Source organism: Photobacterium indicum (genome assembly GCF_003026215.1).
GTDB classification, from domain to species: domain Bacteria; phylum Pseudomonadota; class Gammaproteobacteria; order Enterobacterales; family Vibrionaceae; genus Photobacterium; species Photobacterium indicum.
Map to the genome: position 1 here is coordinate 57,672 of NZ_PYOC01000011.1, position 95,978 is coordinate 153,649.

Sequence of the window (95,978 nt, forward strand, 5' to 3'; positions counted from 1 at the left end):
ATGACAAAGACTTAAACAACATCCAACAGCGTGCTATTGCACTGAGTAAACTCAATGCAGCCGTTAAACAACACTTAAATTGTGCTCAGCACTGCCGTGTCAGTAATTACCGCCAAGGCACCTTAATCATTGAAACGTCTTCGGCATCATGGTCAATGCGCTTGAATTACGAACGCAATAGTTTGATGATAAAATTACGTGAGAAACTATTGCCTCAATTATCAAACATTGAGGTCAAGGTAAATCCTGAACTGGCTGCAATACAAAGAGCCAAAGAAGATAAAATACCGGATATCATTCAAAAGCCAATCAGTGAAATAGCTGAACAACATCTACTGGCCACAGCGGCGAACGCACCAGAAAAGGTGAAACGTAGGTTAGAACGCTTAGCTCAGATTGCTCGAGACAAGCGCCAGCGATAAATAATAAATTTCATCTATATACGGTTAATACTGACATTCAGATACAAAAAAGCCGAACTAAGTTCGGCTTTTTTAAATTTTTATCGTGCTGCGAGAGTTACGCTAACACCATACCTGGTTGAGCAAATGTCACTGGCACTTCTTCGTCTTGGAAAGTGGCCCATTCATACGCTTCTTGATCAGCTAACACTGCACGCAATAATTGATTGTTAAGTGCATGGCCTGATTTGTAAGCACGCATTTCACCAATAATATTGTGTCCACACATGTAAAGATCGCCAATGGCATCCAATACTTTGTGCGTAACCAGTTCGTTATCGAAACGCAGACCGTCATCATTAAGAATACGGTAATCATCCAATACGATAGCATTATCGAAACTACCACCCAGAGCTAAGTTCTGAGATTGTAAGTATTCAATATCGCGCATGAAACCAAAGGTTCGTGCACGACTAATGTCTTTAACGAATGACTTGCTCGAAAAATCGAGCACTAAGCGTTGCTGATCGGCATCAATTGCTGGGTGATTAAAATCGATAGCAAAATCTAACCGGAAGCCATTAAATGGAACAAGCTCTGCCCATTTATCTCCATCTTCAATACGTACTGGTTTTTTAATACGAAGAAAACGCTTAGGCGCATTCAATGTATCAATACCTGCAGATTGAAGCAGATAAATGAACGGACTCGCACTACCGTCCATAATCGGAATTTCAGGTGCATCGACTTCGATAATAACGTTATCAATGCCCATGCCTGCTAATGCGGCATTTAGGTGCTCAACGGTTGAGATACGCACGCCGTCCTCGTTAACAAGGGCGGTACATAGCATGGTATCACGTACAGAATTCGCATCTGCAGGAAAATCTACAGGCGGGTTTAAATCTGTACGGCGATAAATCACGCCAGTATTTGCTGCGGCAGGACGCAGAATAAGCGTCACTTTACGCCCAGAGTGGAGGCCCACACCAGTCGTTTGCACTATGCTTTTAAGTGTACGTTGTCTGATCATCTGCTTATATCTCAACTGTTTTCAAGCTAATCATTTACTCATCATCCTGCTATAAACAGGAAATGGTCAGAAATAGTACCATGGATCTGGTCATTTCCCAAACAATTTACAGATTAGCTATCCAATCATGCACTTACAAAATAAGACAATCATGGATAACTACTGACCTTGTTATTACTACTTAGTCAGCTTGCTTTCGCAAAAATGCTGGAATATCCAAATAGTCATGGTCAGCCTGAGGCTTAGATTTTGGCGCTGCAGCTGCTGATGCTGGCTGTTGCACGTTACTTTCTAATGCCACTGACGACTGCATCATTGATGAAGATTTAGTTTCTTCAACTGATACCGGCGCGGCTGGTGTTGCTTGCACTGGCTTAGAAGCAGTTACCAGAGTAATATCTGGCTTAGATTCTTTACCAATACCTGTTGCAACAACCGTTACACGTAGCTCGTCGCTCATGTCTGGGTCAAGTGAAGTACCGATAACAACGGTTGCATTATCTGATGCAAACGCCTTCACGGTATTACCGACCGTCTCAAATTCGTCAAGACGCATATCTAGACCAGCAGTGATGTTAACAAGCACACCACGAGCACCAGCTAGATCGATATCTTCAAGTAACGGACTAGAAATAGCCATTTCAGCGGCTTCTTCAGCACGATCATCACCAGTAGCAACGCCACTGCCCATCATCGCGTGACCCATTTCAGACATCACGGTACGAACATCGGCGAAATCGACGTTGATCATACCTGGACGGGTAATTAGCTCTGCAATACCCTGAACGGCATTTTTAAGAACATCATTCGCCTTAGCAAATGCATCCAATAACGTAATGCCACGACCAAGCACTTTAAGCAGCTTTTCATTCGGAATAGTGATTAAAGAATCAACATGCTTAGAAAGCTCTTCGATACCTTGTTCAGCAAAAGCCATTCGCTTCTTACCTTCAAAGCTAAATGGTTTGGTTACCACCGCTACAGTAAGAATTCCCAGCTCTTTAGCTACTTCAGCAATAATTGGTGCTGCACCTGTTCCAGTGCCCCCACCCATGCCTGCCGCGATAAAGATCATGTCAGAACCTTCAAGTTCTGCCTTGATCGCTTCGCGATCTTCCAGTGCCGAATCTCGGCCCACTTGTGGGTTTGCACCCGCACCCAGACCTTTAGTGATATCACCACCAATCTGAATAACAGTGCTTACACTGGTTTTACGAAGTGCCTGCGCATCAGTATTAACACTGATGAACTGAACGCCTTCAATCGATTCACGTACCATGTGATCGACAGCATTACCGCCGCCGCCGCCAACGCCAATGACCTTAATAACAGCTTCATCAGACATTTCCATCATCGGTTCAAACATGTGTTCTCTCCGTTCATCCTGTTCGCATCAGGGTTAAAATTCTTTTTTAAACCAGCCACTAATTTTAGTAAATAATCCCGAAACTGAACGTTTAGGTTCTATATCACTATCATCAAATGCCTGACTGTCCTTTCCGTAATGCAGTAATCCTACTGCCGTTGCAAAATGCGGTGCCTGAACATAGTCAGTTAATCCATTGAGCTCTAAAGGTTTACCTATACGTACTTGATTACGGAAAACCCGTTCAGCACATTCAATCAAACCTTCCATTTGTGAAGCGCCGCCCGTAAGGACGATGCCTGCCGCCAAATGATGTTTAACGCCCGCATCTCGCATTTGATCTTGTATATCTATGAGCTTCTGATTAACCAGCCCTAATAACTCACTGTACCGAGGCTCTATCACTTCCGCTAAGGTTTGGCTTTGTAAGCTACGTGATGGTCGACCGCCAACACTGGGAACATCGACTTTTGCATCTTTACTCACCAACTCGCTTAACGCACAACCGTATTTCACTTTAATTTCTTCAGCATCGCCTAGGGGAGTACCAAACGCATAAGCAATATCACTAGTAACAACATTGCCTGCATATGGAATCACTTCTGCGTGACGTAATGCCCCACCAGACCATACAGCTAAATCCATTGTGCCGCCGCCAATATCCACAACACAAACGCCGAGTTCACGCTCATCAGGGGTTAGCACAGCATGGCTCGCCGCAAGGCCAGAGAAAATTAAGTGATCCACTTTTAGTCCACAACGCTCTACCGCTTTAACGATATTACGCGCCATATCATTGTGACAAGTGATCAAATGAACACTGGCTTCCATTCGAACTCCTGATAAACCAACCGGGTTTTTAATTCCCTCTTGATAATCAATAGCAAATTCCTGAGGAATTACATGTAAAGTTCGGTGTTCATCGCTAATTTTTACTGATTTCGCCGTATGAATGACATTATCAACGTCATCCTGAGTTACCTCTTTATCAGAAATAGGCACCATGCCTTTTTCTGTTTGGCAACTAATATGCTTACCTGATAACGACAAGTATACGGAAGATATCTGACAATCTGCCATTAATTCGGCTTGATCCACCGCACGTTGAACAGATTTTACGACAGATTCAAGATCATTGACTCCACCCTTATCCATTCCCCGTGACGGGCTACTACCCACACCGATAACGTTCACATTGCCATCTGGAAGCACTTCCCCTACCAAAGCACATACTTTGGAGGTGCCGATATCAAGACCAACTATGAGTTTTTTATCTGCCGCCTTCGTCATTAGCGCACGCTCTTATTATTGTTCTGGAACAATTTTCCAACCCACAGCTGCGCCAATATCATAGCGCAAATCTACGTAATCTATTGCTTTGCCTTGCTTTTCTAATTCAGGGTAAAGCCATATAAAACGTTCAAGTCGTTCAATTCGAGCTTCTCGACCAAGTTCTAGTCGAATACCATTTGTTAACCAAATACGCCAAGCTCGACGTTCATTAAGTGCAAGAGTATCAATTTCAAATCCCGCACGTTGTAATCTGGGTTGCATTTCACGCAACACTTCAAGCTCTTCTTTACTACTGCCTTCTGGGCCGGCCAAATTAACTAGTTGTAAATCAGTTACTTGTTGCGAATCTGCTTTAAATACGTCTCCTTGTTGATTCACCAAATACTTACTATTCCACACAGCAATTGGTTGGTGCTCAACAAGGTATACTTTTAATGTATCTGGCCACTGCTTTCGTACAGAGGCTTGTGCGACCCAAGGTAATGCCTCAAGTGCAGCTTGAATATCATCGACATCTTGTGTCATGAAACTGCTTAGATGATCAAGATGCCATATCGCCTGGCGTACATCGTCAGTCGTCAAATAATCCAAATCACCCTGAATAACCAGTTGTGACAAGGGTAAACGGTTTGCATCTGTCATCCAGTTCATCGTGGCACTAATCAGCCACACAGTGAAACCAATGACAAAAAGAAAAAACGCCAATCCCCCCCAGCGTTTCATTACAACTGAAGGTGAAAGGGAATTTATTCTTTTTACGACTGCTTCAGTCATTTTTTAATTCGCTTTACCTATCGCAGAGGAGAGTATTGCTCCAACGCTTGAGCATAATACTTTTTAGCCCTAACAAGCAAAGTTGGACGATTATACCGACCAACTCGTTGCTCTCCAACTGTTGTTACTACTTTTAGCCACAACAAGTGAAATCAATTCCATTATGATGATAATAACTATCTTACTATTTTTGGCAGAATAAACAAAATAATGCCAATTATCACAAAAAAGTTCTGAAAATTACCATCACGAATAGGCCAAACGACTATTCTGCTCGCATTGCTGCGATATCTAGCTGCAAGTCTGCCAATTGACGGGCTATTTTGCCAACATCACCAGCACCTTGTGTCAGAAGTAGATCATCATTCTGAAGAATATTAGCTAATACTGATGGCAAATCTTCATGCGTTGGCACGAAAATAGGGTCAATCTTGCCACGACCACGAATAGTTCTACACAAAGATCGTCCATCGGCGCCAGGAATTGCTACTTCTCCTGCAGAATAAACATCTAGCATCAATAAAACGTCAACCTGTTCCAGTACATGCGCAAAATCTTCATAAAGATCGCGAGTACGGCTATATCGATGAGGTTGAAAAATCATGACCAGACGTTTCTTTTCCCAGCCAGCACGAGCAGCTTGAATCGTAACATCAACTTCACTTGGGTGATGACCATAATCATCAACCAGCATCACACTGCCGTTACCCGTTTCAAACTCACCAAGATGATCGAATCGACGCCCAGTGCCTTCAAATTCCAACAGTGCACGAATGATGGCATCATCATCAACGCCTTCTTCGGTAGCAACAGCAACCGCAGCGGTTGCATTCAGTGCATTATGCTTACCTGGAATATTTAACTTCACATTTAAGTCAGGCTTTCCTGCACGTAAAATGGTGAAGTGTCCTTGATGAGCATACTGCTTATATTTAACTATACGCACATCGGCATCATCAGAGAAACCGTACGTTATAATCTGACGTCCAATCCGAGGTAATAAGTCTCGCACCACAGGATCATCGACACACATAACGGCCAAACCGTAGAACGGTAAATTATGTAGAAAATCGATAAAGGTTTGTTTTAATACTTCAAAATCGCCGCCATACGTATCCATATGATCAGCTTCAATGTTAGTAACAACGCTAACCATAGGTTGAAGGTGCAAGAAAGATGCATCACTTTCATCAGCTTCAGCAATCAGATAACGACTACAACCTAAGCGCGCATTCGTACCAGCACTTTTTACTAAGCCACCGTTAACAAACGTTGGATCTAAGCCTGCTTCAAAATAGATTTGAGTCATTAATGCAGTGGTTGTCGTTTTACCGTGTGTTCCCGCGATCGCGATACCATGACGGTAGCGCATTAATTCAGCAAGCATCTCAGCACGGCGAACCACGGGAATGCGAAGTTCACGAGCAGCAACAAGCTCTGGGTTATCTTGAGCAATAGCAGTTGATACGACAACAACACTCGCACCATTCACATTGTCAGCGGCATGCCCAAAAAAGATTTCAGCACCTTTTCGGGTTAAACTGTCTGTTACCGCATTTGGCGCAAGATCAGAGCCACTAATGCGATAGCCTTCATTCACTAAAACTTCAGCAATGCCGCTCATGCCTGCACCACCAATCCCAACAAAGTGAATACGCTCTACACGACGCATTTCTGGTACCATTGTTCTAATTTTTGCTAATTGCTGGTTGTCCAGTTTACTCATCACTCTGTTCTCTTCTTATTTTCGTGCCAACGATTTAATGACATCTGCGACGCGTACATCAGCATCAACAATCGCGGCTTCTCGTGCAGCAACAGCCATTTGCTTTAATACTTCACGATCTAATTGGTTCAATTCTTCAGCTAGCCCTGCAGCTGTTAAATCCATTTGTTCTATCATCTTTGCCGCCCCACATTGCACTAAATGGTCGGCATTCAGTGCTTGCTGGCGATCTTTGTGCATAAACGGTACAAAAATAGCACCAACACCGGCAGCCGATAACTCTGACACTGTTAATGCACCCGAGCGGCAAACAACGACGTCAGCCCATGCATACGCAGCAGCAACATCATCGATAAATTCAGTCACTTTATGCGGCACATTAGTGCTATTTGCATAAGCTTGCTCCGTAACTTGCTGGCTGCCTTTTCCTGCTTGATGCCAGATCGTCACTTTGTTACCGAGTAATCCTGCAACTTCAGGTAACGTTTGATTAAGGATTCGCGCCCCTTGGCTTCCCCCCATAACCAAAATTCGCACAGGACCTTGTCGCTCAGCAAATCGCTCTTGAGGGCTTGCTAGTGCTATCACATCTTGGCGGACAGGATTACCAACAACATCTTTATTAGCAAAAGCTCCCGGAAAAGCTTGTAATACTTTCGCTGCAATACGTGATAACCATTGATTGGTTAATCCAGCAACTGCATTCTGCTCATGTAAGACAACGGGGACACCTGATAACCAAGCAGCAACACCGCCAGGACCGCTTACATAGCCCCCCATGCCTAATACCACATCAGGCTGCCAAGCTTTTATGTATTTACGAGCTTGTAAAATAGCACCTACAATCTTGAATGGTGCCGCAAGCAAACGAGTGATTCCTTGCCCACGCAGCCCTTTTACTTTAATGAAATCAATTTCAATGCCATGTTTAGGCACTAAATCAGCTTCCATACGATCAGCGGTACCTAACCAGCGGATCTCCCAACCTTCTTCTTGCAATTTTTTTGCCACAGCAAGACCAGGGAAAACATGACCACCAGTACCACCAGCCATCACTAGTAAACGTTTATTCTTGTTCATCGTTGTTGTTACTGTCATTTAAACTACTGTCATCCAATTCTTCAGATTCTGCCGGACCATACTTGGCAAACAGCCTCTGTTCGTGATCAATACGGAGTAAAATACCCACCGCGGTAGCCATTATAAATAAGCTCGAACCACCGTAACTGATCAAGGGTAACGTTAACCCTTTTGTTGGTACCATGCCTATCGCAGCACCAACATTCACCAGCGTTTGGAATGCGAACCAAAAGCTAAACCCACATGCTAAAAAGCCACCAAATAACTGCCCAGACTGCAAACACTTGCGCCCAATGAATAGCGCTTTAAATACCAAGGCAAAAATTAATAGCAATACAACAGTAACGCCAATAAGGCCTAATTCTTCACCTAAAACAGCAAATACAAAATCCGTGTGCGCTTCCGGTAAATATTCTAATTTTTGAATGGAGTTGCCTAGCCCTTGCCCCATCAGCTCGCCACGTCCAAACGCCATTAATGACTGGGTAAGCTGATATCCACTACCAAAGGGATCTTCCCATGGGTCAAGAAAAGACGTCACTCGACGTAATCGATAAGGTTCGAAAACAATCAAAAGGCCAATGCCTAACAATGCGCCAGAAATCATCACTAAAAACTGCCAAAGCTTAGCCCCGGCAATGAACAACATACCCACAGTGGTAACAAACATTACAACGAATGAGCCTAAGTCAGGCTGCATTAACAATAAAAAAGCGAGAATACCCAGTACGGCAAGTGGTTTTATAAAGCCAATGAAACTAGCGCGAACCTGACTATATTGGCGAACTAGATAACCCGCCAAAAAAATAAATAATGAGAGCTTAGCCACTTCCGCGGGTTGAAGATTAAAAACCCCTAATGGGATCCAGCGAGCCGCACCATTCACCGAACGCCCAATAAGCAGAACGATAATAAGCAATACAATCGACAGAAATAACATTGGCACGCTGAATTGCTTCCAACGCGATAATGGTACTTGTACGACCCCAGCGATGATCACTAAAGAACAAACAAGAAAGAAGGCATGTCGTAGTGCAAAATAAAAAGGGATGCCTGTTAAACGGGTCGCAACAGGTACTGAAGCTGAGGTAACAATCACAAGGCCTGTGATCATTAGAGATAACGCAATCCAAACTAATTGGCGATCATACAAACACGGTGCTGGAGGTTTCGTTAACCACTCGCCGACGGTTGAAGCGCCATTCTTAGCTTGGCTTAACATGCCTTTGCTCCTGCAACACGATGTTGTAAGGCTTTGGCTTGTTCAACAAATGCATCACCTCGTGCCATAAAGTTGGGGAATTGATCAAAGCTAGCACACGCTGGCGACAATAAGATCATATCGCCTTTTTGCGCGGTATCTGCAGCGATAGTCATTGCTTCAGCCATTGTCTCAGTACAAATGGGGGCATCAACCAACGACATAAACTGATTTCCATCACGGCCAAAACAGTAAAGCTGTACATTTAAGTCAGCCAAAACAGGTTTTAGTTCCGAAAAATCAGCCCCTTTCCCATCACCACCCACCAGCAGATGTAACTTACCCGGCAAGTTTAGCCCTTTAAGTGCGGCTAACGTGCTGGCTAGATTCGTTGCTTTCGAGTCATTCACCCATTTAACATCATGTTGATTCACGACCAACTGACAGCGATGTGCTAAACCGTTATAACGCTGCAAAGCACGGCATGCGGCTTGATGATCGATGTTAACGGCATCTGCCAAGGCTAATGCAGCTAAACTATTCGCTACATTGTGTCGCCCCACCAACGCTATATCACTTGTCTTCATGATCGGTTGAGCGTCTACGGCTAAAAACTCTTCTCCGTCTAACATCACTAAGCCATAATCTTGATTATCAAAGCCAAAGCTGGTGATTTTATGGCGGAAGCGAGTAGGTAAAGTAGCTAGATCATCGCGGTTGTATACCGCTAATGCAGCATGTTCAAAAATTCGCATTTTTGCCAAGCTATAATCTTCTAGCCCGTCATAGCGATCCATATGATCTTCAGAAAGATTAAGATATACAGCAGCTTTTAACTCTAACGATGAGGTTGTTTCAAGTTGGAAACTAGATAGCTCAAGCACATACAAATCATGCTCGTTCACTAACATATCTAACGCAGCAAAGCCGATGTTGCCACCGACCCCCACATTGATACTGGCTTCTTTTGCCATTTCACCAATCAGACTTGTCACCGTACTCTTGCCATTAGACCCAGTGATCGCCACGACAGGCTTTGTCACAGCACGGGCAAATAGCTCAATATCACCGACGATTTCAATACCTGCGGCTTTAGCAGCAACTAGCTCAAGCGTAGCCAGCGCAATGCCTGGACTCGCAACAATCAAATCAGCCTCTAACAGCCAATTCATATTCCATTGCCCTGCACATAGCTCAACGCTAGAAGGAAGTTTATCTTGCCCAGGCGGTATTGCGCGGGTATCAATCACTTTGATATCACGAGTGCCAGTTTGACGTAGCCAGAAATTAACAACCGACAAGCCTGTTATCCCTAAACCAATGACAACAACCTTTTTTACACCGCCTAAGCCTTTCATTTATCGAACCTTCAATGTTGCCAAAGCAATCAATACTAGCATTAACGTAATGATCCAAAAGCGCACAATAACACGTGGTTCAGGCCAGCCTTTTAGCTCGTAATGATGGTGAATCGGTGCCATGCGGAAAATACGCTGTCCACGAAGTTTGTAAGAACCCACCTGTAAAATGACAGAAACGGTTTCCATTACAAACACACCGCCCATGATCACTAATAGCAACTCTTGACGCACTAATACCGCAATCGTCCCCAATGCACCGCCTAATGCTAATGAACCTACATCGCCCATAAACACTTGTGCTGGGTAAGTGTTAAACCACAAGAACCCTAAACCAGCACCCACAATTGCGGTACATAAGACCACCAGCTCACTGGCATCTTTGAGATAAGGAATGTGTAGGTATTCCGCAAAATTGACGTTACCTGTAGCCCAAGCAATAAATGCCATACCACCAGCAACCATCACTGTAGGCATAATAGCTAAACCGTCTAGGCCATCAGTCAAGTTAACGGCATTACTGGTGCCAACAATAACAAAGTAGGTTAATACGATATAAAGCAAGCCGAGTTGTGGCATGACGTCTTTAAAGAAAGGCACAACCAATTGAGTGGCTGCGGTATCTTTACCGTGCATATACAAGGCAAAAGCAACAACCAGTGCAATAACGGATTGCCAGAAGTATTTCCAACGGGCAATAAGGCCATCAGAGTTCTTGTGCACCACTTTACGGTAATCATCAACAAACCCGACAGCGCCATAACCGAGCATTACGGCAAGCACAGCCCAAATGTAAGGGTTTGATAAATCAGTCCACAATAACGTTGTTATCGTAATCGCAGCCAGAATCATGATGCCGCCCATCGTTGGCGTACCACGCTTGCTGAAATGAGATTCTGGTCCATCATTACGGACAATCTGACCGATTTGCAGCATTTGCAAACGCGCAATAAGGCGTGGCCCCATCCATAGCGAGAGTATCAATGCTGTCAATACGCTCATAATGGCGCGGAAAGTCAGGTATTCAAACAATCTGAAAAATGGATATGATGGTTCTAGTAAATCGGCTAACCAATAAATCATTGTGTATCTTCCTGCAGCGCTGCAATCACGTGTTCCATTCGAGAACTACGTGCACCTTTTGCTAACACTGTTACCTCTTGGTAATGTTGTTGATTAATATTAAGCGGATGAAGTTGCGCTTGTAATTGTTCAATTAATATTGATTTATCTGCAAAGTGCTGCCCTTGATTTAAGTCACTAACCACTGCACTTGCACAACCGAATGTGAATACCTTATCTAAGCCTTTCGTCATGGCATACTCTGCCACTTCACGGTGTAAGCTTGCACTGTCTTCACCCAGCTCAGCCATATCACCGAGTACAAACCAACGTTGACCAGTAAAAGAAGCTAATAGATCAATCGCAGCTTTAACCGAAGCAACACTCGCATTATAGGTATCATCGATTAAACGTAAACCTTCTCGAGGGTGGCTCACATCTACTCGACCTTTTACGTTAGCTACTTGCTCAAGACCCGCTTTAACCTGCTCTAACGTTGCTCCAACTGCCATTGCTAACGCAGCTGCAGCAAGCGCATTGGACACATTGTGAGTACCCGCTAACGTTAATGTAATATCCGTCGTGCCTTCAGGGGTACACATTGTAAAACAAGCTAGCCCTTCAGAGTTAATAAAAATATCAGTTGCAGAGAAATCTGCATCAATATCCGTTAAAGAGAAGGTTTTTACAGTGTGCTGAGCCAAAAGTGACTGCCACATCGCGACATCATTGGAGTCTAAATTAATAATGGCAGTACTTAAACCTGAATCATTTAAGGGGGCGGTTAACCCTTCAAAGATTTCACCTTTCGCTTTTGCAACGCCAGCGAGCGAGCCAAACCCTTCAAGGTGCGCAGCAGCAAGGTTATTGATCAAGGCGACTTGAGGCTTAACTAAATTGGTGGTGTAGGCAATTTCTTTTTGATGGTTAGCACCCAATTCGATAACGGCAAATTCATGCTCTGGGGTTAAACGTAATAATGTCAGTGGTACACCGATGTCATTATTGAAGTTGCCCGCCGTGGCTAACACATTACCTTTTTGGCTTAAAATTTCAGCTGCCATCTCTTTAACTGTCGTTTTACCACAACTACCGGTTAGTGCTATCGTCTTCAGGCCATGACTTTTCTCCATGGTCTGCTTTAACCAAGCACCTAATAACCCAAGCGCTTGATGAGTGTCTTTAACGACTAACTGGGGCAGTTCAACAGGTAAGTGACGACTCACCAATAATGCGGCAGCGCCGTTATCCATTGCATTTTGACAAAAGTCATGAGCATCGAAACGCTCACCTTTTAATGCAATAAACAATGTATGAGCAGAGACAGTTCGCGTATCTGTCGAAACATTGGCAATAGTGATATCGTTGCCGATTAACTCTGCACCTAAGACATCAGCCAATTGCGCTAACTGAACCTCTATCATGCCGTTTCCCCAAATAAAGCTTGTACCGTTTCACGGTCAGAATAATGAATGGTTCGATCTGCGAGAACTTGATAATCCTCATGACCTTTTCCAGCTAATAAAATAATATCATTCGCTTGTGCGTGTTCTATTGCATAAGTGCACGCTAATTTACGATCGTGGATCACTTGTGCTTGCTGTGGCAATACTAACCCTTGCAACATATCACTGACGATAGCGGCTGGCGCTTCTGTGCGCGGATTGTCATCCGTAATAATAATCTGATCCGCTAAGCGTTCTGATATTTCAGCCATCATAGGACGCTTACCAGTATCTCGGTCGCCACCGCAGCCAAAGATACACCATAATTTACCCTGACAATGCACGCGTAACGCTTGCAGTGCTTTTTCTAAAGCATCTGGCGTATGAGCATAATCAACTACAACCATCGGTTTGTCAGAACGTTGAAAAACTTCCATTCGACCAATCACTGCTGTCAAACGTGGTGCTACCGCAGTCAATTTATCAATAGAGTGCCCTAAGGCTAATAACGTCGCTAATGCCAGCAATAGATTCGACACATTAAATGAGCCAACAAGCGGTGCTGTAAACTGACCTGCCCCCCAGCTAGAATCAAAAATTATATTAACGCCTTGAGTGCTGTACGCGACATCCGTTAACCATAACGCTTGTCCCTGATAACCTTCGCCTAAACGCGCTTTATCCGTTACGACTGCAACCGCATTAGGTAAGTCGGCTAACCAAGATAATCCAATATCATCATCAGCATTAATAACAGGGATGCCCGCTTGATGTTCGGTGAACAAACATTTTTTTGCATCCGCGTAATTTGCCATATCACCATGATAATCAAGATGATCGCGACTTAAATTGGTAAAGATACTGGCAACAAACTGCAAGGCTTTAACACGTCCTTGCACTAAACCGTGTGATGAAATTTCCATTGCGGCAAAATCAGCACCTTGATCGACAAGAGCATGCAATACATGAGGAATTTCAATCGCATTACCCGTGGTGTTAACCGCAGGTATAAGGCTATTTAACAAACCATTACCTGTCGTTCCCATAACTCCTGCGTTATAACCAATGAGATTCGCCCATTGTGCTAACAGTTGGCTAATGGTGGTTTTCCCATTCGTACCTGTCACAGCCAATAATTTAAGACGTGTATCGGGTTGGGCATAAAAGCGATTGGCAATCGCTGAAAGGTACTGATTCAATTGCTTAAAATAAATAATCACGATACCGTCTTGCTCAACAATATCACCATGCTTAGCGATATTCTCGGCTTCAGCGAGAACAGCAGTTGCCCCAGCGTGAATTGCCGCCGGAATAAAGCCACGACCATCAACGGCATGACCATTAACAGCAACGAATAAGTCATCGGCTTCAATTTGACGACTATCAATCGTCATATTTTCCACACTGTGTTCACGCCACTTTTCTTGCCAGTCAGATGTGGCCATCCACGGTGAAAGCAATGATCCAAGTGTGATCGATTGACTAGGACTTAACATTTACATCGCCTCAATTATTTATTTACGATATTCATTTTATCAATGGTGTCGGCATCAGGCGGCACATTCAAAATTTGTAATGCGCTTTGCATGACTTCAGCGAAAATCGGCGCGGCTACAGCACCACCATAATACTGCTCACCTTTCGGTTCATTCACCATCACGACCATTGCTAAACGCGGCTTACTGATCGGGGCAACACCTGCTGTGTAGGCTATATAGTCATCACCATAACCACCCGCGATCGCTTTTTTAGCGGTACCCGTTTTTACCCCAACACGATAGCCAGGAACTCTTGCACGCCAGCCGCCACCACCGCCCGCTTTATCGGTTACAGATTCAATCATCGTCAGTACTTCCTCGACTAACTTAGGGTCTATAACCTGTTTACCAGGAACGACTTTCTCTGTTTTTAAAATCGATAATGGACGTTTCAGCCCTTTGGCACCTAAGGTCGCGTAAACATGCACTAACTGAATGGGTGTAACAGACAAACCATAACCGTATGCAAATGTTGCTCGTTCAATATCAGACCAACGACGTCGATTAGGGAACAAGCCCACAGCTTCCCCCACTAAATTAATACCCGATGGCTCATCAAACCCAACACGCTGGTACATCTCAATAAGATCTTCAATGGGCATAGCAAGCGACAGCTTCGTCATACCAATGTTACTGGATTTCTGCAAAATGCGACCAACCGTCGCTTCTTTTTCAATCCGAGAGACATCAGAAACATAATTACTACCAACACGTAAACGACGCCCCGGTATTTTAATCAGTGTACTTTCATCAACAATGCCACTTTCCATGGCTTCTAATACACCAAACGGCTTTACCGTCGAGCCTGGCTCAAAAGAATCGGTAATTACGCGATTACGCATTTTATACGATTGACGATCATTGCGATTATTCGGGTTAAATGACGGCGCATTAACCATTGCTAATATTTCGCCAGTATTAACATCAGCAAGCACAAGACTCGCAGATGTTGCTGGTAAATTAACGATGGCTTCTTTCATCGTACGGTACGCTACCGCTTGAATACGTTGATCAATACTTAATTCTAGTGGTTTGCCGGGTTCACGTTTTTGCAAAGAGATATTTTCAACCACACGCCCATAACGATCTTTCCGTACCGTGCGTCGGCCGGGCTCTCCGGTTAACCAACCATCATAGGTGCGCTCTACACCCTCTAAACCATGGCCATCAATACCTGTCACACCAATCAGATGGGCACTAACTTCACCAGAAGGGTAAAAGCGACGAGATTCATCTTTTAACCCAATACCCGGTAATTTCAATTTACTGACATAATCTGCCATTGCTGGGCTAACTTGGCGGGCTAAATAAACAAAACGACGTTTTTGGTATTTTTCCAGACGGGCTAATAATTCTTGTCGGTCTAAACCCAATACATCCGCGAGGGCATGCCATCGCTCAACTTGCTGCATCCCACCATTTTTATAAATTTGAACAGGATCTGCCCAAACGGCTTGAACGGGGACGCTAACAGCTAATTGCTCGCCATTACGATCTGAAATAATCCCTCGAGCTGAAGGCATGGCTTTTACACGTAGTGAGCGTAAATCACCTTCTTGAATTAATCTTCCAGGTTCGAGTACTTGAATATATGCGGCACGGCCGATGAGGGCAGCCAAGGCAAGAAATATACAGCCGCATATAACACCAAAGCGCCACGGAATAAATGCCGATGGCGCTTTCTGGCGTCGCTGATTTTTCGTCTTTGAGCTTTTAAATAATGCCATAAATTATTGCACAACGATTTCATTCTTAGCAGAAGGGCGTTTCATGTCGATTTCCTCTTCGGCAAAGCGCTCTACTCGGCTATGCTCCGCTAGTGAATTCTCTTCTAGAATTTGATTTCGCCATTCTATATCTAGCTGATCCCGTTCTATGAACAACTGCTCCTGCTGAGCGATCATTTGCCGTGATTGGTGGGTGACATACACCACAGCCAAAGCAGACATTAAGATCAGGATCAACAAGATCGCAGGAACACGGCCGACCGACACGATATCTCGTGCGATCAGACGGGCTAAATTAGAAGGCGGTTGTGGATCTAGACTCATAGGCGTTCAGCAAGGCGCAGTACAGAACTACGTGCTCGCTTGTTATCACCTAGCTCATCTTTAGAAGGCTTGATGGCTTTGCTCGCCATTTTTAAATCAGCAGAGCCCAACGCTTTGATTTGATCTTCTGTTAACGGGAAACCCGCTGGTACTTCTGGCCCTTTACTATTCTTGCGAATAAAGCGCTTCACCATGCGATCTTCCAGTGAATGGAAACTAATTACAGATAAACGACCTTGTGATGCTAACACTTTAACCGCACCATTTAATGCCGTTTCAATTTCATCAAGTTCGCTATTAATATAAATACGAATCGCTTGGAAACTGCGCGTTGCAGGGTGCTTATGCTTGTCTCTAAACGGAGATACATTTGAGATTAAAGCCGCTAATTCTGTTGTACGAGTTAATGGCGCTTTGTCAGGGTTTTCGCGATGCTCAACAATGCCACGTGCAATGCGTTTAGCAAAACGCTCTTCACCAAATTCTTTTAGTACCCATGCGATGTCATCAGCTTCTGCTTCTGCTAGCCACTCTGCTGCAGAGATGCCTGATGTAGGATCCATACGCATGTCTAACGGGCCGTCACGCATAAAACTAAAGCCGCGTTCAGCATCATCTAGCTGCGGTGATGACACACCTAAATCAAGTAATACACCGTCGACACGACCGATTAAATCACGCTCCTCCATGTACTTTTCCATACCGGAAAACGGACCATGGATAATACTGAAACGCGGGTCATCAATAGTTTGTGCTTCAGCAATCGCTTGAGGATCACGGTCGATACCATAAAGGCGACCATTTTCACCTAAATGAGATAGGATTAGGCGGCTATGTCCACCACGTCCAAAAGTACCATCGATATAAATACCGTCAGGTTTAATCGCTAGGCCGTCAACCGATTCATGAAGCAGGACGGAGATGTGTGCTAATTGTTCAGACATATAATTAATTGGTTTCAGCTAAAGTGAAAGCTTACTGAGGCGGTTTATTTAAATGTCACCCCAGCCTGAAGTTGTATCTTGTATCTAACAATTTACTGTTAAAGCGGTTTATACCCGATTTTAACGTAATAAAACGAGCAATAAACAGGCTTAATACAGCAAACCTAAAAATGGCTAAATTACCGTATCAACAAAGAGACTATCACAGGTATCACAATAGCGCTTTGTCATCGCTAACAGCCTTTTCATTTTTACATTACCATCACAGCTTCAAGCATAAACCGCTATCGTTCATATACCTAAATTCATCAAGAACTTATAACAATATAATGAGTATTCATCGTTACGAAGGCTGTGCTGCATTTATTTTCCCATAAACCGCACGACAAAGTGTACGTATGAGACAAAAAAGTTGTCAAGCAAGTAAGAACATTTAACGTCAGAGATACGTCATAAGTTAACGATTTTAGATTTGATGGATAATTTCATACGATAGAAACGACAAAAGGTGATGTTAACTTCTAATAAGAGAAGTCAACATCACCTTTTATTCGAATAGGTGGAGTTGGTCTATAAGCCGGGTTTTGTAGCTGCTTTCGCAGTGGCAACCATTCCTCTAGGCCTGCAATCACTCACAGGCTCAAGCAACCTACCCGTCCCCAACGCGGGCCGCGCCATTAGGGACCTATTTGGTCTTGCTCCGGGTGGAGTTTACCATGCCACGAACTATTACTAGCCGCGCGGTGCGCTCTTACCGCACCCTTTCACCCTTACCTGTTCTCGCAAGCGAGTCATCGGCGGTATACTCTCTGCTGCACTTGTCGTGGGCTCGCGCCCCCCAGACGTTATCTGGCACCCTGCCCTTTGGAGCCCGGACTTTCCTCCCCTCCGTCAGTCTCCCTAAGGACATCAACGAAGCAGCGATCGCCTGACCAACTCCGGTGGCGGATTCTATAAGAGTCCAGCACCAGTTACCAGTAAAAGATCACACACAAGCACAAAGCGTCTAAATATCGAACAATAAATCAGTTTTATTACGCCATTATAAACAAACGCAGTGCGTTGCGTTTAAGATCTTAATCGAGGTTTTCTAATCCCCACTTATAAAGCGCATTTTTCTTTACACCATGGATTTCAGCTGCCAGTGCTGCCGCTTTCTTAAGAGGTAACTCTTTGACTAATAAAACCACGGTACGCAGCGCTTCAGCAGGTAAATCATCTTTTGCTTTACGGTGTCCGGCGACTAAAACCACCATTTCACCACGAACACGATTACTGTCTTCACTTAACCAATCAATCAACTCGCCTAATGGTGCCCCATGGATTGTTTCATACGTTTTTGTTAACTCTCTCGCTAACACAACTTGGCGTTCTGGGCCTAACACCGCTAACATATCAGCTAAGGAATCTGTAATTCGGTGCGGTGATTCATAAAAAATTAATGTGCGCTCGTCGTCAGCAAGTGATTGAAACGTATCACGGCGTCCTTTACTCTTTGGTGGAAGGAATCCTTCAAAACTAAAACGGTCAGACGGTAAACCTGCACCACTTAGTGCAGTAATAACCGCACAAGGGCCAGGTAAAGGCACAACTTTTACACCCGCCTGACGACAGCGGTTAACTAAATGATATCCTGGATCACTAATCAGAGGTGTGCCAGCATCGGATACAAGAGCGATACTGGTACCCGCCTGAAGCTTTTCGATCAAATAATCAGCTTTTTGCTGTTCATTATGATCATGAAGCGCAAAGGTGCGGGTAGAGATAGAGAAATGCGACAGCAAGCGCGACGTGTGACGAGTGTCTTCAGCAGCGATTAAATCAACATTTGCTAAAACATCCAATGCACGGTGTGTAATGTCTGCTAAGTTACCGATTGGTGTGGGTACGATGTACAAAGTTGCAACATCTACCATGCATGAATTGGTCTCTCTCATTTGTTTAAGATCTCATCTGCAATTAATATAGTAAGTAATTTTTCACAGTTGAATGAATTCAATGCTCAATTTTACCCATAAGCGTAAAAGTGTATCACGACTCTTGGCACCTGTAGCCCTTGCCGTGATTTTGGCGGGCTGTAGTTCGTCAAACCAACAACAAGCTTCTGCCTCTAATATCACTGCGATAGCAACTGATACTTCGGCAAATTACCTCATAAAAGCAGAATCCAGTGATGGTATTGAAAGCATCGACTGGAATATTCTTGCTTTAAAGGCCTTAATCAAAGAAGGCCAATGGACTCAAGCAGATAACCAAGCAAAACGCTTGAGCCGCATGTCTCTTAGCCCAATACAAATGGCTGAGTGGCAGCTTGCACGCGCAACATTGCGCTATCAGCAAAGACAACCACAAGAGGCATTGGATACATTAAATTTCCAACCTTGGTGGCCGCTTCCTGATAACCAATATAAACGTTATTTCATGCTACGAGCAGAGCTACTTGGTCAATTAGGCCAACACTCCAAAGCCGCTCGTGAACGCACGATGCTTGATCAGTACTTACCATCAGACCAAAAGAACGCCAACTGGCAAAACCTATGGCAAGATCTATCAAGCTATAATAACAGCCAACTGCAATCTGTTAGTTTGAAGGAAGATGAAACAGTATTACGAGGCTGGATTCAATTAAGCATCTTGAAAAATACCTATTCACAACGACCTGTTCGTCTTAAAAGCGCCGTTGATGAATGGTTAAGCATGAATCCTTATCACCCTGCGCATCAATATTTGCCGACTGAACTTGAAGCCATCATGTCAATGGAAGTGGCAGAACTCGATAATGTCGCGTTATTACTTCCTCTAACAGGCCGATTTGAATCGCAAGGTAAAGCCGTGCGTGATGGTTTTATCAATGCAATGCTTGATGATACCAGTAGAGATACAGACACTGAGTTGACGGTTTTTGACACTGAAGCGGAGTCAATAACTGCGATCATGGCAAAATTACAAGCCAATGGTACGCAATTTGTTATCGGGCCTTTACGCAAAGAGAAAGTGACCGCATTTCAACAAAGCAATACCAGCCAAATCAACCTTCTGGCACTTAACCAACCAGAACAGCTAGATGTAAGCCAAGCCCAGTCTTGCTACTTTTCGCTATCACCAGAGCAAGAAGCAGAACAAGCTGCGCAACATTTATTTGCTAAAGGGCATCAATATCCACTCGTGCTCGCACCAAAAAGTAAATTTGGCCAACGTGTAACTGACGCTTTTAACGAACAGTGGCAGCAATTAACTGGCCGTAATGCCGATATTGATACCTTCGGTTCACGCAAACAAATTCAGCAACAGATATCACGTATTTTTGGCTTAAACGACAGCCAAGCACGTATTAGCCAAATGAATCAATTAACGGGTGTTAAGCTGGAATCACAGCAGCGTAGCCGTCGTGATACAGATGCCGTCTACCTGATTGCGAATAAAAGTGAGCTAACACTGCTTAAACCATTTATCGAAGTGGCAATTAACCCAGAAGTTAAACCACCGAAACTTTACGCAAGCTCACGTGGCAACCCTAACGCTAATAGCGACAATAGCGAATTACGTGGGATTGAATTTAGTGATATTCCTTTGATCATAAATCCTGAATCAGGCTTTATGGAACGTTTTGATAGCCTATGGCCAAATGAAAGCAATACCAGCATTCGTTTACACGCTTTTGGTATGGATGCCTATAAGATGGTAACTGAATTACCGCAGATGCGTGTTGTTGATAATTACACCGTTCAAGGTATGACTGGCCAGTTAGGTATTGATAACCAATGCGTCGTTCAACGCGAAATGGACTGGGCTGTATTTACGTCTGATGGTATCACCCCTGCCGCTGAATAAGCGTCAACAAGGACAGGTTTATGAGGTAATGGCAGAGCAGTATTTGCAGCGCCATCACCTCAAACCTGTTGAAAGAAATTTCACTTGTCGATCAGGTGAAATAGACTTGATCATGCGTGATAAAAGCTGTGTCGTATTTGTCGAAGTGAAATTTCGTAAGCAGAATCATTTTGGTTCTGCCGCTGAAGCGGTAAACTGGCGTAAGCAACAGAAACTGAAACGTGCGGCACTGTTGTGGCTTAAAAAAATAGCCTATCGACAGAACATACCGAGTTTCGTTTTGATGTGGTCGCAATTCAAGGCCCCGATCAGCAGATTGAGTGGTTTACCAATACCCTAGTTGAAGGTTAGTCATGCAAGAAAGCATCCGTGAGAGTTTTAAAGAAAGTATCCAAACCCAAATAGCCGCTGCAGAAGCATTACCTGATGCGATATCTAAAGCCGCACAAGTTATGGTTCAAAGTCTTCTTAACGGTAACAAGATCCTTTGTTGTGGTAATGGCGGCTCCGCTGCAAATTCGCAGCACTTTGCTTCTTGTTTGATCAACCGCTTTGAAACAGAGCGCCCTAGCCTACCGGCATTATCATTAACCGCAGACACGACCACACTAACTGCGGTAGCGAATGACTACCACCATGACGAAGTCTTCTCTAAACAGGTACGAGCGTTAGGTCAAGCGGGTGATATTTTATTTGTACTTTCTACCAGCGGTAACAGTAAAAACATTATTAAAGCCATGGAAGCTGCACTTACTCGTGACATGACAATAATCGCACTCACCGGCAAAGATGGTGGTGAAATGGCGGGCTTATTTGGTGTGCAAGACGTTGAAATTCGTATTCCGTCACAACGTACAGCCCGAATTCAAGAAGGTCACTTACTGACTTTACACTGTTTATGTGATTTGATTGACCAAGTATTGTTTCCACAGCACGAAGGATAAATAATGATACTACGCCAAGTGTTGGTGGTTGCTATGTTAATGCTATTACAGGGTTGTTCGGGGTTATCATCGAATGATCCTCGTAATACGACACAACAGTGGCATGACCAAGAAATTGAAATGGAAGTCGGCGGGCTCGTCAATAAACCCCCTTTTCGCCAACTGGCAAGAATAAATGCCATTGCGACAGAGGGAAATGTTTTACTGGTTGGTCAAGCAGTCGATCAGGAAACCCAATCGTTACTCGGCGAAAAAGTACGAGAACTGAGTAATGTGCAGCATGTTTACAATCAGGTGAAGGTTCGTGCTCTACCTACGCTTGGTGAAATCAGTAGTGATAGCTGGATCACCACAAAAGTGAAATCTCAGATGGTGGCAAGTAAGCAGCTAAAAGATGCCTTTATTAAAGTCATTACTGAAGGGCAGGAAGTATACCTATTAGGTTACGTTACTCGCACACAGGGCGATACAGCGTCAGAAATTGCCCGTAATGTGTCAGGCGTTAAGAATGTCATCAAAGTATTTCAATACCCTGAAGGTTAAACCTCGCTAGCAACAGCACTCACTAGAAAATAAAAACGCAGCTCAGAGGCTGCGTTTTTTTATTTTACGACACGAAGACTTGGACGACCTCTAGGGCGAGGTGGTTCATCATCAGGTTCACTGTCATCACTTATTTCAGCAGTCACTGCTACAGGTGCTAACGTTTCAGCCTGAACTTCTACGATACCGTCAATTTCAGCTTCTTCATTTTCGTCAAAAGCATCAAGGTCAGTCGCATAAGCTGGTTCTGGATCGAACATTGTACCCGCACCATTTTCTCGCGCATAAATCGCAACAACAGCATACATAGGTACAATAACAGCATGTGGACGGCCACTAAAACGAGCATTAAAGCTAACAGCTTCATTACCCAATTCTAAGTTGCCTACCGCGCGCGGCGCAATGTTCAGAACAATCTGACCATCACTTACGAATTCCATTGGCACTTGTGCACCAGGTAACGTGGCATCCACGACCAAGTGCGGTGTCAAATCGTTATCCACCAGCCAATCGTAAAACGCACGCACCAAATAAGGACGACGCGGCGTCATTTTTTCCATGTCCATTTACTGTCCAGTCAAGCGCATTTCGCGCTCAGCTTCAGTAAGAGATGCAAGGAAAGAATCTCGTTCAAACACACGAGTCATGTATGCTTTAACTTCTTTCGAACCGACACCACTTAGCTCAATACCCATTTCAGGTAAGCGCCATAGTAGCGGAGCAAGGTAACAATCTACCAAGCTAAATTCATCACTCATGAAGTAAGAATATTCAGCAAAAACAGGTGCAAGAGCTAGAAGCTCTTCACGCAATTGCTTACGTGCTTTGTCTGCTTCGTCCGCAGTACCTTTGTTCACTTTTTCAGCTAACGTGTACCAGTTACGTTCAATGCGGTACATCATCAGACGACTATTACCACGAGCAACAGGGTACACAGGCATTAGAGGTGGGTGAGGGAAACGCTCATCCAAGTACTCCATAATGATGCCTGCTTGATATAAAGCGAGTTCACGGTCAACAAGAGTTGGCACTGAATTGTATGGATTTAGGTCAAGCAGATCTTCAGGCAGGTTATTTGGATCAACCAGCTCAATTTCAACACTAACACCTTTTTCAGCTAGTACGATACGCACCTGATGGCTGTAAATATCCGACGCATCAGAATACAGAGTCATCACAGAGCGTTTATTGGCAGCAACAGCCATTGACCCCTCCAGTATAATTAAATTACACAAAAAGCAATGGGGGCTGGAGCCCCCATTGCGAGATTCTTAACCGTCTAGATTACCCGATCAGTGGACATCACGCCAATATTCTTTCTTCAACAACACTGTTAATACAAAGAATATAACGATAAAGCCCATTACCCATAAGCCTAAACGCTGGCGTTCAAGCTTCATCGGTTCAGCTGAATACTCAAGAAAGTTGACAAGATCACGTACAACATCATCATACTCGTCGGCGTTTAATTCACCGGCACCGTTAGACTTCAGCCCTACATATTCTTGAACCTCTTCACCATCAACTAGACGCGTTTCATATATTTTTGTTGGTACACCTTGTAGCTCTTCCAACACATGAGGCATACCCACGCTTGGGAATATGACATTGTTCACGCCAAATGGACGTGATGGGTCAGCATAAAAAGAGCGTAAGTAAGTATACAACCAATCGGTACCACGCACTCGGGCAACCAGCGTCAAATCTGGAGCTGGCGCACCAAACGATGCCGCGGCGTATTCCGTTGAGATGGAATTCGTCATCAGATCACCCACTTTCGCATTTTCATCGAAAATCAGGTTATCTCTCATCAGATCCAATGGAATATCCAAATCTGTCGCAACACGCTCATAGCGCTGATATTGCGTTGCGTGACAACCAAAGCAATAGTTTACAAACGTTTTTGCACCACGTTGTAACGATGCTTTGTCCGATATGTCATTGTTAGCAGCATCTAAATGTACGTTACCACCCGCCGCCATAACTACAGACGGCAACAGAGCTAGTAGCATTACAATCAATTTTTTCATTTGAATGTCACCCTCTCTGGTAGTGGTTTCGTCGCTTCATTTTTACTGTACACAAACAATAAAATGAAGAACATAAAGTACCCAAAGCTGAAAATCTGAGCCATTAAGGTATACAGCGCCGTTGCAGGTAGCGAGCCAAGAATACCAAGCGCAATAAAGCTAATTGTAAACTGAATAATATTCGCTAAATGCAGCTTACTACGGTAACGGTAAGAACGAACTTTACAACGATCAAACCATGGCAGTAAGAACAAGAAGACAATCGACGCCCCCATTGCAACCACACCTAACAACTTATCAGGCACCGCACGCAAAATGGCGTAAAACGGAGTGAAATACCAAACAGGCGCAATATGTTCAGGCGTTTTCAGCGGGTTTGCGGCTTCAAAGTTAGGTGGCTCAAGGAAATAACCGCCCATCTCTGGATTAAAGAACAACACATAGCTGAACAAAAATGCAAAAACAGCAACACCAACTAAATCTTTCACCGTACCGTAAGGATGGAATGGGATTGAATCAATAACGTCGTATTTACCGCTGTATTGCTTATGGAATGGGAATTGTGTCTTGTAGCCTTCCCCTTTACTGCCTTTCGGAAGCTTAGTCTCGATACCGTCAGGGTTATTTGAGCCCACTTCATGCAATGCAAGTACATGCAATACAATCAATAATAACAATACAATTGGAAGAGCAATCACGTGAAGTGCAAAGAAACGGTTCAACGTCGCACCAGAGATAACATAATCACCACGAATCCATAGTGTTAAGTCATCACCGATAACAGGAATAGCACCAAACAGTGAAATGATTACCTGTGCGCCCCAGTAAGACATTTGCCCCCAAGGTAACAAGTACCCCATGAAAGCTTCAGCCATTAACACTAGGAAAATCAGCATACCAAATAGCCACAATAATTCGCGAGGCTTTTGATAAGAACCGTAAATTAACCCACGAAACATATGCAAATATACAACAATAAAGAACGCAGATGCGCCCGTTGAATGCATATAACGCAGTAACCAACCGTAGTCCACATCACGCATGATGTATTCCACAGAAGCAAATGCACCATCACCAGATGGAACATAATTCATGGTAAGCCAAATACCCGTTACTAGCTGATTAACTAGTACCAACATGGCTAATGAACCAAAAATATACCAAAAGTTAAAGTTCTTCGGCATAGGGTATTCAGATAAATGCTTTTTATAAGCATCCATCACGGGTAAACGTTTTTCAATCCAACCGAGTAAAGCGTCCATTAGGCAGCCCCCTCATCAATACCGATAATAATCGAATGATCGCTAACGAACATATGCGGCGGTACCACCAAGTTTAATGGTGCAGGTACGCCAGCAAATACACGACCAGCCATATCGAACTTTGAACCATGACAAGGACAGAAGAAACCTGAACTGACACCACTCACTTGCTCACTAAAACTGTCTGGTAAATAGGTAGGGGAACAACCGAGGTGGGTACAGATACCTACGGCTAAAAAGATTTCAGGTTTAACTGAACGGAACTTATTGTGGGCATAAGTAGGTTGCTGCGGTTCATCCGAATTAGGATCACGAAGCTGAGCATCATGCTCACCTAACTCTTTCAAAATGGCATCACCACGACGCACAACCCAAACTGGTTTACCACGCCATTCGACGCGAACCATTTGGCCATCTTCCAATTTACTGATATCAACTTCAACTGGAGCCCCGGCAGCTTTCGCTCTCGCACTTGGGTTCCACGATTTGATAAAAGGTACGGCTACAGCTACTGCACCCAGACCTCCAACAACCGAAGTCGTCGCAGTTAGGAAGCGGCGTCTGCCGTTACTTACTGGCGCATTGCTCATCCAAACATTCTCCAATGTGCTCCCGCGCTGGATTATTATTATTTCCTTATGCGTCCCTGGAGCTTACGACTAACTTTAAAACAAAAAGATACAACAGGTATTTTGTTACAATTTATAGCTATGATTAACAAGCCAAATGATAAAGAAAACCCCACTTTTTGACAAGTTAAAGCTACCTTTTTGCAACAAATGTGAGAGGTATGTTCTTTTTGTTTCAAAACCTAGTTAAATACATTAAAAAACGACATTTTTAAGACAAAAAAAAGCCCAACCCGAGGGCTGAGCTTTTCTGGTACACAGTAACCAGATATAAAATCTGGCGCGTAATATTAACGCTTTGAGAACTGTGGACGACGACGTGCTTTACGTAGACCAACTTTCTTACGCTCAACTTTACGTGCGTCACGAGTAACATAACCCGCTGCGCGTAGAGTAGGACGTAGAGTCTCATCGTATTCCATAAGTGCACGGGTAATACCGTGACGAATAGCGCCAGATTGACCAGTAATACCACCACCTTTAACAGTGATGTTTAGGTCAAACTTGTCTACCATGTCTAGAAGAACTAGCGGCTGGTTAACAACCATGCGAGCTGTTTCACGACCAAAGTAAACTTCAAGGCTACGCTTGTTGATTACAATTTTGCCAGTACCCGGTTTGATGAAAACGCGAGCAGCTGAGCTTTTGCGACGGCCAGTGCCGTAGTATTGATTCTCTGCCATTGTCATAATTCCCAATTAGATGTCTAGTACTTTAGGCTGCTGTGCAGCATGGTTGTGCTCAGTACCCGCGTAAACTTTAAGCTTACGGTACATTGCACGGCCTAGAGGACCCTTAGGAAGCATGCCTTTAACAGCAGTTTCGATAACCATTTCTGGCTTCTTATCGATAAGCTTTTCAAAGCTGATTGACTTAAGACCACCGATGAAACCTGTGTGGTGGTGGTACATCTTGTCAGTTCTCTTAGCGCCAGTTACAGCAACTTTTTCAGCGTTGATAACTACAATGTAGTCACCAGTGTCAACGTGCGGAGTGTACTCCGGCTTATGCTTACCACGTAGACGAGATGCGATTTCAGTTGCTAGACGGCCAAGAGTTTTACCTTCAGCGTCAACAACATACCAGTCACGTTTTACAGTTTCTGGTTTAGCAACGAAAGTTTTCATGCTAATAATTACCCGATAATAAAATTGATTCACTTACAAAGGAATACCCCAAAAAGGTACTCCCTCACTGTACAGAGCCCAGTCATCACCCCTTCGAGCGGTTGGCACTCCCGACTTTCGTCGATACAGGTACGGTGGGTCGCAAGATTATAGGGAAGGGTGGAGAAAAAATCACCTTTTTTTCAAAAAAAAATGATATTTTTTCTTTTTAATCAAAATATCGCTTAAAAGTCAGATATTTTGATGCCTTCATTAGCAGTATTAACCTTAATTCGTTCTGAATGATTGATTAAGGCAAATGCGGTTTTGCTAGGTAATCGTGGCTTTGCATCTCAATAAGACGTGAACAACAGCGTTTAAACTCAAAATCCAAGCGACCATCACAATAAAGGCTATCTAGCCCGACCGCTGCTGAGATAATCAGTTTTACATTGCGATCATAAAACTCATCGACCATGGCAATAAATCGACGCGCGGCGTCATCTTCTTTTTCGCCCATTACAATAACGTTAGATAAGAATACCGTGTGATAAATACGTGCAATTTCCATGTAATCTGTTTGGCTACGCGCTGTCTGACATAACGTCTTGAAAGTAAAATGGACAATCCCATCAGCTTCTCGCACCGTAGGCAACATGCGGTTGTTAATTTCAATCTCGTGTTGTTGGGTTCTTGGCTCTACCGACAGTTGCATAAAGTACTGCTCAATATTGATCCGAGCTTGTTCATCTAATGGTGAATGATAGATTTCAGCTTGCTCTAAAGTACGAAGTCGATAATCAATACCGGAATCGACATTAACAACAAAACAATGTTCCTGAATTAGCGCGATTGCAGGCAAAAAACGCGCACGTTGTAAACCATTGCGATAAAGATCTTCAGGGGGAATATTTGACGTTGCGACTAACGTAATACCGCGCTTAAATAATGCTTCAAATAGCGTACCTAGAATCATTGCATCGGTAATATCAGACACGAAAAATTCATCAAAACAGATAATGTCGGTTTCGACTTTAAAAATATCAGCTACCAGTTCGAGAGGATCTGATTGAGCACCAAGCTGTTGCATTTCATGATGAACGCGGTGCATGAAACGATGGAAGTGTATCCGCATTTTACGATCTGTTGGCAAGCATTCGAAGAAGGTATCAACCAGATACGTTTTACCTCGCCCTACCCCTCCCCAGAAATACACTCCTTTAACGGGCGTAATCGCCGCTGGTTTATGATTACGTTTAAAAAAGCGACCAACTAAAGAAGGTTTCACTTCCGATGGCGGAAGTAGCATGCGATGGTAGAGTTCATCAAGATGTGCAACTGCATTTGCTTGTGCCTCATCAGCAAAAAAGTCTTCTTGCTTTAGGTCTTGTTGATATACCTGTTTTGGCGTCATCCTTAATCCACTACCTTGTTAATATCCGTACAAATGTTCTTCAGACTGTCAATAACAATCTACGTTAACGTGAGACCATCGTTAATCTCAATAAATAGAGTACCATGCCTGATTCTCTGCATGTATAGTAAATAGACAGGCTTAAACCTAATTTCAATTCAGTCAAAAGGAGTTTTTTTATGGCTTGGATTTATGCGCTTATTATTTTCGTAGCTGGTGCTGTTGTTGGTGCGTTTGCCGCACGTTTAGGTAACAAAAGCCTAAAGCAACAAAAAGAACTAAAGAAAGATCTCGATAAATCAAAATACGAACTTGAGCAATATCGCCAAGAGCTCGTTGACCATTTTGCTCGCAGTGCAGAACTGCTTGATAATGTCGCTAAAGACTACAGTAAACTCTATGAGCATATGGCAAAAACATCAACCGAGCTAATGCCTAATTTACCAGAGCAAGATAATCCTTTTGCTCGCCGTATTAGCACACTAGAAGCCGTTAAGCAGCCAGCAGAGCCATTGCATGATCAACCTCGCGATTATGCCAGTGGTGCAACGGGTCTTTTCAATGACAAGCCTGTTGAAGAATCAGCAGAAAAAGTTGAAGAATCAAAAGCTAGTTAACCAAACACGCCAGCACAAACGGCAACCGTATCGGTGAAAGGTTGCACTTAGCGCTGGGAACTTAGCTCCGGTTTACAGGTCGAAATAAGCACTTGTTAAACCGGAGTTAACTATAATGAAGAAGCCTTTACTTGTTTTAAGTGCACTGGCACTAGGTATCAGCTCTGTTATAACCCCTATAACAGCAACCGCTGCCTTACCTGTATCTGTCAATAACCAACAACTCCCTAGCCTAGCACCTATGCTAGAAAAAGTGACTCCCGCTGTTGTCAGTATTGCGGTCGAAGGGAAGCACACATCCACACAACAACTGCCTGATTCATTCCGATTCTTTTTTGGCCCTGATTTCCCCGAAGAACAAATTAGAGAGCAGCCATTTCGAGGCTTAGGCTCTGGCGTTATTGTCGATGCAGGTAAAGGCTACATCGTTACCAACCATCATGTCATTGATGGCGCAGACAAAATTATCGTTCAATTTCATGATGGCAGAGAACTAACAGCTGAGTTGATTGGCAGTGATAACATGTCGGATATTGCTTTATTGCAAGTTAAAGCTCCCAAAGACCTTACTGAAATCAAGCTCGCTGATTCTGATCAACTGCGTGTGGGGGATTATACGGTAGCGATAGGTAACCCATTTGGTTTAGGTCAAACGGTGACATCTGGCATTGTTTCAGCGCTTGGGCGAAGTGGCTTAAATATTGAAAACTTTGAAAACTTTATTCAAACCGATGCTGCAATTAATAGCGGTAACTCTGGCGGCGCTTTAGTTAATCTTAATGGCGAGCTCATTGGCATCAATACCGCTATTCTTGGCCCTAATGGTGGCAACATCGGGATTGGTTTTGCCATTCCATCCAATATGGTCAGAAGCCTTACCGAGCAAATATTAGAATTTGGCGAAGTGAAACGTGGCGTTCTTGGCGTTCAAGGCGGTGAATTAACCGCTGAATTAGCGGAAGCATTTGGCTATGAGACTAACCAAGGTGCTTTTGTTAACCAAGTAATGCCAGATTCATCGGCAGAAAAAGCGGGACTAAAAGCCGGGGATATCATCGTTTCAGTTAACGGTAAAAACATCCGTACCTTTGGAGAATTGCGAGCCAAAATTGCCACTCTAGGTGCGGGTAAAAAAGTCACTCTGGGTATAGTGCGTGATGGTAGTAAGGCAAAGGATTTCACGGTAACGCTACAAGAGATGGCTCAAAACACCATGAAAGCCGATAATTTACATCCAGGATTAGTCGGAGCTGAATTTGCTAACACAAGCTCTAGCGATAAAACTAAAGGGGTTAAAGTCATTAATATTGATGAAAAATCTCTCGCAGCTCGCTATGGTTTGCTGAAAGGCGACATCATCATCGGGCTCAATCGTAGCCCCATTAAAAACTTAGGCCAATTGCGTAAAGCGCTTGAAAAGAAACCAGCAGTATTAGCGTTAGAAGTGCAACGTAAAGACGCCGTACTTTATTTGATCATTCGCTGATCGTTCATTCGCACTTACCTCGCCCCGAGTTTCTCTCTCGGGGCAATACTAGATCTGAGCCCTTCTCCCCCCGCTTCACCATCGCGCTCATCGCCGTTAAATTTATTTGGTATATCTCTCTTGATCTTCGATACTTATCAAGAACTGTACGAAACGTATGGATTACACCAAATAAGCTGAATGAATCCGTTTGGTATCGAAGTCTTGGGATGCTATCCTGCGCAGTCACTTTTCGTATTTTAATGTATTCAGGGAGCATTGATGCTGGCTTTCTTAAGTCGTTCTGTCTTACTAGGCATCGCTACAGCTGCGATATTACTCGTGGCTATTCCTGAATTACGTAGCCAAATGTTTACCTCTTCAGTTTCATTATCTGAACCGGATACCAAGCCAGCACAAATATCATTTAATAATGCCGTACGCCGAGCATCACCTGCTGTCGTTAATATTTATAACCGACGATACGATGCGAATGATCGCTTAAAGCTGAGTACTCAAGGATTGGGTTCCGGTGTCATCATGAGTGATAAGGGCTATATCATTACGAACTATCATGTCGTAGCACAAGCCGATCAAGTTATTATCGCATTACAGGATGGTCGTTTTTTCACGGGTCAACTTATCGGTAAAGATCAGCGTACTGATATTGCGGTGCTAAAAATTCAAGCTGAAAACTTACCCGTGATTCCGCTAAATCCTAAGTATAACCCGGTCGTTGGCGATGTCGTGTTAGCGATAGGCAACCCCTACAATCTGGGTCAAACAACAACTTACGGCATTATTTCTGCGACTGGGCGCTCTGGGATGAGTTTTTATGGTCGTCAAGATTTCTTGCAAACAGATGCCGCGATCAATGAAGGAAACTCTGGCGGTGCTTTAGTCAATACACGTGGTGAACTTGTCGGCATCAATACAGCCTCTTTCCAGCAAGCAACCGATATTGAAACATACGGTATTTCTTTTGCTATTCCCTATGAGTTAACTCATAAGATAATGAAAAAACTCATTGCTGATGGACGTGTCATTCGAGGCTATATCGGGATTGATGGCCGTGAAATTAATCCTGTTATGGCACGCTTATACGATGCCGATCAAGTTAGCGGGATTATTGTGATGGGCATGGATCCGAATGGGCCCGCAACAAAAGCAGGGTTTAAGGCGCAAGACATCTTGGTTGAGATAGATGGTAAGCCTGTCACTGATATGCGTAATGTACTCGATATTGTGACCGAATTACGCCCAGGCAGTACGGTTGCAATGAAAGTACTTCGAAATGGTAAGCCATTAATATTATCAGTACTCATTGCAGATGAACCAGAAGTGCCTGAGCCTGTAGCAACTAGCAACTAGCAACTAGCAACTTATCACTGGCAGTCATATAAAAAAACCTCGCAAGGCGAGGTTTTTTATTATACGTCAAGCAACGTTAGTAATTACTCACTTATACGCTCAATGTTCATGCCTAGGGCACTGAACTTGCCTTCAATGTGCTCGTAACCACGGTCTATGTGGTAAATACGATCAACAATGGTTTCGCCTTCAGCAATGCTACCTGCAATCACCAAGCTTGCTGATGCACGCAAATCTGTTGCCATCACTTGCGCACCACTAAAACCGTCTGTATCACCGCAAATAACCGTGTTACCTTCGATTTCAGCACGAGCACCCATACGAATAAGTTCAGGAATATGCATGAAACGATTTTCAAAAATCGTTTCAGTAATAATACCCGTTCCTTTCGCAACTAGGTTCAATAATGAGAACTGAGCCTGCATATCAGTAGGGAAGCCAGGATGCGGCGCTGTACGAATGTTGACGGCTTTTAATTCTCGATCAGTCATATCAATACTGATCCAGTTATCACCGGTTTCAATTGCTGCACCCGCTTCTTCAAGCTTCGCTAATACCGCCTCTAGCAATGCTGGTCGAGTATTACGACACAGTATTTTACCGCCAGAAACCGCAGCAGCCACTAAGAAAGTACCAGTTTCGATGCGGTCAGCAACCACTTCATGATAACCACCACCCAAACGCTCAACGCCTTCAATCGTAATGGTATCAGTACCTGCACCTGTAACCTTGGCACCAATCGCATTTAAGAAATCGGCAGTATCAACAATTTCAGGTTCACGCGCAGCATTTTCAATAACCGTTGTGCCTTCTGCTAATGTCGCAGCAGACATAATCGTTACTGTCGCGCCAACACTGACCTTATCCATAACGATATGAGCACCTTTAAGGCGACCATCGACAGAAGCCTTAACGTAGCCTTCTTCTAATGTAATTGTCGCACCAAGCTGCTCTAGACCATGAATATGAAGATCAACAGGACGGGCACCAATTGCACACCCCCCCGGTAGAGAGACTTGTCCCTGACCAAAACGTGCAACCAATGGTCCAAGCGCCCAAATAGACGCTCGCATGGTTTTGACAAGATCGTAAGGGGCACAGAACTCATTAACACCACTAGCATCAATGAAAACTGACCCATTGCGGGTAATATTTACCCCCAAGCGACCCAGCAGTTCCATCGTTGTATCGATATCACGCAACTTTGGTACGTTCGCAATTTCTACTGGCTTTTCAGCTAATAAAGAGGCAAACAAAATCGGTAATGCTGCATTCTTAGCTCCAGAAATGGAGACTTCGCCGCTTAATGGGCCACCGCCCTGGATTCGAAACTTCTGCATCATAAACCTCTTACAGCGACATTAGCTTTTTATCACGCGCCCACTCAGCAGGCGTGTATGTCTTAATGCTCAACGCATGAATCGCGTTAGTCGCAATATGCTCCATCAATGGTGCATAGACGGTTTGTTGTTTTTTAACACGGCTCATACCGTCAAACATAGCACCCACTGCGATCACTTCGTAATGGCTACCTTCACCTTTAACAATGACTTCGTCTAATGTTAAGGCTGTTTCAAGAATTTGTTTAATTTCAGCGATTTCCACAAGCTATCCTCTTTGCTGCTCACTTTATATAGGCAGCTAACATTGATTCTACATGACTTAGGCGTAGCAAAGTTTTGAGCTGCTCTGGTACATTTAATAATGTGAAGTCACACCCCGCATTGATTAACTGCTGAGATAAATGAAGCAACATCACCATTCCGGCAGAGTCTACCCGAGATAAGCCCGAAAGATCGAGGGTTACCTTTGAACCCTGTGGCATCCATTCACATCTTTGCCGCCAAAAAGCTGGAACTGTGTCACGTTCCAATACCCCTGACAAGCAATAATCACCATTATCCAAGCTCTGTAACGTAATCTTTGCTTTATTCATTCGCACTCGCCTCACGGCGAATTGGTTTAGCCGCAAGGGTTATCAAATTTTGTGTTACAACATCAACACCTTCGGTACGAAGTTGACCACTCCACTCACTTTGCTTGGTTGATATCATACTGACGCCTTCAGCCACCATGTCAAAACCCTGCCATTCTTTAGTTTTTTTATTTTTACGTAATTTAAAATCTAAACGAATAGGTGGGCGTTTCGTATCAACAATATCAACACGCACAGAAACGATAGTACGATTAGCTGGAATGGCTTTCGGTGGCTCTATTTTTATATCCTGATTAGTATATTGCGTTAACACTTGTGCATAAGAAGCCACCAGATAATCAGTAAACGCATCAACAAAGTCATTACGCTGCTCTTTCGTGGTCTTCTTAAGCTGAGGACCTAATACTTTATACGCGGCATAACGTGTATTAATGTAAGGCAATAGCTCTTCTTTAACGACAATACGTAAATAGTCTGGGTTGGCTTGGATTCTCCCCTGCTCAGCCTTCAGTCGATCAAACGTTGTTTGAGAAACTGTCGCCATCATCGTATAGGGGTTGGTGGCATCAACCGTTGCAGCGCTAGCAAACAATGGCAATGACGCTAAACAAAATAAAAAATATCGAATCAATTTCATTATCTACCTACTTATCACTATCGCCGCCAATGCTATATAGCACTTGACCAATCATATCTTCCAAAACTAAGGCTGATTTCGTATCTTCCATTAAATCGCCATCATGCAGCATCTCGATATCATCATCGATAAAACCAGGACTTATGCCTAAGTATTGTTCACCCAATAAACCAGCCGTCAAAATAGCCGCAGAGCTGGTTTCAGGGAAGTACCCATATTTTTTCTCAATCGCCATTGTCACAACGGGCGTAAAGCTCTCGGTATCGAGGCTAATATCGATAATACGCCCAACTGAAACACCACCGACTTTTATCGGAGAACGGATTTTTAATCCACCAATATTATCGAAATGCGCTTTCAAAGTGTACGTATCATTAGTGCCAATGTTCTGTACATCAGCCACTTTAAAAACCAGCACAAGTAACGCGGCAATACCAGCCATAATAAATGTGCCTACCCATAATTCTAATTTTTTATTTTGATGCATCCGTTTATTCCCAACATCCATTAATAACAGCACACCTTAAACGCGTTAATATTTTTCGGTGTATGCAGTAAGAATATTTCTATTTATGTTAATTACCAAACATTAAGGCTGTCAGAACAAAGTCTAGCCCTAGTACTGCTAATGATGCATTAACCACGGTTCGTGTTGTTGCGCGACTAATACCTTCAGAGGTAGGAACTGCATCATAACCATTGAATACTGCAATCCATGTAATGGTAATAGCAAACACCACTGACTTGATAAAGCTATTACCAATATCTTCCCCTAGTTCCACAGAAGCCTGCATAACAGACCAAAAGCTTCCGTAATCAATACCTTTCCAATCAACCCCTACAAGCTGTCCACCCCAAATACCGACGGCGCTAAACATCATCGCCAGTAGAGGCATAGAAATAACTCCCGCCCAGAAACGTGGGGCAATCACTCGCCTCAGGGGATCAACCGCCATCATTTCCATGCTGGACAATTGTTCCGTTGCTTTCATTAAGCCAATTTCGGCGGTTAATGCAGAACCAGCTCTACCCGCGAAAAGTAATGCCGTCACAACAGGACCGAGTTCCCGTAACAATGACAATGCGACCATTTGACCTAAACTTGTTTCGGCCCCAAAATCCACTAAAACAATATAGCCTTGCAGGCTAAGTACCATGCCAATAAATAAGCCTGATACCATAATAATGGCGATAGATAAAACACCCACGGAATACAATTGCTTCATCAACAGTGGAAACATTTTTTTCGGTTGCGGTTTACTGACTAGCGCGCCGTACAGTAATAATGTTGCGCGACCGATAGTCTGAAACTTTTCAATCCCTTGACGTCCGACGCTCGCAATAAAGTCAATGAGCATAATTAAAGCTGCCTTTCCCTATATATACCAATCCAGACCATTTACTTATCTAGAATAGTCTTATGATTATTGTTATATCTCTTTTATTCTTAATCGCTATTTTGATGATATTTTTGCAAACAAATCTTGTTCTAATGCTCGAGCTGGATACTGAAAAGGAACCGGCCCATCAGCATCACCATCTAAAAACTGACGCACACGTTCATCAGTATTTGCTCGTAATTCATCCGGCGTACCACTACCGATAACTTTACCGCCAGATAATAAATAAACTTTATCGGCAATACTCATTACTTCAGGTACATCGTGCGATACGATCACAGAGGTAATACCTAATGCTTGATTTAAACTGCTAATCAATTTAACCAACACTCCCATAGTTATAGGATCTTGGCCCACAAACGGTTCGTCATACATCATTAAATCGGGATCAAGTGCAATTGCCCGCGCTAATGCCGCTCTGCGTGCCATACCACCTGATAACTCATTTGGCATAAGATTTGCCGCACCACGCAGCCCTACCGCTTCCAGCTTAAGTAATACTAACGTATCTAATAAATCTTCCGGTAAATCGGTATGCTCTCTTAATGGGAAGGCTACGTTATCAAATACGGTCATGTCGGTGAATAACGCACCCGATTGAAACAACATGCTCATACGCTTTCTTATTTGATAAAGCTGTGCACGTTTTAACTGAGGAACGTTAACTTGATCAAACCATATCTCACCGTAGTCAGGATCAATCTGGCCACCGATCAAACGTAATAATGTCGTTTTACCTATCCCTGAAGGTCCCATGATCGCCGTCACTTTACCTCTAGGTACGTCTAAGCTGACATCATCAAAAATTTTTCGGTCTCCACGAGAAAACGATACATTTTTAATTGATACTAATGTTTCACTCGATTCCATACCCGCCCTGTTTAGTTATTCCGTCTCTGCACTGACATGTTTAGACACATCACTTTGAAAAGTTGTCTTTTTTACAACCAGTGATAAATGATAGGTACTTTATGCAACCAACTCAAGGTGATAGCGGTTAGTTTATTATCATTTCATCGCTCTCGCTCTCATTGTGTGAGTTTAGCTCGTCACGATAATCAATTAACGGTCACATTTTGTCTGTCATTTATAGTGATAATAAATACTCCCCCTGATTTTGCACGCCGTTTTAATAATGGTAGCATGCCTTTATCTATATGGCCTACTCGACCTTTTTTAAGATGGTTATCAGACAATCTAGTCGGGTATACAAGAGAAATAGCTATAAGCAGCATCAATTAGTCACGACTATCGCTTCCCTTTTGCTAAGCTTCCCGTCAAAATTACCCTAATAATATGTAAAATTCGTTCGTTAACGTTTAAATTAATCGCAAAACGTATTAAAAAAAATAAAGGGATAAGAATGCTCGAAGCCATTGTGTTGCTATGTATCGGTTTAGCCTTACTTGTATGGAGTGCAGATCGACTCGTGTTTGGTGCAGCAGCACTAGCAAGAAACTTCGGTATTGCACCGCTTGTTATAGGCATGACTATTCTTGCTATGGGTTCTTCAGCGCCTGAAATGATGGTATCTGCAACAGCTGCACTGGCAGGAAAAACAGACACAGCTGTCGGTAACGTACTGGGCTCTAATATCGCTAATATCGCCCTTATCCTTGGTATCACCGCTTTAATGAAGCCGCTTTCGATTAGCTCCATTATTATTCGTCGCGAATTACCCCTCATGCTTGGCGTTACGCTCATCGCGGGTTTCTTGTTATGGGATAACTACCTAGGCTTTATGGAAGGTGTGCTGCTTGTCGTACTTTTCATCATATTTTTACTTGCGATGCTAAAAATTAGCCGCAATGCTAAAGATATTGGCGACCCACTTGCAGAAGAACAAGAATCAGAAATCCCAACGGGTGTTAGTAACAAAGCAGCTATTATTTGGGTTGTTGTTGGCATTATTCTACTACCTTATGCCGCAAGTATGCTGGTTGATTCAGCCGTCACAATTGCAAAATATTTCGGCATGAGCGATCTTCTTATCGGACTCACCATTATTGCAATTGGTACCAGCTTACCTGAGCTAGCAGCTTCCATTGCCAGCATCTTCAAAGGTGAAGATGATATGGCTGTCGGTAATATTATTGGTTCAAACGTATTCAATATACTCGCCGTTATGGGTATTCCAGGCTTAATTAACCCATCAGTAATTAGTCCTCTCGCGATGGGCCGCGACTTTTACGTTATGTTAGGTTTGTCGGTTTTATTACTCTTAATGGCGCTGGGTAAACGTCGCCGAATCAATCGTGTAGAAGGTGGCATTCTAGTTTTTTGTTTTATGGCTTATCAGTTCCACCTTTTTTATACTATGGCAGCTTAACGGAGATCCCTCATGTCAGAGAAGTTTGATTTTTGCGCCCATGGCCGTAAAGTTTTAGAAATTGAAATTGCGGCATTACAGCAGATTTCCCAATACATTAATGGCTGTTTTACTCAGGCTTGTGAACTCATTTTAAGTAGCCACGGCAAAGTCATCGTCATGGGAATGGGTAAATCGGGTCATATCGGCAATAAAATCGCCGCAACGCTAGCAAGTACTGGCACCCCTTCTTTCTTCGTTCACCCAGGTGAAGCCAGCCATGGTGATCTTGGGATGATTGAAAAAGGTGATGTCGTTCTAGCAATCTCAAACTCTGGCGAAGCCGGTGAAATTTTATCACTATTACCCGTTATAAAACGCCTTGGCATTCCATTGATCAGCGTGACAGGTAAACCAGAGTCGAGCATGGCAAAGTTCTCGCAAGTCCATTTGCAGATCACTGTTGCTGCAGAAGCTTGTCCGCTGAATCTAGCACCTACATCCAGTACAACGGCAACCTTAGCAATGGGTGATGCCTTGGCAATCGCACTAATGGAAGCGCGTGGCTTTACTGCTAATGATTTTGCATTATCACATCCTGGTGGTGCTTTAGGCCGAAAATTACTTCTGCGTATTGCTGATGTTATGCACACTGGCGACTTGCTTCCTATTATTGATGAAGCTGCCACCATTAAAGACGCCCTACTTGAAGTATCACGTAAAGGCTTAGGCATGACGGCAGTGGTCAATAGTGAGCAGCAACTTACGGGTATTTTCACTGATGGTGATTTACGTCGCTTACTGGATAAGCGCGTAGACATTCATAATACCGCGATTGGTGATGTGATGGGACGCAACCCATCAACCATTGAGGCAAATGTATTAGCAGCAGAAGGCTTAAAATTGATGGAAGATAACAAGATCAATGGATTGCTTATCACTGAAAATGGCCAATTAGTGGGTGCATTAAATATGCATGATTTATTAAAAGCCGGAGTAATGTAATGACAGATCAAGTCGATACAATTTATGGTCCGGTATGCTTAACCAACTATCAAAAAGCGAAAAATATTCGTTTATTAATTTGTGATGTTGATGGTGTGTTTTCAGATGGCCGTATTTACATGGGTAATGATGGTGAAGAATTAAAAACCTTTCATACCCGTGACGGCTATGGCATTAAGTCCCTAATGAATGCAGGCATTGAAATTGCGATCATTACAGGTCGTCAATCTGCGATTGTAGAAAATCGTATGACCGCCTTGGGAATCAAACACATCTATCAAGGGCAAGATAATAAAATTTCGGCTTATAACGATATTATTGCAAACCTCAACATTGATGCTGAACATACAGCCTATATTGGCGACGATTTAATTGATTGGCCGGTAATGGAAAAAATTGGCTTATCCGTTTGTGTTGCTGATGGCCATCCACTTCTGGCTCAGCGTGCTGACTTTGTCACTCGCATTCAAGGCGGTTATGGTGCTGTACGTGAAGTTTGCGATCTTATTCTTGAAGCTCGAGGGGAATTAGACCAGCATAAAGGGCTAAGTATATGACGTTACAAAGGCTACTCTGTGCACTACTTATTGTGATTTGTGCATGGTTTGGCTACTACTTGCTTGAAGATCGCTTTAAAGATGATGTTCAAGTAGAACCTGATGCTGAAAAACCATTATTTACGGGCAGCATTGTTACCAATACCGCGTTTAATGAATCAGGCATGCGTAGTTACCAAATTGATTCTGATTATTTAGAACACTTTAGTGTAAGTGGTGATACTGATTTTGATAAGCCCGTATTATGGGTATATCGCGATGGTGAAAATACAGAGTGGCGAATCAGTTCAAATACCGCCAAACTAGATAAAGACCAAGTCCTTCAAATGACGGGTAATGTACGTATATTTAACTTATTACCAGAATCCATCATGAAAGTTATGCAAACAGATACTTTACGACTGGATTTAATCACCAAAGATTTTGATACCGCAGATCACGTTGTTATTACTGGCACTGGCTTCCAAAACGAAGGCACTGGAATGAAAGGTAATATGGACCGAAGCGTGGCAACCTTATTGAATAATGTGAAAGGTAGATATGAAGCTTTACAAAATTAGCACGCTGCTGTTTCTGTGTTTAAGCACACCAAGCTGGGCATTAAGCAACGATACAGAGCAACCAATTTATATCGACTCTGATAACCAAGAATTGGATATCCAAAAAAACATCGTGACCTTTACAGGCAATGTTATTTTGCGCCAAGGCAGCATCGACATTCGTGCCGATAAAGTCGTGATTACCCGCCCAAATGGTCAGGACGGTCAAGAGACTATCGATGCCTATGGTAAGCCAGCAACCTTCCATCAAATCATGGATGATGGTAAACCTATCGATGGTGCTTCATTAAAAATGCGTTATGAAACAGCTATCGACTTCTTGAAAATGACTGACGAAGCCATTTTGATTCAAGAAGGCAGCGAGATTCAAGGTAAAGTCATCACCTATAAAATTGATGAACAAAGATTAGTTGCTGAAAGTGGTAAGAAAAAGCGTGTTACTACCATTCTTCAACCTAAAAACCTTAACAATAATAAAAAATAAGCGGCGGCAATGGCAATACTAAAAGCAGAACACTTAGCCAAAAGTTATAACGGACGTAAAGTCGTTTCAGACGTGAGCCTTGAAGTGGAATCAGGCAAAATTGTTGGCTTACTTGGACCAAACGGTGCAGGTAAAACCACCTCGTTTTACATGATTGTCGGATTAGTGGCACGAGATGAAGGTAAAATTACGATTGATGGTACCGACATCAGCCTTCAGCCGATGCACAATCGTTCTCGCATGGGTATTGGGTATCTGCCGCAAGAAGCCTCTATTTTCCGTCGTTTGTCGGTTCACGACAACCTAATGGCTGTGCTGCAAACCCGTAAAGAAATCACCAAGCAGCAACGCCAAGATAAACTTGAAGAATTATTAGATGAATTCAACATTCAGCACATCCGCAATAGTTTAGGCATGGCACTATCAGGCGGTGAACGCCGCCGCGTTGAAATCGCACGGGCTCTCGCTGCAAACCCAAAATTTATTCTACTTGATGAACCATTCGCAGGTGTCGATCCTATCTCTGTGATCGACATCAAGAAAATCATCGAACATTTACGCGATCGTGGGCTTGGTGTACTGATTACTGACCATAACGTTCGTGAAACATTGGATGTTTGTGAGCATGCATATATTGTAAGCCAAGGTCATTTGATCGCAAATGGCACACCATCAGATGTATTGAATGATGAACATGTGAAACGTGTTTATCTAGGTGACCAGTTCCGTCTATAGTTAGAAATAGATGGCAGGCACAATAAATATAATAATAAGGTGTATAAACACGAATGAAAACCTCGCTCCAGCTTAAGCTAGGCCAACAATTGGCAATGACGCCACAATTACAGCAAGCGATTCGTTTGTTGCAATTATCGACTTTGGATCTACAGCAAGAAATCCAAGAAGCTTTGGACAGCAATCCTTTGTTGGAGCTCGAGGAAAACCCTAACGATTCAGATTCCGACTCATCCGATAGTGATAAAAATACGGAGTCGATGAGTTCAGAACAGAATGACTCAGAAGGTTCGACTGATTCTGACTTATCAGACAATATTCAATCAGAACCTGAACCATTCGACACATCAGAAGTTATCGAGCAGCATGAAATGCCCGAAGAACTGCCTGTCGATACAACTTGGGATGATGTTTATAGTTCAGGAACAGGTAGTACCGGCATTGCTGTTAATGATGAAATGCCCGTCTATCAAGGTGAAACAACGGAATCACTTCAAGATTATTTGATGTGGCAAGTTCACCTAACGCCCTTCTCAGAAACCGATTTAACTATTGCGACCGCTATCATTGATGCCGTTGACGATAGAGGTTATCTGACTTGTTCAGCTGATGACATTCTTGAAAGTATGGGCGATGAAGAAGTTGAGTTAGATGAAGTAGAAGCCGTATTGAAACGAGTGCAACAATTTGACCCTTTAGGTGTTGCCTCTCGAAATTTACAAGAGTGCCTACTGCTTCAGCTTGCAACATTCCCCAAAGATACGCCATGGTTAACTGAAGCGAAACATTTGCTCACTCAGCATATTGATTTATTGGGTAACCGTGATTATCGCCAGTTGATGCGTGAAACTAAATTAAAAGAAAGTGAACTCAAATCAGTCATGCAACTGATCCATAATTTAGCCCCGCGCCCTGGTAATCGTATTATCGCGTCAGAAACTGAATACGTCATTCCTGATGTGTCTGTTATAAAAGATCATGGCAAGTGGGTAGTCACCATCAACCCTGATAGCGTACCTCGCATTCGAGTGAACCAACAATACGCAGCACTCAGCAAAACCACGCGCAACAGTGCTGATAGCCTATTTATCCGCACTCATTTACAAGATGCTAAATGGTTAATTAAAAGCTTAGAAAGCCGAAATGAAACCCTTTTAAAAGTGTCGCGCTGTATTGTTGAGCATCAGCAAGATTTCTTTGAGTATGGCGAAGAAGCCATGAAGCCGATGGTACTGAATGATATTGCGCTTGACGTTGAAATGCACGAATCAACGATTTCTCGTGTTACTACGCAAAAGTACATGCATACGCCACGTGGCATATTCGAATTAAAATACTTTTTCTCAAGTCATGTTAATACCGATAGCGGGGGTGAATGTTCATCAACCGCCATCCGAGCACTTGTTAAAAAGTTAGTCGCGGCAGAAAACCAAGCAAAACCTCTTAGTGACAGCAAAATTGCGACTTTACTGGCAGAACAAGGCATCATGGTAGCTAGAAGAACCATTGCTAAATACCGTGAATCCTTGGGGATTTCGCCATCTAACCAACGAAAACGTCTGATCTAACCAGATATAACGAAAGGAAGATGTCTATGCAAATCAATATCACTGGGCACCATGTTGAAGTTACTCAAGCTCTTCGCGAATATGTCACGACTAAATTTGACAAACTAGAGCGCTTTTTCGATAAGATTAATAATGTTCAAGTGATTTTGACCGTAGATAAACTACATCAAATAGCCGAAGCTACCTTGCACATTAACTGTGGTGAAATCCACGCAAAAGCGGATTCTGAAAATATGTATGCCGCTATAGACTCATTGACTGATAAACTCGTCCGTCAATTAAACAAACATAAAGATAAGCTCAACAGTCACTAATTATGCATCTTAGTAACGTATTGAGCCTGGACTGCACAAAAAGTGCAGTTCACTGCTCCAGCAAAAAACGCGCCCTAGAAATTATCAGCGAGATTGCCGCTGAGCACCTTGACCAAAATCCACAGCCTCTTTTTGAATGTATTTTAAGTCGTGAAAAAATGGGCAGTACAGGAATTGGTAACGGTATCGCTATCCCACACGGTCGAATTCAAAACAGTGATAAAGCTATCGCTATTCTTATTCAGTGTCAGGATCCCATTCAATTTGATGCCATCGATAACCAACCTGTCGATCTTCTTTTTGCTTTACTCGTGCCTGATGCACAATGTAAAGAGCACTTAAAGACCCTTTCAAGCATGGCAGAAAAGCTCAGTAATAAGCAGGTTTGTAAACAATTACGAACGGCTAAAAGTGATGAAGAGCTTTATCAAATCATGACAAATGAATCATAATTATCTACACCCCGTAATGATTGAGGTAGGTTAACCATGCAGTTAATGGTCGTAAGTGGACGCTCTGGTTCAGGAAAATCCGTAGCACTACGTGTGTTAGAAGATCTTGGTTATTACTGTGTTGATAATCTTCCCGTGACTCTACTACCACAATTTATCAGTACGGTTGAAAATAACGAACAAGATATTGCGGTAAGTATCGATGTACGTAACATGCCCTCTGAATCAGGCGTGATCCAAAAAACATTGAATTCACTCGATGATAAATTGGATGTTAACGTCATATTTATTGATGCAGACGACAAAGAATTGGTGAAGCGTTATAGCGAAACTCGACGCTTACACCCTCTTTCAAAACATGATATGAGCTTAGAGCAAGCTATTCAGTCTGAAAGTGCGATTGTCGCTGATATCAAAGAACACGCTGACTTAGTAATCGATACGACCAATAAATCGATTCATGATTTAAGTGAGACGGTTCGAGCACGTGTACTGGGTCGTGAATCACGCAAGCTGATATTAGTATTTGAATCGTTCGGCTTCAAACATGGTTTACCCACAGACGCTGATTACGTATTTGATGTTCGCTTTTTACCTAATCCGCATTGGGTTCCTGAACTAAAACCCCAAACAGGTTTAGATCAAGAGGTCAAAGAATTCCTTGTCGGGCATGCTGAAGTCAATAAATTGATTTACCAGATCCGTAACTTCATCGAAACTTGGCTACCGATGCTCGAAAAAAATAACCGCAGTTACCTTACTGTTGCGATTGGTTGTACCGGTGGTCAACACCGCTCTGTCTATGTGGCTCAGCAACTCGCTGATCATTTTCTTCATGATGGACAACAAGTACAAATTCGCCACCGTACACTGGAAAGTAAATAATGCCAGCATTAAGCCGTGAACTGTTCATTAAAAACCGCTTAGGTCTGCATGCTAGAGCAGCCATAAAGCTGGTTGAATTAACCCAAAGTTTCGAAGCAACTGTCACTATCAGTAATGATGAAAAAAGTGCTACCGCAGACAGCGTAATGGGATTATTAATGCTTGAATCGGCGCAAGGTCAGCAAATCAACGTTAGTGCAGAAGGAAGTGATGCCGAGCAAGCGCTCAATGCTGTCACAGACCTCATAGAAGCAGGTTTTGATGAAGATAATTAATCGGTGTTCTAGCCGTTAAATAAACACTAAACATCGACAAATGAATCGATAATGACGGTAAAAGGCGTAATTTATAGCGACTATTAACACCTTCATCGTTATTGTCGTTTTAACGCCAGCATTAAATATTTAATTCCTCTTAAATCTGGTGAGACAACAGGCTTCGTAATACGTTAAAATTCAAATTATTGCGCCATCAATTCATAAGGTCCCATTGCCTATGGCGGATGCTTTAGAACAAGATCAAACACATCAAACACTGCAAGAAGTGAACACAGCCCTAGAGAACGGGATGTTTGTTCATGTCCGCCGTATTCTTCAAGATATGGAACCGGAGGATATTGCTCACCTCTTAGAAGCTTCTCCGCCTAAAGAACGTCAGGTACTTTGGCAGCTGACCGATCCTGAAGAGCAAGGTGAGATTCTTGATGAGCTATCAGAAGATGTAAAAGACGGTATCGTCTCGCAAATGGAGCCAGAAAAACTGGCAGCCGTTACCGAGGGGATGGAAAGTGATGACGTCGCCTATGTATTGCGTAGCTTGTCTGATGAGAGATATCAGGAAGTGTTGGCGCAAATGGATGCCACCGACCGTCATCGAATAGAAAAAGCCCTCGCCTACCCAGAAGAAACCGCTGGCGGAATGATGAGCACCGACTTCATCACAATTCGTGGTGATGTTACGGCAGATGTTGTTCTACGTTATCTACGTATGAAAGGGGAGCTCCCTGAAGCAACTGATGCCTTGTACGTGGTTAATGAACAAGAAAAGTTAATTGGCCACCTTTCTCTTTCGGCCTTAATAACCACGCAGCCTGATATCGAAATCCGTGAGGTTATGGAAGATGCTGATGAAGCGATTCCTGTCGATATGGATGATAGCGAAATCGCTAACTTATTCGAACGTCGAAATTGGGTTTCAGCTCCAGTCGTTGATGCTAATAATCATCTCGTCGGTCGTATCACTATCGATGATGTGGTCGATATTATTCGAGAAGATGCTGAACACTCGATGATGAGTATGGCGGGTCTTGATGATGACGAAGACACCTTCGCACCAGTAATGAAATCGGCACGTCGACGAAGTATTTGGCTCGGTGTCAATGTTCTTGCAGCATTAGCTGCCGCATCTGTTTCCAACATGTTTGAAGAAACGCTGGCACAAATGGCATCCATTGCTGTTTTGATGACAATCGTCCCCTCTATGGGCGGTGTGGCAGGAAACCAAACTGTTGCCTTGGTTATTCGAGGTTTAGCCGTTGGACACATTGGTGACTCAAACACCCGCTGGTTGCTAAGCAAAGAAGCCCGAGTCGGTTTAATTAACGGCATACTATGGGCAGCGATTATCGGCGGCGTGGTGGTAGTGTGGAAAGGAAATATTGTACTCGGTGCCATTATTGCCGGTGCGATGCTCACCAACCTCTTTATGGCGGGTGTGGCGGGTGTAACGATTCCAATACTATTGAAAAAATACAATATTGATCCGGCACTTGCTGGAGGCATGGCATTAACCACCATCACCGATATTGTTGGTCTGTCGGTTTTCCTTGGCCTTGCAACGATCTTTTTAATATAGAAAACCGTTCGCTTTATATATTTAGCTTCATATATAAAAAGGGACAACGTTTATCACTTAAGATAAAAGCGTTGTCCCTTTTTAGTCAATTAACACAGCCGTAAATAATCAGTTGTTGTGCATTTACTCGCCAGCAATCTTCATTGTGTCTAATAAAATAGAGCCTGTTTGGATTTGACTACGTGTTTCCGTGTCTGCACCGATTGCCACAATGTTTTTCATCATATCTTTTAGGTTACCAGCAATGGTAATTTCGCTGACAGGGTATTGAATCTCACCGTTTTCAACCCAAAAACCAGCTGCACCTCGTGAGTAATCTCCCGTTACAATGTTAACGCCTTGACCCATTAACTCTGTAACCAATAGACCGCGGTCCATCTTTTTCAGCATCTGCTCAAAGCTTTCACCCGTCGATTTCACTAACCAGTTATGAATGCCACCAGCGTGACCCGTTGGCTGCTGCCCTAATTTGCGCGCAGCATAACTTGTCATCAGATAGGTTTGCAGTACACCATCAGTAATAATTTCTAAATCACGCGTCGCCAAGCCTTCACTATCAAATGGCGTACTCGCCATACCACGAAGAATATGTGGGCGCTCGCTAATATTTAACCACTCAGGGAAAATCTGCTCACCAAGCTGATCTAACAAAAATGAAGATTTACGGTATAAATTCGAACCACTGATACCCATAATCAGATGACCAAACAAACCCGTCGCGATATCAGCAGCAAACATAATCGGCGCTTCACGTGTTGACAACTTCTGCGCATCAATACGACCAAGCGTACGCTCTGCGGCATGTCGCCCTACACGCTCAGGCGTCCAGAGTTCAGAGGCTACGCGTGAAGACGTGTAACTGTAGTCTCGCTCCATCTGACCATTCTTACCTTCAGCAATCACACAACAGCTCGTACTGTGGCGGCTAGAAGCATAACTCGCTAGCATGCCATGGCTGTTACCATAAACACGCACTCCGTAATGGCTATCGTAACTTGCACCATCGCTTTGTTTTATACGAGGATCGAAATCTAATGCCGCTTGCTCTGCAGCAAAAGCAATCGATGCCGCAAAATCAGGTTCTGGTTCATCAGGGTGAAACAGATCTAACTCTGGAATATTTTTTGCCATCAATTCTGCAGGTGCAGGACCTGCAAAGGGATCTTCTGAGGTGTATCGAGCGATATCAAGTGCAGCAGCAACGGTTTGGGCAATGGCTTTTTCACTCAAATCTGATGTAGAAGCACTACCTTTACGTTGGCCGCGGTACACTGTGATACCCAGGGCACCATCACTGTTAAATTCCACACTCTCGATTTCACACATGCGAGTGGAAACACTGATACCTGTGGTTTTATTAATAGCAACTTCAGCAGCATCGGCTTGCTGTCCTGCAACTTCTAACGCTTTAGCAACTGCAGCTTCCAGCTCAACACGCTGATGTGCAACCTGTTCTCTTACGTCCATAGGATCACTTATCTGGCTTTAATCGTTATATAATTATGATAGTTACAGAATAATGTAATTTACGCCCAAAATCGTTAGTAAACTGATAAAATAGATACATTAGCATTTTTAGTGAGCCAGTTATGAGCCGTAAAAACCAAAAAGCCCCTTGGGAACCAGAAGAAGAAATCATCTGGGTAAGTAAAACCGAGATGAAACGCGACATGATTGATATCCAAAAGCTGGGTGAAGAGCTTGTTGCTCTAACGCCGAATGCTTTAGCAAAAATCCCGCTTGAAGAAGAGTTAATGGATTCGATCAAAGATGCACAGCGCTTCAAAAATGAAGCTCGCCGTCGTCAGCTGCAATACATCGGTAAAGTGATGAAGCATATCGATCTTGATCCGATTCAAGCAGCACTAGATAAGCTACGTAACAAGCACTCACAGCACACTGTTGCTTTGAAGAAGCTTGAACAAAAGCGTGATCGTTTAATCGAAAATGGCGACAGCATGATCAATGCGATTATGGTTGATCACCCAGATGCAGACCGTCAGCACTTACGTCAGCTTACTCGTCAAGCAAACAAAGAAAAAGCAAACAATAAGCCAGCAAAGGCTTACCGTGAAATATTTCAATACCTGAAAGAGCTGTATCTAGAAAACTAATCTAGCGGCAATATAGCAAGGTTCGATGCTTGAAATCAGAGCATAAAAAAGCCAGCAACGGATGCTGGCATTTTTATATCAATTAAGTAAGTAACAGAAAATTACTCTGTACCGCCTACTGTCATCGAATCAATCTTCAATGTCGGTTGACCGACACCTACAGGTACGCTCTGCCCTGCTTTACCACATACGCCAACTCCGCGATCAATGGATAGATCATTACCCACCATCGACACTTGCTGCATCGCTTCAATACCACTACCAATCAGGGTCGCACCTTTGATTGGACGCGTGATTTTACCATTTTCAATTAAGTAGGCTTCAGATGCTGAGAAGACAAATTTACCTGATGTGATATCAACCTGACCACCACCAAAATTAGGGGCGTAGATACCGTTTTTAACGCTTGAGATAATTTCTTCAGGCGAATGTTCACCCGGCAACATGTAGGTATTCGTCATACGAGGCATAGGTAAATGGGCATACGATTCACGACGACCATTACCGGTAGGAGCAACCCCCATAAGACGAGCATTCAACTTATCTTGTATGTACCCTTTTAACTTTCCGCCTTCGACTAAGACGTTATATTGCCCAGGCACACCTTCATCATCGATATTAATCGAGCCACGACGATCAACTAATGTACCATCATCAACAATCGTACAAAGTGGTGAGGTAACTTGCTGCCCCATCTGACCCGAGAACATCGAAGACCCTTTACGATTGAAGTCCCCTTCTAGACCGTGACCAACGGCTTCGTGTAATAATACCCCAGGCCAACCATTGCCTAACACAACGGGCATTGTACCCGCAGGGGCAGCTTCAGCTTCAAGGTTCACTAATGCCTGACGAATTGCTTCATCGGCAAAGTTGAGTGCCGCCGACTTGCCACCTTCTTCATGCAAGAAGTGCTCATAACCGTAACGACCACCGCCCCCCGCACTACCACGTTCACGTTTATCACCTTTCTCAACTAACACGCTGATAGATAAACGGACAAGCGGGCGAATATCGGCTGCGTAGGTACCATCAAGAGCGGCAACCAAGACTTGCTCGTAAACACCATTAATACTGACTGAGACTTCTTTAATTAATGGCTCTTTAGTGCGGATATAACTGTCGATCTCTTCTAGCAATGCAATTTTTTGAAATTTATCAAAACTGCCTAATGGATCAACTGGTGCATAAATACCTGAAGGCGAAATAGGGTTAAAGGCTTTAACACTCGCACTGCCACCCTGACGCACAATACCACGCGCCGCTTTCGCACTTTGCGTTAATGCTAACTCGTTAATCTGATCCGAGTAAGCAAAGCCGGTTTTTTCACCCGCAACAGCACGCACACCAACACCGCGGTCAATATTAAAAGAACCGTCTTTAATGATACTGTCTTCCAGTACCAGTGATTCATGCCAGCATGATTGGAAATAAATATCAGCATAATCCACGTCGCGAACCGCAATCATGCTCAAGATTTTATGAAGCTCTTCACGCCCTAACCCCGACTGGGTTAGCATGGTATTTTCTACAGTTTTCAGGGACATTAATTCTGCTCTTGTCATTTATCGCGGGTGCACACTAAAACGGGCGTGCTCAACCAACGGCATATTTGTTCTTATAGTTTGACTGAAATCTAAATCTATATCAGCCGTTAACACACCAGTACCTTGTTGCTGACAGGCTAGTACCTGCCCCCAAGGGTCAATAATCATTGAGTGCCCCCAGGTTTCTCGACCTTGATTATGTTCACCCCATTGTGCGGCTGCAATTAGCCAACATTGGGTTTCAATCGCTCGGGCACGTAATAAGATATCCCAATGTGCTTTGCCTGTTACTTTCGTGAAAGCCGCAGGCACAACAATAATATCGGCACCTTGTTCTCGTAGTGCGGAATACATTTGAGGGAATCGCACATCATAACAGATTGATAACCCAATTTTACCAAAGGGAGTCTCTACTACTTTTATCTCATTGCCAGATTGAAAAGTATCAGACTCTCGGTAACTATGGTGTTTATCTTCAATCTCCACATCAAACATATGCAATTTATTATAGTGGGCAATACAGACACCTTGATCATCAAACAATAATGTTGTTGAGGTGATCTTACCATCAGGCTGAAGAATGGGCATCGACCCAATTAATAACCAAATACCCAACTGTTTTGCAAAAGCAGCAAGTTCCGTTTGTAAAGGACCATTGCCTAAGGCTTCAGCATGGCGTATATAATCACTGTTAGCACCAAAAACAAGTGTATTTTCAGGTGTCACGACTAAACGCGCACCTTGCAATTGTAACCCTTTAAGCTTCTTTTTTAGCTGGCTAAGGTTTGCCTCAGGATCGGGACCTGAGTTCATTTGCACTAAACCAATCTTTGTCATAACTCACTCCCTGAAATTCTACTTTCTCTTAATTTCATCAATCTATTATTTCTTATTATCGATTGACTCAGGAACGACGACCTCGCCTTTAAATCGAGAACGTTCGGTGACAGTTGGAGAATCCAATGGTCCCTTCACCAAGTAATTAACCTGAGTAAATACATCTAACACGGGTGACAATGCCGTTGAGATTGCAAACACATACAATGCGGTTTGAGGCGCAACAGCAAAGGCCGTTAATACAGGTATACCCGATGTAAAGTCAGGGGTAAACCTGACTTGAGCATTAACCGTTTCATTCACTAAATTAGCAGAACCTTTAATAGTAAGATCACCCGCTAACGCCTGCATTTTTATATTGTCGCTATTAAATATCCCGTTCTCAATTTTCCCCGACCCTTTGATGTAATTAAAAGCTAAGCCATCATCAAATACGCCAGAAAAATCGAGCTGCAGCTTTCTCATGATCGAATCTAGACTGAATAAACCCAGTAAACGACCCGCACCACCAACCCCACTAATAATGCCTTGCCCTGTTTCTGTTTTGATTTCACCCGTCAAGGTTTCTCTATGAATAGACCACGGCGAACCTTGCCATTGAATCGATGCATAACTGCTAAATGAAGCATCCTGAATGCCACCCGAGATACCAAAACGCCCCATTAAGTCAGAGCTATTTTCACCTTCGACATCAAAGGCTATTTGGGTTTCATTTTGATCGCCGTCTAATGTCCAGTGGGCATCAAGGTTCAATGCTGTCGCCCCAGACTTCACCTGAAGGTTTTGCAGCACCAGCGTATTATTATCTTTGCGCAATTTTCCTGATACTTTACCCAAGCTATAGCCTTGCAACCACATACTGTTCACCTGTAAATCCAGCTCAGGCATATTCGTCATGAGGGCTTTATCAAGCTCAGTGGCTTCAGGAATATCACGCTGTGGTACGTACTTGGTTTTATCCTGTTTATCTTTTGATAATAGCTTGGGGAAATTCAAGAACACATTATCTAACGTTAACTTTAACGGGTTATTATCAACCCAAACGGCACTCCCTTTTACCTCTCGGCTATCCAGAGTAAAGCCCCACTGGCTCAGTTTCCTTTGCGCGTTAAAAGTAAGATCATGCCAATCTCGTGATGCAAGAGTAAGTGTCTTTAATTGAATATCCAGCTGTGTCGGCATCGGTATTTGAGGCATGCCTTGCTTCTTGCCTGTTGCTTCCGCCTGATCCAAATCGCTCGTGATCTCGTTAATCAAGTCAATCCATTGATCGCCATTAATACGATTACTATTCACTCGTACCTGATGTCCAGACAATGGCAAAGGCTTTAACTCTCCCTTCCCGATACTTAAAAAGCTCTTTTTAATTACAGGGCGAGACTGAAGTAAGCTAATTTGAGCTTGATACTTCGCATCTGGTACGACAATTTCCCCAGATAATACCTCAGCATTACCAGTTACTTTTACGGTAGCAAGTTGCTTGGGAGACAGCGCCCCCTCATAAGTTAGCGGGTAAGGAAGATTACTGTTAATGCGTGAAAGTGGGGCTTGTAAATCCACCGTATAATTAAAGCCCGTATCGTACAGGTTCACACCCACGACACCTTGCCATTGAGTCTGCCCTGATACGTGATTCAATAATGGATCATTCAATTGTTGTTGAAGTTGACCAACTTGCCAATTACCACCAAGATCAATGTCGACGGTATAACCCGTATCAACACTCTTGCCATTAAAACCAACGTTGATCGGCTGTTCGAGTAAGAAAGCTTTTAAGTCAGTGGCTTTAATCACATCATTATCAAAACTTAATTGCCCATTAACATTTGCTAACTGTATGGCAGGGGTTTCAATTGCAATTTGATTATCTTTAAAGTCAGCAGTGCCCCACGCCCTCACATCCGTACCATCAAACGGAATATCGAGCTTAAAGCGCGAGGTAACAGGACCACTCACTTTTACCGTGGTTAATGCTGCGCCAACCGAATCGACTAATGGCGTCGCCAACATATAGTCACGTACCGCATCCCCTTGTGCAGCAACATCCACCGTCAACTTTAAATGCCCATCAGGGCTAAGCTCTGATGCCCCTGTTACACGAGAGGCTGTTGCACCCATGGTGACCGCATGGTGCGAATCAAGATACATGAAATCATTTTCAAACAATAAATCCAGCTGCAGGTCAGTTAATATCGGCCAAGTGGTATCAAAGCTAAACTTGGCCTTTTTCAGTGGCACCTTTGCTTGAAATATTCCTTCATGGTTTTTATAAGGAAAATCAGAAAGCTCTCCATACCAAAGCAACTGAGCAGCATCCGCTTTACCACCTCGAATCGCCGCAGAGAGGTAATCAGTTAAATCATGCCCTAAAGCTAATGTAGGTAAATAGCGCCACGCCTCTCCAGCATTATTGAGCGAGGCTTCACCATAGAAAGATAACCATGCAGGCTTTTCTGCAGGAAAATCTAAACGAAACTCACCATCGACTTTTAAGTGAGGGGTCGCAACATGCAGCTTGTCACTCCATAATCGCCAGCCTTGATCGTTTACCTGCCAATAAGCGGTTACATCCGCATTATCAATTTTTAAAGGGGCTTGAAAAACCTCACCATAAGGTAATGCATCATCTTTCAGTTTTAGAACCGCTTTACCTGATGCTAAATCGCCGGAAATATCAGCATCTAACTTGCTGATGCCCGGTAAAAGCTCCCATTGCTGCATACCAAAGTGTTTTAGTTTTGCAGAAAAACGAGGTGACTCTTCACCAGTACTGGCAACGCGAATATCGGTTAAATTTCCCGTAGGCCTTAACGTATTCAACATAGATACAGCGCTGTTATCCGCAGGAAAGAAGCTAGCCAAAGACTGTAAACGTGCAATATCAAGGCTATTTACAGCCAACATCCATTTTTCAGGCTGCCATTGCGCAACAAGATCGAGATCAGGCCACTGGGTGTTATCTGTTTGAATTTTTAGATCATCACTATCAACTCGCCAAGCCGTGACATCATCGGTCAACGCCGTTGGTGTTAAAGCGACAACACCTTGTTGGATCTGAATGCTATGTAGTTGATCCGCTCTTTTCCATTCAACCTTACTATTTTCAATTTGAACGCGGCTGTTAGTTATTTCACCATCGAATAAATCTAACCACACCTCAAAGCCGATATCACTGCTTGTAATTTCGGTGCCTTTTGTTAATTGTTTATTCAGCCACGGCGTTATCGACAAGTTCTGAGCTTGCGCATAAATATGTCCAGATAAACTCGGTAGATCGCCTTTCTCAGATAAATTAGCGATAACTTTAAGCTGGCTAAGGTGCGTATCAGCAATGCTGATTACCCCTTCCGCAAGATGCTCGCCGTTAACATTTACCCATTTCAATTCGCTAATATCCACCTGCTTTTTTTCACCAGCGGGGGTTAACAACGACACTTTTGAATCCGTTAAAGAAAAATCCCCAAGACGAATGAAAAATAAGCGTTCTAACTTCTGAACGGCTGTTGTGGGTTGTTTTGACGGGACTTTTTGAGAAGAGTCAGCATAAAGGTCAAGCCCTGGGATTTGTGTTAAATCGATACCTAGCTGATTAATTGTAATATTTTTAAAAATTGGACGAAATTGCAAAGCTGATTGCCAGATATCAAGCTGCATATCAATCGAACTAACCGACGCCAGTGATTCAGAATTATCACTAGCTGCAATATCAATACCTTGCAGCATTAACGACGGACCAATACTGCGCCAATGGCCTTCAACACTATCAATTTGCAGGCTCATGCCTGCCTGCTCAGATGCCCATTGACGGATTGGCTCACGGAATTCGTTTAGCTGAGGAAGAAAAATACGCAGACCACTAATAGCAATAGCGGCCAGTACCAACAACGTCAGTACTAGCCACATTAATCCACGTACCAGACGAACTGGAACTGTTGTCACTCGATAACCTCTACAATCAATTACATCATCACTACATCAAACTGCTCTTGGATATAAAGCGGCTCAGGTTTCACTTTTACCTGTTTGCCAATAAAGACTTCCAATTCAGCCAATGCATGATACTCGTCACCTGCCAGCACATCGCCAACAGCGGGTGACACATAAACCACAAAACGATCGGCATCGTAAGCACGATTCACTCGCGTAATTTCACGCAAGATCTCATAACACACGCTTTCAACGGTTTTAACCGTGCCACGCCCTTCACAAGTAGGACAAGTACCACACAGTACATGTTCAATACTTTCTCGGGTGCGTTTACGCGTCATCTCTACTAAGCCTAGCTGAGTAAAGCCATTGATATTGGTTTTAACACGATCGAAAGACAGAGCTTGCTCTAATGTTGCGAGAACTCGACGTTGGTGATCTTCAATCGCCATATCAATAAAATCGATAATGATAATGCCACCCAGGTTACGTAAGCGTAATTGACGGGCAATGGCTTTGGTTGCTTCGATATTAGTGTTAAAAATGGTTTCTTCTAGGTTACGACGGCCCACAAAGGCACCAGTATTAATATCAACCGTTGTCATCGCTTCTGTCTGATCAATGATCAGGTAACCACCAGACTTCAATTCAACCTTACGATCTAGCGAGCGCTGAATCTCATTCTCGGTATCGAACAAATCAAAAATTGGCTGCTCACCGGCATAGTAGTCAATTTTGTCATTCACTTCAGGGACAAACTCTTCAGTGAACTCTTTTAATTTTTCAAAGCCAAGACGAGAGTCGACCTGAATACGATCTAATTCTGTGCCTACAAAATCACGCAAAATACGTTGTGCTAAACCCAGCTCACCATACAGCATCGATTTTGGCTTCAGCTTGATGCGGCGTTCTATTACTTTACGCCATAGATGCTTAAGGAATGCAGCATCTTGTCCTAGCTCATCTTCACTCGCACCTTCGGCCGCGGTACGAATAATAAAGCCACCAAGATCGTCACAATGATACTTAACGATCTTTTTTAAACGCTCACGTTCTTCTTCACTTTCAATGCGTTGAGACACACCAACGTGGCTCGCCCCTGGCATAAAGACCAAATAACGCGAGGGTAATGTGACGTCGGTCGTTAGACGTGCGCCTTTCGTACCGAGAGGATCTTTAATCACCTGAACAACAATGTCTTGCCCTTGGCGAACTAATTCTGAAATGTCCAAAACTTGGAATTGTTTTTTCTCGTTTTCAGCAACACATTCTGTATGAGGAACAATATCTGATGCGTGTAAAAATGCCGCTTTATCTAAACCAATATCCACGAATGCAGCTTGCATACCGGGTAAAACACGGCTTACTCGACCTTTGTAGATATTACCGACAATGCCACGTTTTGATTCACGTTCAATATGAACTTCTTGTAGGTTTCCGCTTTCAATCATTGCAACGCGAGTTTCACTTGGCGTCACATTTACTAGCAGCTCAATGCTCATGGTTGCCTCAACTTATAAATTTAAAAAATTCTGAACCATGACGTCGGTTTCCACTAAAGGTAGCCCCATCACAGCATAATAACTGCCATCAATGCGCGTGATAAATTTGCCACCCAGCCCCTGAATGCCGTAGCTACCGGCTTTGTCTTGTGGTTCACCACTTTGCCAATATTTTTCTATTTCGTTTTCAGACAAGGTTTTAAACCAAACATCGGTAACGACTAACTGGGTTTCTTCACGCTCTACTGTTGCTACCGTAACAGATGTCATCACTTGATGTTGACGTCCTGATAGTAAGTTCAACATACGCTGCGCATCATTAAAATCTTTCGGTTTTTCTAAAATCGTTTCATCAACCACAACAATAGTATCTGCCCCTAAAACAGGTATTGTTGCTACCGCCGTTTTAGTGGCATTGATTTCCTTCACACCAGCTATCGCTTTATCTCGCGATAATCGCTGAACATACTGTTCTGCCGTTTCACTAGGCTGGTGACACTCTTCAACATCAACCACTACACGTTCAAATTGATAGCCTAATTGTGTTAATAGTTCTTGGCGTCGAGGCGAACCTGATGCGAGATAAAGTTGTACTGCTGGCATAACGACTCTTTAAATATTGATGTTCGGTACATAACCAAACTACATGAAACAAAAAGGGAGCAAAAACACGCTCCCCTTCCGTCATTGTCTAATAACAATGTAACACTAACGAATAGAAAACTTACGACGTACACGACGTAATAATAAAAATAACCATGGCCACAACAAGAAGTTAAGCAAAATCGCCCATAATTGTTGAGGGTCAAAGGTGATTTCTGACACTAAATACTCAGCCCAGAATTCAACCAGTTTACCCACCAATGTGAGTACGGCGATAATCACGGCTTGCTGCCACAAGGATAAATTCCGTAGCATCTGGAAATTTAAAGCAATGATGTAACACAGTATTGACATCATCAGCCCGCGAACACCGAGGGTTGAACCTAGCATTAAATCCCACAGTAAGCCGACAACCAGTGCCGAACCCACGTTAACACGGTGTGGTAATGCCAATACCCAATAACACGTAATCAATAACACCCATGACGGGCGAAATGATTCCAGTACTCCAGGCCACGGGGCAGCTTGAAGAATCAATGCAAAAATAAATGTAAGCCAAATTAGCATACGGCCATTAGGTCGACTACTCGCCACTTGTCGGTACCTCTTCTTGCATGTTTTCTCGTTCGGTTGGCCATACTAATAACAAGTAACGCAAGCGATCAAATTGTACCGTAGGACGGGCTTTAATCTGCGCAAATGGACGTTTGTTATCAAATGAAAACTCGGTGACATAAGCGACAGGATACCCTTCAGGATAACGCCCACCAAGCCCCGATGAAACCAACAAATCACCTACTTCAATATCAGTGCTGCTTGGTACGTGCTCAAGCTGCATCAAATCACTCTGACCACTGCCTGATGCGATCACTCGGATATCATTTCGTACAACCTGAATAGGAATGGCATGCGTTGGATCGATCAATAGTAATACACGGCTATTATGAGCACCAACATACGATATTTGACCCACGATACCTTTTTCGTTGATCACCGGCTGGCCTTCATAAACACCGTCAATGCGGCCTTTATCGATCATTACCTGATGGCTATACGGATCAGAATCTACCGCCATCACCTCGGCAATCATCTTACGTTCATCACGAACGAAAGGTGAACCTAATAGCTCTCTTAAACGCTGGTTTTCTTGCTTTAACTGATCAAGCAATAATACTTCGCTTTGCATAACCAGAACATCACGCTTCAGTGCTTTATTTTCTGACAAAATACGCTGATGTGAGCTCACCTGACTTGATACACCATCTAACATTTCTCGAGGTAAGTTAGCGGCATATTGAAGGGGAGCAATCGCTGAGTTCAGCAAATAGCGTACGTTTGCAAAGGCATCAAGGCGGCTGTCGGCCAGCATAAGGCTAGCCGACAGTAATATGGCAAGAAACAGGCGTAATTGCAGAGAAGGACCTCTGCCAAATATAGGTTTCATGTAACGCTATAACCTGTTTTGTCGATTGCTTGGGGTCGCATTATTCCTCGCTAAAGAGGTCGCCACCGTGCATATCAATCATTTCTAATGCTTTACCACCACCACGTGCAACACATGTTAGCGGATCTTCAGCAACAACTACTGGAATACCCGTTTCTTCTGTTAGTAGACGGTCTAGATCGCGAAGCAATGCACCGCCACCTGTTAGTACCATTCCACGCTCAGAAATATCAGATGCTAGCTCTGGCGGACACTGTTCAAGTGCAACCATAACTGCTGATACGATACCTGTTAGCGGCTCTTGTAGCGCTTCAAGGATTTCGTTCGAGTTTAGCGTAAAGCTACGCGGTACACCTTCTGCAAGGTTACGACCACGTACTTCAATTTCCAGTACTTCATCACCAGGGTAAGCTGAACCGATTTCATGTTTGATTCGTTCAGCCGTTGCTTCACCAATCAAGCTACCGTAGTTACGACGTACGTAGTTAATTACTGCTTCATCAAAGCGATCACCACCAATACGTACAGATGATGAATACACCACACCGTTTAGTGAGATAACAGCAACTTCTGTTGTACCACCACCGATATCGATCACCATTGAACCCGTCGCTTCAGACACAGGCATACCTGCACCGATAGCAGCAGCCATTGGCTCATCAATCAAATACACTTCACGCGCACCAGCACCTTGTGCTGATTCACGGATTGCACGACGCTCAACTTGGGTAGAACCACAAGGAACAGCAACCAAGACACGTGGGCTCGGGCGTAAGAAACTATTGTCATGCACTTGCTTAATAAAGTGCTGCAGCATTTTTTCTGTCACGTAGAAGTCGGCGATAACACCATCCTTCATAGGACGAATTGCTGCAATATTACCAGGTGTACGACCCAGCATCAGTTTTGCATCATGGCCAACAGCTGCAACGCTCTTGGCTGATCCGTTGCGATCCTGGCGGATAGCAACTACTGAAGGTTCATCGAGAACGATGCCCTGTCCTTTGACATAAATAAGGGTATTGGCGGTACCCAAGTCAATAGAGAGATCGTTAGAAAACATGCCACGAAGTTTTTTAAACATAGTCGTCGACTAATCCTGAAAGCTCAAAATTCTTTAAATTGCGCTAAATGTACCAAGGGGCAAGGAGCGAGACAAGGTATCGTTTGTCAAACCTGCCACAGATCTGCATTTTATTTAGTTAAGCAGCTGATTCATGCCCTTTTCGCCCCGATAAATAATTCTATCGTTGCCACGGTAAACACCAAAGGTGACGACGGCTGATGGGTTTTCATCACCAAGTCCACGCCAATTGTAAAGCAGCCAACGCTGTGGAGTGCTACCAATATTGCCGCTTTGGCAGTTAATATCCTTATCATTGTTATTAATCTTTTGTGGGGTGCTGTTAACCAATTTCTGCCAAAAGCGAACTTGCTCGCGATACCCCTCAACTGGCTTGCCATCTTTTTGGTACGGTACCGCCTCGAACTGACCGGAAGAAATTTCTCCGCTATTCACGTTTCCTTTACCAGTAGTTTTAGAGTCACTAGCTAGAGTTTCTGACTGAGCAATGATCTGAGCGCAATAGCGATCGCCATCAAAAAGAGATACGTTATCTTGCTGATGGGTTTCGAACTCAAAACCATTCCAAAATTCAACCCGCAACGGAATAGCAATATTGCTATCAGAGCGACCCGCAGCATCATCCATCACCATTCGGCCATAACGAGTATTAAAGTTTGCAAACTTCATTGCAGCCCGAGGTTCTCGGCAATCCGCATCACCATTACAATACACCACATCCATATCGCCATCGATTTCCGGATAGCCGATCCTTTCAGCCTCATCGAGACTCAGCTCTTCGAGCAAAATACCCAATGCGACATCATACGGACCATCTTCTGTCGTCGTAGCTAATTGGGGGGGAATAGCTGAGCTGGTTATATCACGTAAAAACATCAACGTGCTCCAGCCAACGGTGATATGGGCGCCTTGCCAATTTTTTTCCCAACTCTTAGGTAGGCCACTCCAGTCAATTCGGTCTGTCAGGCGATTGACAGGGCCAAACTCAATCGCACTGTCGATAGCTTCCATCTCAAGGCCTACTTGATAGCTTGAAGAGAAATCACCGTAATTGACCGTTGCTTGATCTGCTGCATTTTGCGCTTCGACTTTTACTCTGGTCTCAAAAGATTGGTCCATATAAACAAAGCTCTGATTATCGGGATATCGAATACCACTTTCAGTGCTTATTAACGAGAAAGATGCCGGATAAAAACGTCCTACAGGGCGATAGCCCATATTGATATCCATTCCCAAATAACTGGCTTGAGTGTCGCCCTGCAGCAAGATACTCCCCACCTCATCCCAGCTTGCAGTAAATGCAGAACCTTCAATTAGGGTATTACCCAGCGGCAAGCTAGTTAGGTTTCCGCTGACAGAACCAACTTTGGTCGGCGAATGCGGTTTAACCCCGTCACCACTAGGGATAGTCAGTGCAACAGATGCTGTAGGGGCATCGTTTTTATAAAAGTTTGGCGTATCTGAGCGGCTACACATGCCAGATGTGTCAACAGGAGAGGTTGCATTTTGCTCACTGTTAATATTATTGCTTCCACTATCATCATCAGTCCAGATAACTGGCTTGGCCTTTAATGAGAAGTTTTCGCCAGAAGCAATAAACGCACGCCCACTTTCTGAGGTTCCGGTGGCACTTTCAATATACGGTTCAACCGCATTACACAAAGCAAAAGTATATGGTCGCGACCATACTGACTGCTTCCCTTCTAGCCGGGTCCAGTCACCGATGTCATACTGTGATAACGTTTTACTATCAGGCAATATCTCACAACCAGCCGTAAGGCTGCACTGCGGGTCATAGATAGTTAGCGCTGTCTTACCAGCATCTAAATACCTTAACTCTGCAGTTGCTATTCCCTTATCAAAATCCAGTTCAATTTCATCGTCCAACCAATCACTTGTTGCTGAAGATACCCGAAGTTCGACCTTCTTATCACCAGTTTTAGGGGCACTATAGGCTGTACTAAACTTCAGTTTTCGCTTGCCATCATAGCCAACCGAGACTTCATCGCTGCTAGCTGTTTTACACGCCTTTGCCTTGATACTGATACCGACAGGCTTGCCCGCTACGACTGGTAGGTAACTGTCCGTAATTTCAAATTTAAACGGCACAAACCCATATTGACCTACAGCTACCTGACTACTATCTGTCGATAAGGAGCCAGTTGCTTCAATAGTCCCCACCACATCACTTTTCAGCCAAAGGGTCACCTTACCATTGCCATCAACATTAAAAGCATGGGTCAGGCTTACATCCAACTTACTGTCTTCGCCATCTTGCTCGCTGAGATACCAAAAAGCCTTGCTGGCGGTCGATAACGAACTCGTGATGTTAACCAGACCATCGTAGTTCCCCGCTGGCACACCGTTTTCGTCTTGAACTTGAAATTCAACAGGCTGGCGATCGCAGGTGAGGGATAAATCCTGCTCTGGAGTCACGATGATCTGATAGTCATGCTCTAGAGGTGGCTTACAACTGCTGATATCACCGATGACTCTAGGCGAGCCTTGCATATCCAATACCTTAGCAGTAACAGCACCAGTAATTTCCGTAGTTCCTCTCATATGTACCAAGTTTTCACTCAAAACAAAGGCGTTAAACTTACTACTTCCCTCTAGTCGAACCTCGGCATTCGAGTTATGTGCAATAATGTATAACCCTGCAGCTATACTTTGGTGGTTTAATCGTGCATTACCAGAAATAACAAGCTTGTTAACGTTAAGAATGGTATCGCTAGTCACTTCAACGATGGCACTGCCGCCAATCGATAACTCGCCAATCCAATATTCGCCACCAGTAAACTCTACCCGCGAGTTGCCTCCAATATTGACTGATTCATAGCTACCGCTACCTAATTTATCAACATCACTACCGGTAAAAATAATCTCATCACCACTCGGCGTAAAATTAATAAAGGGGGGCTGTTCAACCATCAGATCAGGAGTTGCAATACATCGACCATTCACACAGCTGCTATTATGTTCTGGCGGACTATCGATACTAGGGAAACCAATATTAGTACCGTTATGTGCATTTACAATCACCGACGTCCAATCGAGCTTGGCATTCCCCGCTTCAGACCAAGTTTGCGCTGGTCCTGTTAGGTATTCACAAATATTTATCGTTTCTTTTTCTGTAGTGAAATAACCAACATCCTCTGGTAAATGTGAACGATCCCTGTCGTCTTCATCAACCACAAAGCTGGCTTTATTACCGTCCAACCGACAGCGACGTAACCAACCTCCATGAGCACCGTTACGCTCCATTTTCTTAGCAACTACACTGGATATATCACCCAAGCCTAAATCATGTAATGTCGAACAGCCCAGCTCTAAAGGCTTATTGCCGGTGGCATTTGGGGTCGTAAATTTGCCAAAGTTGAACTTGTAACCGTCGACCTTTCCACCACCAGAAAGTGTCGCTATATAGCCAATTCGTTCCGTTTGATATTGATGAGAATGGCTCCGAGAACGGGAAAGCTCTAATGAGACCTCCAGCCCTTTTTTCGGGATAACCTGAATCGTTCTACTCTGGTTGCGTATTGCGGCAGTTAACCATTTATCATTATTTGCTGACTGCACCTGAGTCAGCACCACAGGGTTCGATGAAAACGCATTATTCAAGCCAAAATCAGAAAATCGTCCTGCCGACCAAGCGCTATCATTCGACTTACCTGGACCATTCTTATAAACCTGCTTGTTAGTATCAACGTAGCCAGCGACGACCGTATGGCCGTTAAAGTCGGCCGTTCCCGGTTCAACGACCAGATAGTCGACCTGCACCATCTGATTCGTACTCTTTCCCACAATTGTCGGGCGCTTGATATCAAAAGAGACTTGCTTGGCGTTAATATCTATACTATTCAAAAAAACAGAGGCTGGTGCATCGCTATCTGGGTTTGTGCCATTCTTCCCCGCATCTTGCTTGCCTATCGTCGGCATCAAAATAACAATCGGGGTATATTGGTAATCTTTGGTTAGTGGGAAACTACACGATGATGAATCACAGGTTGCCGAGCCAAACTCAAACTGGGCATTTTCATTGTATTCAGGTTTTGGTACTGGTATTGGCAAGCTACCACAGGAACCTTCAGCTAGACAGGTTCCTGTTATACTGTCTCCCAATACTCTGACATTAATATAAGGGTCAAATTTATCGGCACCTACCCTATTTCTAATATTAATAAATGTCGATGATATATAAGTGCCATCAACACTGTACTCTAGCTGGCCATATATATTTCTAGAGTTATAAGAATCATCATTGACAAATTTAACTTGGAATTGATGCTCCTTTCCATCATTAAGATAGTCTGTTTCATTTACTCCCTGCCCGTAGCCAAAGTAATCATTATCATCCGTCCAGATTGGATGATAATAATAGTCACCTTCAATTCTAATTCGGTTACTACCATCCGATACCAAGTTAGCAGTAATACAAAATCCATCCTTAGCATTAACTGTGGCTCCATTGCTCAAACACTGCGAAGCTTGTGTGCCAACACTGACTAGACTAAAAAAGAGAACAAATACACAGCGTAAAGAAATGAGTTTATAGATATTCATATATTTGCTCATTGTAAATCCTTCGCCCACGTTTCCTGTGTCCTTGTTACCTGCAATGCACCCGAACCGCACGTTGCTGTGCTTTCTAGATAAAACGTTGTCATTGTTGAACCCGCTCTTGATACCGAGCTTGGTGTACAGGTGACTGTTGCTCTACAGTTATAATTATTGGCGGGTGTAAATGCAGAACTGCCATTACACACAGTGGCATTAGCACCACTGACACCAATCGGAAACAATAAATTCAACATCATTTCATTACCTGAATGGGCTGTGAACCACGCCCGAGTACCAAGCACCTCTCTGGTCGTGGTATCTTGGCTTGACCAATCTATGCGGATCATCGCAGCGGCCATTAAAGACATCACAACGATAACGAAGATAGCGACAATCAATGCACCACCCCGTTGTTTACGATAAGCATTTTTATAAAACATTGATCACCTGCACACTGTGGTTGTAATTGGAGGTTTCTCCTTGAGACCCATTTTGGCTCGTACGCGGATCCTCAACAGTAATGGCAATGTGCACAATGCCATTACTGTTGAGCCCTGCTCCTGTGGCACTTACATCAAAAACATCAATTTTATTGCTCAGCACCACGGCATCTTCGCCCTCTTTTTGACGGGTTAATGTTCTATCACCGTCGTAGCAAAAAGAAACCTGATCGCCATAAAGATACAAACGTTTGGCGGGTGACTGACTTTCAATCACATTGGTATAGCGTAATGTAGCCACATTATCTAATAACGTAGCACTAACAGCTGTCGGTTTAAGTACTTCTCCGTATTGTTCGGCAGAAGTAAAACCCACAGCAATGCCAGTATTCAGAATGACAGCGCTCCCGTCATCATTAGTTGCTGTCCATAAAGCCCGCTCATCGGTTCTTGGCACAATTTCTATCTGGCTCGCGGTAGCTGAAGGTTGGTCAAAATAATAGGCAGTAAGATAAGCAGGGTAAAAAGATAGGCACGTTTCATTAGCATTCACGCTAACACTGTTGGGCGCAGCATGGCGCACCTCACGGGTTAACCTTTCCATCACAAAGCGCGCTTCTGATTGCAATCGCTCACGATCTACCGCACTAATATAGCCATCAGTACCAAGCCGAAGGAAACTACCGATACCCAGCGAGATAATAGCCAAAATAACCAAAGCAATAATTAATTCCAGCAAGGTAAAACCATGTTCAGCCCTATAAGCACGGCTCATCAGTAATTACTCCTATAGGCAATAAACTCATAATCACCATAACGAGTAGTCCGGATATGAACAGAAATACGTTTATGATCGGTTGTTACACCAGCGTCAGTGCCGGTGAAACCGTTATCATAAAAGACATTAACTTCCGCCCAGATATTCTGATAATCATCTCCGGGAATAAAGTCGGTTAACTCCCCAATTCGCGGGAAGCTGCTATTGTTGCATTGCGCTTCAGTTCCCCAGCAACCAATAAAATCATCAACATCGTCAGCAAGTGTGATTTTTAGCAGACCATCGTCAGTAAGCTCATTATCAGCATCATCAGCACCAAGTGAACCTTCAGGTTTAGCTGGGGTACACGCGACCATATCTCCAGTTCTTGGGTTTGCCTCCCCACAACGGACCACACTGTCACCGTTAGGATCTGACTTACTGTCAAACTTACGGGATAAAATTTCATTTAACATGGCATGGCCAATCGCAGCGGAACGGGCCTGATAATGCGGGATAGCCGAACGCTCTGCCTGTGGGAATAGAAAGCTGGTTAACGTCACCATGGCAATACCCATAATAACGATCGCCACAATGCCTTCAATCAGGGTAAAGCCTTTTTGCGATGTTATCGTTGGCATTGAACATTTCGATGGAGCAGCGAGTCGCATTATTAACATCCCCCTTCGTCAATGAAACCTTCACGGTTAATACACATACTAAGAATGTTATTGTCTCGCGATTGCAAGTTGATCTGACAGCCATCGTTACAAATACGCTCTCCGGCACTGTTTACTGGTCGTCCTAATAAATCAAAATACACGGTATTTGAGGCCATACTCGGTAACGTAAAACGTACTCGGCTTACCTCCCCCTGTAATACTCGGCTCGATGTCTCTGCCGTAGATTGCATAGGGCAAGTGCTGCCTGTAATTAACCCCATGCAAGATGTTTGGTCATTAGTGCCAGCAATTATACGCAGCGGAAAAGTTGTTCTTTGAGATCCAGTGGCTTGCATGGCGGTGATTTGAATTTGACGGGCAATAGCAATGGCTTGATCGCGAGTGATAAAGGCATCGAAACTGCTGCGTCCACTCATTCGCGAGGCAGCTGTTAGGCTGATGATACCCACCAAAATAATTACCACGATCAATTCAATTAAGGTAAAACCGCGCTGCTTATACTTGCCGTAGGGCATAATTCACCCTGAGTGAGAGTTGATAGGAGTAGTGGGTTCTATTTTATAAAGGTATGATATAACATACCTTTATAAAATAGCGCTCCGAAGAGCGCCATCTATATATTACTTAGTACCGGTACACGCATCACCTGTTGTAAATAATGTTGATGCGGCTTGAGATATACTGGCAGCTTGTGTATAAGTGATAATACACTCACTAGTCTTAGAGTTACCTTCGTAGGTGTAAACAATTGCACCATTTCCTTCAGAAACAAATTTCCAATCATTCATACCATTTACAGCCGCATTAAGAGCAGCCGAAGTTGCCGCAGGGTAACCAAAGATAATATCAATTCCATCAACTGTCTTCGCATCTGCTGCATTTGCAGCTTCTAAGCCATTAATAGCAGCCTTACCGTAAGTAATACCAGCGGCGCCATCAATTGCCCCTTTCAGCCCTTGCAACGTTGATTCGCGAGCATCATTTTGCAGGTTCAAGAAACGTGGTGCAGCTGTTACTGCCAAAATACCCAGAATAACAATCACAACCACTAATTCGATTAGCGTAAAGCCGCCTTGACGTTTCATAACTCACTCCTAATTATTGTAAATTTACTTCGACTTGGCCAAAGGCCGGTTTGTAGATAAATGAATGTCCCGCTTCAACATCTGTTGAACCTGAACCCTTGGTACCAGCCGAAGCTAGTTGGTAATAACGACACTGCTTGCTGGCATCCGAACCTTCAACAGTGACGTAAAATAAATAGTTGCCATTGGTTGCATCTGACGATGACGTCGTTGCAAGCGGCGGGTTTTGCAATAGGTTATTAATCAGATCTAAACAATCATTCACATCAACACTATTTACATCACTTTTGTTACTTGCTTCTAATGCAAATGGATAACCGTCGCGCACTGAATCATCGGCGATAGCTTTGGTTAATGAAAAAACCGTTCCGTCATAATTTACGACATTCTGGCTGTTATCATCGGCTGGTCGACCATAGGCTTCCCACTGCGCACGGGCAGACAATGCAGCAGTGGCATAACCACCCGCAATACCTTTAATTGATGACTTTTTAGCTTCATCTGTTACTTGAATAAAGCGTGGCAATGCAACAGCAGATAATAAACCGACAACGATAATGACAATCACTAACTCAACAAGGGAAAAACCACTTTGTTTTTTCATTTTTTATTAATACTCTTGTCAATATTACAACGTAATTCGCGTCAAAAAACCGTCGATATGTATTGTCTCATTTTCATACGATAATTCCAGCCCTTTACCGTCAATTATCTGGTATTCACAAGAATTATAACCACTTGAGTTCACAGTTTTTTTATTAGACAAACTTATATAAGGCGAGACTACTTGTTCACCAGATAATAAAATCCACATTTTCGTACAATTTATTTGCCTTGATTCGACCACTATTGGCCACCCAAGCGTGGTAAAACTCAAGTCTATATTATCAACGGTTATATGATTAGGTTTATCATTAAGTTCCCATAAATTACGGAGACTTACCGCATTATTATAAAAGTTACTAACCGTCAATTTTACTTTTGTCTCTTCCAGTTTTTCATTCAGTTGTGACCATTTACCAAGTAGAACGACTATTAGTAACAGCATAAGTGTCAACCAAATAAACCCTTTCAATCGAGTAAAAGGCAGTCGCTCAAACACCCCGTGCAACATCAAGCATGCCCCACATTGGTAGGAAAATACCCAAGGCTAAAATCAAGACCATTACAGCAACGACCAACAATAAAAGCGGCTCTATGCGTGCTGTTAAGGTTTTTAAATCGTATTCAACTTCACGATCGTAAAAATCAGAGACTTCTAATAGCAAGTTATCGACTTGGCCCGTCTCTTCACCGACCGCGATCATCTGCAAAACTAACGGGGTAAACACACCTGAATCGGTGGCCGTACTGGTAATACTGTTACCGCTTTCGATTCCATTTTTCATTTCAATTAAGCGGTTCTCTAAAAAGCGATTACCCAACGCTTCTGCTGACATTTGAATTGCCTGATTCAGCGGTACACCCGCCCTAATCATTAAGGCAAAAGTTCGAGAGAAACGTGACATCTGAGCACGGTTAACTATATGGCCTACCACAGGGGTTTTAAGCCGCCAACTATCCCAACGTTCTTGACCGTTAGGGGTTCGTCGCCACATTTTAAGCGCTAACGTACTAACGATTCCGGCACCCAGCATTAAGGGCCAATAGTGAACAAAGAAATTTGACGTGCCAATTAAGATCCGAGTCGGTAACGGTAAATCGACACCAAAGCGCGCAAACATAGAGGCAAATTGAGGGATCACTTTAATATTCAACACTACCATCGCGAGCATAATCGCGGAGATCACAAACAACGGATAACGCATCGCTGATTTAATTCGACGGCGTGTTTCCATTTCTTGTTCAAAATAGTGAGCTAGCTGTAATAAGGATTCATCCAGTCGACCAGTGTTTTCACCAACGTGAATCATCGAAACAAACAAGTCAGAAAAAACCCGACGATGCTGTTTCATCGCAGCCGACAATGAATGACCATTGGTTAAGTCAGTCATAACTGCATCCAATGTTTCTTTCATTAGAGGATGGCTAGCACTCTGCCCTAACCCTTTGATGGCCCTTAATAGCGGCACACCGGCTTTGGTTAAACTGTAAAGCTGACGACAAAAAATCACTAAAGCTTCTAGTGGAATATCATTTTGAAACAGTTGCTTAAAATCGAAGCTATCCCCTTTGGCCTTACCTTGGCGGATCTCTAAAGGAATAATGCCTTGGCGCATCAGTACATCGGCTGCAACCTCTTGGTTAGCCGCTTCTACTTGTCCGCGTTGTAATTGACCTTTGCTACCTCGGCCACGGTAATTAAATACTGGCATCAACTATGTCCTAACCCAAAAAGCCATCATTAAGATCGCCGTCCCCCAGAATAAGTACTTCATCAAGGCTGGTTCGCCCCTCGAGTGCTAATCCCATCGCTGAAGCAACTAAGGGTTGGTAACCTTCAGATTCACGGGCTATCTGACTAAATAACACTGCGTTATTATCACGAAGGGCATCCATCATAGCTTGATTCATTTCAAGTAATTCAAACACACCAATACGCCCTTTGTAACCAGTAAAGTTACAGGTTTGACAGCCTCGACCTCGGTGAAATTCACGGTGTTGATGCTCAGGAAAACGCGCCTTTAGCCACTGGGTTTGAGCGGCATCGGGGGTTTCAATTTCACCACAGTCACGACATACACGACGTACTAAACGCTGCGCTAATACCGCACGCACTGCACTCGCGACTAAGTAACCGGGGGCTTCCATATCCATCATTCGCAGTGCGCTATCTATCGCATCATTGGTATGTAAGGTGGATAACACTAGGTGGCCAGTTAACGCTGAACGCAAGCCGATTTCGACCGTTTCTTGGTCGCGCATTTCACCCACCAGAATAATGTCGGGATCTTGACGTAAAAAAGTACGCAATATAGAAGAAAACGTCAGACCAATTTTACTGTTCACTTGTACCTGATTAACCCGTGGTAAACGGTATTCCACCGGATCTTCAGCTGTGATCAGTTTTTTACCCGGCTTATTCAATTCGCTGAGTGCACCATACAGCGTGGTGGTTTTACCTGACCCCGTAGGGCCAGTTACTAAAATCATACCGTGAGGGCGTTTTAGCTGTCGACGAAACCGCTGCAAAATATCTGTCGGCATGCCGACTTCATCGAGGTTTAGAATACCTGCCGATTGGTCAAGTAAACGCATTACAACCGATTCGCCGTGTTGCACTGGCATGGTAGAAACACGCACATCGACAGAATGCCCGCGTACTTTGACATTAAAACGCCCATCTTGTGGCAGACGTTTTTCAGATATATCGAGGCCACTCATTAATTTAAGGCGTAAGACTAACGCCGATGCCACACTGGCTTCATTTAATAATGTTTCATGTAATACGCCATCAATACGCTGACGAATACGAAGTACATCGGTATCAGGTTCGATGTGAATATCTGACGCACCGACTTGAATCGCATCTTCAAATAATGAATTGATCAGCTTAACAACGGTGACTTCTTCGTTGTCATCATCAAAGCCAAAAGCAAACACTGAGTCCGTTTTGTGCTCAGCTTGTAACTGCTCTGCAAAGGACACAATTTCTTTCGTGCGTCGGTAATAACGATCAAATGCCGCAATCAATTGACGTTCACGTGCTATTACTAACTCAACTCGGTATTCACCTAGCTGGTTATACACCGCTTCTTGAGCCGCAAGATCGGCAGGATCACTCATTGCAACCCGAACGGTGTCGCCACGATGATCGATAACTAATGCACGTAAACGGCGAGCATGCACTTCTGATAGTAGCGATACCGCTTCCATATCAATGTTAGCGCGCGTTAAGTCGACTAACGGGATATCAAGCTGTTGCGACAAAAACGACAACATCTGTTGTTCAGTTAAGAACCCCATGTTGATCAATGTATCGCCGAGCTTTCGCCCAGTACTTTGCTGCTGTGAAAGTGCTTGTTCTAATTGAGCTTGAGCAACAATGCCTTCATCAACCAGCAAGTCACCAAGACGTTTTCTTAATCTAATCTGCATCGTCTTAGCTCTCTTTTGCTGATAATAACGACAAGCGTTGTTGAATAAACTGTTGTGATTTAGCGGATACCCGCCCCATTAATAAGGCTTGCTGATACGCTTCTTTTGCTTTTTTACCATTGCTGTCACGCTCTAATGCAATGCCTAACCCCATCCACCAGCGTCCATCATAAGGCTCTGACTTCACTAATTGTTGGTAACTATTAAGCGCCATTGCATTATTTTTAAGCTGCTGTGATAACGCGCCACGCATCGCCATGTAAGCAGCATTTTCTTCTTTAGGAATACGCGCTAATACATTTAATGCCGCTTGTGGTTGTGATTCATTCACCAAGAGCTTGGCGAGAGTTAAGCGGAGTTCTGGCTGCTCCCCCTCTCGTGATAACCCTTGCTGCAGCACAGCAAGCGCTTTGCGGGTATCCGTTTTACCGTAATACAGTGCCGCCAGCTTTTGACGCACTTTAATCCGATCTGGCTGGTACTTAATGGCTGATTCTAAATGCACAATGGCTTTCTTGCTGTCACCTTGTTGTAGCAATTTCATTGCACGACCGTATTCAATATCGGCAAGTTGCTGGGTATTCAGTTCCACCGTTTCAATACTTAAACCTTCATCATCATTGCCCCAAGATGCCGTTTCTTCATCAACGTTTTGAGGAAGATTTTCTTGACGTTCAATATACTCAACCGCGATGGGCATCGGTTTAGGCAGTGCTTTTTTCGGCGTAGCTGGTGTGATGTTAGCGATTTCTTTCACCTTCACCTCAACAACAGTCTTAGGTTCAGGTTTTACTTGCAGCGCCACTTTAGGGGCTACCTTGATTTCAGGTTTAGATTCAGGTTTAGGTTCAAATTTTTCTTCTGATATAGACGCTGTGGCAATGCTTTCAACTGATGCAACAGGCACGTCGACAGCTGGATTTTTAGCAATAGACTTTTCAACAACAGAGGGTTCAGCCTCTGCATGTGAAGCCACGACAGCCGTATCCGGTTGACCTTGTTGGCCAAACCACCAGCCAGCAGCCCCAGATAGCACAGTAATACACAGACCCGCGGCTGCCACTAATGGCCATTTTTTAGCTGGTACTGGCCTGATATAAGCGGCAACTAATGGATCCGTTTTAGCTGTGTTTTTTGCGTTTTGCTGCGCAAGCTCGTTAAGCTTTTTATTTATTTCACTCATGCTTAACTCCACCCCCATAATACGGGGTATGTCCACTTAGGTTGTCGTGCGCTTAATGTATCTTTAATTGCCATGAGTACTTCTTTGTTCGTGACTTTCCGTTGATTGCTGCCGTATGCCGCAATTAATGCTTTATGACATAACTGATTAATTATTCTTGGAATTCCTTGGCTAGATTTCCATAATGCGCGGTAATCAGGCTGGGTAAATAAGACTTTACGGCAACCAGCCTGTTGCAACCTGTATTCGATATACGAGATCGTTTCAGCCAAATCTAACGGGCGTAAATTAGCGCGAAAAGTAATTCGCTGACGAAACTGGCGTAAATTATGCCGTGCCAAACGTTGATCTAATTCAGGTTGGCCAAGCAACACAATCTGAAGCAGTTTTTCTTGCTCCGTTTCTAAATTACCCAGCAAGCGAATAACTTCAAGCGCCTCGTCTGGCAAGGCTTGCGCTTCATCAAGCAATACAACTACAGTTTTCCCTTGGCTTTTTCGCTGAATCAATTCGTCATGAATACGCTCAGTGAGTGTGGTGTTATCACCATCTCGACTTAAGTTCAGCTCACTCGCTAAAGCAGCCCGCAGTTCATGCCCATTCATTGCTGGGGTCGGCAAATACGCCAGATCAAACCGCTCTGGCAGTTGATTGATCAGCATGCGGCACACCAGTGTTTTACCGGTACCCACCTCACCCGAGATTTGAATAATTCCCTCACCCATTTCTAACGCTGACAATACCGTTTGAATTGCCTCTAAATGAGGAGGCAATGCATAAAATAACGACGTATTTGGCGTTAAAGCAAAAGGGGCTTGATTTAATCTAAAGTGAGACTGATACATGGCTCAACCTTGCTCAGGGAACCATTCAGTTACCAATGCACGAGATCGTTCGATCTCTTGCTGCCACGTCTGATCATCAACCACTGTCGGCTTAAGCAAAATCACCAGTTCCGTTTTCGACTGCACTTTATTGACGTTTCTAAATAAATGCCCAAGACCTGGAATATCACCTAAGAAAGGGACTTTAGAGACTTGATCATTGATTGCTGACTTCATCAAACCACCGATAACAACAACATCACCACTACGAGCAAAAATGACCGAATCAGATTCTCGGATAGAGCTTTTAGCGAGTGGTAGTTTATACACGCCGAATGTTGCACCTAGATCGATATCTTTGGTCTCGTTAACCACATCAACAACAGTAGGGTGAACATGTAACAACACGCCACCCTCATCATCAATCTGCGGGGTAACATCTAATGAGATACCAGAAAAGAATGGGGTAAGTTCTATATCTGGCGCTGAAGTGCTGTTATCACCACTGACTTCACCACCAGAAATATCAGTAACGAAGTATTGATCGCCACCGACTTTAATCACGGCTTTTTGGTTGTTAGCAGCTGTCACTCGCGGGCTAGATAGCACATTCAGATCGCCTTGTGTTTCAAGAAAGCTCAATACCGCCTCAAAATTACCATCACTGATAGTGACATTGGTTTGCCCACCCAACAAGGATGAAATAGCATCACCACCCGGTAAGGCTGCCGGACCAGTGCGCCCAAAGATAATATCGGTACCACCAATGCTTGAGGTTATATTGCTCCAGTTAACGCCCTGCTGATAACCATCGCTGAGTGTGACTTCCATTATTTTGGTTTCAAGCACAACTTGCCGCTTTAACCGCTTTTTCGACGCACCAAGAAACTCTTTCACTTCACGTAATTCATTCGGATAAGCACGCACCGAGATCAAGCTCGCTTGCGGTGAAACAACAATAGTTCGCCCTTCCCCTGAGCCAATCATTGCTTGTACCGCTTTTTCTAACTGCGACCAGAAATCGCTTTCAGACGTTGTTTCAATCGTTGTACCACCGGTAGCTGTACTCGAATTATTGCTGTTTGAGCCACTGTCTGAGTTGCTGTTACTGCTATTGTTCGAATTGCTGCTATTACTGTTGTTACTGCTACTATTTGAACTCGATGAGCCTGAGTCACTGTTCGTAATTGAGCCTGTAGTGATAGAAGTCAGGGAAATGCCACGGCGCTTAAGCTGTAAATAGTCAACAGGAATCGATTCGGTGCGCAATGTCGCTGGGAATATTTGAATTATGTTCCCCTTACGTGTGGCGCTATAACCATAAATATCAGAAACAACATCCAAGACTTCATCTAGCGTTACATCACGTAATGTTAAAGAGATACGACCTTGTACATTGGGATGGATCACCATGTTTAATTGCGTGCCTTTCACCAAACTACCAAAGAAGGTACGTGCCTCAACATTTCGCGCGCTAACACGAAAACGTTTCTCTAAAGCTGATGATGCCATGTAATCATTACTGCCAAAGCTCGGCATCAAATCATCATTAACCGCTGAAGGTAAATCATCTAGCGGACGACTGTTTGCCTCGTTTGCAGCAACATTTAACGCTTCTTTTATTTCAACCGGATCTTGATGTCCCATATTGGTTGAACAGCCTAATAAAGAGGCTAAAAGTATTCCTATGACTAATCCACGCATGCTAGCTGCTTACCTTTCAATTATTTTTATATTGTCAGCGAATAATTCCAAACGCCACTGCTTACCGCCACGGCTCACTGTGACAAAATCATCTTGAATATGAGTCAGGGTATAACCGCTTACTTTCCCACCTACACCAATGGATATATTATTCAATATGGCAGTGCACGTATCTGCCTCATCGCACAATATGCTTTGTAATGTCGGCACATAACTCCGCTTTGCTGTCTGCTTTTTTACTGGAGCACTCCAACCTAGCGGTGCGGTAGGATCTTGGCTTGCCTGAGTAACGCCGGTTGCTAGCATCATTAAAATAGCGCTAATAAAACTGAACTTACCCACCGATAAAATCCTTACTTTCGCCTAGAGTGTAAACATTTAACGTAATATCAGCCCAAGGGTATTTATCAACCTGGTAGCTAAAACTTCGCCAGTAATACTTCACCGGTAATGCTTCTAATTGCTCGAGATAATTAACTACATCAAAGTAGCGACCACGAAGTGTTAACTGTACGGGATGAATATAATAGCCTTCATCATCGCCATTGATTAGCTGTACAGGTGCCTGTGATTCTAATGAGACAAGCTTCAAACGTGTGGTTCGTCGTAACACTTCTTCCATTAAACCCGACATCTGTATTGGTGTTACCAAGCTCGCAACACGATCTGTTAGTTGCTCATTTAAGCTATCCGTCTGTTGCTCTAAACGTTCGATTTTCTTATCTACGTCATTATTTGGATCACTGTTGAGCTTTCGATTAATCACGGCAATTTGATTATCACTACTCACGAGTTCGTTAGCTGCTGAAACAAGTTGTCGTTTAACTGACGTAACATCTTTCATTGTTGGCTCAATCACCACAACAAAACCCACAAACAGTAATGCAACCCAACCAGATATCAGTATCAAGATTTGTTCGCGACGTGTCAGCAGATCAAAACGGTCGTTCAATTGTTGCCAACCATTCATTTTTTGCTCTCCTGTTGTGCCGCCGTTCTATCGGCTAATAATCTAAACGTCACGATATTTTTCTCATTACGCCCCAGTGATAGCAGCTGGAAACGACGCTCAGATAAAGATGGGTATTGTTTAAATGCTTTTAGCCAACCAGGAACTGCATCAGGGCTGCGCGCTAACCCTTCCAAATCGAGTGCTTTACCGGTCGCACGAATTCGATTAACTGAAATATCACCGCTTGCCGCATCTGACAATTGCTTTAACATTCCGGCATAGCCTACTTTTAGACTGTCATCATGATTTTCAATCGCTTTTAATGTTGCTTGCTTCGCTGCTAAATCTTGCTCTAGCGAACCCGCTAATTCGACTTTTAGAGGGCTAGGTACATGCTTCGCTAATGCCGCTTTGGCGCGGTCAAGCTCGGTACGTTTAGCCGTTAGTAATGCTTGCTCTACTGCTAACTTTTCTTTAACTACGTAGTTTTTCCACTGGTACCAGCCAGTCAATGTTGCCATTACCACAACAATAATTGCCCAACTAGCAATAACATTCGGCAATGTCAGATAATTTCTTTGTGGCTTTAAAGCATCTGAATAAAGGTTAATGCCAGAGCCATCAAGCTGATTAAGTGCCGCCCATGCTACACGAGCAGCATTGGTGGTTAACGTTGAATATGCAGGCGCAATAGCACTCACCGAGACACTTAAACGCTGACTAAGCTCTTGTGCTAATAAGGCATCATCTTCACCATCACACGAAATGACGAGTTGGTTTATTGGATTATCACGTAATTGTGCACTGAGGAAATCTAGAGAACGTTGTAATTCAAGTGCTAGATTGTCTAGCTGTAATGCATCACTTTCTGAACCGATTAACGGGTCAGTAAAACCCCGTAATTGACGTTGAAAACACAACGTCTGTTGCTTAAACGCGGTTAATTGTAATCCAGCACTTGAGCGACGATGAAGAATGAGCTGACTGAGTGATGAAGACGTAAATTGCCCCCATACTATTTCTTCTGCCGAAACCGCTATCAGTTCACCATTTGCATCGGCACAAATTTTAATGAGTTGTTCTATGTGCTTTCGATTAGCAACAAAAACTTGAAGTCGATCTTTTAATGGCGCCGGAAAACCGTCTGCCACCAAATCCATAGGAGATTCGTTAACAAGATCTTTAACTAAAAAAGGCAATGCCGTGGGTAATTCAGCACGCGGTATATCAGGTTTCTCAATAAGTAAACTCTGATATAAACCATGACCTAAAACTAATTTTAATTTACAACCAGAAAGGTCATGCTTTTCAAGCAACGATTTAATGGCATCAGCCCATTGCCCAGTTCCTGAAATATCAATGCTATCGGTTATACATTGCTGCTCTGATTCATAAACTATTGTTATAGAATCAGCAAATACAGCTAGGCAAGCTAACTTATGATGACTTTTCTTATTAAAGTATTTATTAAACAAAGCAGTAGACTTCATGGATATCCAATACAACTGACTAAATATGTGCAAATATTGCCACAACAACAACGCCAAACAACCGACACGCGTCAATTATTTGACAATAGTACCCGAACATTAATCAAATGAACATATATCGATTGCTTTTTAATGTATGAGCAAATGTAACATGTCTCTACTTCTGTTGTATGTTTGAATCACTTATTAACGAGATTTCAGCCCCAAAATACCGGCCTTGTCCGCCATGTACACCTAGTTGTTTTAATACCTGCCATTCTTTATTATTTTCCACGCCGACAGCGATAACTTTTGCATTCGAATCGGCACAAGCACCGAGCATACTACGAACAAATAGTTGATTTTCTTGTCTTTGATAAATCTCACGGATAAGGCTTCGGTGGAGTTTAATATAATCCACTTTAATATCTTTTATATAATGGGTGCTTACAATGGTTCTTCCCGCCTGATCAATCACCAGTTTACAACCAAGCCCGACTATCATCCGAGTGACAGGTCGCATAGCATCAAGATGCTTAACTAAACTTCCCTCTGGTATTTCAAACGATAGACGATTCAACACTGTTCGCGGGGTTTGTAATAACTCATCTCTTAGCCAACGAACAAAACTTTTATCTAATAGTGCGGTGATACTGACATTAATAGAAAACACATCGCTCACTGGCATTGTTTTTAGCAATTGTAATGATTTGGCAATAACCAATTTATCCATGCGAATATTAAAACCAACCTGTTCAACAGCAGGAAGAAATCGAGATGCTTTAATCAAAACACCATTTTCATCTTTAATACGCGCTAACAATTCCCGATGAAGTAATGTTTCACCATCAGCATTAACAACGGGTTGCTGATACAATATCGGGCCACCCGCATTAAATACGGCATCTAACAAGGTACGCCAACGTACACTGCCTCGACTATCATCCCATTGCTGCTCTTTCTTAAATGCATACCAACTGTTTGCTCGATGAAGCTGTGCACTTCGCAATGCCATATCTGCCTCATCCATAATACGGCCTCGTCGATCACCGCTAGAAAAGAAAGTCACCCCAATATGACACCAATTATCCGTTTCAAGTGGTGCTGCTGGGGTCAATCTTTCTAATGCTTTTAATAGTTGACTGGTAAATTGCTTTATTTCTTTTGCCGATTGCTGTGGGATCATAATGGCAAATTCAGCATCAAAGTAACGCGAAAGAACAGTATCTGAATAGCGCTGGATTAAATTAGATAGGATCATACCTACGTCTTGGATTAAGTCATCAGCGGCCTCTTTTCCCTTTTCTGCCAGTAAGTGATCCCATTCTGAAATACGAATCAAAATAACAGAGCCATAGGTGTCTTGATCTTGCACTATTGATTGAAGGCGGCTATCAAATAACACTCGGTTTGCTGTGCCTGTTAATTGATCAAGAAATGTATGAGTACGAATAAACGTATCAAAACGACTGCGCTCTTGACGGGCATCTTTTAACTCAGCAATCATTTGATCAAGGGCTAAACTTGCTGTTGCAGGCCACTCCTCTTCAGAACCGACAGCGTATTTATCGACACGCCCAGCAAGGATCATACGTCCTCGTACTTCTAACAGTTCTGAACCATATAATTGCCTACGTAACCAGTTCATGCCCCATACCAAGCCCATAATAATGATCATGATAGCAATACTGATTGATGACATTGCGCCTATCGAATAAGTAAATTCGGTATAAGGAGGTAATGACTTAATATCGATATTAAAGCCTGTGTTTTTCTCAAGCTGGTAATGGCTGATATACAATACATTAGGATCGGTGAGTGGATGTAAGCCTTTAAAAGAGTATATAGAGCCTGCAGAGCTGCTAATTTCAAGTTCAACGACATTACTGGCTTTTAATAAATGCGGTAGCCAACGTGAGAATGCTTCCGCGCCCTCAGGATCTGCCAATTGTTGATCGATAACGTTAACCACACCATCAAGATAGTTGGTCAGATAATTTTGCCCTAATTTTCGAAAGCTAATGGCACCGCCAATAAACACAACGAAAATGGCGCAAATAACAATAAGCGTGACAAAAGCAACCAAACGGTTGGTTAACTTCATCCCTGATGCTTTTCTCATATAACTCCAACGTTACAAGCAGTATTGATAGACTATAAACAGTTAACTAAAAATTACAGTGTCCAACAATGCAATTTGTTAATCACGTTAATAATGATTATCACTTGTTAAGCTATTAATGTGAATCATTGTCTGTAAACATAGTGATATGATTCGATGAATTTTATTACTCAATAAACGCTAAAATCACAGCACCCATCATCGTGGCTAACAAAACTGGAGACCTATGGATTGGATCATTTGCACAAAAAGCTTCGTTACCGTTGTGGATCAAGGCTCTCTGGCTCAAGCTGCCACTAAACTCAATACATCAAGCTCAGCATTATCAAAACGCCTTTCCTGGCTAGAAAAGCAGTTAGGTGTGCAACTATTAAAACGTACAACAAGGAGTTTGACGGTAACCGATGCGGGTAAATTATTTTATCAACGCAGTGCAAGACTACTTGATGATTGGCAGCAAATGCTGGCTGAAACAACCTCAACATATGGTGAAGTCAGTGGCGTATTACGTATTGGCGCCCCTCTTGCCACTGGCAGTCGATTATTAGTTAACTACTTAGCTGAATTTATTGAGACTTATCCTAAAATTCAAGTCGAGCTGCACACAGTAACCCCAGGGCAACTACCCGATCTTAACCTTGATGTATTTATCAGCCGTGAATTAACCGACTTTAATTCATCCAGTTATATTGCAACGCGATTATTTGATTTTCAGGCAGGGTTTTACGCGGCCCCAAGTTATCTCGAAGATAAACCCATAATTGAAAACCACCAGCAACTAACACAGCATAATTGCCTACTCTTTGGTACCCATGGACATGAGCAAGAACACATTTTTGAGAACAACTTACACTTGCGCTTACGGGGCAATTTCACCACTCAAAATCCTGAAGCATTAGTTGCTGCAGCTGTAGCAGGTATGGGGATTATTTTGGCAGGGGGTAACACGGTGAAACGCGAGCTAAGTAAAGGCTTACTGGTGCCTGTATTACCAGAGCTTAAACAGCCAATTAGCTCTGCCTATGCTTATTATCCCAAGCTTGATTACAACCATGTGAAAACGAAGTTATTCATTGATTTTATTAAAGAAAAATCAAATCTAAAAGTTAATGAAAAACCTTTAATAAATAATAGATAATAAAAAAGCAGCGCGAACGCTGCTTCTTCTTAAATCATGCTATTCCAAACCTACCAACTAAGAAGTTGATTAGAATGGGATATCATCATCAAAATCCATTGGTGGCTCATTGTACTGCTGCTGAGGCTGTTGAGGAGCCTGTTGCTGAGGAGCCTGTTGTTGCTGCTGCTGAGGTGCAAAGTTCTGCTGAGGAGCGGCTGCAGGTTGTTGAGGCTTGCCCCAGTTACCTTGCTGCTGTTGCTGCTGACCCATTCCTTGACCTTGACCGCCGCCTTGACGACCACCGAGCATTTGCATTACACCGTTAAAGCCCTGAACAACAACTTCTGTTGTGTATTGATCTTGGCCTTGTTGGTTTTGCCATTTACGTGTTTGTAATTGACCTTCGATGTATACCTGTGAACCTTTACGCAAGTATTCACCAGCAACTTCAGCAAGCTTGCCGAACAGCGCCACACGGTGCCATTCTGTTTTTTCACGTTGCTCGCCCGTTGCCTTGTCACGCCATGATTCAGAGGTAGCAATTGTTATGTTTGCTACTGCACTACCACTTGGCATATAACGGATTTCTGGGTCATTACCTAAGTTACCGACTAAGATAACCTTATTTACGCCACGACTGGCCATACTTAACTCCAAATCTGTCTGCGCACTACTTGATTATCAATAGCCGCTTAGTCAAAGTTTACACTTAATCTCGTAGTTTATCATGTTGGCACCGCTCAAGCATAGCGCTCAAACTGTGTTATCTAACGCAATTTTTCTTCATTATTGATGTAAAGAAAAATCACAAGCCTTAAGCGTATTGTTATCACACGGAAATACTGCCTTGTTACATATATTCACGCAAAAGCACAAATTATAAACAGGTCTGTTATTGGCTAGATTTCACTCTTTATACTGTATCTTTATACAGCTCGTACTTTCAAGCTTTTCTTGCCTATGCAATAATAACAAATCAATTAGTCGACCATAAAGCTCATATCAATATGGATTATATCGAAGTCAGGGGTGCTCGCACTCACAACCTAAAAAATATCAATCTCTCTATTCCTCGCGATAAGCTGATTGTTATCACCGGCTTATCGGGTTCAGGGAAATCATCATTGGCTTTTGATACCTTATATGCAGAAGGTCAGCGCCGCTATGTTGAATCGTTGTCTGCCTATGCTCGACAATTCCTATCGTTAATGGAAAAACCCGATGTCGACCATATTGAAGGGTTATCGCCTGCAATATCAATAGAACAGAAATCAACATCGCATAACCCACGATCAACCGTCGGTACGATCACTGAAATCTATGACTACTTACGCTTGCTGTATGCACGAGTGGGTGAGCCGCGCTGCCCAACACACGATGTAACACTAGCAGCGCAAACTGTCAGCCAGATGGTAGATAAAGTACTAGAGTTGCCAGAAGGCAGTAAAATGATGCTACTTGCCCCGATCGTAAAAGCGCGAAAAGGTGAGCATGTAAAAGCGCTGGCGAACCTAGCTGCCCAAGGATATATCCGAGCGCGCATTGATGGCGAAGTATGTGACCTTTCTGATCCACCTACCCTCGAATTACATAAAAAACATACCATTGAGGTCGTAGTCGATCGCTTCAAGGTGCGTGATGATCTACAGCTACGTTTAGCGGAATCGTTCGAAACAGCTCTAGAATTATCAGGTGGCAATGTATTAATCTGCCCAATGGATGACGACCAACCTGCTGAGTTACTATTTTCTGCTAATTTTGCCTGTCCACATTGTGGCTATAGCATGCAAGAACTTGAACCGCGTTTATTCTCATTTAATAATCCTGCTGGTGCGTGTGGCACTTGTGATGGTTTAGGGGTTCAGCAATATTTTGACCCTGACCGTGTGATACAAAATGGGGATCTAAGCTTATCTGGCGGTGCAATCCGCGGTTGGGATAAACGTAATTTTTATTATTTTCAGATGTTGAAATCAATGGCTGAACACTATGATTTTGATGTTGAAGCTGCCTTCAATGAATTACCTAAAAAAATCAAAGACCTTATCCTGAGTGGTTCTGGTAAAACAGAAATTGAATTTAAGTACATTAATGACCGCGGCGATATAACGGTTCGACGCCATCCTTTTGAGGGGATCCTCAATAATATGGAACGTCGTTATCGTGAAACAGAATCGAATGCTGTACGTGAAGAGCTGGCAAAATTTGTATCAACTAAACATTGTTCTAGCTGTCACGGTTCACGTTTACGTCAAGAAGCACGTCATGTGTTTATTGCTGATACAAACCTACCCACCATTTGTGAAATGAGCATCAATGAAACATTTAACTTTTTTGATACGCTTTCACTGGTGGGCCAGCGAGCACAGATCGCCGATAAAATATTAAAAGAAATCAAAGACCGATTAACCTTCTTAGTCAACGTAGGCCTTAACTACCTAAATTTATCACGCAGTGCCGATACGCTATCTGGCGGTGAAGCACAACGTATTCGCCTTGCAAGCCAAATAGGTGCGGGGCTCGTCGGTGTTATGTATGTACTTGATGAACCTTCAATTGGTCTTCATCAGCGTGATAATGAACGTTTACTCAAAACCTTGAATCACCTGCGTGATCTCGGTAATACGGTTATCGTGGTTGAGCATGATGAAGATGCGATTCGCGCTGCTGATTATGTGATTGATATTGGCCCTGGTGCCGGAGTGCACGGTGGTGAAATCATCGCAGAAGGCACTATGGAAGATATCCTTAATGCGCCAGACTCCTTAACGGGTCAGTATTTAAGTGGAAAAAAATCCATTGCGATCCCAGAACACCGGACACCGATGGATCCAGATAAAACCGTTAAATTACTGGGGGCGACAGGTAATAACCTTAAAAATGTCGACGTTGAAATCCCTGTCGGTCTCTTTACCTGTATTACTGGCGTTTCTGGTTCGGGTAAATCAACGCTTATCAATGATACTTTTTTCCGCATTGCTCACCACCAGCTCAATGGTGCAACAACCGGTGAAGCGGCACCTTATCGTGAGATCCAAAATTTAGAACATTTTGATAAGGTCATTGAAATTGATCAAAGCCCAATAGGACGTACACCACGCTCTAATCCAGCAACCTATACCGGTATATTTACGCCGATCCGTGAGCTATTTGCGGGCACCCAAGAATCTCGGTCTCGTGGCTATAAACCTGGCCGTTTTAGTTTTAATGTAAAAGGCGGGCGTTGCGAATCTTGCCAAGGTGACGGGCTAATCAAAGTCGAAATGCATTTCTTACCGGATGTCTATGTGCCTTGTGATTCTTGTAAGAGCAAGCGCTACAACCGTGAAACGTTGGAAGTGCGCTACAAAGGTAAATCTATTCACGAAGTCTTGGATTTAACGGTTGAAGATGCTCGTGAATTTTTTGATCCCGTTCCCGCTATTGCAAGAAAACTACAAACATTAATGGATGTCGGTTTATCTTATATCCGCTTAGGTCAAGCTGCGACCACCCTTTCCGGTGGTGAAGCTCAGCGTGTGAAATTAGCCCGAGAGTTATCGAAGCGAGACACCGGACAGACACTGTATATATTGGATGAACCAACCACAGGGTTACACTTCCATGATATTCAACAGTTGCTGGTCGTACTGCATCGGTTACGAGATAGAGGCAATACTATCGTGGTCATCGAGCATAACCTTGATGTAGTAAAGACTGCCGATTGGATTATTGATTTGGGGCCAGAAGGCGGGAACGGTGGCGGTGAAATTGTTGCCGCAGGTACACCTGAGCAGGTCGCTCAAGTGGCCGGTTCACATACTGCGTACTTCCTTAAACCTCTTTTGCCTTAAGCTGCTTTTGTCTTGAGCTGCTAAGAAATCAACGTTATAGGCTGATATAATTATCAGCCTTTATTTTGCTTAAACATGTCAACAAGCATGGATATAAAATGACAGTGTTACACTTGCAAGGCACCAAACTCGCAGAGCAGAGCATGAGTAAACCATTAGTGAAACCATTCATTGTTTCACTCGGTTTTTTGTTTGTGCTAACGATGCACTACTTCCAGCATAATCCTGGCGGTTCAGGGCTTGAGCTGTCATTTAATACCGCCAGTTGGATCCCATTTAGTATCGCGATTTCACTAGGTTTATTAGAAATTTGTCGTCAAAAGGTGTGGCGCTATTCTCGAGTAACCATTGTTTTATTTGCTTGCTGTCTATTACTCACCTTACCTGTTTTTTATCCAAATGCTGATGCATCGGCAGTCGCTAACCGACTGATTGTACTTTGGGCTGGGTTCTTATTTTTTATCGGGTTACAGCAGTTTACGTTTACCCCAAAGCAGCGCCAGCGCATGTTATGGTTGATTCTCATTGGTGTGTTGATTCAAGCGGCTTTTGGTTGGTATCAATTCATGTGGATGGAAGCTGACAATGCTTTTGGTTACAACACACTGAACAACCGACCTTATGGCATTTTTCAGCAACCAAATGTAATGGCTAGTTTTCTGGCAACTGGGTTAGTACTGTCTGCTTATCTGCTTGCCCGTATTCCGATGTATCGCGGTAAATGGTCATGGCTGCAGCTTCTGTTACTGCTCACTCCCGTCATCACGATTCCAATCATTATGGCATTGAGTTCTCGTACAGGCTGGATCGGAGCGATCGTCGGTGTCGGCCTTATGATCCCCTACCTACGTCGCTTTGCTGCAAAAGCCCAATTACGCATGTGGCTATTGATGATCGTGATGGGGCTAAGTGTTTCTTGGAGCATTAACTCTACGACAGGTTGGGGGCCAAAAACTGAACGTATAACGCTTGAGAGTGCTCGTTCCATCCATATTCCGCAAGCGTATAAAATGTTTCGTACCGAGCCACTAATGGGTTATGGCTATGGCAAATTTGAGCCCGCCTATATCACTCAAACCGCAAAATGGCACCAAGCCGATCCCAATCAGCCTTACGGAGTCCCTAGTTTAGACCACCCTCATAATGAACTAGTGTATTGGGCAGCTGAAGGGGGGATCATTCCTCTGATTGCATTGCTGCTTGCGGCAGCAGCTGTGCTATTTAAAATCAGCAAGGCGCGAGAAGGCACTCAACTCGCATTAGTCGGGCTTTTCTTTCCCATCGTTTTGCACACCCAACTAGAGTATCCCTTCTACCACTCATTAGCTCATTGGGTTATTTTTATCATCCTGATTTATTGGGTCGATAACCTAACGGCAAAATATAATAAACATGAAATGCAGTATGTAATGACGATTAAATCTTTGGCGTTAATCATGCCTATTGTCGTTAGTGGTTTTATGTTAACAACCTTGTACTCGGGTTGGTTATTAACCAAGTTTGAGACGACACGTCCAGTTAATATTGATTACTTAATGCAGGTAAATAACCCTTGGGCTTGGCAAAACCGTTTTGATTGGGATTTGCATTTGACACAGCTACAACTGGGAACAGCAAGTAACAATCCTGCACTCATTGAAGAATACATTCAATGGGCGACAAAAAAAGCCGTTAATTGGCCTCGCCCAGCGCTATACCATAACTTGATTTCCGCTTATCAATTATTAGGTAAGCCAGAACGAGCTAGCCAAATAAAGCAAGAAGCCGAATATTTATTTCCGGGCGCCAACTTTGCCACTTCAGAGGCACAATCCATATTGCCTTCAGAGGCAAGCAAACCTTGATCAAAAACGGCTACCGAGGTAGCCGTTTTATTCAATCGATCAATGATGACTTTTTTACTTCAATGTCGATTCCAAGGCTTTTAGGCATAATGCGACATTTTCACTACGTGCAGCATATCCCATCAAGCCAATACGCCATGCTTTACCACCTAGAGCCCCGAGCCCAGCACCAATTTCAAGGTTATAGCGCTCAAGTAATGTTTTACGTACTAATGCATCATCAACGCCATCAGGAATATACACCGCATTAAGCTGTGGCAAACGCGAGGCTTCATCAACAACAAAAGTAATACCGAGTTTTTCTAAGCCTTCACGCAAGTCTAAATGAACATCTTTATGGCGTTGCCAAGCATTTTCTAACCCTTCATTTTGTAATAATACTAAGGCTTCATGCAGGGCATACAAGCTATTGACTGGCGCAGTATGATGATAAGTTCGCTTACCTTCCCCGCTCCAATACCCGAGTACTAAACTTTGATCCAAGAACCAACTTTGCACGGGTGTTTTACGAGCTTGAATTTTATCAATCGCGCGCTGAGAAAAAGTTAATGGTGATAAACCAGGCACGCATGATAAACATTTCTGGCTACCAGAATAAACGGCATCTAACTGCCATTCATCAACCAATAAAGGAACACCGCCTAACGATGTCACGGCATCAACAATGGTCAAACAATCATGTTGACGTGCCAGTTTCGCCAGCGCTTCAGCATCACTTAACGCACCCGTTGATGTTTCAGCATGCACAAATGCTAATATTTTCGCATCTGGGTTATCAATTAACGCTTGTTCCACCAGCTTAGGATCAACAGGCTCTCCCCAAGCATTATCGACAACAACGGCTTGCCCACCACATCGTTCAACATTTTCTCGCATGCGATCGCCAAATACACCATTACGGCAAACAATGACCTTATCACCTGGCTCCACAAGGTTAACAAAACATGCTTCCATACCTGCACTACCAGGGGCAGACACAGCAATCGTAAATGTATTTTTAGTCTGAAAAGCATATTGCAGTAGCTGTTTTAGCTCATCCATCATCCCAACAAAAAGTGGGTCTAAATGTCCAACTGTCGGGCGACTAAGTGCCTGTAAAACTTGAGGGTAGATATCTGAAGGACCAGGTCCCATTAATGTTCGTTGCGGAGGGTAAAAGCTAGTAATTGTCATTATTCTATCTTCCTGAAGTAAGTTGTAATCAATCCCTGTATTTTCGTTATTTTTCTAACTGTAGGGCGGGAATTATTAGGGTTGCACAACAACAGAATATTAAATCAACCATACTCAGTGCAAGTCTCATTCAACACTAACATAACGAATGACATAAGCGATTGCATTTTTATCGCATAAATAACCACAGAAAGATTGACAACCTAGTAACAAATCCTATTCAATGAGGAGAGTTTTTGTTCATCCTGCTGGTATTAATACCACTAGGTAAAACGGAAGAGGAGCGTTACCCAGGTATTTAGATTGCAGGGACCCACCCTAAAGCAGCCTAAAGAGGGGGAGTAACGCCGAGATATAACTGATGGGGATCAGTGATATCGGCTATGAAGGTTGAATCCTTCTGGCTGTCACCTTTTTATGCATAAGTAACATATAAAAAGGTGGGGAGCTTCTGGTTGTAGCGCTATTCGTACGTCTCGCCTTTCTGCTCTCCTGACAATTGGATGTCGGGAATATCCTCCCGCGTAAATTCGTTTTTATCATTTTACTGAGATTGGGAGTCTTACCTTGAGCCTTGTAGATAGTAATGTTAATCCGCACACATCGTTAACCGTTGCCAAGTTTGGTGGTACAAGTGTTGCCGACTTCACCGCGATGAGTCGCAGTGCAGCAATAGTTCAACATGCACCACACACCCGCTTAGTCTTAATTAGTGCCTGTTCTGGAGTCACCAATATCTTAGTCGAGCTGGCTAATGGTGTTACTGATACTCAACAACGCCATGCTTTATTAACTCGCTTAACCGATATACACCAATCTGTATTAAGCCAATTAGAGCAACCACAGCAAGCTGAAGAAGCCATTACTATATTGCTTCAAAATGTAGCTGAATTAGCAAAAAAAGCAGCCATTGAAAAATCAGTCACCCTTACTGATCAGCTTGTTTCCCATGGCGAGTTACTTTCTACTCACCTATTTGCTCAAATATTGAGAGAGCTTGGCATCAAAGCCATTCGATTTGATATTCGAGATGTAATGCGTACAGATGGGCAATTTGGTAAAGCCATTCCTCAGCCCAGTATTATCCGCCAATTATCGGAACAACACCTTTCACCACAACTAAAAGAATATGTGGTGGTATCTCAAGGTTTTATAGGCTCTGATGAACAAGGAAACACTACCACATTAGGCCGTGGTGGCAGTGACTATAGTGCCGCCTTAATGGCAGAAGCTATCGGGGCATCGACCTTAGAAATTTGGACTGATGTACCAGGCATGTATACCACTGACCCACGCATCGCCACGAAGGCAAAACCAATAAAAGAAATCAGCTTCAGCGAAGCATCTGAAATGGCCAATTTTGGTGCCAAAATATTACACCCATCAACATTAGTGCCTGCAATTAGACAACAAATACCCGTCTTCATCGGCTCGTCGAAAGCACCAGAACAAGGTGGAACTTGGATTCGCGAAACAGTCTCTGACGCCCCATTATTTAGAGCCCTAGCACTTCGTTGTAATCAAACAATGGTGACATTAACCAGCCTCAATATGTTCCATGCTTACGGCTTCTTAGCTGAAGTTTTTCGTATTTTAGCTGAACATAAAATATCAGTGGATTTGATAACCACCTCTGAAGTGAGTGTATCTTTAACGTTAGATCAAACAGATACCAGTGGTGGCGCACCAACACTTCCAGCGCAAGCACTCGCGGAACTCAGTGAACTATGCCGCGTCGAGGTCGAGCAAGATCTATGCTTAGTTGCACTGATTGGTAATCAAATGAGCAGCACCAAAGGATCAGCAAAAACAGTTTTCAGCACGCTTGAAGACTATAACCTACGCATGATTTGTTATGGTGCAAGCCCGCACAATTTATGTTTTCTGGTAAAAGCACAAGATGCTAAATCTGCCATCAAAGATCTCCATTGCGCTATCTTTGAATAAAGCGAAAACCATATACTGGTAACAGAAAAAAGAAGGCACTCAAATGAGCGCCTTCTTTTCGTTCAAACCAGCATTATAAATTCGGTCCTAGCCACTTTTCAGCTTCAATCAGATCCCAGCCTTTACGATCAGCATAGCTGTCACGCTGATCTTCTTGGATCTGAGCAACCGCAAAGTAACGAGATTCCGGATGAGAAAAATACCACCCCGACACAGCAGCACCCGGCCACATCGCATAGCTTTCAGTTAATACCATGCCAGTGTTAACCTCTGCATCTAACAATGACCAGATGGTGCCTTTTTCTGTATGCTCGGGACACGCAGGATACCCAGGTGCAGGACGTATACCTTGGTATTTTTCACGAATCAAATCTTCATTCGCCAGCGACTCTTCAGGTGCATAACCCCAAATTTCTTTCCGTACCGTTTCATGCATACATTCAGCAAAAGCCTCAGCTAAGCGATCTGCAATCGCCTGTATCATAATCGCGTTATAGTCATCGCCTTTGGCTTTAAACTGTTCAGCAATGTCATACTCCCCGATACCGCCCGTTACAGCAAAAGCGCCGATCCAGTCAGCTTTGTTACTTTCTTTCGGTGCAATATAATCCGATAAGCAATAGTTAGGTCCTTTCGGTTTTTTCGTCTGTTGACGCAACCCACACAGTACCGTCATTACTTCAGAGCGAGTCTCATCGGTATATACTTCAATATCGTCACCAATATTATTTGCTGGGAATAATCCACACACCCCGTTTGCTTTGATCATTCCTGTACGCTCAATTTCATCTAGCAATACATTGGCATCATCAAATAAACGCTGAGCCTCTTCGCCCACAACTTCATGGCGCAAAATTGTTGGATACTTACCACTTAATGACCAAGTCATAAAAAATGGCGTCCAATCAATATATTTTCGAATCTTAGATATAGGGAAATCAGTAAATACATGTATACCCGATTTTTCCGGTACAGGGGGAATATAACTATCCCAATCGATGGCAACTTTGTTTTCACGTGCTTGCTCTAACGTAACAGGTGCTGTCCGTGGTTTTTTACGCGCATGTTGTTCACGTACCGTAATATATTCTTTATCTAAGCGTTCAATGAATGCTGGTCGCAGTTCATCGGATAACAATGCAGAACAAACCCCTACGGCACGAGAAGCATTGGATACATAAACAACAGGCCCGTGATAGTTCTCTTCAATCTTAACCGCAGTATGCGCTTTCGAGGTCGTTGCACCACCAATCAGCAATGGCAGCTCAAAGCCTTGTCGCTCCATCTCTTTAGCCACATGCACCATTTCGTCTAACGATGGTGTAATAAGGCCACTTAAGCCGATGATGTCGACATTTTGTTCTTTAGCGACTTTAAGTATTTGATCACAAGAAACCATGACCCCAAGATCAATGATTTCATAGTTGTTACACTGCAAAACTACGCCCACAATATTCTTACCAATATCGTGAACATCACCTTTCACCGTTGCCAGCAGAATTTTACCATTGGTATAACCCGCTTGTTTTTCAGCATTGATATAAGGTTCAAGGTGAGCAACAGCTTGCTTCATAACACGGGCTGATTTAACCACCTGAGGTAAGAACATTTTACCTTCACCAAATAGATCACCGACAATATTCATACCCGCCATTAACGGGCCTTCAATTACTTCGAGAGGCTTAGAGGCATTAGTGCGAGCCTCTTCAGTATCTTCAACAATGAACTCAGTTATCCCTTTAACCAGCGCATGTGATAAGCGCTTTTCTACAGGCCACCCTCGCCATTCTTGCAGTGTACGATCTTCTTCAACTTTTCCGCTACCACGGTATTTATCCGCAATATCCAATAAACGTTCGGTACTATCATCACGACGGTTTAAGACGACGTCTTCAACTGCATTACGGAGTTCATCGGTTAAATCGTCATAAATCGCAAGTTGCCCTGCGTTTACAATCCCCATATCCATACCATTTTTAAAACAGTAATAAAGGAATACGGCATGGATCGCTTCTCGAATCGGATCATTGCCTCGGAACGAAAAAGATACATTGGAAACGCCACCAGAAACCATGGCATAAGGAAGTGTACGTTTGATATCACCTACCGCTTCGATGAAATCAACGGCATAGTTGTTATGTTCTTCAATACCCGTTGCGACAGCAAAAATATTCGGATCAAAAATAATATCTTCAGGCGGAAAACCGACTTCATCCACCAAAATATGATAGGCATTCGTACAAATCTCTATTTTACGTTCACGCGTATCTGCTTGCCCTTCTTCATCAAAAGCCATCACAATAACCGCAGCACCATAACGGCGGAGCAATTTCGCTTGGGCGATAAATTTTTCAACACCCTCTTTCATCGATATAGAGTTGACGATCGGTTTACCTTGTACACACTTCAAACCAGCTTCAAGCACTTCCCATTTAGATGAATCTACCATGATGGGTACTTTTGAAATCTCAGGTTCAGTAGCACATAAATTTAAGAAGCGTACCATTGCCGCTTCTGCATCCAGCATGCCCTCATCCATATTAATATCGATAATTTGAGCGCCAGCTTCTACTTGTTGGCGCGCGACCTCTAACGCTTCATCATATAATTCATCTTTGATGAGTCGCTTGAAACGAGCAGAACCCGTTACATTCGTTCGCTCTCCCACATTCACAAATAAGGTATCAGCAGAAATCGTGAGAGGTTCTAATCCTGATAAACGACAAGCAACAGGGATATCAGGTAACTGACGAGGTTTAACATTTCGGGTAACTTGTTCCATTAAACGAATATGTTCTGGCGTTGTACCACAACACCCCCCCACCAAATTGAGGAATCCACTTTTCGCCCATTCTTCAATATGTTCAGCCATATCTTCAGGGCTAAGATCATATTCTCCAAATGCATTCGGCAATCCAGCATTCGGGTGGGCAGAAACAGCGCTTTCAGAGATCCGAGATAACTCATCGACATATTGACGTAATTCATCAGGACCTAACGCACAGTTCAAACCAAACGAGATTGGCTTTACGTGACGAAGAGAATTATAGAATGCTTCGGTTGTTTGACCTGAAAGTGTTCGACCCGAGGCATCGGTGATTGTGCCTGAAATCATGATAGGTAAAACAACACCATCTTCGTCAAAAACAGTTTCAACAGCGAAAGTACAAGCTTTAGCGTTCAACGTATCAAAAATAGTTTCTACTAAGATTAAATCAACGCCGCCAGCAATAAGAGCACGCGTTGATTCAGAATAAGCTTCAACTAACTGGTCAAAGGTAACATTACGAAAGCTAGGATCGTTAACATCAGGAGAGATAGAACACGTTCGGTTAGTAGGGCCGAGTACCCCAGCAACAAAGCGTGGTTTAGACGGGGTTTTTAGCGTCCACTCATCTGCCGCTTGTCGAGCCAATTTAGCCGCTTCAAAGTTAATCTCAGCGCTTAGACTTTCCATGTCATAGTCAGCCATGGCTATGGTGGTTGCATTAAATGTGTTGGTCTCAAGAATATCAGCACCAGCTTCTAGGTACTCGCTATGAATATCCTTAATTAACTGTGGTTGTGTTAAAACGAGAAGGTCATTATTCCCTTTAAGATCTGAATGCCAATCAGCAAAACGTTCTCCTCGATAATCATTTTCATCCAATTTATAGCCTTGGATCATGGTGCCCATGCCACCATCAATGATCAGAATGTTTTCAGCTAACCGCTTCTGTAGTATTTCCTTACTCTTCACCACCACATTACTTCCTTATTTTTTATTACAGCTTAATAACATCCTACCATAGCCCCAATGGAAATCTAGACGTCTAAATGCCTTTTCATGAACAAAACGAATACAGAATAAAAGAAAGTTTTTATAGCTATAATCGCCCTATGGTTTTATATTTTGTGACAATTTACTATTTACTCTAAAATCAATTTGAGGTTGATGCATGTCGGTCTACAGTACCTTATGCTTTCTCGCAGCAGCAGCGATGGCTATTGCTTTTATAAACAGCAAGATCGGTAAAATGCAAACAACAATTGCGATTACTGCAGGCGCATTAATGTTGTCTTTAGGTATCATTATTGCTGGTCAGAATGGCTGGTTTCATTTAGAAGATATTGCAGCTGAACAACTTGCTGACATCGATTTTGAAAGCTTTTTACTTAAAGGGATTTTAGGATTTTTGCTTTTTGCAGGTGGGCTAGGAATTAAGCTGCCTAACCTAGAAGATCAAAAGTGGGAAATTACTGTTTTAGCTTTGGGTGCCACACTTTTTTCAACTTTTTTCATCGGCGGTGCGCTTTGGGGCATATGTCAATTATTGGGCTTTCAATTCGACTTAATCTACTGCTTAATCTTTGGTTCTTTGATATCACCAACGGATCCAATCGCTGTACTGGCTATCGTTAAAAAGTTAGATGCGCCCCGTCGTATTTCAACACAAATTGAAGGGGAATCATTATTTAATGATGGCTTTGGCTTAGTTATTTTTGTCACCTTGTTCACTATAGCCTTTGGCAGTGAAGCCCCAACAGTCTTAGGCGTAGGACAATTATTCCTACAAGAAGCAATCGGTGGTATTGCTTATGGTTTTGTTCTTGGTCTGCTTTTTCACTATTTAATTAGCTCCACGAATGATCACTCCATGGAGCTATTACTAACACTAGGTATTCCAACGGCTGGTTATGTATTTGCCGATGTCATACATGTATCAGGTCCATTAGCAATGGTTGTATCTGGTATCATGATTGGTAACTGGACACGCTATATTGGTTTTTCTAAAGAAAGTGAAGAACATTTAGATCACTTTTGGGAGTTAGTTGATGAATTCCTAAATGGCGTTCTATTTTTACTTATCGGTATGACCATGCTTCAATTCAGCTTCCACCAAGAAGATTGGGTGCTGATGGTGATCGCAATTCCTCTCGTATTATTAAGCCGTTATCTAAGCGTAAAGTTGTCTTATATCGGCTTCCAGAAGTATCGTGATTACAACCCGCACTCGGTGAAAATATTAACTTGGGGAGGCTTACGTGGTGGTCTAGCTTTAGCAATGGCAATGGCTATTCCCGCTGGTGTTATTGTGATACCAGAAAAAAATATCGATGTAAGAGAAATCATTCTTGTCATGACTTATGCTGTCGTCGTTTTCTCCATTCTAATTCAAGGGTCAACGATCACCACATTAATTCATAAAGCCAAAGAGTGGGAAGCTCAAAATAAATAACTACGCAACAAGATAAATATAGAAGGCCTGCTGTTGCAGGTCTTTTTTTGTTATAAAAGAACATAACTAATATATTTAAATAAGCCTTACTTGCAATAGTGCAGCTCCTTCTGGCGCTGATACCCATCATTTCACACGACAGATACAGGTATTCGTAGGTTGTGCAGGCTTTAACACAATGATACTGCAGACAATTTCGATAACGTTAGTACCTTTCCATCTTCTTTTAGTCTAATGACATTAATTATATGATCTAATTATTGTACTGTTCATCAATGACATTACAGCTATGACCGACATACCTTCCATTAGACAGCTAGCTCTCATATCAAAAGCGACACCATCAGGAAGACACACAGTCATAATTATGGATGGTGCAGGTTGCCATACGACAGACACATCGGCTGAATTTTCCAATCCTGCGATAATGAAACTTCCGCCATACTCGCTATCGAGCAAGTATGGAACTGTCTGAGGCAGCATAAATTGGCCAATCAAGCTTTCACTGGTTATGACGATATTGTAGATAAATGCAGTCGTGCTTGGTGTGATTTTATAGCACAAGTCGATTTAGTGAAAAGCTCATGCTCCAGGGCATGGATAAAATTGGTAAGTTAATTAATGTAATTGGTATAACCAACTGAACTACCACTCCGCAGTCTCTATTCAGTTCTAATTTTCATTTTCTATAGACGTAAAAAAGCCCTAATCTTTCGATTAGGGCTTCTTCAATAATGGCGGAGTGGACGGGACTCGAACCCGCGACCCCCGGCGTGACAGGCCGGTAT

The 95,978-nt window shown here is 43.3% G+C and carries 83 protein-coding genes, 1 other RNA gene, 1 pseudogene and 1 riboswitch (1 of these 86 only partly in view); of the genes and pseudogenes, 26 read left to right on the top strand and 59 right to left on the bottom strand.

Going from position 1 to position 95,978, the window contains the following annotated elements:
- A protein-coding gene (locus C9J47_RS21535; protein WP_107255347.1) for a DUF721 domain-containing protein crosses the window boundary here: on the top strand, nucleotides 1-422 show its 3' portion. It extends 40 nt beyond the left edge of the window; only the last 422 of its 462 coding nucleotides appear in the window; its start codon lies off the left edge, out of view; it ends in the stop codon at nucleotides 420-422.
- A gap of 97 nt (nucleotides 423-519) precedes the next feature.
- Here the strand turns inward: C9J47_RS21535 and lpxC are convergent, their stop codons facing one another.
- The 16 genes from lpxC to rsmI all read right to left on the bottom strand — a co-directional run bounded on the left by lpxC (nucleotide 520) and on the right by rsmI (nucleotide 19,209).
- Nucleotides 520-1,434 carry a UDP-3-O-acyl-N-acetylglucosamine deacetylase gene (gene lpxC / locus C9J47_RS21540; RefSeq protein ID WP_107255348.1) on the bottom strand — a complete coding sequence of 305 codons (915 nt, stop codon included), beginning with the start codon at nucleotides 1,432-1,434 and terminating at the stop codon, nucleotides 520-522.
- 181 nt (nucleotides 1,435-1,615) lie between these two features.
- The gene (gene ftsZ, locus C9J47_RS21545) at nucleotides 1,616-2,800 is read right to left on the bottom strand and encodes a cell division protein FtsZ (protein WP_107255349.1); all 1,185 of its coding nucleotides are present in this window, start codon (nucleotides 2,798-2,800) and stop codon (nucleotides 1,616-1,618) included.
- Nucleotides 2,801-2,833: 33 nt separating this feature from the next.
- Complete coding sequence (ftsA, locus tag C9J47_RS21550) at nucleotides 2,834-4,090, bottom strand: cell division protein FtsA (RefSeq protein WP_107255350.1); 1,257 nt, start codon at nucleotides 4,088-4,090, stop codon at nucleotides 2,834-2,836.
- 15 nt (nucleotides 4,091-4,105) lie between these two features.
- Nucleotides 4,106-4,867 carry a cell division protein FtsQ/DivIB gene (locus tag C9J47_RS21555; protein WP_107255351.1) on the bottom strand — a complete coding sequence of 254 codons (762 nt, stop codon included), beginning with the start codon at nucleotides 4,865-4,867 and terminating at the stop codon, nucleotides 4,106-4,108.
- Between the two features lie 265 nt (nucleotides 4,868-5,132).
- A complete protein-coding gene (murC, locus tag C9J47_RS21560) occupies nucleotides 5,133-6,593 on the bottom strand; it encodes a UDP-N-acetylmuramate--L-alanine ligase (protein WP_107255352.1) in 1,461 nt (486 codons plus the stop codon).
- A 15-nt stretch (nucleotides 6,594-6,608) separates the two neighbouring features.
- Nucleotides 6,609-7,673, bottom strand: a complete 1,065-nt coding sequence (murG, locus tag C9J47_RS21565; RefSeq protein WP_107255414.1) for an undecaprenyldiphospho-muramoylpentapeptide beta-N-acetylglucosaminyltransferase — start codon at nucleotides 7,671-7,673, stop codon at nucleotides 6,609-6,611.
- Entirely contained in the window at nucleotides 7,660-8,895 is a 1,236-nt protein-coding gene (ftsW, locus tag C9J47_RS21570) for a cell division protein FtsW (protein WP_107255353.1), read from the bottom strand. The genes murG and ftsW overlap by 14 nt, the downstream gene beginning before the upstream one ends.
- Complete coding sequence (gene murD, locus C9J47_RS21575; RefSeq protein WP_107255354.1) at nucleotides 8,889-10,232, bottom strand: UDP-N-acetylmuramoyl-L-alanine--D-glutamate ligase; 1,344 nt, start codon at nucleotides 10,230-10,232, stop codon at nucleotides 8,889-8,891. Before murD ends, ftsW begins: the two co-directional genes overlap by 7 nt.
- Nucleotides 10,233-11,315: a phospho-N-acetylmuramoyl-pentapeptide-transferase gene (gene mraY / locus C9J47_RS21580; protein WP_107243731.1), complete on the bottom strand. Its 1,083-nt coding sequence runs from the start codon at nucleotides 11,313-11,315 to the stop codon at nucleotides 10,233-10,235.
- A complete protein-coding gene (gene murF / locus C9J47_RS21585) occupies nucleotides 11,312-12,718 on the bottom strand; it encodes a UDP-N-acetylmuramoyl-tripeptide--D-alanyl-D-alanine ligase (protein WP_107255355.1) in 1,407 nt (468 codons plus the stop codon). The genes mraY and murF overlap by 4 nt, the downstream gene beginning before the upstream one ends.
- A complete protein-coding gene (murE, locus tag C9J47_RS21590; protein WP_107255356.1) occupies nucleotides 12,715-14,235 on the bottom strand; it encodes a UDP-N-acetylmuramoyl-L-alanyl-D-glutamate--2,6-diaminopimelate ligase in 1,521 nt (506 codons plus the stop codon). The genes murF and murE overlap by 4 nt, the downstream gene beginning before the upstream one ends.
- A gap of 14 nt (nucleotides 14,236-14,249) precedes the next feature.
- Nucleotides 14,250-16,004, bottom strand: a complete 1,755-nt coding sequence (ftsI, locus tag C9J47_RS21595; RefSeq protein ID WP_107255357.1) for a peptidoglycan glycosyltransferase FtsI — start codon at nucleotides 16,002-16,004, stop codon at nucleotides 14,250-14,252.
- 3 nt (nucleotides 16,005-16,007) lie between these two features.
- Nucleotides 16,008-16,328: a cell division protein FtsL gene (gene ftsL / locus C9J47_RS21600; RefSeq protein WP_107243727.1), complete on the bottom strand. Its 321-nt coding sequence runs from the start codon at nucleotides 16,326-16,328 to the stop codon at nucleotides 16,008-16,010.
- Nucleotides 16,325-17,272 carry a 16S rRNA (cytosine(1402)-N(4))-methyltransferase RsmH gene (gene rsmH, locus C9J47_RS21605; RefSeq protein WP_107255358.1) on the bottom strand — a complete coding sequence of 316 codons (948 nt, stop codon included), beginning with the start codon at nucleotides 17,270-17,272 and terminating at the stop codon, nucleotides 16,325-16,327. The genes ftsL and rsmH overlap by 4 nt, the downstream gene beginning before the upstream one ends.
- Nucleotides 17,273-17,829: 557 nt before the next feature.
- Nucleotides 17,830-18,212, bottom strand: an RNA gene (gene rnpB, locus C9J47_RS21610) — RNase P RNA component class A.
- 136 nt (nucleotides 18,213-18,348) lie between these two features.
- On the bottom strand, nucleotides 18,349-19,209 hold the full coding sequence (gene rsmI / locus C9J47_RS21615; protein WP_107255359.1) for a 16S rRNA (cytidine(1402)-2'-O)-methyltransferase: 861 nt from the start codon (nucleotides 19,207-19,209) through the stop codon (nucleotides 18,349-18,351).
- Nucleotides 19,210-19,270: 61 nt separating this feature from the next.
- On the opposite strand from rsmI, the gene C9J47_RS21620 reads away from it, so the two are divergent.
- The 4 genes and pseudogenes from C9J47_RS21620 (at nucleotide 19,271) to C9J47_RS21635 (ending at nucleotide 22,590) form a co-directional block, all read left to right on the top strand.
- Nucleotides 19,271-21,103, top strand: coding sequence for a penicillin-binding protein activator (locus C9J47_RS21620; RefSeq protein ID WP_107255360.1), 1,833 nt, complete (start codon nucleotides 19,271-19,273; stop codon nucleotides 21,101-21,103).
- Nucleotides 21,078-21,454: pseudogene (locus C9J47_RS21625) on the top strand (YraN family protein). Before C9J47_RS21620 ends, C9J47_RS21625 begins: the two are co-directional and overlap by 26 nt.
- A gap of 2 nt (nucleotides 21,455-21,456) precedes the next feature.
- On the top strand, nucleotides 21,457-22,047 hold the full coding sequence (locus C9J47_RS21630) for a phosphoheptose isomerase (protein WP_107255361.1): 591 nt from the start codon (nucleotides 21,457-21,459) through the stop codon (nucleotides 22,045-22,047).
- Between the two features lie 3 nt (nucleotides 22,048-22,050).
- Nucleotides 22,051-22,590, top strand: a complete 540-nt coding sequence (locus C9J47_RS21635) for a BON domain-containing protein (protein ID WP_107255362.1) — start codon at nucleotides 22,051-22,053, stop codon at nucleotides 22,588-22,590.
- A gap of 59 nt (nucleotides 22,591-22,649) precedes the next feature.
- On the opposite strand, the gene sspB is transcribed toward C9J47_RS21635, so the two are convergent.
- The 8 genes from sspB to zapE all read right to left on the bottom strand — a co-directional run bounded on the left by sspB (nucleotide 22,650) and on the right by zapE (nucleotide 29,031).
- Nucleotides 22,650-23,156 (bottom strand): ClpXP protease specificity-enhancing factor, encoded by a 507-nt coding sequence (gene sspB / locus C9J47_RS21640; RefSeq protein ID WP_107255363.1) that lies wholly within the window; start codon nucleotides 23,154-23,156, stop codon nucleotides 22,650-22,652.
- The gene (gene sspA / locus C9J47_RS21645) at nucleotides 23,157-23,795 is read right to left on the bottom strand and encodes a stringent starvation protein SspA (RefSeq protein WP_006232441.1); all 639 of its coding nucleotides are present in this window, start codon (nucleotides 23,793-23,795) and stop codon (nucleotides 23,157-23,159) included. It abuts the gene before it with no gap.
- An 87-nt stretch (nucleotides 23,796-23,882) separates the two neighbouring features.
- Nucleotides 23,883-24,620, bottom strand: a complete 738-nt coding sequence (locus C9J47_RS21650; protein WP_107255364.1) for a cytochrome c1 — start codon at nucleotides 24,618-24,620, stop codon at nucleotides 23,883-23,885.
- Nucleotides 24,617-25,882, bottom strand: a complete 1,266-nt coding sequence (locus C9J47_RS21655; protein WP_107255365.1) for a cytochrome b — start codon at nucleotides 25,880-25,882, stop codon at nucleotides 24,617-24,619. The genes C9J47_RS21650 and C9J47_RS21655 overlap by 4 nt, the downstream gene beginning before the upstream one ends.
- Complete coding sequence (gene petA, locus C9J47_RS21660) at nucleotides 25,882-26,472, bottom strand: ubiquinol-cytochrome c reductase iron-sulfur subunit (RefSeq protein ID WP_011219793.1); 591 nt, start codon at nucleotides 26,470-26,472, stop codon at nucleotides 25,882-25,884. Before petA ends, C9J47_RS21655 begins: the two co-directional genes overlap by 1 nt.
- Before the next feature lie 329 nt (nucleotides 26,473-26,801).
- A complete protein-coding gene (gene rpsI, locus C9J47_RS21665) occupies nucleotides 26,802-27,194 on the bottom strand; it encodes a 30S ribosomal protein S9 (RefSeq protein ID WP_006232437.1) in 393 nt (130 codons plus the stop codon).
- Nucleotides 27,195-27,209: 15 nt separating this feature from the next.
- On the bottom strand, nucleotides 27,210-27,638 hold the full coding sequence (gene rplM, locus C9J47_RS21670; protein ID WP_006232436.1) for a 50S ribosomal protein L13: 429 nt from the start codon (nucleotides 27,636-27,638) through the stop codon (nucleotides 27,210-27,212).
- A 289-nt stretch (nucleotides 27,639-27,927) separates the two neighbouring features.
- Nucleotides 27,928-29,031 carry a cell division protein ZapE gene (zapE, locus tag C9J47_RS21675; protein ID WP_107255366.1) on the bottom strand — a complete coding sequence of 368 codons (1,104 nt, stop codon included), beginning with the start codon at nucleotides 29,029-29,031 and terminating at the stop codon, nucleotides 27,928-27,930.
- Nucleotides 29,032-29,210: 179 nt separating this feature from the next.
- Here zapE and zapG point away from each other — a divergent pair, with 179 nt between their 5' ends.
- From zapG to degS, 3 genes are all read left to right on the top strand, one after another.
- Nucleotides 29,211-29,648 carry a Z-ring associated protein ZapG gene (gene zapG, locus C9J47_RS21680; RefSeq protein ID WP_107255367.1) on the top strand — a complete coding sequence of 146 codons (438 nt, stop codon included), beginning with the start codon at nucleotides 29,211-29,213 and terminating at the stop codon, nucleotides 29,646-29,648.
- A 115-nt stretch (nucleotides 29,649-29,763) separates the two neighbouring features.
- Nucleotides 29,764-31,134 carry a Do family serine endopeptidase gene (locus tag C9J47_RS21685; RefSeq protein ID WP_170107557.1) on the top strand — a complete coding sequence of 457 codons (1,371 nt, stop codon included), beginning with the start codon at nucleotides 29,764-29,766 and terminating at the stop codon, nucleotides 31,132-31,134.
- Between the two features lie 261 nt (nucleotides 31,135-31,395).
- Complete coding sequence (gene degS / locus C9J47_RS21695; protein ID WP_107255370.1) at nucleotides 31,396-32,484, top strand: outer membrane-stress sensor serine endopeptidase DegS; 1,089 nt, start codon at nucleotides 31,396-31,398, stop codon at nucleotides 32,482-32,484.
- 83 nt (nucleotides 32,485-32,567) lie between these two features.
- On the opposite strand, the gene murA is transcribed toward degS, so the two are convergent.
- The 7 genes from murA to mlaF all read right to left on the bottom strand — a co-directional run bounded on the left by murA (nucleotide 32,568) and on the right by mlaF (nucleotide 37,327).
- Entirely contained in the window at nucleotides 32,568-33,824 is a 1,257-nt protein-coding gene (murA, locus tag C9J47_RS21700; protein ID WP_107255371.1) for a UDP-N-acetylglucosamine 1-carboxyvinyltransferase, read from the bottom strand.
- A 10-nt stretch (nucleotides 33,825-33,834) separates the two neighbouring features.
- Nucleotides 33,835-34,089 (bottom strand): BolA family iron metabolism protein IbaG, encoded by a 255-nt coding sequence (gene ibaG / locus C9J47_RS21705; RefSeq protein WP_006232429.1) that lies wholly within the window; start codon nucleotides 34,087-34,089, stop codon nucleotides 33,835-33,837.
- A 19-nt stretch (nucleotides 34,090-34,108) separates the two neighbouring features.
- Entirely contained in the window at nucleotides 34,109-34,420 is a 312-nt protein-coding gene (locus C9J47_RS21710) for an STAS domain-containing protein (protein WP_107255372.1), read from the bottom strand.
- Complete coding sequence (mlaC, locus tag C9J47_RS21715) at nucleotides 34,413-35,057, bottom strand: phospholipid-binding protein MlaC (RefSeq protein ID WP_107255373.1); 645 nt, start codon at nucleotides 35,055-35,057, stop codon at nucleotides 34,413-34,415. Before mlaC ends, C9J47_RS21710 begins: the two co-directional genes overlap by 8 nt.
- 7 nt (nucleotides 35,058-35,064) lie before the next feature.
- The gene (mlaD, locus tag C9J47_RS21720) at nucleotides 35,065-35,544 is read right to left on the bottom strand and encodes an outer membrane lipid asymmetry maintenance protein MlaD (RefSeq protein WP_170107558.1); all 480 of its coding nucleotides are present in this window, start codon (nucleotides 35,542-35,544) and stop codon (nucleotides 35,065-35,067) included.
- Between the two features lie 88 nt (nucleotides 35,545-35,632).
- Entirely contained in the window at nucleotides 35,633-36,415 is a 783-nt protein-coding gene (gene mlaE / locus C9J47_RS21725; protein WP_107255375.1) for a lipid asymmetry maintenance ABC transporter permease subunit MlaE, read from the bottom strand.
- Between the two features lie 96 nt (nucleotides 36,416-36,511).
- Nucleotides 36,512-37,327 (bottom strand): phospholipid ABC transporter ATP-binding protein MlaF, encoded by an 816-nt coding sequence (gene mlaF / locus C9J47_RS21730; protein WP_107255376.1) that lies wholly within the window; start codon nucleotides 37,325-37,327, stop codon nucleotides 36,512-36,514.
- A 493-nt stretch (nucleotides 37,328-37,820) separates the two neighbouring features.
- On the opposite strand from mlaF, the gene C9J47_RS21735 reads away from it, so the two are divergent.
- The 12 genes from C9J47_RS21735 (at nucleotide 37,821) to mgtE (ending at nucleotide 47,179) form a co-directional block, all read left to right on the top strand.
- Nucleotides 37,821-38,786, top strand: coding sequence for a calcium/sodium antiporter (locus C9J47_RS21735; RefSeq protein WP_107255377.1), 966 nt, complete (start codon nucleotides 37,821-37,823; stop codon nucleotides 38,784-38,786).
- A 12-nt stretch (nucleotides 38,787-38,798) separates the two neighbouring features.
- Nucleotides 38,799-39,770, top strand: coding sequence for a KpsF/GutQ family sugar-phosphate isomerase (locus tag C9J47_RS21740; protein WP_107243707.1), 972 nt, complete (start codon nucleotides 38,799-38,801; stop codon nucleotides 39,768-39,770).
- Nucleotides 39,770-40,327 (top strand): 3-deoxy-manno-octulosonate-8-phosphatase KdsC, encoded by a 558-nt coding sequence (gene kdsC / locus C9J47_RS21745; RefSeq protein ID WP_107255378.1) that lies wholly within the window; start codon nucleotides 39,770-39,772, stop codon nucleotides 40,325-40,327. The genes C9J47_RS21740 and kdsC overlap by 1 nt, the downstream gene beginning before the upstream one ends.
- Nucleotides 40,324-40,887, top strand: coding sequence for an LPS export ABC transporter periplasmic protein LptC (gene lptC / locus C9J47_RS21750; RefSeq protein ID WP_107255379.1), 564 nt, complete (start codon nucleotides 40,324-40,326; stop codon nucleotides 40,885-40,887). Before kdsC ends, lptC begins: the two co-directional genes overlap by 4 nt.
- Nucleotides 40,868-41,371 carry a lipopolysaccharide transport periplasmic protein LptA gene (lptA, locus tag C9J47_RS21755; RefSeq protein WP_107243704.1) on the top strand — a complete coding sequence of 168 codons (504 nt, stop codon included), beginning with the start codon at nucleotides 40,868-40,870 and terminating at the stop codon, nucleotides 41,369-41,371. The genes lptC and lptA overlap by 20 nt, the downstream gene beginning before the upstream one ends.
- Nucleotides 41,372-41,380: 9 nt before the next feature.
- Nucleotides 41,381-42,106 (top strand): LPS export ABC transporter ATP-binding protein, encoded by a 726-nt coding sequence (gene lptB / locus C9J47_RS21760; protein ID WP_006232417.1) that lies wholly within the window; start codon nucleotides 41,381-41,383, stop codon nucleotides 42,104-42,106.
- A gap of 53 nt (nucleotides 42,107-42,159) precedes the next feature.
- The gene (locus tag C9J47_RS21765) at nucleotides 42,160-43,674 is read left to right on the top strand and encodes an RNA polymerase factor sigma-54 (protein WP_107255380.1); all 1,515 of its coding nucleotides are present in this window, start codon (nucleotides 42,160-42,162) and stop codon (nucleotides 43,672-43,674) included.
- A 26-nt stretch (nucleotides 43,675-43,700) separates the two neighbouring features.
- Nucleotides 43,701-43,988, top strand: coding sequence for a ribosome hibernation promoting factor (hpf, locus tag C9J47_RS21770; RefSeq protein ID WP_107255381.1), 288 nt, complete (start codon nucleotides 43,701-43,703; stop codon nucleotides 43,986-43,988).
- Nucleotides 43,989-43,990: 2 nt separating this feature from the next.
- A complete protein-coding gene (ptsN, locus tag C9J47_RS21775) occupies nucleotides 43,991-44,440 on the top strand; it encodes a PTS IIA-like nitrogen regulatory protein PtsN (protein WP_107255382.1) in 450 nt (149 codons plus the stop codon).
- A gap of 36 nt (nucleotides 44,441-44,476) precedes the next feature.
- On the top strand, nucleotides 44,477-45,325 hold the full coding sequence (rapZ, locus tag C9J47_RS21780) for an RNase adapter RapZ (RefSeq protein ID WP_107255383.1): 849 nt from the start codon (nucleotides 44,477-44,479) through the stop codon (nucleotides 45,323-45,325).
- A complete protein-coding gene (locus C9J47_RS21785; protein WP_107255384.1) occupies nucleotides 45,325-45,600 on the top strand; it encodes an HPr family phosphocarrier protein in 276 nt (91 codons plus the stop codon). The genes rapZ and C9J47_RS21785 overlap by 1 nt, the downstream gene beginning before the upstream one ends.
- Nucleotides 45,601-45,820: 220 nt before the next feature.
- Nucleotides 45,821-47,179, top strand: coding sequence for a magnesium transporter (gene mgtE / locus C9J47_RS21790; protein WP_006232411.1), 1,359 nt, complete (start codon nucleotides 45,821-45,823; stop codon nucleotides 47,177-47,179).
- Nucleotides 47,180-47,302: 123 nt separating this feature from the next.
- Here the strand turns inward: mgtE and pmbA are convergent, their stop codons facing one another.
- Nucleotides 47,303-48,646 (bottom strand): metalloprotease PmbA, encoded by a 1,344-nt coding sequence (gene pmbA, locus C9J47_RS21795; protein WP_107255385.1) that lies wholly within the window; start codon nucleotides 48,644-48,646, stop codon nucleotides 47,303-47,305.
- Nucleotides 48,647-48,768: 122 nt separating this feature from the next.
- On the opposite strand from pmbA, the gene yjgA reads away from it, so the two are divergent.
- Nucleotides 48,769-49,293: a ribosome biogenesis factor YjgA gene (yjgA, locus tag C9J47_RS21800; RefSeq protein ID WP_107255386.1), complete on the top strand. Its 525-nt coding sequence runs from the start codon at nucleotides 48,769-48,771 to the stop codon at nucleotides 49,291-49,293.
- Nucleotides 49,294-49,394: 101 nt separating this feature from the next.
- Here yjgA and tldD read toward each other — a convergent pair whose 3' ends face one another.
- The 24 genes from tldD to csrD form a co-directional block, all read right to left on the bottom strand.
- Nucleotides 49,395-50,840 carry a metalloprotease TldD gene (tldD, locus tag C9J47_RS21805; RefSeq protein WP_107255387.1) on the bottom strand — a complete coding sequence of 482 codons (1,446 nt, stop codon included), beginning with the start codon at nucleotides 50,838-50,840 and terminating at the stop codon, nucleotides 49,395-49,397.
- Between the two features lie 18 nt (nucleotides 50,841-50,858).
- Nucleotides 50,859-51,677 carry a carbon-nitrogen hydrolase family protein gene (locus C9J47_RS21810; RefSeq protein ID WP_107255388.1) on the bottom strand — a complete coding sequence of 273 codons (819 nt, stop codon included), beginning with the start codon at nucleotides 51,675-51,677 and terminating at the stop codon, nucleotides 50,859-50,861.
- 45 nt (nucleotides 51,678-51,722) lie between these two features.
- Nucleotides 51,723-55,616, bottom strand: coding sequence for a YhdP family protein (locus C9J47_RS21815; protein WP_107255389.1), 3,894 nt, complete (start codon nucleotides 55,614-55,616; stop codon nucleotides 51,723-51,725).
- 20 nt (nucleotides 55,617-55,636) lie between these two features.
- Nucleotides 55,637-57,106 carry a ribonuclease G gene (gene rng / locus C9J47_RS21820; RefSeq protein ID WP_107243694.1) on the bottom strand — a complete coding sequence of 490 codons (1,470 nt, stop codon included), beginning with the start codon at nucleotides 57,104-57,106 and terminating at the stop codon, nucleotides 55,637-55,639.
- Nucleotides 57,107-57,118: 12 nt separating this feature from the next.
- Nucleotides 57,119-57,709, bottom strand: a complete 591-nt coding sequence (locus tag C9J47_RS21825; protein WP_107255390.1) for a Maf family protein — start codon at nucleotides 57,707-57,709, stop codon at nucleotides 57,119-57,121.
- 105 nt (nucleotides 57,710-57,814) lie between these two features.
- Nucleotides 57,815-58,303 carry a rod shape-determining protein MreD gene (gene mreD / locus C9J47_RS21830; RefSeq protein WP_107243692.1) on the bottom strand — a complete coding sequence of 163 codons (489 nt, stop codon included), beginning with the start codon at nucleotides 58,301-58,303 and terminating at the stop codon, nucleotides 57,815-57,817.
- Nucleotides 58,293-59,153 (bottom strand): rod shape-determining protein MreC, encoded by an 861-nt coding sequence (gene mreC, locus C9J47_RS21835; protein ID WP_107243691.1) that lies wholly within the window; start codon nucleotides 59,151-59,153, stop codon nucleotides 58,293-58,295. The genes mreD and mreC overlap by 11 nt, the downstream gene beginning before the upstream one ends.
- Nucleotides 59,154-59,193: 40 nt before the next feature.
- Nucleotides 59,194-60,237, bottom strand: a complete 1,044-nt coding sequence (locus C9J47_RS21840; RefSeq protein ID WP_006232401.1) for a rod shape-determining protein — start codon at nucleotides 60,235-60,237, stop codon at nucleotides 59,194-59,196.
- 114 nt (nucleotides 60,238-60,351) lie between these two features.
- On the bottom strand, nucleotides 60,352-64,812 hold the full coding sequence (locus tag C9J47_RS21845; RefSeq protein WP_107255391.1) for a DUF6701 domain-containing protein: 4,461 nt from the start codon (nucleotides 64,810-64,812) through the stop codon (nucleotides 60,352-60,354).
- A complete protein-coding gene (locus tag C9J47_RS21850; RefSeq protein WP_107255392.1) occupies nucleotides 64,809-65,237 on the bottom strand; it encodes an MSHA biogenesis protein MshP in 429 nt (142 codons plus the stop codon). Before C9J47_RS21850 ends, C9J47_RS21845 begins: the two co-directional genes overlap by 4 nt.
- Entirely contained in the window at nucleotides 65,227-66,012 is a 786-nt protein-coding gene (locus tag C9J47_RS21855; protein ID WP_107255393.1) for a PilW family protein, read from the bottom strand. The genes C9J47_RS21850 and C9J47_RS21855 overlap by 11 nt, the downstream gene beginning before the upstream one ends.
- The gene (locus C9J47_RS21860; RefSeq protein WP_245903580.1) at nucleotides 66,012-66,665 is read right to left on the bottom strand and encodes a type IV pilus modification PilV family protein; all 654 of its coding nucleotides are present in this window, start codon (nucleotides 66,663-66,665) and stop codon (nucleotides 66,012-66,014) included. Before C9J47_RS21860 ends, C9J47_RS21855 begins: the two co-directional genes overlap by 1 nt.
- A 2-nt stretch (nucleotides 66,666-66,667) precedes the next feature.
- Nucleotides 66,668-67,192, bottom strand: coding sequence for a prepilin-type N-terminal cleavage/methylation domain-containing protein (locus C9J47_RS21865; RefSeq protein ID WP_107255394.1), 525 nt, complete (start codon nucleotides 67,190-67,192; stop codon nucleotides 66,668-66,670).
- 105 nt (nucleotides 67,193-67,297) lie between these two features.
- Nucleotides 67,298-67,762: a type II secretion system protein gene (locus C9J47_RS21870; protein WP_107255395.1), complete on the bottom strand. Its 465-nt coding sequence runs from the start codon at nucleotides 67,760-67,762 to the stop codon at nucleotides 67,298-67,300.
- A gap of 13 nt (nucleotides 67,763-67,775) precedes the next feature.
- On the bottom strand, nucleotides 67,776-68,366 hold the full coding sequence (locus C9J47_RS21875) for a prepilin-type N-terminal cleavage/methylation domain-containing protein (RefSeq protein ID WP_107255396.1): 591 nt from the start codon (nucleotides 68,364-68,366) through the stop codon (nucleotides 67,776-67,778).
- A gap of 490 nt (nucleotides 68,367-68,856) precedes the next feature.
- Nucleotides 68,857-70,077 (bottom strand): type II secretion system F family protein, encoded by a 1,221-nt coding sequence (locus C9J47_RS21885; RefSeq protein WP_107255397.1) that lies wholly within the window; start codon nucleotides 70,075-70,077, stop codon nucleotides 68,857-68,859.
- 10 nt (nucleotides 70,078-70,087) lie between these two features.
- Nucleotides 70,088-71,800, bottom strand: a complete 1,713-nt coding sequence (locus tag C9J47_RS21890; protein ID WP_107255398.1) for a GspE/PulE family protein — start codon at nucleotides 71,798-71,800, stop codon at nucleotides 70,088-70,090.
- Nucleotides 71,801-71,804: 4 nt separating this feature from the next.
- Nucleotides 71,805-72,983, bottom strand: a complete 1,179-nt coding sequence (locus tag C9J47_RS21895; protein ID WP_107255399.1) for a tetratricopeptide repeat protein — start codon at nucleotides 72,981-72,983, stop codon at nucleotides 71,805-71,807.
- A gap of 2 nt (nucleotides 72,984-72,985) precedes the next feature.
- A complete protein-coding gene (locus tag C9J47_RS21900; RefSeq protein WP_107255400.1) occupies nucleotides 72,986-73,828 on the bottom strand; it encodes an ExeA family protein in 843 nt (280 codons plus the stop codon).
- A 3-nt stretch (nucleotides 73,829-73,831) separates the two neighbouring features.
- Complete coding sequence (mshL, locus tag C9J47_RS21905) at nucleotides 73,832-75,511, bottom strand: pilus (MSHA type) biogenesis protein MshL (RefSeq protein WP_107255401.1); 1,680 nt, start codon at nucleotides 75,509-75,511, stop codon at nucleotides 73,832-73,834.
- 9 nt (nucleotides 75,512-75,520) lie between these two features.
- Nucleotides 75,521-75,853, bottom strand: coding sequence for an MSHA biogenesis protein MshK (locus C9J47_RS21910; RefSeq protein WP_107255402.1), 333 nt, complete (start codon nucleotides 75,851-75,853; stop codon nucleotides 75,521-75,523).
- Complete coding sequence (gene pilO / locus C9J47_RS21915) at nucleotides 75,846-76,481, bottom strand: type 4a pilus biogenesis protein PilO (protein ID WP_107255403.1); 636 nt, start codon at nucleotides 76,479-76,481, stop codon at nucleotides 75,846-75,848. Before pilO ends, C9J47_RS21910 begins: the two co-directional genes overlap by 8 nt.
- The gene (locus C9J47_RS21920) at nucleotides 76,478-77,953 is read right to left on the bottom strand and encodes a PilN domain-containing protein (protein ID WP_107255404.1); all 1,476 of its coding nucleotides are present in this window, start codon (nucleotides 77,951-77,953) and stop codon (nucleotides 76,478-76,480) included. The genes pilO and C9J47_RS21920 overlap by 4 nt, the downstream gene beginning before the upstream one ends.
- A 157-nt stretch (nucleotides 77,954-78,110) precedes the next feature.
- The gene (gene csrD / locus C9J47_RS21925) at nucleotides 78,111-80,054 is read right to left on the bottom strand and encodes an RNase E specificity factor CsrD (RefSeq protein WP_107255405.1); all 1,944 of its coding nucleotides are present in this window, start codon (nucleotides 80,052-80,054) and stop codon (nucleotides 78,111-78,113) included.
- Between the two features lie 226 nt (nucleotides 80,055-80,280).
- Between csrD and C9J47_RS21930 the strand changes: the two genes are divergently transcribed.
- Nucleotides 80,281-81,192 (top strand): LysR family transcriptional regulator, encoded by a 912-nt coding sequence (locus C9J47_RS21930; protein ID WP_107255406.1) that lies wholly within the window; start codon nucleotides 80,281-80,283, stop codon nucleotides 81,190-81,192.
- A 69-nt stretch (nucleotides 81,193-81,261) separates the two neighbouring features.
- Here the strand turns inward: C9J47_RS21930 and C9J47_RS21935 are convergent, their stop codons facing one another.
- Nucleotides 81,262-81,819 carry a single-stranded DNA-binding protein gene (locus tag C9J47_RS21935; protein WP_107255407.1) on the bottom strand — a complete coding sequence of 186 codons (558 nt, stop codon included), beginning with the start codon at nucleotides 81,817-81,819 and terminating at the stop codon, nucleotides 81,262-81,264.
- Nucleotides 81,820-82,181: 362 nt separating this feature from the next.
- On the opposite strand from C9J47_RS21935, the gene uvrA reads away from it, so the two are divergent.
- Nucleotides 82,182-85,007, top strand: a complete 2,826-nt coding sequence (gene uvrA, locus C9J47_RS21940; protein WP_107255408.1) for an excinuclease ABC subunit UvrA — start codon at nucleotides 82,182-82,184, stop codon at nucleotides 85,005-85,007.
- A 98-nt stretch (nucleotides 85,008-85,105) separates the two neighbouring features.
- Entirely contained in the window at nucleotides 85,106-86,851 is a 1,746-nt protein-coding gene (locus C9J47_RS21945; RefSeq protein WP_107255409.1) for a PglL family O-oligosaccharyltransferase, read from the top strand.
- A gap of 54 nt (nucleotides 86,852-86,905) precedes the next feature.
- Here C9J47_RS21945 and C9J47_RS21950 read toward each other — a convergent pair whose 3' ends face one another.
- Nucleotides 86,906-88,024, bottom strand: a complete 1,119-nt coding sequence (locus tag C9J47_RS21950; protein ID WP_107243670.1) for a pyridoxal-phosphate-dependent aminotransferase family protein — start codon at nucleotides 88,022-88,024, stop codon at nucleotides 86,906-86,908.
- A gap of 268 nt (nucleotides 88,025-88,292) precedes the next feature.
- Nucleotides 88,293-88,483: riboswitch (Lysine riboswitch) on the top strand.
- Nucleotides 88,484-88,678: 195 nt separating this feature from the next.
- Here C9J47_RS21950 and lysC point away from each other — a divergent pair.
- Nucleotides 88,679-89,971, top strand: coding sequence for a lysine-sensitive aspartokinase 3 (gene lysC, locus C9J47_RS21955; RefSeq protein WP_245903582.1), 1,293 nt, complete (start codon nucleotides 88,679-88,681; stop codon nucleotides 89,969-89,971).
- 73 nt (nucleotides 89,972-90,044) lie between these two features.
- Here the strand turns inward: lysC and metH are convergent, their stop codons facing one another.
- Nucleotides 90,045-93,716: a methionine synthase gene (gene metH, locus C9J47_RS21960; protein WP_107255411.1), complete on the bottom strand. Its 3,672-nt coding sequence runs from the start codon at nucleotides 93,714-93,716 to the stop codon at nucleotides 90,045-90,047.
- A 193-nt stretch (nucleotides 93,717-93,909) separates the two neighbouring features.
- Between metH and C9J47_RS21965 the strand changes: the two genes are divergently transcribed.
- Nucleotides 93,910-95,190: a cation:proton antiporter gene (locus C9J47_RS21965; RefSeq protein WP_107255412.1), complete on the top strand. Its 1,281-nt coding sequence runs from the start codon at nucleotides 93,910-93,912 to the stop codon at nucleotides 95,188-95,190.
- The last annotated feature ends 788 nt before the right edge of the window (nucleotides 95,191-95,978 follow it).

Bases quoted from the DNA above. Each gene is read 5' to 3' on its own strand.
- sspB (WP_107255363.1), bottom strand. From the start codon at position 23,156: ATGGACATGGAAAAAATGACGCCGCGTCGTCCTTATTTGGTGCGTGCG.
- murE (WP_107255356.1), bottom strand. From the start codon at position 14,235: ATGTTAAGTCCTAGTCAATCGATCACACTTGGATCATTGCTTTCACCG.
- degS (WP_107255370.1), top strand. From the start codon at position 31,396: ATGCTGGCTTTCTTAAGTCGTTCTGTCTTACTAGGCATCGCTACAGCT.
- rsmI (WP_107255359.1), bottom strand. From the start codon at position 19,209: ATGAGAGAGACCAATTCATGCATGGTAGATGTTGCAACTTTGTACATC.
- csrD (WP_107255405.1), bottom strand. From the start codon at position 80,054: ATGAGAAAAGCATCAGGGATGAAGTTAACCAACCGTTTGGTTGCTTTT.
- C9J47_RS21885 (WP_107255397.1), bottom strand. From the start codon at position 70,077: ATGCCAGTATTTAATTACCGTGGCCGAGGTAGCAAAGGTCAATTACAA.
- C9J47_RS21945 (WP_107255409.1), top strand. From the start codon at position 85,106: ATGACAGTGTTACACTTGCAAGGCACCAAACTCGCAGAGCAGAGCATG.
- C9J47_RS21850 (WP_107255392.1), bottom strand. From the start codon at position 65,237: ATGTTTTATAAAAATGCTTATCGTAAACAACGGGGTGGTGCATTGATT.
- zapG (WP_107255367.1), top strand. From the start codon at position 29,211: ATGGCTTGGATTTATGCGCTTATTATTTTCGTAGCTGGTGCTGTTGTT.
- rsmH (WP_107255358.1), bottom strand. From the start codon at position 17,272: ATGTCTGAACAATTAGCACACATCTCCGTCCTGCTTCATGAATCGGTT.
- C9J47_RS21895 (WP_107255399.1), bottom strand. From the start codon at position 72,983: ATGAGTGAAATAAATAAAAAGCTTAACGAGCTTGCGCAGCAAAACGCA.
- C9J47_RS21875 (WP_107255396.1), bottom strand. From the start codon at position 68,366: ATGAAAAAACAAAGTGGTTTTTCCCTTGTTGAGTTAGTGATTGTCATT.
- C9J47_RS21810 (WP_107255388.1), bottom strand. From the start codon at position 51,677: ATGACAAAGATTGGTTTAGTGCAAATGAACTCAGGTCCCGATCCTGAG.
- C9J47_RS21635 (WP_107255362.1), top strand. From the start codon at position 22,051: ATGATACTACGCCAAGTGTTGGTGGTTGCTATGTTAATGCTATTACAG.
- lysC (WP_245903582.1), top strand. From the start codon at position 88,679: ATGAGTCGCAGTGCAGCAATAGTTCAACATGCACCACACACCCGCTTA.
- rplM (WP_006232436.1), bottom strand. From the start codon at position 27,638: ATGAAAACTTTCGTTGCTAAACCAGAAACTGTAAAACGTGACTGGTAT.
- tldD (WP_107255387.1), bottom strand. From the start codon at position 50,840: ATGTCCCTGAAAACTGTAGAAAATACCATGCTAACCCAGTCGGGGTTA.
- mraY (WP_107243731.1), bottom strand. From the start codon at position 11,315: ATGATTTATTGGTTAGCCGATTTACTAGAACCATCATATCCATTTTTC.
- mlaE (WP_107255375.1), bottom strand. From the start codon at position 36,415: ATGCTCATTGACTTTATTGCGAGCGTCGGACGTCAAGGGATTGAAAAG.
- kdsC (WP_107255378.1), top strand. From the start codon at position 39,770: ATGACAGATCAAGTCGATACAATTTATGGTCCGGTATGCTTAACCAAC.
- C9J47_RS21840 (WP_006232401.1), bottom strand. From the start codon at position 60,237: ATGTTTAAAAAACTTCGTGGCATGTTTTCTAACGATCTCTCTATTGAC.
- C9J47_RS21630 (WP_107255361.1), top strand. From the start codon at position 21,457: ATGCAAGAAAGCATCCGTGAGAGTTTTAAAGAAAGTATCCAAACCCAA.
- C9J47_RS21965 (WP_107255412.1), top strand. From the start codon at position 93,910: ATGTCGGTCTACAGTACCTTATGCTTTCTCGCAGCAGCAGCGATGGCT.
- C9J47_RS21935 (WP_107255407.1), bottom strand. From the start codon at position 81,819: ATGGCCAGTCGTGGCGTAAATAAGGTTATCTTAGTCGGTAACTTAGGT.
- rng (WP_107243694.1), bottom strand. From the start codon at position 57,106: ATGAGCATTGAGCTGCTAGTAAATGTGACGCCAAGTGAAACTCGCGTT.
- zapE (WP_107255366.1), bottom strand. From the start codon at position 29,031: ATGACGCCAAAACAGGTATATCAACAAGACCTAAAGCAAGAAGACTTT.
- C9J47_RS21870 (WP_107255395.1), bottom strand. From the start codon at position 67,762: ATGAAACGTCAAGGCGGCTTTACGCTAATCGAATTAGTGGTTGTGATT.
- yjgA (WP_107255386.1), top strand. From the start codon at position 48,769: ATGAGCCGTAAAAACCAAAAAGCCCCTTGGGAACCAGAAGAAGAAATC.
- C9J47_RS21710 (WP_107255372.1), bottom strand. From the start codon at position 34,420: ATGAATAAAGCAAAGATTACGTTACAGAGCTTGGATAATGGTGATTAT.
- C9J47_RS21825 (WP_107255390.1), bottom strand. From the start codon at position 57,709: ATGCCAGCAGTACAACTTTATCTCGCATCAGGTTCGCCTCGACGCCAA.
- petA (WP_011219793.1), bottom strand. From the start codon at position 26,472: ATGAGCAATGCGCCAGTAAGTAACGGCAGACGCCGCTTCCTAACTGCG.
- C9J47_RS21950 (WP_107243670.1), bottom strand. From the start codon at position 88,024: ATGACAATTACTAGCTTTTACCCTCCGCAACGAACATTAATGGGACCT.
- C9J47_RS21765 (WP_107255380.1), top strand. From the start codon at position 42,160: ATGAAAACCTCGCTCCAGCTTAAGCTAGGCCAACAATTGGCAATGACG.
- C9J47_RS21655 (WP_107255365.1), bottom strand. From the start codon at position 25,882: ATGGACGCTTTACTCGGTTGGATTGAAAAACGTTTACCCGTGATGGAT.
- C9J47_RS21685 (WP_170107557.1), top strand. From the start codon at position 29,764: ATGAAGAAGCCTTTACTTGTTTTAAGTGCACTGGCACTAGGTATCAGC.
- C9J47_RS21620 (WP_107255360.1), top strand. From the start codon at position 19,271: ATGCTCAATTTTACCCATAAGCGTAAAAGTGTATCACGACTCTTGGCA.
- C9J47_RS21930 (WP_107255406.1), top strand. From the start codon at position 80,281: ATGGATTGGATCATTTGCACAAAAAGCTTCGTTACCGTTGTGGATCAA.
- lpxC (WP_107255348.1), bottom strand. From the start codon at position 1,434: ATGATCAGACAACGTACACTTAAAAGCATAGTGCAAACGACTGGTGTG.
- C9J47_RS21740 (WP_107243707.1), top strand. From the start codon at position 38,799: ATGTCAGAGAAGTTTGATTTTTGCGCCCATGGCCGTAAAGTTTTAGAA.
- murG (WP_107255414.1), bottom strand. From the start codon at position 7,673: ATGAACAAGAATAAACGTTTACTAGTGATGGCTGGTGGTACTGGTGGT.
- C9J47_RS21920 (WP_107255404.1), bottom strand. From the start codon at position 77,953: ATGAAGTCTACTGCTTTGTTTAATAAATACTTTAATAAGAAAAGTCAT.
- C9J47_RS21900 (WP_107255400.1), bottom strand. From the start codon at position 73,828: ATGTATCAGTCTCACTTTAGATTAAATCAAGCCCCTTTTGCTTTAACG.
- C9J47_RS21735 (WP_107255377.1), top strand. From the start codon at position 37,821: ATGCTCGAAGCCATTGTGTTGCTATGTATCGGTTTAGCCTTACTTGTA.
- C9J47_RS21785 (WP_107255384.1), top strand. From the start codon at position 45,325: ATGCCAGCATTAAGCCGTGAACTGTTCATTAAAAACCGCTTAGGTCTG.
- C9J47_RS21555 (WP_107255351.1), bottom strand. From the start codon at position 4,867: ATGACTGAAGCAGTCGTAAAAAGAATAAATTCCCTTTCACCTTCAGTT.
- C9J47_RS21865 (WP_107255394.1), bottom strand. From the start codon at position 67,192: ATGCCCTACGGCAAGTATAAGCAGCGCGGTTTTACCTTAATTGAATTG.
- mreC (WP_107243691.1), bottom strand. From the start codon at position 59,153: ATGAAACCTATATTTGGCAGAGGTCCTTCTCTGCAATTACGCCTGTTT.
- murD (WP_107255354.1), bottom strand. From the start codon at position 10,232: ATGAAAGGCTTAGGCGGTGTAAAAAAGGTTGTTGTCATTGGTTTAGGG.
- C9J47_RS21650 (WP_107255364.1), bottom strand. From the start codon at position 24,620: ATGAAAAAATTGATTGTAATGCTACTAGCTCTGTTGCCGTCTGTAGTT.
- mlaD (WP_170107558.1), bottom strand. From the start codon at position 35,544: ATGCATCAAAATAAAAAATTAGAATTATGGGTAGGCACATTTATTATG.
- murF (WP_107255355.1), bottom strand. From the start codon at position 12,718: ATGATAGAGGTTCAGTTAGCGCAATTGGCTGATGTCTTAGGTGCAGAG.
- uvrA (WP_107255408.1), top strand. From the start codon at position 82,182: ATGGATTATATCGAAGTCAGGGGTGCTCGCACTCACAACCTAAAAAAT.
- lptC (WP_107255379.1), top strand. From the start codon at position 40,324: ATGACGTTACAAAGGCTACTCTGTGCACTACTTATTGTGATTTGTGCA.
- hpf (WP_107255381.1), top strand. From the start codon at position 43,701: ATGCAAATCAATATCACTGGGCACCATGTTGAAGTTACTCAAGCTCTT.
- C9J47_RS21855 (WP_107255393.1), bottom strand. From the start codon at position 66,012: ATGAGCCGTGCTTATAGGGCTGAACATGGTTTTACCTTGCTGGAATTA.
- pmbA (WP_107255385.1), bottom strand. From the start codon at position 48,646: ATGGACGTAAGAGAACAGGTTGCACATCAGCGTGTTGAGCTGGAAGCT.
- lptA (WP_107243704.1), top strand. From the start codon at position 40,868: ATGAAGCTTTACAAAATTAGCACGCTGCTGTTTCTGTGTTTAAGCACA.
- ftsA (WP_107255350.1), bottom strand. From the start codon at position 4,090: ATGACGAAGGCGGCAGATAAAAAACTCATAGTTGGTCTTGATATCGGC.
- rpsI (WP_006232437.1), bottom strand. From the start codon at position 27,194: ATGGCAGAGAATCAATACTACGGCACTGGCCGTCGCAAAAGCTCAGCT.
- ftsI (WP_107255357.1), bottom strand. From the start codon at position 16,004: ATGGCATTATTTAAAAGCTCAAAGACGAAAAATCAGCGACGCCAGAAA.
- lptB (WP_006232417.1), top strand. From the start codon at position 41,381: ATGGCAATACTAAAAGCAGAACACTTAGCCAAAAGTTATAACGGACGT.
- murA (WP_107255371.1), bottom strand. From the start codon at position 33,824: ATGCAGAAGTTTCGAATCCAGGGCGGTGGCCCATTAAGCGGCGAAGTC.
- rapZ (WP_107255383.1), top strand. From the start codon at position 44,477: ATGCAGTTAATGGTCGTAAGTGGACGCTCTGGTTCAGGAAAATCCGTA.
- ftsL (WP_107243727.1), bottom strand. From the start codon at position 16,328: ATGAGTCTAGATCCACAACCGCCTTCTAATTTAGCCCGTCTGATCGCA.
- mlaF (WP_107255376.1), bottom strand. From the start codon at position 37,327: ATGGAATCGAGTGAAACATTAGTATCAATTAAAAATGTATCGTTTTCT.
- C9J47_RS21845 (WP_107255391.1), bottom strand. From the start codon at position 64,812: ATGAGCAAATATATGAATATCTATAAACTCATTTCTTTACGCTGTGTA.
- murC (WP_107255352.1), bottom strand. From the start codon at position 6,593: ATGAGTAAACTGGACAACCAGCAATTAGCAAAAATTAGAACAATGGTA.
- pilO (WP_107255403.1), bottom strand. From the start codon at position 76,481: ATGAATGGTTGGCAACAATTGAACGACCGTTTTGATCTGCTGACACGT.
- mgtE (WP_006232411.1), top strand. From the start codon at position 45,821: ATGGCGGATGCTTTAGAACAAGATCAAACACATCAAACACTGCAAGAA.
- ptsN (WP_107255382.1), top strand. From the start codon at position 43,991: ATGCATCTTAGTAACGTATTGAGCCTGGACTGCACAAAAAGTGCAGTT.
- mlaC (WP_107255373.1), bottom strand. From the start codon at position 35,057: ATGAAATTGATTCGATATTTTTTATTTTGTTTAGCGTCATTGCCATTG.
- sspA (WP_006232441.1), bottom strand. From the start codon at position 23,795: ATGGCTGTTGCTGCCAATAAACGCTCTGTGATGACTCTGTATTCTGAT.
- mshL (WP_107255401.1), bottom strand. From the start codon at position 75,511: ATGCGTGGATTAGTCATAGGAATACTTTTAGCCTCTTTATTAGGCTGT.
- ftsW (WP_107255353.1), bottom strand. From the start codon at position 8,895: ATGTTAAGCCAAGCTAAGAATGGCGCTTCAACCGTCGGCGAGTGGTTA.
- C9J47_RS21860 (WP_245903580.1), bottom strand. From the start codon at position 66,665: ATGCGACTCGCTGCTCCATCGAAATGTTCAATGCCAACGATAACATCG.
- ftsZ (WP_107255349.1), bottom strand. From the start codon at position 2,800: ATGTTTGAACCGATGATGGAAATGTCTGATGAAGCTGTTATTAAGGTC.
- C9J47_RS21890 (WP_107255398.1), bottom strand. From the start codon at position 71,800: ATGCAGATTAGATTAAGAAAACGTCTTGGTGACTTGCTGGTTGATGAA.